An 89,623-nucleotide genomic window follows, 5' to 3' on the forward strand; every position below is an offset into this window, starting at 1 on the left:
GAGCTAGCGTTTTCTACATTGCTAATAATAGCGATCGCAAGAGCAATGCTGAACAGTTACTAGTGGGATTGTTGCGCCGCGTACCCCAATTACCGAATCGGGGAGTCAAACCAGATACAGATAGTGGATTGGGTAGTTTAGCATTCTGTCGTCAGACAACGCTGCCAGCTTTGGTAATGCAAGTGGGGTTTCTCAGCAATCCAGAAGATCGGGCTTTACTGCAAACTCGTCGCCGCGATTTTGCTTTGGGAATTGTCGATGGATTGGTAACTTGGAGTCGTGTAATTGACCCCACTCCGGGAACTCCAGCCGAAGCAAATTATCCACCTATTAATATTAATATTAATGGACAAAGTTACACAGAACAAGGAGTTTTAGTTAATGGTAATGCTTACATCCCCATTGATTTAGTAGACCTTCTCCGAATTGACCTTTCAAAAGCAGCTAATGTCAATAAAATTACCTATCACAAAATAGTTTATGTCAAAGCAATCGAACTGCGAGATTTTAATGTTGCAGTCAATTGGGATGCTGCGACGCGTACTGTTAGCTTGCGCTCGAATTTGATGGTTTGCCCTGGTCAATTTTCGCGGGTGATGTCGAATGGGAATACTTCCGAAATACAGTTACAATTATTCCTCAGAAACAATAATGAAAATGCTTTAACAAAGTTTCCTGATATCCCAAAACTTTATCGGGAAGAAGCCGGTATAGAAGGAGTGAATTATGATATTGCCTTTTGCCAAATGTGTGTAGAAACAGGATTTTTACGGTTTGGTGGCGATATTAAACCTGAGCAAAATAACTTTGCAGGCTTAGGTGCGATCGGTGGCGGTTCGGAAGCTGCATCTTTTCCAAGTGCCAGAATTGGAGTCAGGGCACACATCCAACATTTGAAAGCTTACGCCAGTTTGGAACCTTTGGTACAGGAAGTAGTAGATCCAAGGTTTCGCTTTGTCACACGCGGGATTGCGCCATTAATCGATCAGCTATCAGGGCGGTGGTCAGCAGATTTGGATTATGGTACGAAGATTTCAGCAATGCTCAAAAGGTTATATGAATCAGCAGGACTTCTTTGAGTATTGAGTAACTTGTCATAGCAATTTTTTTAGGACGTGCAATCGAGTAATAATATTCACACAATTTCCATTTAATTGTGTGATGCGGAAAAATTTTGGATAATAGCAAGGTATATACGTAAAAATTATATTGAGGGTATTTATAGGGCAAAATTTTTGTATAATAGCTGAATATATATTATATAGTCTAGAAAAATTCTGTATATTCTGACAGGAAAGCTCAATTATGTGAGCAATTTTGAAGCAAGTTCCTTATGAGTTTTTTCAGTGGTCATCGGCAAAGCATCTTATTTCTGGCTGCCAATCCTAAAGACACCACGCGTCTACGGCTCGATCAAGAGTTGCGGGACATTGGGGAAGGACTGCAACGCGCTCAAAAGCGTGACCAATTTCAGCTAGAGCAACGGTTGGCGGTTCGTCCTCGTGATATTCAACGGGCGATGCTCGATATCAGTCCGCAGATTATCCATTTCTCCGGACATGGGGCGGGGGAGCAAGGGCTAGTCTTTGAAGATGAAATTGGCAACACGAAGCTTGTGGACGGGGAAGCATTGGCAGGTTTGTTTGAACTGTTTGCTGACCAAATTCGCTGTGTTGTGCTCAACGGCTGTTATTCAGAAGTGCAAGCGAAAGCGATCGCTAATCACGTAGACTATGTAATTGGCATGAACCAGGCAATTGGAGATCGAGCAGCGATCGAGTTTGCAGTGGGGTTTTATGATGCGATCGGGGCAGGTCGTCCCATCGAGTTTGCCTACAAGCTAGGGTGTGCGGCAATTCGGATGGCAGGCATTGCAGAACACTTGACCCCAGTGCTGCTAAAAAAATCTACATCTTTTGATGCCACTGTTCAACCCACCTCAGATATTGTTGTTCAACCTCCAGTTGAGCAATTACAGAATGCGCCAATCGATGTCTTTATCTCCTACTCTCATAAAGATGACGATTTGTTGTCAGAATTTGTGACTCATTTGGCTAACCTCAGGCGGCAGGGTAAGATTACTGCCTGGTATGATCGCGCCATCGAAGCGGGAGAAGAATGGGAAGCTCAAATTAAGGGGCGACTAGAATCCGCTCGGATAATCCTGCTGCTGATCAGTCCCCCCTTCATGGGATCGGACTATTGCTATGACATAGAGATGCAGGGGGCGATCGCACGACACAATCAAGGCACAGCAAGGGTGATTCCGATTATTCTCAGGCCTTGTGATTGGAAAGATTCGCCATTTAGTAAGCTCCAGGTTCTACCAAAAGATGCCAAACCCATAACTCAGTGGAGCGATCGCGATGCCGCGTTTCTAAATGTGGTAGAAGGTATTCGTAAAGCGGTTAATTCCCTGTAAAATGAGTCAAAAAAGTAGATTACTCATAAAGACAGAGTGTGTTCACCGCGTAAAGGCAGAGTTAGAATCGCTCCTTGGCAAAGTTCCGAATGTTCCTACCCTGATTTGTTTCTCTTCTAAATCTCAATACCATGTGGCTATCCAACTCTTGCAATAAGTTTTTTAAGGCAGTATCCATACTAGAATTCAAGCGAGATCATCTGATATTTAGACATTAATTAAGGAGAATATATGCCTTCGCTTAAGCGTTTAGAGGCAAAATGTGAAGACCTAGAAGATGAATATGAAGAAGTTCGCAAAAAGTTGAAATGGCTCAAGAAAGAAAGAACGACCAAAACTGACTCGGAAGCTAAATATGAGCTAGAACAGCGAATTGAAGAGTATGAAGCAAAATTAAAAGAAATAGAAGAAGAACTCGACGAGTTAGAAGAACAGATTAATCAACCGAAACGAGTAGAAAACTCTGATTTAGAAAAAAGCCAAACTTTTGATATCTTATATAAATCACTATTGAAGTTAGGATACTGGGAACAGCACAATCTCTTTGAAGAGATTGCTGGAAAACACTCTCATGGTGTGTTTTTAATCCAAGGCAATTCTAAGGACAGTGGTCAAAGATGGTTGCTCAATCGACTGGCTTCGATTATTCCCAACATTTTGGAAGGAAAAAATATTGTTATTGACTTAAATCGAACTTCATCAAGGACAGATATTTTAGCAATTTGGGATGAATTTGCCGGAAGAGTTGGATTGCCTGAAAAGAGTTTACCCTCTCAAATTACTGAAAAAGTTTGTGAACTATGGAAATCACAGAATGTTTTAATTGCCTTTAATAATGCCGATGAAACCATCAAAGAAAACTTGTGTGATTTACTTAACGAGTTTTGGGCATCACTTGCTCAAAAAGTATTAGAAGAAAAAAATAGACAAAACGCATTCAAACTACTCATATTCCTGATAGACTACCAAGGTGTAATATCTCAGTGGAATATCGGTTTTGTCGAGAACTATGATTCAGATTGGCAACCGAATTACCCTCTGGGATTGCCTGCAATCCATCCATTCTCAGATAAAGATTTAAGAGATTGGTTAAATTATCAGAGTGATTTTTTACCTCCAGCTATCTCTGCTAATAAAACAGAAACTATTAGAGTGCTTTTAGAAAAGCAAGGGATTCCAATGCCAACTTTACGAAAAATTTGCGATCTTTGTGGTTGTAATTGGTTTGAGCAGGAGGGCAAATGGTTACGCTTCTAAATTCTGATCGTCTTGAATATACTGGCATTAAGCAACCTAACCCAGGGGATAGTTACAAAGGTAAACTCATCTATCCTTACCTACCCAGCCAAAAATTAGTGGATGTTGTGAATCTAGCGATTTATTTAGGTCGTCCATTATTACTGAAAGGAGAACCTGGATGTGGCAAGACTCAACTAGCTCTTGCAATCGCTTATGAGTTAGGACTAGATTTTGAGGCTTGGTATGTAAAATCGACTAGTCGAGCCAAAGATGGTTTGTACATATATGATACCGTTGGACGGCTACGCGATGCTCAATTAGCGGCATCTGGTTCTTTAACTATAGAAGAAAAGCAACGCTTTGATGATCCAACATCTTATATTCGTTTGGGCCCATTAGGTAGAGCTTTTACTAATCACAAGCGGACGGTAGTTTTAATCGATGAGATTGACAAAGCTGATATCGATTTTCCCAATGATTTATTGTTAGAACTCGACGAGCAACTGATTCAGATTGAAGAGGTGCGAGAAAATGGGAAAGAAAAGGAGATTAAGGCAGTCAATTCACCAATTGTTTTTATTACTAGTAATGATGAGAAAGATTTACCTGACGCCTTTTTGCGGCGGTGTTTATTCTATTACGTCCATTTTCCCAGCTATGAACAAATTGTGCAAATTGTCAAATGTCGATTCCCTGATATTGCAGATGAACTGACAGATACAGCCGTTTCCCGTTTTATGAAATTACGGGAATCTATGGAGGGTGAAACAGGTAAATTCAGTAAGAATGTGAGTACGAGTGAATTACTCGATTGGATTAAGGCGCTAAAGCGAGATTCATTACAAGAAGTATTAAATAAGTTGTCGGGGGAAGCTCAACTGCCTTACTTAGAGGTATTACTCAAAAGTTGGGATGCCCACATTAATTATTTGAGGTTAATTAGCGATCGTGAATGATCCAGCATTATTAGAATTATTCACCTGTTTAAGGAAGGCAGGTTTTCCCTTGGGGTTGGCAGAATATCATCTGCTGCTGGAATCTATTAATGCAGGTTTTGGGACTCGCGATCGCACTGCACTAGCCCAACTATGCTGTGCTATTTGGGTAAAATCCCAGCGAGAAGAAGAAATTTTTCAAGATTATTTTAACCAAATCATCCCAGATAGACTGGAAGCAGACTTTTTTCAAGGCGAAACGGAGAAAACTAACTCAACGGACACCGAAGTAACACCCAATCAAAACAAAAAACAACCTTCAAAGAAATATAAAACGGCTCGAATCATACCTTTCTTGGTATTAGGACTTGCAACTTGTGTTGTTGCGATCGGCAGCGCGTTTCTCCTCAAAAAGGAATCACAGGTTAATACTTTAAGCTTCAGCGGCACTAATTTTATTTTTCCTTCCTTCACCGTAAATATAGGTGAAAAGGCAGCACAGATCAAAATTACCCGCACTGGTAGCAGGGATGGAGAAGTCAGTGCAGAATTGAATGTTGGAAAGAACTGTCGCCCAGACGAACCTAACGATACTTCCCCGGTCAGTGATACTCCCCAAGTTGTTCAATTTAAAGATGGTGAATTAGGAGAAAAAACTCTCCTAATTCCCATTTCCAATGCTGGTAAGACTGATTTTTTCCAGAAGCAAATTCCCTTATGCTTGATTGACCCTCGAGGTAAAGTTCAGCTTGGTTATCCCAACCAAGCGATTTTACTTATTCAAAATAATGATTATTTGAATAAAATATTATATTCTGAATATCTTAACTTACTATTAATTATTTTTACCTGTATTATTCTGCTGCTTGTTGCTTGGAAGATGTGGAAAATTCAACAGACAGCCTCTTTTGCAGATGAGGCGATCATTCCTGAGAGTTACACCAACTTACCCAAAACAATGCTGTCGCCTGAAGTCATTCGGACAATGGCTGATGAGATTCAAGTTGTCAAAGCAATCAGGCAATTGGACGACCAACTTAGCGAACTCTTCCCCCTAATCGTTAACAATTTACCAGTCACTCATCGACAAATGAAGCAAGGGTGGCGTTATCTGCGTCAGTTTAGTCGTGAGGGGCCACCCACCGAGCTAGATATGGAAGCCACTATTCAACAGGTTGCCCAGCACGGAGTTTTATTAAATCCTGTATTGGTTCCACGACGTACCAACCGCATAGAACTTCTGCTGTTAATCGATCAGGATGGTTCAATGGTTCCGTTTCACCACCTTTGTCAAGAGTTGGCAGATACAGCATTGCGTGGAGGGCGTTTCAGCCGGGTTCGGGTTTACTATTTTCACAACTGTCCAGATGAATATTTGTACCGCGATCGCTATCATTTAGAGGCAGAATCAATTGATGATTGTTTATCAAACTTGCCTAAAGCCAGAACAGTTTGCTTGATTTTCAGCGATGCTGGCGCAGCGCGTGGTGGGTTCAGTTCTAGGCGACGGCGGTTGACAAAATTCTTTTTAAAAGAGTTACGGCAGTATGTACGTTATACTACCTGGCTCAATCCGGTTCCGCGCGATCGCTGGCAAACTACAACCGCCCATGACATTGCCGCTTTAGTTCCCATGTTTGAGGTAAATCGTCAGGAATTTTACAAAGCGATTAATGTCTTACGAGGACGACATCAACCTCTGGGGGAGAGACGCTAAGATGACGAATTCTAGTGCTTTACTGCCAGAAACGCGCTCTCAGGAAATCGAAGAGGCGATCGCATCATTTCAAAGACGATTTACCCAAGGCCATGTATATTTAGCCTATCATGCTGCCTTGCCCATCGCTCTCACGCCCCATTTGACCTACTGCCTCTGGGCAAATTTTCCGATGGATATCGCAAAGCAAGACTTGAAAGTGCCGTGGATTGCAGTAGCGGACTTACTCCTCTCTCCACTCTGCAAAGAGGTAGGACATGAACTATATGAGATGGATGCAGATTTACGCAATTATTTATTAGACCAAATGATTCAACATCCTAGCTTCGGTCAGAAGCGTGTTGAAGAATTAGCCCATTTTTTACTATCCTACGTACAACGAGAATTGAATGATTCTAAATCGTCTGTACAAACTCTGGCTCAAGCTCAACGTTGGACAGCACTTGCGTATGTTTATCCAGAAGCTGTCGCCCATGATTTGGCTAACAAGCTTGCCGAATTAACTCTCAGCGAAAAAACAGAATGGCTGCGGCTGACATCATTAACAGAAGCGATCGCAACTCCTTTGCGTCATGCTCATTTTGAATCTTTGCTGGCGTATCTTCAGGGAATGCGTGAACTCGCTCGTGGCAATCATAGCCAAGCAAAATCAGCCCTCAAATCTTTGCCAGCCCATAATAATCAAATTGTCGTCGCAGGAGTAACTTTACCCATTCCTGAGTTTCAGAACTCTGATTGGCATATCAACTCGATTGCATCCAGAGAACCCTCTCTAAAGTCATTTAAATTTGAGACAGCTAAACTGATTCGTCAACCCCGGTTTATGCGGTTGGGGTCACGCTGGGTAGTTGATCGACGTGAACAACAAGCAACTCTGTTTTATGAGCAATTAGAGGGACAAGTTAGTCTAGAAATAGTGCGTATACCAGAGGGCAATTACTGGATGGGAACTGCACACAACGAGGGTGACTATTGCGAACGCCCTCAACACTCAGTCACCATTACGTCCTTCTTTCTTAGCCGTTTTCCTGTGACACAAGCCCAGTGGCGGGCAATTGTTAAGACTACCAAAGTTCGGATTGAACTGAATCCTGACCCCTCCTACTTTAAAGGTGATAATTTACCTGTGGAGCACATTACCTGGTTTGAGGCGATCGAGTTTTGTGAGCGGTTGCAATTACAGACTGGGAAGCCCTATCGTTTACCCAGCGAAGCCGAGTGGGAATATGCTTGTCGTGCAGGGACAGAAACCCCATTTTACTTTGGCGAAACGATTTCTCCTCAACTTGCCAGTTATGACGGAAGCAAACGATATCGTTCTGGCCCCAAGGGACGATCAAGCAAACAAACGAATGAAGTAGGTTCTCATAATGCAGCGAATGCTTTCGGGCTAGATGATATGCATGGCAACGTCTGGGAATGGTGTGCTGATCACTGGTATGACGACTACACAAATGCACCAGAAGATGGAAGTGTCCGAATTACTAACAACCGGGCTTCACCTAGAGTTATCCGGGGTGGTTCTTGGATAAATGAACCTAGTATATGTTGTTCTGCCTATCGTAATGAAATTCCTCCTGATAATAAAGTGCTGACAATTGGCTTCCGAGTAGCGGTATCTTTGCACAAAGCGAATCTCAAATCAAAATTATAATTTTGACGAAAAAACCTGCGGAGTACATAATTTTAAGCATATTTAATCATGCAGAATGTGGGTTTATTGCTTTTCGTTACAAAAAGCTTCACAAGAATTTCTCAAGCAGTACCCGTCAGGGTACTATTAACGCTGAATAGAATGTGGTAAATAATAGATTTATATCTAAGCATAAGGTAATAAAATATAACCTATGAGTATCCTTTCTGAACTTCAAACCAAAAAACTGGGCTTGCTTGAATTAATATCATTAGGCTTCAACTTATATATTAAAAAAAATCGGCTCTTTCTTGGTTTATTTTTAATATACCTGCCTTTTTCTATTATTTTAACTGTATTATCAAACTACTTATTAAGTTACAGGGATAAATTATATTTTTGGGGTTTAATTCCGATTGTTTCTATCTCTTATATCTTTGCAAATTCAATTTATAGTGCTACTATTTGTATCTTTACAGAAAGTTCTGTTCTTCAGGAAGATATTCAACCTAAAGCTGTAGTAAAATGGATATTGTCGCGCATATTACCACTGATTGGTTTAGAGATAAGATTTTTTATTACTTTCTATTTACTTTCTTGCTTGCTGGTTATTCCAGGTATTATTTACTTTATAAACAACGACTTATACTTTCACGCTTTTATTCTCCGAGGTCAAAGAGGTAAGGCAGCATTTCTATACAGTAGAACATTAGTTAAAGGAAATTGGTGGAAGGCGTTTTTTTTGATGTTATTAACTTATTTAATCGTTTGGGGCTTGCAGGCAATTTTTTACAAAATTTTCAATATTACTGTTGCAAACTCTTCAATATTAATTACTCTTATATCCAGTGCATTAATACAATTAATTTTTCTTGGATTTGGAATTTGTAAAGTTTTGTTCTTTCTTAACTTAGAGTTTCAAAAACAATAACAGAAGAAACGAATCTTTTGAATCTGCACGTATCATTTAAGTATGTCTGATCCATCTGCCCTAACTATTTTATTTTTAGCAGCAAATCCAGTAGGAAGCTCTCAGTCACGTTTGGAGCAGGAAGCACGAGATATTAGTGATGGGTTATTAAGAGCAAGACATCGCGATCGCTTCAAATTTGAGCAACGATGGGCGGTGCGTCCTAGAGATATTCAACTTGCCCTTCTAGAATGCAATCCTCAGATTGTTCATTTTGCTGGACATCGCAAACACGACAAGATATTAGAACAAAAAGAAACCATAACTCAAGAGTTTGCTACAGAAACAGAAACTGAGCAAGAGGAAGGATTAGTATTTGAAGATGATACTGGACATATTCTTCTTATTTCTGCCAAGGCTTTAGCAGATTTATTTAAGTTATTTTCAGATCAGGTGAATTGTGTTCTCTTGAACGGTTGTTACACCGAGGATCAAGCAAAGATAATTGCCCAACATATTCCCTACGTAATTGGGATGAAGCAATCAATTACCAATAAAGCGGCTCTAGATTTTGCTCTTGGATTTTATGATGCGTTAGGATCTGGTCGGTCAATGGAGTTTGCTTATCATCTGGGTTGTTCAGCAATTCAAATGGCAGGACTGTCTGAACATTTGACTCCTATTCTCTATAAAAAAACAGAATTTAATTCTATTTCTGCGCCAAATGATTCTTCTACGCTAAATGCTGTTCTAGGCAATGGTACAACTCTAAATATATCTTCAAAACGGCATATTCAAGAAAAGCGCGAAGACTTAGAAGAAGAATATCAAAATGTTCGTAAAAAGTTAAAATTTTTGAAGCAAGAATGGAATATTAAAACTGATTCAGAAGCCAAATATGAGCTTGCACAACGAATTGAACAGTATGAAGTTCAATTGCACAATATTGAAGAATTGCTTAAGGAATTGGAAATAAATAAGGGTTAAGCAAGTGTAAATAATTAGAAGATGGTGTATATTTTCGGTGCGTTATACTAACGTGGTAACACACCGAAAACTTGAATCAAATTACTTTCTTACATATCTCCCTTATATTCTTCTAACAATTGCGGAATGTGATCGTACCCATCTACACCGATAACAGCAATAATTTTCGGGCGATGTTGTTGTAAGAACTTTTGGAAAGCTTCTGCCCCTATTTGTCCTTGTAAAATTGTCAGTAATCCTGCTGCTTGACGCCACTCATTAGAAGCTATTTGCTCTAAAAGATACATTCCCAAGCAGCCTGTGTAAACAGTTTTTTCAGAATTTTGCAGATGATAATAAGCTTCTGCTAAATAAGCTAAGTTCCGCCCTTGGAGATACAAATCACCGGAAACTTGCGCTGTTTTAAAACCATCCTCCAGATATTTAATTGCAGTTTGGTGTTCTCCGATTACTAAATAGGCAATTCCTAAGCTGCTGACACATAAGGCTTTACTTTGAAGATCGCCTAATTTTTCTGATAATTTTAAACCTTGTTCCAAATAATTAATTGCGGCTTCATAGGTTTCGGGTTCTAGGTTTTCCAGTTCCTGAGCTTGCATAACTTCGCTGTAACCTAAATTTACCAGCGCGTTTGCTTCTCCTGTGCGATCGCCTGCTTGCCGACTTAGTATTAATGCTCGTTGACTGTAGTTAATTGCCTCAGCATAATTTTGCTGTTGCACGTAGGTACGGCTGAGGTGATTGAGATTGGCAATTTCACAGGTGCGATCGCCTGCATTCCTGGCTATCTCTAGGGCTTGCTGATGAAAATCAATTGACCGCTGGTATTGTCCCAAAGCCCGCTGAGAGTAACCTAAAAGTGTCAAAATTCGCGCCTTTTCTTGGGTTCCTTCGCCTCTTCGCAGTGGTTCATCTAGATAATCTAGGGCATCTCGTAAATAAGTACCAGTAAAAGAGGCAAAAATCCCGCCGTAAAAGGGAAAATACGGACGCTGGGCAAAGGTTCGTAAAATCTGGAGCATGATTTGAGAACAGGCATCGCTGTATATTGTCCCAATGCTCCTAAAACCACTTGCTAACTGACTCCAAATCACTGCAAAGGTCAAAAAAGTGGAAATGGACAACTTTGGCCCCGCTTTCACATCGTAAGCTTGTTGGTCAAACCAGTTAATTAGTCCCCGTTGCAAGAACTGTAAAATCAATGCCATTTCCACCCAATCTCTAAGGGTGATGCCTCGTTGTCGTTCGGCAAACTCGATTGCGGATTCTTCCCTAGCTAAAGTGCGAAGTAGTGTTTTGGGTAACTCACTATTAAGTTGTTTCGCCCAACTTGCCCAAGGGCCACGTTCTCCCGGTACGCCGCCAAATCCCAAAGATTCTTTTTGCTCGTACATCCAACTGAGCAAGTTATCTTGCAATCGTTGCCAAGAAGCTAAACCACGGGTAATCCCTTCGGAAAATTGTTGTAAATCAGCATCTGCCTGAGCAAATTGCTGCAATGCCTTTGATAACTGCTGTAACTGTTGTAAATTTAGCGGATACTTCTGATTGGGGTCAGTAACCCGGATAAATGTCGCTAGACGATCGCCAGCAGGGGCTGTAGTAATTTCTGTAGCTGCAAAGGCGATCGCTTCTGTGGCTTTGTTTTGCTCTTGCCAGCGTTGCCATTGGCTTTGAATAGTCTTAATGGCTCTCAAACTGCGAGTCGCCTTGGCTTTTTTGAGTTCGTCTTTTTCGCTATCTACTTGGCTTTGGAGAGAATTCAGGCGATCGCTCAAAGCTAGCTCAAAGACTTCCCCTGTCCCGGAAGTAATTCCTTTAAGCAGTATTTGATACACCTGTTCTACAGAGCTAATTTTGCCCTTGAGGGTGGTTTCGACAATTTCATCGATTAAGGCAAGATAGCGATCGCTTAATGGCAGAGAGTCTGGCACTTTGGCTACTATGAGAATGTCACGTCAATTCTAATTCTAGTCTTGTCCGCAGAGGTAGGGGAAACAATTGGCCACTTTTCACCAGTCATGGTCATAACAAACGCAAAATTTAGAAAAATTTATTTAGCGATTTGTTATCATTCCTTGAGTGATTCGCTGTTTAACTACACGATAAAAAAACAATGGAATGCCTACAATATAACGGTCTGCTAGACGAGTAGGTTCAGTAACTAAGCGTGTTAACCACTCCAGACCATTATCAGTCAGCCAACGCGGGCCGCGATATATAGAGTTAGTATAAAAATCTAGACAAGCACCTAAAGGTAAAAATACAGTAGTTTCAATTTTATTGAAGTTATCTAAAATCCAGCGTTCCTGTAATGGCATACCAAAACCAATATATAAAATATCTGGTTGGAATTTATTAATTTTTTCTATTACCAAATCATTCTCTTTTCCTGATTTATCAAAATAACCATGATGTCCCTGTACGCGTAAATTAGGCGCAATTGATCCTAACTTAGTAATTGCCTTATCTACAACGCCAGGTTTTCCAGCTAACAAAAATAAAGAAAGGTTTTCTCGCTCGCACTTTAATACTAAATCTTCTATATAATCTGGTGCTGTCATTCGATGTGCAGATTGCATAGAATAACCATTGAATCTAGCTCCTACCATTACACCAAATCCGTCACAAAATACTAAATCAGCCTTATTCAAAAAATCTCGATACCAAGACTTTTCATAAGCGAAATTCATGGCTCTGATATTCACATTTCCTATAACTGTCTTTTTTTGGCTTTTTGCTGCTTCTATTAAATAATCAACTAATTCTTGTACTTTAACTTTATGGAATCTTGTATCAAACAATTTCACTTCAGGAAAAGTTTTCATTTCTGCACCTTCCTCACTTATTAGCCAGTATACCAAGTTTAGAAGAATCCGAACAACAAAAGCTTAATACCTTTATCGTTTCCTTGATTTTTCCTAATATTAAATACATACTTTTTAAACGCCTATTATCCTTATACAGAATCAATTACGTTGTTTTTAAGCTCGGTATTTAATACATAGTGTAAGTCACTTCAACCTATTTTTATCAAGATGATTCTCAATTGATAACTGCTGTATAAATGCATCTTAAAGATGTAAGATAATTATTTATGTCCAAGTGTTTAACTCGGACTCGTGCGTTATTTCCCAAAGATATTCTCAGATTTTCGTCTGTAATTAAAGATTGCATTGCCTCTGACAATTGTTGAATATCCCCTGGATTAACTAATAAACCATTCTGATTTTGAGTAACTATTTCGGGTATTCCTCCTACTGCGGTAGTGATAACTGCCAAACCCCAACTCATTGCTTCTAGTAGTGCCATAGGCAGACCTTCGTTGTAGGAAGGTAACACAAAGACATCAGCTTTAGTTAAAAGCTCGTCACGTTTTTCTTTATCTACCCAATCAAGAATAGTGATGTAGTCAGTAAGATTTAGAGTTGGGATCAAACTACGAGCTTGTTCTACATCTCCATCCCCCGCTATAACTAACTTGGCTTGGCTTTGTTGAGCAACAGGCATAGAAGCAAATGCTTTAATTAAATCAAAAGCACCTTTGCGCTCACCAATGCGCCCTAAAAATAAGAAAAATATCTGTTTAGAATCTATTCGCTGTGGAATTTGTGCAGGAATTTTTACTGGGTTAGGGAGAACAATAACTTGCTCTAGCTTTAAACCAAGATTCTCAATGTAAAAAATTTTCCAGCTATCTGATAAAACAATAAAACGGGTACATTTACAAAACGACCAACTTAGCCACTGCTGAAGCAATTGAGGTAGTTTAGAGTAAAATAAATGAAAATCAGCACTATGAGTATGAATAATTACTGGTTTTTTAAATAACCAACCAATAAGAGTAGTAATTGAATGGCGAAAAGCACTACCTCTATCTGAAACATGGATGTGAATTAGGTCAGCTCTTTGGTTTAATAAGTTCCAAAACAACTCACCTATTGCTTGCAAAAACACTAACACTTTATGGAAAGTAGAACCATTCGGTAAAGTCGTAATGTGTTCAATTTGAATATCAGAGGTAGTTTCTTCAAGAATGAGCTTCTCCACAGAAACTATTCCACCTTGGCGCTCCAAGCTTTCGCCCAACATAGTAATTTTTATAGGACTCATCATTACTATTAATATTTTTTGGAAATTGAGTACACGGTTATTTATATAAACTATTGAACGAATTTCTTCTAGTTTATATCCAAAGGCGTACTCCAAGAGCATTTTGAGAATTAATACTAATAACTCTATCTGCTTGAGCGCAACTCCATAAATTTATTTTTATTCAATGTACACTTTTATGATTTTACAGGATGATCTCCATAACAAAATTCTGCCATAGGGATTGTTATGAGGATATTTAAAACATTGTTGTTAATAACAGCATTCTAGCACTCTCTCATAACTCAAAGCTAAGTAACAATTTTTTGTTTAAGCTAAATCATGTATTTACAGATCACAAAAACTAATGAATTTATTTGAGCTTTTAGTAGGAGAAGACAATCATCCAGCCCTAGTTACGCCTGATGGGCGATCGCTAACTTATAAGCAATTACGCGAGAATGTTATTGGACTGGTATCTCAACTCAACAGCTTTGGATTGAAACGGGGAGAACGCATTGCCATTGCCATGACTAACGGTTCACCAATGGCGATTACCTTTTTGGCTGCTGCCCTATCTGGCACTGCTGCGCCCTTAAATCCTAAATACAAGCAAGAAGAATTTGCCTTTTACTATCAAGATACCCAAGCAAAAGCACTGATTACGTTGTCTGAGGGGTTAGAAGCAGCCATTGCTAGTGTCACACCCGATATGATGCTGATTAATGCCAAGGTAAATACTGACGGCACATTAAGCTTTGAATTAGTCAAAACAGGCTCAAAACCAGCAGAATCCGCGAATCCCACAGCCCCCAACGCTGATGATATAGCGATGATTCTCCACACTAGCGGCACTACCAGTCGTCCCAAGCGTGTGCCGATTCGTCATCGCAACTTAATCGCTTCAGCTGGCAACCTGATTAGTGCTTACTCACTCACAGCAGCTGATACTACACTTTGCCTAATGCCCCTATTCCATGTTCACGGATTGGTGGGCTGTTTGCTGGCAACTCTGGCTTCGGGTGGTACATTAGTTTGTCCCAATGGTTTTAATGCTTTGGAGTTTTGGAAACTGGTAGATACCTACAAACCCACTTGGTACTCCGCAGCGCCAACCATGCATCAGACGATTTTGGCGCGCGCTAGCCGCAACTCAGAAATTGTCAAAGCTAACCACTTTCGTTTTATTCGCTCTAGTAGTGCTTCTTTGCCGCCGATTATCATTGAACAGCTAGAGGCAACTCTGAATGCTCCTGTGGTGGAATCTTACAGCATGACTGAAGCATCTCACTTAATGACCACCAATCCCCTACCGCCAAAAGTCAGGAAACCAGGTACTGTAGGTTATGGCTTCGGTGTGGAAGTGGGCATTATGGACTCCGAAGGCAACCTATTATCTCAGGGAAGCTTGGGCGAGGTGGTGATAAAAGCACCCAACGTTATAGATGGCTACGAAAACAATCCAGAAGCTAACGCCACTGCTTTTGTGAATGGTTGGTTCCGCACCGGAGATCAAGGTGCAGTCGATGCAGATGGCTACCTCCGCTTGACTGGACGGATTAAAGAATTGATTAACCGGGGTGGGGAAAAAATTTCTCCTTTAGAAGTGGATGATGTCTTGCTGCGCCATCCTGCCGTCTCTGAAGCCTTAGCCTTTGCCGTCCCCCACAAATCTTTAGGAGAAGATATCCACGCGGCTGTGGTTCTGAAAGCAGAAGCTGGCGAAAAAGAACTTTTAGCTCACTGTGCAACTATGCTGGCAGACTTCAAAGTTCCCAAGCAAATTCACATTTTAGATCAACTACCTCGTGGTGCTACCGATAAACTGCAACGGTTAGCGATGGCGAAATTACTGAATATAGGGCAGTAGGGAGTACCAATTCAATTAATGATTGCAACACATCCTTGGGTAAAGACGCGACGCCAGTCGCTACAACGGGGGGAACTCCCGCAACGCGCTGGCTCATGAATCGCGTCTCTACAAATGGTCTATTTGTCGCATTCTTTTTTCAAATTGGTATTATTTCACTTCACCAGCACCCCTCTCCACCTGAAATTAAATTTTCAACCATCAACGTTCGCGCAGCGTCTCCAAGAGTTGCGGCATTACTTTGTTTTACAAGTTGCAGATTGACTTGGTGCAAGATCCACGATCGCCAGCGTTGTACAGTCTATTACCGCAGGTAACTCAACTTCATTGTCTGACACGCTCTCAACAGACTGATGGTCAATTTATCGTCAAAATCACAAACGTCTACGCAATCTATAAAAACAGAGATTGAATAGTCAGATCCTTCTGGGTGATACTGAAGTTACGCTGTTCTGCTGTGGCAATGAATGAAACGATCGCTTCACACGCCACAGCAACAGTTAAAATCACTAGGTTTCGCGCCAACGGATAATCGCAAACATCATCATTCACCTCGGAAGGAACGCGATAAACGTCATTCCAAATCACTTCTGCATAATCAGCCGATAGTCCGGCATGAAGACAAGGAATGCTTAATTTTTCAGCATAATCTTTCACTGCTTGACGTGCCACGCTATTGTCAAAGACATCGATAATTAGCTGGCTGTCTTGAAGTAATTGATTTGTATTTGCTGGTGTCAACTCCTTTGTTTTGGCATCAACTTTAGTACCAATTGCTCGATATAAATTGTTCGCCAAAATCTTCGCCTTGAAAGCTCCAACATCAGAACGGTAATAAGGCTGAGTCGAAAGGTTACGCTCCTCAATGCGATCGCAATCTATCACTGTGAGTTTATCAAAACCAGACCGAGCTAAGTTTTCTGCAATGTTAGCTCCTAATGCTCCAGCGCCACAAATGGTTATAGGATAGTTTTTCAGCTTTGTCATCACAGCATTGGTGCGGTAAAGCTGTTCGTGAAAAAAGATACTCATTGTTCTCACTACTCTTGTTGTTCCATCACACCTACTAAAGATTGCAAATCAAAATCGCGATCGCGTCCACTCAGACAAATACCAGAACTGACAACAGTCAAGTCAGCTTTAGCGATCGCACTACTATGGCGAACACCATCAGCAGTTGTCCAATCGACTGTCCAGTAGTCGCTGCGATCGTGGAATTGGTTTAATTCTCCGCCACCCATTTGCAAAGCCTTTTTCAGTCGCTTTTCATCCTGTTGGGGTTGCGTAAATCCCTCAATGCGCCGAGTTGCTAATTCATACACTGTACGGATTTCTGGAGTAATGCCCTTAAACTGTAATTCCTCAGCCGGAATGAGTTGCTTAACGGCAGATTGCAGAGTTTCCACAATTACCGGATCGGTACGGCGATCTACTTCCTCGAACCAGCAAGACTGTCCATTCCATCGGGCAATGATTTGCTCAAAGGTAACGCCCTCCGTAACTAAGTGGACTGCGATCGGCTTAACTACCTTGAAGCGTTGACGCACATCTGCTTCATTGACAGGATATGCTAACCAAGTTTGTTTTTGCAGTTGGTGTGCTAACCGCAGCCGTATTTGGGGAAAGTGTTGCAGGTATCCTGCAATTTCGGGCAAGTCTGCCTCTTCTACAACCGTTGCTGTTTTCTCATCCACAGCCTGAAAGATGCCCCAGCCTTCAAATTTACTAGGCTTTGGGCTGAAGGTGTAGATCATCCTGGCTACCCGTGTGCGAACTCGTCCACCTTTGACACAGGGTGCAAGGAATTGGGTGCTGTGTAATTGTGCTTCTGCGATCGCAATTTGGTTAATTAGCTTACGGATGTCAGTCATCATTATCTCTGTTTACGCATAATTACTCAAGATTATTGTCAGTACGGAGTATATAAAAAACATAATTGTCGGACAGTAAACACAAAAAATAGAAAAATAATGACTACCCAAATACAACAAATATCAGAATCCCGAAAAAAGTTAGCATCTGCTTACCGTGCAGTTTACGCAATTGGAGTTTTGAGTATTTTTCTAAGCATAATATTCTTTGTTGCTGGTAGTCGATTGCCTGATTATCTAATATTAGGTTTTTGTTCTTTATTTTTTGGTTTACTCTATCTAGTTCTAGGTTTCTTTGTCCAACGTAAATCAAAAATTGCACTAGCTATTGCAGTAGGATTGATGTCGCTAAATGCTTTAACTGCCATTTACAATTTGATTCAAACAGGTAAACCGTTTGGCTTGGCTATTCCCATGATATTTTTAGGTCAGACTATAGAAGGATTTAAAGCTATAGAAGTATTAAAGTCAAAAACTTGAAGTTAATTTTAATTTTGTTAATCAATAGCCTCTTACTTAGGAAGTAGTAAAATTCCTGCGTGCAAGTTGGTGGAGCATTGCGTGTTCTCAGTTACTAGAGGGACTCCGCTGGTGAGTTGTTACACACTCTTTCAAGGATGGCTACTTTTGAGCCTACCTCCCAGGTTCTTCGCACTCCCCGTTCACACACGCCCACTGCATTTGGCAGTGTACCGTTCCTCTCGTACTAGTATGTAGGCTCCACAAGTTGGGGCACGCAGGATATTTATATAATACAAGATACTACATAAAATTGGAAGAGATGAAATCAGAGATTTTGGAGTAGAGCGATTGCTGTTACTTGATATCACTCATTAATCTACTGAAATACTCATTGATGACGCTGGTAATACGGCTAAACTGCTAAGAGGCCAATCTAATATAAAATAATAAATAAAATCAAGTGTAATCCTTTAGATGGCAGAATATGATAACCTTTGTAAGTTCCTTGCAGAAAAGTATCCCCTTGATTTTACTCGTTGGTTATTAAATCAAGAACCGCAAAAAATTGAAATTTTAAAAACTGAATTGAGCATCGAACCCATACGCGCTGACTCAGTAACATTTCTGCAAACAGAAAATCGGATTTTACACCTAGAATTTCAAACTACTATCAAATCACAAAAACCAATTTCTCTGCGGATGCTAGATTATTACGTTAGATTGACACGTAAATATCAAGTTCCTGTCACACAAGTAGTTATTTTCTTACAAGAGACAAGTGACGCGATCGCTTTTACTGATGAATATGTCAGTGAGGTAACAACCCACCGTTATCGAGTTATACGGATGTGGGAGCAAGATTCAGCGCTATTTCTTAGCAATCTAGCATTATTACCTTTAGCACCACTAACACAAACAGATTCACCCCAAACGTTATTATCCCAGGTTGCCCAGGAAATTGCTAAAATTCCAGATATCGAGATAAGACAAAATACTGCTGCTTATACTGAGATTTTAGCAGGGTTAAAGTTTGAGCAAGATTTGATTCTGCAATTATTACGGGAGGCAACTATGCAAGAATCAGTGATTTATCAGTATATTTTACAAAAAGGAGAACAAAAGGAAGCGTTTAAATATACTTTACGTCTTTTAAATAGACGTTTTGGTAAGATAGATTTACTAATAATCGAGCGTCTCAAAGTATTATCTACCGAGCAATTAGAAAGTTTAGGAGAAGAATTTTTAGATTTTTCAAATACATCTGATTTAGTTGCTTGGCTTGAGCAAAATACAAACGGTTAAAATTTACAAATAAATCAATGCTTACTATTTATAATAATAAGCATTGTTATAATTTTAGAACTTATTTATCATCTCGCACAGGCAACGGCACATCCAAAATCTCCATCAGCAAATCTAGACGAGAGGGGCGCGTTAGCAGTGGGACAATGTTCGGCAAACTGTAGTAGTCACCTGCGAAAGTGAACGTATCTACAGGTGCTTGCTGCTGCTTGAGTTGAGTCTCCACCCAGTCGTAATGACCACCCACACGGACAATCACCACATTGGGCATTATCGCCAACTCCCGGCAGTAGTTCTTGTAGACTTCACCGAAGTAAGGAGCAGCATTTTCGCCCTCATCCGTCACTATGATAATCTGGTCAACTACCTGCTTCTTCTTCCGCATTGCTTCCAATGCACAACCGATACTAGTACCACCGCCTGCATTGATATGCTGGAAAGCACGCTCCCAGTCTGTTAACTCCTTGCCCTTTGCTGTAATAGCGTAAGGAATGGTGTCAAAGGCGTAGACAAACAGTTCTGCCTGAGTGATACCAGAGATTAGAGCAGCGAGTTGTTTACCGATCGCGATCGCATTTTCCATTGAACCAGATTTGTCCACCAATAAAGCAGTTGGACGAGCGATCGCACCACGCCGCTTTACCTGTTCGTTTGTCACCTTTTCCAGTTGGGCAACCGTGTCTGCGTCAAAATCTCCTGCGTCTGCGGCAACCTGGGCTTTGAATGCTGAGACACGGGTACTCTTAGACGCTGCTTCCAACTTGGAATCAATCAGCTTCTTGACTTCTGGGTGATCCATTGCACCTCTAGTCTGGAGAGACTTGAGATTATTGATCGCTTCTTGAGGAGTCATGCTGTTGATTAACGCCACCAAGACAACAGGTGTAAGTTGCTTGATTGCACCAATTGCGATCGTATAGGGAATTTTGAACTCCACAATCAGCCGTGCCTGTTCTGCGGCATTTTCTGCCTTAGCAAGCTGCTTCAGCACATTTGCTAAAGAACCCTCTGGAGGAGTATCGCCAAACAAAATCGCATTTGCCCGTTCATTTGGCTTGATGTGCAGTGAAGCATATAAGTGCTTCATTGCCTTACGACCTCGCAAAGCGGCGCGATCAAACAGAGCCGGATTGCTCTCCCGTACCTTCAAGTAACGCCGTACCGCAGTCCGAGCGGAACGAGGTAGTTTATTTTGCTGCTGCTTCATGAAGTCCACCACACGAGCCACCTGATAGGGTGGAAACTCTTGCAGCATCATAAATCCAGCATCCCGGTGTTCAATCAAATTGCTGGTTAGTAAATGAGCTATGAATACTTCTTTATGGTCGCGGACATCGCCATGACGCTGATACCACACTGCTAAATGTCCGTAGAAAAGGGGATCGAGTTCAACAATTAACTTGTGAATTTCTGCGACTTGCTCAAGTTTGCGGTGAGGAGTTGTGAGCAAACTATTGAGCATTTCTAAACGCAGATCGCGTTCTGCGATATTCATGAGAACCTCCTTTAGGAATTTTGGATTTTGGATTTTAGACTTCGGCTTCGCTCAGTCGAACGATTTTGGATTGCAATCTAAAATCCAAAATTGAAGGAGGCAGATGTTGCACGCGGGGCGATAAAGTCACCGCGCAAGTTGTAGAAGCATTGTGTATAACTTTTTCAAAATTATGTAAGCTTCTGCGATCGGGGCGCGGCAACAACTGCCAGTTTTGATGTAACGTATCGAAATCCTTAGTACTACTCCCTAAAAGTAGTAGCTGCGTAAGCTGCCATCATATCTGCCGCTATTGCGACAGCACTTCTTGAAAGCAGCGACCAGAACCACAAAGACAAAGGTCATTGTTACCAAGCTTTTCTTGTAGTTCCTTGTCGCCATGAACAAGGCGATGGCCACGTTTAACAGCTTTTTCAGATGGGAAGCCACGACGACGTTTGCTCAAGGGTTCAAAAGCAGAAATCGTCAAAATCTTCAGGCTCGATGTTGAAAGAATTAATCTTTTTCATCGTTCTCACCTCCATATTTAAATGAAATAAAATCACCTCGTGCAAGTCGAAAAAGCTGTTGATTCACACACGGGATTTGAACCCGTAGTTGCTTGATCTTCAGTCAAGTGCCTTACCATTCGGCTAGTATGTAAGCTTTTTCAGTTAGGGCACGAAGTGAAAATTTTAGTTTTTAGAAAGTTGATTTAAAATAAATCGAATTTCTTTCTTGTTACACTGCTTTTTACTAACAGCGTAAATTTTTTCACCTCTACATATCACATTGGCAGCATCCATTACATAATGAGTGTGTACTGACGGAATATCTTCAAAGGTAATTAAATACCAAATGTCGTTTAGCTTTTGGTATTGATGATAATTATCAATGATGAGAATATCAGTTTGTTCCTGCTTTTGCTTCTGCTTTCGAGGTACTTTCTCGACTGCACAAAGAATTCCGGTTTCAGGATGGATATAGAAGCGATCGCGGTGGTTTGTATTTAGCTGCATTCCATACCCTTGGTAAGGCTTGCTGTAAAAACCACCATCAATTATTTCCACATACCGCTCAACATAGTCCCACACATGATCGATAACATGCCGTCCTGCCATTGTGTTGGGATCTAATCGTTGACACAGTTGGCTGTAAACTTCATTCCAAGGCTGTCCGACTTTTGAACGCAAAAACCGACGCAGAGGGCCGAGATGATCTGAAAGATACTTAGATTTATTTATTGGTTTAATCAGGTAGGGATTCAACAATCCATCCTGAATTGCATCCTCGGTGATTTTGTATAATCGCTTCTTAAAGCCAGTCACCTTTTTGAGGCTAATTCTCCTCCCACCGCGAGGACGCTCAATCACAATTTCGCTCAAACGATGTTCGCTCATATCTCACGTTGTTTAAATTCAGTTGTACTAATTGAGTTGTTATTAAACATGAGTTAGCTAACATCATTGAACTCACCTCCGTATTGGGTAAAAATTATAGACAAATACGATTTAAATAATTGAAATTCCGCACAAGTTAGCAAAGCAGTTTTCACAGTTGCCTATACCAGTTTGGCTACGCTCCCATCAAAGGGAGCGGCAGGAATCGAACCTGCATTCCGTTGCCGGAGTGTGTGTAGACTTCACAAGTTAGGGCGCGGAATTATGTCTTAATTCATTCCGTGCAAGTTCGAGAAGCTTTTTACAGCTACGGCCGCTCTTACCAAATATTGGCAGTGGGCACGCACGCTAAATCTGCGAGAGACTTATAAATCATGGTTCGCTTAGTCCGATCGCTCGAACTTTACTCCCTTAGGGCCGTTATGAATGTGTATGTATGCTTCTTCTGTTGGGGCACGGATGACTCGGAAATTTAACCATAAACAGCTTCAGGGCGGACAATCAAATCACCACTAGGGCGGCGATCGATTACGTAAGCAGAAAGGCGATCGCTATTTACATCTAAATGTCGAGCAACACGCTCCTTCACCGCCACATCATTCATCCCTGCTGCAATTCCCAATTGGGTTTTTGGCACATCAACAGAACGTCCTTCAAATCGAATATGAACCATTGTAATCACCTCTTGTTTTAATTACGAATTGATATTAGTGGATCTGATCGGGATTGAACCGATACCCTCCCTGTGAGAGTTACACTCACACCTCATGCAAGTTGAAAAAGCTGTGGTTACACCGCAGGAATTGAACCTGCACCTTATCGTTTTAGAGACGATCGCTCTACCATTGAGCAAGTATGTAAGCTTTTTCTGTCAGGGCACAAGTGACATCTGGGAACTCTACCGTTAGAGCTACAGACCCAAGGAAAGCATTATTGCAATGCTTTTGAGGAGGCTTTTCTTGTACACTACAAATGTAGTGCTTTGTTTACATGATGTCAAGTGTCGGAATGGATCGGGCAATTATCCTTGATGTAGTGTCATGGAAACCATTGCCCGACAGCATCGACCATTTTTCAGCATTTGGCACGAGCGTGGCGGAACCAGTACCTTCTTTCATGACAGTCTTTCAACTCCACACCACAATCTTGGTTTTCAGCCAGCAACAGAGCAGGTTGACTTGGTGCATAATCTAAGTACAGCTTTGCGTAAAACCGCGGTGAATTGAGGGTTGAAATTTAAACGCAAAGGGGAGGCAGCGCGTTGCCGGGGTTCCCCCCGTTGTAGCGATTGCCGTCGTGCAGAGTAACGCAAAGTCTGTTTGAGTCCATTCGCTACGAATTAATGCAAAGCTGTACTAAGAGCCAATACGGTTCAGTTAAGCATTTTTTCCGGCTCTCTGTGCCCTCTGCGCCTCTGCGGTTCGTTAAAAAAATTGACTTTGAAAAGGAGTTTTAACCTTAACTGAACCGTATTGTACTAAGAGCGCCAGCGTTGTACAGTCCATTGCCATAGGCAAATCGCTCAGTGCCCACCTGCCCCCTGTCTGCTGCCTTCTGCCTCCTTCACGACTTTGTTTTTAATTAAAAAGTATTGAATGCAGTTGACAAATTCTTCTAATTCTAAAATTAAATTAGTAGTGCCTTTAAAGTCTCGATCGCTAGCTAGTTGTTCTAGTTTGTCAGTTGCTAAGTACATAGCTGTGGCTCCAATGTTGGCACTAGCACCTTTAAGGTGATGAGTTTCTCGCGCTATTTGCCCAAAGTCATCAGCTGCGATCGCTGCTTTAATTATTTCTAAACGTGGTTTAATATCTTCAATGGATATTTGCAATAAATTTAATTCAAATTCTTCATCATTTCCCGATATCCGATGCAAGTGTTCCCAATCAATTGCTAAGTCAGTGGAAACTGTCTGTTCATACACACCTGCCTCTTGCTGGGAAACGATCACACCTGTCCAATGCTCTAAAGTCTCAGCCAATTTTTCTTTAAATACTGGCTTACTCAAATAGTCATCCATTCCGGCATTTAGACAGGTTTGTTCGTCTTCTTTCATCACATTAGCTGTCATCGCAATCACCACAGGACGATGACCCAATGCAAAAGCATCCTCTTGCCAACGATGAATTTCTTTTGTGGTTTCCAAACCGTCGAGAATTGGCATTTGGCAATCCATTAAAATCAAATCGTAAGGGATTTTTTCTAATAGCTGCAAAACTTCCTGTCCATTGGCAACGACATCGGCTTTATAGCCCAAACTCTGAAGTTGGTTTAGTGCTACTTTTTGATTCACCAAATTATCTTCGGCTAACAGAATTCTCAACTTTGATTTAGTAGAGGAGTTAGGGGAAGAAGTAAGAATACCTGAAGTTTCTGTACTCAGAATTTCTTCTGTAGCTTCTAGCTTCCTGCCTCTAAATTCTTGTTCTGATTCCGGCTGAGTTTCTAAAATATTTATGATGGCATCAAGGAGTCGTGATGGCTTAATGGGTTTGAATAAATAAGTAGCAAATCCGATTTTGAGCGCCTGTTGTACTTCATCCCGTTGATTAGTAGAGGCGAGCATAATCAAAGGGATTTTAGCAATTGCAGAATTGGCTGAAATTTGTTCTTTTATTGTCATGCCATTTGTTTGGGCTATTTGCATATCAACCAAGGCAAGATGATATGATTTCCCCTGCTCGCTAGCTTGCTGAATAACTTTAACAGCCACAGCAATACTGTCAGCTCGATCTACCTCCATTCCCCAATGAGTAGCTTGATGGGAGATAATTTTATAATTAGTAGTGTTGTGATCCACTACCAATAAGCGGCGATTTTGCAAAAGTCCGCGTACGCATTTTGGCTCAACAGGCTCAACTTGTTTGGTAAAAAGCACCTCAAACCAAAACTTAGATCCTTTGTCCATCTGACTTTCTACCCCAATCACTCCTCCCATCAAAGTTACAAGTTGTTTACAGATGGCTAATCCCAAACCGGTACCACCATACTTGCGAGTGGTCGAAGCATCCACTTGGGTAAATGGTGTAAAGAGTTTGCGTTGGTCTTCAGGGCTAATGCCAAGACCTGTATCTGTAATGGCAAAATGGATAGTGGCTGTAGTCGGAGAAAACGTACGCAATTCTGCTTGCACTAATACTTCGCCAGCGCTGGTAAATTTGATGGCGTTGCTGATTAAGTTCATCAAAATTTGCCGCAGCCTACCAGTATCTCCTTTGAGTTGAGTGGGTACATTGCGATCGATTATTGCAGCAATTTCTAATCCCTTGTTATGGGCTGAAGGAGCCAATAATTCCACCACTTCTTCTACACAAGTGGATAGGTCAAAATCGAGAGTTTCGAGAGCCATCTCTCCAGCCTCAAGTTTGGAAAGATCCAAAATCTCGTTGATCAAACTTAAAAGAGCGTCTCCACTACTGCGAATTATTTCAATAAAATCTCGCTGTTCTTCGTCTAAGGGAGTATCTAAGACCAAACTGGTCATCCCCAACACAGCGTTCATCGGAGTGCGAATTTCATGACTGATATTTGCCAAAAAAGCACTTTTCGTCTGAGAAGCTAATTCAGCTTGGCGACGGGCAATTTCAAGTTCTTGTCGCTGACGAGTTTCTGCTGCTAATAGTTGGGCTTGGGTTAAAGCAATACCTACTTGGTCGGCTATTTGCCGCAAAAGATCGGTTTCAAAGCTAGACCAGTGGTGGGAATCGTCACACTGATGAACTATGAGTAAACCACGAAGTTCTTCTTTAACAAGAATGGGCACAACCAAATTGACTTTGACCCCAAACTGTTGCATTAATTCCAGATGGCTTTGTTGAACTTCCAGGAGATCCAAGCTATCCAGTCCGAAAATCTTGCCTTGACGGTACTGCTGTAGATAGTACTGTTGGAGATATTCTGCTTCCAAGTAGAGGGCGGCGTTGTTTTGCTCTTTGATTGCTGGTAAGCCAGAAACTACTGCTTCAATAACGGTGTTTGCAGACTGATCTGGCATCAGCTGATAGATTAAAACTCGGTCAGTCTGGAGAATCTTTTGTACCTCTTCGACAGTGATTTGGAGAATTTCTTCGATGTCCAAAGATTGACGAATCTTCAGGGTGATTTCGGTAAATAGTTGCGATCGCAAATTTTGGCGTTGTATTTCTTCTTCAGCCTGTTTACGCTGGATAAATTGCCCTACTTGCTCGCCGATAGAATTCATCGTTTTTACTAAATCTTCGTCAAGGGGCTGGATTTCACGGTTGAAGCAGGTAATGATACCGAGGATTTTGTTACCGTTGCGGATCGGAAAACCAAAAGCTGCATGTAGTCCTACTTGAGCAGCTATTTTGAAGTTGGGAAAATTAATATCTTTAGCAATATCAGCGATCCAAACAGGTTCAGAACTAGCCCAAACCTTTCCAGGTAGTCCAATTCCGGGTGCAAAGGTGGTTTGCCGCTTCAGTATTTCAAACTCTTGCATTTCAATGGATGCTTTATGCCAAATATCGAGAAAATGCAGCACATTTGCTTGCTCATCTACCATCCAAATTTCACCCAAATCCCATGCCAAACTCTCACAGATTCCTTGCAAGATTTTGCGAGTAGCTTCGCTGATGGTGGCAGATTCGGCTAAAACGCGGGTTGCAACATATTGTGCAGTTAGATGCTGTTGTGCGCGTTTGCCATCGGTAATGTCAATGCCAGTGACGACAATGTACTCAACATAGCCCTCATAGTCTTTTAAAGTGGTATTCGACCAGGCAATCAGCCGCCGACTCCCATCTTTCATTACCCAATAATTTTCATAATTATTGGAAGGTTGACCAGATCGTAACTGATCAAAAACTGCTTTGACTGGCTCCACCTCTTCGGGAATGAGGAACAAGTTCCAACAATACCTACCCCTCACCTCATCAAAGGAATAACCAGTTATTTGCTCACAAGCTTGATTGAAACGAACAATTTGCCCTTGAGAATCGAGAACTATTACCAACGCACCGACTGTATCAAGGACTGCTGAGATAAAGTTGTGTTCTTGATTTAAGGTTTCTTCTGTCCTCTTCTGCTCAATAACTTCACGATAGATCGAGTAGTAGACTACAGCAAGAACGATAAAACTTAGGCAAATAGCGATCGCCATTGTCAGAATTGTGTTTCGAGTCCAAGTCTTTGCTGTTTGTGACTGCTGTTGGATTCGGCCCCTGTCCTGGTTTTCCATCTCATTGATTGCCTTGCGGATATCATCCATGAGATTTTCTCGATCGTTTTTCAGCAGTACTTGCAACGCCGCCTCTAATCCCTTTTTCTGGCGCAAGTCGATAGTCTGTTTTAGTTCAGTAAGTTTAGCCGTTATCAGAAATTCAAGCGTTGCAATCTGCTTTTGTTGGTTCGCTTGAGCTGCTGTTAAATTCCTCAGCTTGAAAATTTCTCGATCGACGTTATCAAGTGCTGTTTGATACGATTTTAGATAAAGTTTTTCTCCAGTGAAGATGTAACTACGTTGTCCAATTTCAGCATCCTTTACCTGGGACAGTATTTCCTCTAGGCTATTAAGTTTTTTATAAGTATTTTTTACTATACTGCGATTAAAATTAGTAAATACTCTTGTATTTTGATAAGAAACCACCCCAATCAGAACTAAAATTATTGACGATAAACCAAAACTTGCTGCAATCTTTTTGAAAAGTTGCTTGCGTACCCTCTGTACTTGGTTGGTTTTCTTGGAAGCAAGTACCAAACTTGCTAAATTTCGGCGCAATTCCAGTTGCTTAATGACTTGACGACCTAAAGTTCGTAATGTCTCTATTTGTTCTGGAGTAAGTTCTCGTGGTGCGTAGTCAATTACACATAGGGTTCCGAGGGCGTATCCTTCAGGGTTAGTTAAAGGTACACCAGCATAAAACCGAATATTTGGGTCAGATGTTACCAGTGGATTTGTTGCGAACCGTTCGTCATTTTTTGCATCAGGCACGACCAAAACATCAGGCTGGAGAATGGCATGGGCACAGAATGCGAAATCTCGGTGCGTTTCTGGGGCTTCCATTCCAACTTTTGACTTGAACCATTGGCGATTTGTATCAATTAAGCTAATTAAGGCAATAGGAGTCTGACAAATATACGAGGCTAAACGAGTCAGATCGTCAAAGGTGGCTTCCGATGGCGTATCGAGAATCTTATACTGCAAAATTGCCTCGATTCTCTGGGCTTCGTTGTCAGGTAATGGTGCTTTCATCCTTGAGCCTTATCTACATTCTGGGGATTGGGGAAATGAGGGGACAAGTGGGATGAGGGAGACAAGGAGACAAGGGGACAAGGGGACAAGGAGAAGGGGGGATTATTGAACAAGTCTCTGCCTTGTCTCCCCCCTCTTCCTTGTCTTCCTTGTCTCTTCTCCATGCTCAATGCCCAATGCCCCATGCCCAATTTGGTCAACAAACTTACCTTTAATTAATGACAATAGTTTACTTAAAAGCGTTAGCGTAATTTTACTGAGTTATATGTTATTAAATAATCGGTCAAATGATTAAGTCCCTGCTGTATTTTTTGTGGGCTGGTTTATTGGAAATTGGGGGCGGCTACTTAATCTGGTTGTGGTTGCGAGAAGGTAAGCCGTCCTGGTTGGGCATAGTGGGGGGAATTGCTTTAGCTTTCTATGGGGTTATTGCAACTCTCCAACCAACAAATTTTGGGAGAGTGTATGCGGCTTATGGCGGCGTGTTTATCGCAATGGCAATGCTTTGGGGTTGGAAAGTAGACGGGGTAACTCCAGACCGCTACGACTTAATCGGAGTATGTTTAGCTTTAGTGAGTGTTTTAATTATCATGTTTGCTCCCAGAACTTAAGTAAAATTTCTATATTATCTGGAACCAATAACCTTTGTGGTGTTCCCTTTGAAACAGATAATAATCTCACGCAAAATTGCAAAAGTTTTTTAGCAACTAACCTGTCAAAAGTACGCATCTGCATATCTACGCGTTTATGCGGGAGATTATAGAAGCAACTCATGATGCAGCATTTTGCAACTACATGAGGTATAGTCCTCCCCAACGCTCACGCAATTTGCTTTTCCCTTCTCTAGAAGACGCTCCGCGATCGCACGAGTAGGGTATTTCTGTACCTCATATTGGCGTAGCCTCTATCTCCGTCGCCTATTCGCGTTCGTAGAGATGTTTAAATCTGCTGTATATTTGTGTAAATTCTCTGAAAATACTGGTGATAATTTACGAGACCTGTAAATTATCACCAGTATTTTGTTTTGTAACAGTAGGTAACTAAAAATTTGGAATTTTGTCAGGCTTGAATAAAATGCTATTCTTCTCTTTAAAAAAAAAGATGCAATGTAATGATTGCGTGTTTATACGCTAATTTAAATCCTGGCAACTACAATCTGGATTATATTTTTGTTAACATTTCAAGAAAATTCAGGTTAAGTAACTTTTAAGACAAAAATGTGTCCATAAAAGTAATCAAATGTAGTTAAGGATACAAATCGTTGGTGCTTAGGAAGAAAAAAAAGTGTTGAAGAAAGTTGTGATGATTGGAGCTATCACCCTACTGTTTTTAGGAGGGCCGTTGATGGGCAATGCTTTTGCCCAAACCCCAACTGCTGCTCCACCTACTGCTGATACTGGAGATACGGCATTTATGCTGATCTCAGCAGCACTTGTGCTGCTCATGACACCAGGATTGGCGTTTTTCTATGGTGGATTTGTGCGATCGCGCAACATTCTAAACACATTGATGATGAGCTTTGTGTTAATGGCGATCGTCGGAGTTACCTGGATTCTGTGGGGCTATAGTCTTTCCTTTGCGCCGGGTTTACCGTTTATCGGTGGATTGCAATGGCTGGGCTTGAATGGTGTCGGGTTAGAGATAACCGATTATCTTAAAGGGTCAAATCCGCCGGAAGTCGTCTCTTATGCCGGAACAATACCCCATCAGGCATTCATGATCTACCAAGCCATGTTTGCCATTATCACCCCAGCCTTAATTTCTGGGGCGATCGCAGAGCGGATGAGTTTCCGCGCCTATTCGCTGTTTGTGCTACTGTGGTCAACCTTTGTTTACGCTCCCCTGGCTCACATGGTCTGGGCGAAAGGTGGATTTTTAGGTTTGTATGGTGGATTAGGTGCCCTGGACTTTGCAGGTGGCACAGTAGTTCATATTAGTTCTGGGGTTTCAGCCCTGGTAGCTGCGATCGTCCTTGGCCCTCGCAAAACCCATCCCGATCGTCTTAGCCCGCCCCACAATGTTCCTTTCATTTTATTGGGTGCTGGCTTGTTGTGGTTTGGTTGGTTCGGTTTCAACGCTGGAAGTGCCCTATCTGTTGCTAGTGGAACCTCTGGTAATGTCGTCACAAATGTGGCAACAACAGCCTTTGTGGCCACCAATGCGGCGGCGGCAGCAGCGGCTTTAATGTGGCTAATTTTGGAGAGTGTTTTACGGGGTAAACCAACCGCCGTGGGAGCAGCGACAGGAGCCGTCGCTGGTTTAGTGGGCATCACTCCCGCTGCCGGATTTGTCACACCGCTATCAGCGATTTTAATTGGTTTCATCACCGCCTTTGTTTGCTTCTACGCGATCAGTTTCAAGCACAAGCTACAAATTGACGATGCTTTAGATACTTATCCCGTGCATGGCGTTGGTGGTACAGTGGGGGCAATTTTAACGGCTATCTTTGCCACGACTCAAGTCAACGGAGGAGGTAAAGACGGAGTGTTACGCGGTAATTTTGGTGAATTGGGAGTTGAACTAGTAGCAATTGCCGTTGCCTATGTAATCGCAGGTGTTGGTACGTGGATTATTCTCAAAGTTATCGATGCTACAGTCGGGCTGCGAGTCAAAGAGGAAGCAGAATTGCAAGGTTTGGATATCAACGAACACGGCGAAGAAGGTTACAACTCCGAGTTTGGCGATCGTCCTACTTAGTAAAGAGTGCTGAGTCCTTCAATTTTGGATTTTAGATTTTAGATTTTTCTTTCAATCCAAAATCCAAAATTCAAAATCCAAAATTGGGCTGATTTGCGATCGCTAGCGTTAAAATTTGATTCAAATAATTGGTAAATTTCGCTAGTCGTGTCTACATCTGCAAAAACCTTTCCTATCTGGGCATTTTTCTCGCTGTTAACCAACGGCGTCTTAATGTTGGCGGTCATCCTGCTAATTTGGCAACAGCAGAGATTGGCCGCTTTTTTTGGGATAATCGCATCCCCACAGCCAATTAACCTGAATAATTCACCGCAAATTGCTACACCTGATTTAGGTCGCCGTCACCAACTCACTTATCAAGAGTGGGTAGATATCCTCAACCAAGAAGCCAAGGTCGCTGCTGACCAACATCCTCCGCATTTAACCATCTTGGCGGGAGATTCTCTGAGTTTGTGGTTTCCCCCTGAGTTATTACCCGAAGGTAAAAATTGGCTCAATCAAGGAATTTCTGGCGAAACCAGCAATGGACTATTGAAAAGATTAAAAATATTTGATCGCACCCAGCCAGAGGTGATTTTTGTGATGATTGGTATTAATGACCTAATTCGGGGGATGAAGGATGGGGAAATTTTAGATAATCAGCGGCAAATTATCAATCACCTACGACAGACGCATCCCACAGCGCAAATTGTTGTGCAATCGATTTTGCCACATGGGGCAGAAGAAGCAACTTGGAAAGGACGAGAAAAACTTCTGGCTGTTGCCAATAGTCGCATTCGCGAGTTGAATCAGCAACTGCAAAGCATATCTACCAAAAAAGGTGTCAAATATCTCGATTTACATCCCTTGTTTACCAACAAGCAAGGAAATCTCCGCCGCGAATTTACTACTGATGGCTTACACTTAAGTCCTGAAGGCTATATGGTTTGGCGTTCTGCATTGCAGATTTATAGCGAGATTGAATTAAAACCCCAGCAAGAAAAAGAGGGGAAAAGGTTAAAGGGTAAAGGGTAAAGGTATTAAATCCTTTTCCCTTTGCCCCTCTCTGATAATATCTTTGAATACAACTTTGTATTAATCGCGTCTAGGCGCGAGAAAATAAGAAATAGTGAGTTTAAGTAGACAAATCTAATGGATACAAAAGCTTTTAAGCGCAGCCTCCAACATTCAGAAAATTACAATCGCAAGGGCTTTGGTCATCAAGCAGAAGTTGCTACACAGTTGCAATCTGAGTATCAGAGTAACTTAATTCAGGAAATTCGCGATCGCAATTACACTCTGCAACGGGGTAATGTGACAATCCGACTAGCACAAGCCTTTGGTTTTTGCTGGGGTGTAGAAAGGGCTGTGGCCATGGCCTACGAAACCCGTCAGCACTTCCCCACAGAACACATCTGGATTACTAACGAGATTATCCACAACCCTTCTGTAAATCAGCGGATGCAGGAGATGGAAGTAGAATTCATCCCCATTGAAGGAAAGAATAAAGACTTTTCTGTTGTTGGAATTGGTGATGTGGTCATATTACCCGCTTTTGGGGCTAGCGTTCAAGAAATGCAGATACTTCACGAGAAAGGCTGCAAAATTGTTGATACAACTTGTCCTTGGGTATCTAAAGTTTGGAATACAGTAGAAAAGCACAAAAAAATCGATTATACATCAATAATTCACGGTAAATATAAGCACGAAGAAACAGTTGCGACTAGTTCCTTCGCCGGCAAGTATTTAATTGTGTTGAATTTGCAAGAAGCAGAATATGTTGCTGACTATATTATCAATGGTGGCAACCGTGAAGAATTTATGACAAAATTTGCTAAAGCTTGTTCAGCAGGATTTGACCCCGATCGCGATTTAGAAAGAGTTGGCATTGCTAACCAAACTACCATGCTTAAAGGCGAAACTGAGCAAATAGGCAAGCTTTTTGAGCGGACTATGTTACAGAAATATGGCCCCACCGAGTTAAATCAGCATTTCCAAAGCTTCAACACCATTTGTGATGCCACTCAAGAACGGCAAGATGCCATGCTGGAGTTAGTAGAACATAATTTAGATTTGATAGTAGTAATTGGTGGGTTTAATTCCTCGAATACTACTCAGTTGCAACAAATTGCCTTTGAGCGGGGAATTCCTTCTTATCACATTGATACTGTTGAACGAATTAAATTAGGAGATTCTATAGAACATCGACAATTAAATGGGCAATTAATAATTACAGAAAACTGGTTGCCAGATGGTGAAATTGTCGTAGGAATTACTTCTGGTGCTTCTACCCCAGATAAGGTTGTAGAAGATGTGATTGAGAAGATTTTTGCTGTGAAAGCAACAGCAGCACTGGTTTAAAAGTTCTCAGAGGAATTTGCAAATAAAAAATATCCAGTTACTTGTTGTGGGGTGGGCATCTTGCCCGCCTTATACAAATGATCGATTTGATTATTGGCGAAGTACACACAAATATCAGTTATCAGTAACTAATCTTCAGTGTTTGAATAATTTGAAAACCTAAAAAAATGTCTGTTTATCAGCAAATTGGTAAGGGGTATGATTTGACTCGTCGCGCCGATCCTGACATTGCTGCTCGATTAGCTTTTCACCTCCGAATTAATTCACATTCTTCATATCTAGATGTGGGGTGTGGCACCGGAAATTACACAATAGCTTTGGCAAAACATGGTGGTATTTGGCGTGGAATAGATCAGTCAAAACTGATGATTGATACTGCTAAAAATAAGAATAATAATATCGCTTGGCAAGTTTCCCAAGTAGAGTCGTTACCTTATACTGATAGAAGTTTCTCTGGTGTGTTGTGCACGCTAGCAATACATCATTTTGCTGCATTAATCCCTGCTTTTAAAGAAATCTACCGTGTCTTGAGAAGTGGTCATTTTGTATTATTTACTGCTACACCAGAGCAAATTAGCAAATATTGGTTAGTCGAATATTTTCCAGAAGCTATATATAAATCAGCTAAACAAATGCCAAGTTTAGAAGAGGTCAAATATGCTCTCCATGAGGCAGATTTTAACTCAGTAAGTAGCGAACCTTATTCTATTTGTAAAAACTTGCAAGACCTGTTTTTATATAGTGGTAAATATCGTCCTGAAATATATTTAGATGAAAATATCCGCTCTGGAATTTCTACATTTGCTCTGCTAGCTTCGCCAGAAGAAATAACCACAGGGTGTCAAAGGCTAGCAGCAGATATTAATACAGGACGCATCACAGATATTGTTAATAAATATGAAAACAATCACGGAGATTACTTGTTTGTAATTGCCGATAAAGTCGAGCGAAAGGGTGAATAATGAGTAAGGTACAATAACCCCATCTTCAACCTCCCCCGCAAGGGAGGAAGAGACTATGATGTACCTTACTATGATGAGAAAATGCTATATTTATTCACACATCACGCGCTTTGAAAAAATTATAGATAGCAAGGCCAATGGCTATAAGCAACACTGCGTGAATTAAATTTCCGGCAATATGAAGTGTCAGCCCTAATGCCCAAAAGGCAACCAGTATAACAACAATACCCCAAAGTATACTAAACATATATTTGTTCTGAATCAAATCAGTTTTAATTTGTTCAAATATTTTACTCCCTATCTTCACTTTTTTTCTATTTGCCTTAAGAAATATTACTTTACGCCATAACTCAAAGTGACTTAGTATGCTTAATCTTTCGTTACTATTTAATTAGATAGAGCTAGCGGCTTTGAGGTGTCAGTTAACTGCCTCCATCATTACCTCGAGCGACAGGATTGCTCTATAGTCGGAGTCTCTTCAAGTTACACCATTATCAGAACAGCAGGTGCATCGCCTACTGTTCCAGATAAGTGAGCTTTATGACCTTGCGCGTCTGCTTTTGTATTCTGATCTTCTCCAAATGAAATTTCGCCAGGGCCCATCTCGACTCGCTGTCCGTCCATAGTCTCCACAAACCAGCGTCCCGACATTGGGATTATCCACTGAGGCTTCGGGTTCTCATGCCAGTTGCCAACCCATCCCACGGGTAGCACAGTAAAGGTGATTGTGGCACCGGACTGTTTCAACTTAGAAAGCCACTGCGGTGAAGTATCTGGGGCTATGCCTTTTTCAATAAAGTCCTCAATTTGACAACGAGATTGGTGACTTATACCGTCGCGATCGCTCCAGACGTGCCAGTAGTCAATTGTTGGTTTATTTGATGAGTTATTCTGCATAAAATTGCTCTTTTTTATTGTGTGAGTAAAAACTTTAGTCCTTATTTTCTAAGCACTAAAGTGCTGACTACAAACTCTGAAAACTTGCAATAATTGCTACTAATCAACTGCAACTGTATAATTGCGTTCTTCCCATTTACTGCTTTCAATCCAGAAAAAGGTAAAGCTGATTGGCTGTTGCTGGTTATCAGAAACAGAAATATCTACAAAATTCACTCCTAACTTTGTGGAAGTAGAAAGCGTATCTTGTGTGGTTTGCCAATTATCATCTGACCAGTGCAATTGAAAAGATGCTAAAGCGTCAATTCGTAATATCTGACCTTTTTTGACTTGGCTAATTTGTCGGTTAAACTTCCAAATTTCCAATGATTTACATTGCTTTCTTTCGCCTAGATAGCGATTTGCCACCTCTGGAATAAAATCAAACACCTGTCCGTCATGAGTTGACCGTAGCAGTTTGATATACTCTGCGTGTGCCCACATTAAAGGCATTGCTGAACCTGTTGGTTTTCCTAAATACATATAGATATCAGGTATATCTGCCTCATCCCAAACTTGTTCTGGTAGCAAACAAGTGTCTGAAGCAAATCCTTCCATCGCCTTGATATATGTTTTGACATCCCCGCCAGCAGCTAGTTCATAATGTCCTCGTTCTCCTGCCAACAGAGGCCAAGCGCGTCCTTTACCCGAACCGACATAAGGATTTCCGTCTTTTTGCTGACCGTAGCCGTCGTGGTTGTAGCGATGCCAACAAGGCCCAACGGGTGTATCTACTTTCAATACTGCATCAATTACTTTGACAGAATCAACAATAATCGGGTCATCTGGTTTACGAATTCCATAGCGTACTAATTGCAGAAATCCGCCATCGACAATTTCCTTGGCCGGAAATTCTGCTGGTTCACCAGCTGGTTGACTGCTGATGAAAAGAGTTCCTTGGTTAGGATTGTCGTCGGCTTGAGGATTATTAATATCTGAGGGAGTAATTCGGATATAATGCCGTTTGATCCCAGGAACTAAAGTTCCTTCAGTAGTTACTGTCCAAGCTTCGATGTGAGATTCTAAAAAATCTGCGTATTCTTCTATAAACTTTGCTGTTGCTTCATCTCCACGTTCGCGAACAAATTGAGCAGCACAGATTAAGGCGGCAATATTGGATGCTAGTGTTGATGGTGAATAACCACTGTTTTCTTCCCAGCGTTCTTGTTGGGTAGCCGGGCCGTTACGAATTAAATAACCCGCCGCCCGTAGAACCATCGGATAGATATCGAAGTTTAAGCAAGTATTTTGCTGGCGCAATAGCCATGCTAGAAGAATCGGAAATGCCACCTCATCTAATTGGATACCTTTCCAGTAAGGTTTACCATCAACCCAGAAATTTTGGGCAAAACCGCCATCTTCCTGCTGGCTGGTGGCGAGATAAATTAGCGATCGCACTGCTGTTTCTGTTTCACCAGCAGCCACTAAACCTGATACACTGCTAACCATATCCCGCGTCCAGACAAGATGATATCCTCCTTGGTCTTGGTCGTCTTTGGCTTCACCCCAAGGGATAGCAAGGGATGCAATCAACGCACCGGGATAAGTTTTGTCTTCATGTGCTAACAACAAACTAATGCTGTTGTGATACAATTTTCCATCATTGTATGAAACATTTTCTAATGGTCGGATATTGCGGCGCGATCGCTTCCACTGTTCGTTGTATTGCTGCTTCTGCTGTTCAAAAGGAATATTCAGCGACTGAAATAGCGTGGAAATTGCATTATGCAAGTTTGTACCAAACGCCAGTCCTAAAGTAAACTCTTTAGTGCTATCTAGATTTAGTTTTCCAGTCAAAGCAAGATTGCCATTTATAGCATTATCAAACTCCCAATCCATCTGGAAATTATCAGCTAAATCTGTCCAACCATCACTTTCACCGACGTAACCACAAGAAAGGCGGGTAAAGGGAACTGTTGCACCCAGCGCTAGCCATGTTCCTTTTTTCTCGGCTATCAAAATACGATGTCCAGCAACCTCTACAGCGTAACCATTATTACCCATACCTCCGACTTCTAGATGCGGCGCACACAAAGCATATAAATGGAGTTGGGAAATAAAATCGCTTTTTCCTGTTAATGTGGTGTGCTGTAAGATACAGGGGAAATGCGGGTCGGCAATCACTTCTTTGATTACGGCATAACGTTCTTGGGGATCGGAATTAGTGATGCGGTATCCTAAACCATGAGTCCACATCGGTTCCACTTTGGATTCGAGATGGCGTTTCTCTTCGTGGAAAAAGCTTTTCCCATCAGAAATTAAATACTGCAAATCCCGAATTTGGGGTTTGTCTACTGTGGGATGGTAGATTTCAGTGACAATACCGTTCCAAAGAGTAAACCAAATGTTACTAGAGGTAGAGTAAGCTGTTCCTACTCCATCTTTATTAGCATGAGTCCATCGAGGCTCAATACCCGGTGAGCCAAAAGCTTCTGCTCGATCAATAATCTTTACCATACTGCATTGTTGTGCCGATAAGCTTTGAGTGCATTTGGAAAATGCTGTATTTGATATTTATGTGATTAAAAATTTATTGAGAAGTTGGCAAAAATTTACGAGCGGCAGTTAAGGATTTTGCTTCAATAAAAATTTGTTTGATTTCAGGATGCTTTTGGCGAATTTTTCCTTCTAAACTTTCTACGGTTAAGGCTATTTCCTCACCTGTAAGATTTTTAGAAAATTGGATTTCTAAGTTGAGTAATACTTCCTTGGGAGCAAGCTGCATTGTTAGTACACGGATAACTTCTTTCACTCCTGGTTCTGTTTTGCACAAAGACCGGATATTGGCTATAGTTTGAGGGTCAGCACTTTCACCAACTAATAATCCTTTACTTTCTCTTGCTAATACTACTGCTACTATAGCCAAGATAATGCCAATAATAATCGAAGCAATGCCATCAAGATAAACATTATTAAATAAATGTCCTAAGAAGATTCCGATTAAGGCAACGAATAAACCTAAAATTGCAGCAGTATCCTCAAATAATATTGTAAAGACTGTGGGATCTTTACTGTTTTTGATTGCTTGCCAGAAATTTTGTTTACCCTTGGTCGGCAAAAACTCTTTTAAAGCTACAGTCCAAGAAAAACCCTCCAATAATATTGCCATACCTAATACAATATAATTCCACATTGGGTTTTCTAAAGGGCTGGGATGAATTAAATGAGTGATTCCTTCATAAATTGACATCCCGCCGCCAAGGGCAAAGATGAGGATAGCAACGATAAAAGTCCAGAAATAAAGTTCTAGACCGTAACCAAAGGGATGCCTATCGTCTGCTGGCTTTTGGCTTCTCCGAATTCCCAGCAAAAGTACTAGTTGATCGCCAGTATCTACCACCGAATGAATCCCTTCAGATATCATGGCGGAACTGCCAGTAATGGAGGCGGCGATAAATTTAGTAATAGCGATCGCTAAGTTAGCGCCCATTGCTGCAAATATAGTTTTATGAGATGAATCAGACGCCATGAGAGTAAATAATAATTAATTATGCAGAAACTTCTAATTAACCATCCAGATGGGTAACTTTCCATTGGGTTGGTTCGACATTGTACCAAAACGCTATTTTAAAAATTTATAGTATTTTTCTAATCTATCCAGAGAAAGATAAACAGCATATTTTTGACTTAAAAATATTTAAATCATTTGTCAACTATGTGACAATAGTATGTTTTTGTTTTTAAGATTTGTAAAAATGTAATTTTAAAGCTTATATCAATCTCAAGAAAGATTTATGGTATATTCAAAGCAAGTTGGGTTATTGGTTAAAGTAAGTTTTTTAGTTAATCAATCTTAAATATAAGATGACCTAAAGAAGAGAACCATATTAATGTTAAAGGGTTTTTAGCCGACTATGAACCGTCTTATTAGCTTGGCTATTATCAATCTTATCTAATAAAAAATAAGCATTTTTTATTTCTTGTAAATGCCAATTGAGATTTGATATTAAGCAAAAGTTTAGTTATTTTAGTGAGTTTTTAAATTTAGAAAAAATAATTGCTGAAAAATAGTAAGTATATATTTTTTTGTTTTAAAATCTACTTGAAAAATTTCAGTACATCATATTTTTAATTGGTAGTTCTGTGGCATTAAAACAGTATTATTGAAAATATGAATGGTACGTTAAACGGATGGTAATTCCATACAATGCATCTACATATTTAGATCCATAAAGGAGAAAGCGATGCCTGCTCTGTCTCTAAATAACCAAAATTTACCATACCCTGACCCTCTACACCCAATTATTGTCCACTTCGTAATCGCGATGGTACTTTTTTCGTTCGTGTGCGATGTGCTGGGCTATTTCACCCGCAATGTGCGGTTATTTGAGGTGAGTTTCTGGAATATGTTTGTGGCCTCAGCAGCTATCTTTTTAGCGGTGATTCTTGGTCAGTTTGAAGCAGGTTTGGCAAACATCTACCCAGCAGTCCAACCAACACTGAATTTTCATACAGTGATGGGTTGGTCGCTGGCGGCTATTGTTGTTGGCATTACAGCTTGGCGTTTCGTGATTCGCAAACGCACTCCACGGAAAGTACCGCCTGCTTATTTGGGTGCTGCAACGTTTTTAGTCTGCTTAGTGTGTTTGCAAGTCTATCTAGGAAGCAAGCTCGTTTGGGTGTACGGCTTACACATCGAGCCAGTTGTGCAAGCCATGAAGCAGGGAGTTTCGCCATGAACTGGCAACTTATTGAGCAGTTGAGATTAAGACTAAATGCTAACGGATTACCTTATGAAATTCCGATACATCCGCAACTGGTGCATCTAACATTGGGCTTGTTCATTATTGCCATTATTTTTGATATTGCAGGAGTGCTTTTTGCTTTAGAAAAACCAATCTTCAAATTTTTAGGTCTGCCTACCCTGCGTTCTGGTTTTTTTGATGTCGGCTGGTATAACCTCATAGGAGCAGCTTTTATTACCTTTTTCACAGTTGCAGCAGGTTTTTTTGAGCTACTGCTAGCAAATCCACCAGTCGATCAAAAGAGCGTTTGGGGGTTAACTGCTGGTTGGACAATGCTTTTGCATGGTTTAGGTGGCATTTTGCTGTTAGGGGCGATCGCAGCCATGACAATATGGAGAGGTTTGCAACGCTATCGCTGGCGCAAGGATGCTTCTAGGCAGGTGCAGTGGAGTTACTTGTTAGCAGGTTTGGGGATACTGGCAATATTATTCGTTCATGGAACTTTGGGGGCGCAATTGGGAGAAGAGTTCGGCATTCACGTTACTGCTGCGAAGTTACTCCAAGAAGGTAAAAACCCAAATTTACTACTCAAATAATCAAGCGGGAAGTACTCTTAGATGAAATTATTATGTTTAGTTTTTGGGAATATATACTAATAGCCTTTTATGTAGCAGTGCTGCTGATTGTCAGTCGATGGATTGGACAACAGGCATTTTCTTGGATGCCTCCCCAGGCGACAGCAGAAGCACAACGGGTAGATGATTTATTTAGCTTTTTAGTCTCAATTGGAGCATTTATCTTGCTGGGGCTGGTTGGTGTTATTGTGTATGCGATCGCTTTCCATCGCGCCCCCCCGGAAGACTATAGCGAAGGACACCCTTCTAGAGGTAATGGGAGGCTAGAAATATTATGGACAGCTACCCCAACTCTGTTAGTAATATGGATTGCCTTTCAAAGCTTCAATATTTATCAGCAATTAAACATTCTGGGTTTAAACCAAATAGTGCATTTGCACGCGCCCCTAGAATCTGCGCCCGCCTACGCCGCAACCGTTAGCGATGTCCCCAAACCTGCATCTGAAACAATTGATGTTTTCGTTAGGCAGTGGGATTGGTCTTTCCACTATCCAAATAATCTTACTAGTAAGGAATTGCACTTGCCGATCAATCGCAGCACTCGCTTAAAGATGCAAGCAGAGAAAGTAATCCACGGCTTCTATGTTCCTGAGTTTCGCTTAAAGCAGGATATTGTTCCAGGGCGGAACATTGACATTGTGCTAACACCCATTCGCCCAGGTAAATATCGACTGAAAGATTCTCAATTCAGTGGTGCTTATTTTGCCTTGATGGAGGCAGATGTATACGTTGAATCTCTTGATAAGTATAATCAGTGGCTCGCGCAAACAGTCTCTAGCGAAACTACAAACACTAAAAATCAGGCAGTTGCCGAAAATATCCAACCACCAAAGACATTATTTAAAAGCGGCTGGTACACAGTCGCACCTGCTCAACCTGCTGTAGCGAATCAAAGGAAGATAGATAATGACGCATGATTTGAGTGAAGCTATAGCCAACAATAGAGAACCTGAGAATAACTGGCGGGAATATTTCAGCTTCAGTACTGACCATAAGGTGATCGGTGTTCAGTACATGGTGATGACCTTCATTTTCTTTCTTCTTGGCGGGCTGTTGGCGATGATTATCCGGGCTGAATTGCTCACCCCGGAAGCAAATCTAGTTGACCGCCCCCTCTACAATGGTTTGTTCACCATGCACGGGACAATCATGATTTTCCTGTGGATTATTCCCTTCAATGCAGGTCTTTCTAACTTCTTAGTACCGCTGATGATTGGAGCGCGGGATATGGCTTTTCCCGTACTCAATGCCATTTCTTTTTGGATTTTGCCACCAGCCGGTCTTCTACTACTGTCTAGCTTCTTATTACCGACCGGGACTGCACAAGCTGGCTGGTGGTCTTATCCACCAGTTAGTCTGCAAGTTCCAGCCGGTCAGTTGATTAACGGTCAATTTATTTGGATAGTTAGCCTAGTATTAATCGGCATCTCCTCAATTATGGGGGCTGTCAACTTTGTTACTACTATCTTTTGGATGCGATCGCCAGGGATGACATTTTTTAGAATGCCCGTCTTTGTGTGGTCAGTTTTTAGCGCCCAGTTGTTGCAGCTGATTAATTTGCCTTCCTTGACGGGTGCATTGATACTGCTGTTGCTTGACCTCTCCTTCGGTACACAATTTTTTAAACCTGAAGGAAGTGGCGATCCCATTATTTACCAACACTTATTCTGGTTCTATTCTCATCCCGCAGTGTATATCATGGCGCTACCAGCCTTCGGTATTATTGCGGAAGTTCTACCAGCCTTTTCTCGCAATCCCCTATTTGGCTATCGGTCAGTTGCTCTTGCTTCTTTAGGTATTGCTGTAGTCAGCATTTTCGTTTGGGTACATCATATGTTCACCAGTGCTACTCCTGGCTGGATGCGGATGACCTTCATGGCCACCTCAATGTTAGTTGCCATACCTACCGGTGTTAAGGCATTCGCTTGGACTGCCACAATCTGGAGGAGCAAATTGCACCTAGAGACACCAATGTTATTTGCAATGGGAGGTGCAGCGATGTTTATTTTTGGCGGTGTCACTGGTGTGATGCTTGCTGCCACGCCATTTGATATCCATGTCAATAATACTTACTTTGTCGTGGGTCACTTCCACTACATCGTTTTTAATACCATTACAATGGCAATCTTTGCCGGAATTTACTACTGGTTTCCCAAAATAACTGGCAGGATGTACGCCGAGGGTTGGGGTAAGCTGCATTTCTGGTTGACCTTTATTCCTGCCAATATCACCTTTTTCTCTATGCATCCGTTAGGTTTGCAGGGGATGCTACGCCGAATTTCTTCCTACGATCCTCAGTATCAGGGATGGAATATTATCGCTAGCCTGGGATCGTTCTTACTGGGAGCATCTACGCTGCCCTTTATTGCTAACATTGTCGGTTCCTGGCTATATGGAGCGAAGGCAGTTGATAATCCTTGGCACGCTACAGGATTGGAATGGACAACTTCTTCACCACCTCCGCGAGATAACTTTGCAGAGATTCCTGTTGTCACCAGACCTCCTTACGACTATGGCGATCCAAAATACTCATTCGTGGAAAATTCTAATGATGCTGAGTAATTCCGTTTCTTGATAAAGCTGCGCTAAATTTTAGCTTTTTTTAACGCAAAGTACGCGGAGGTTTTCTAAGGATAATCTGCTCTGTCCGAAAACCTAGATGAAACTTGAATTTATTAATTACGAATTGGTATTATGCAACGTCGCAACATTCATATAGATGAAAGTCCGATCCGTTTTGAGCGGTGGCGGCGACGCTTACCGAATTGGTTGCAGCGCTTTCTACCAAGTGGTGGCGGAAGTCATGAAGATCATCATGGCAAAGGAATGTTTGGGTTTACTGTATTCCTGTTGTCCGAAAGTATCATTTTTTTGAGTTTTATCTTTACTTATGTTGCTCTGCGACTGAATACCAATAACTGGCTACCACCCGGTATTTCTGGGCCAGAATTGTCTAAACTCGTGATTATTAATACGATAGTTTTACTTTCTAGTAGCTTTGTGATTCAACCAGCAGAAAATGCCCTCAAGCGTAATCAACTGGGTAAATTTCGCGGGCTATGGTTGATAACGATCGCAATGGGAACCTACTTTTTAATTGGTCTATTAATTGAGTGGAAAAATCTCGATTTTAAGCTCACCACGGGATTAGTTGGTTCCACATTCTATTTGCTGACAGGTTTCCACGGCTTACACGTTCTGGCTGGTGTAGTGCTTCAGATAATTATGCTGATTCGCTCATTCATTCCAGGCAATTATAATAAAACTCACTTCGGTACAAGTGCAACAACTCTATTTTGGCACTTTGTTGATGTAGTTTGGGTCTTCCTTTTCTCGCTTATCTACCTTTGGCGGGCATAAATATTTTCAGTTCACTAAGTATTTTCAGGAGTAACTTTATGAATTTATTCATCCAAGAATTACCAGCATCAGAACTCGCGCCAAAAGCAGTTCAAGAAACTCCCGCACCAGGTAAAGATCCACTCATTGCACAAGGTTTACAAAAAGAGCAATACATTGGCATTATTGGACTAGCGATCGCTCTAATCGCTGCTGTCGGATTTTTTAGTCGCAGAGTCGAATACGCTATTGGTTTCGCTTTATTCCTCAGCGTCTTTTTAATTGCGTTATTTTTATTCATATAGCGAATTTTTCATTGTTCATTTGTATTTTCGCAAAAATCTTAATTTTGACTCTTTATTTGCACCTCGGCGTGAGACAAAAATCTGATTTAAATGCGTAAAATTATGGCAAATTCATTGATTTAACAATACTTTGGAGAGATTGTATGAACAGCCCAGTTTACCAAACTGTGATTCTTGGTGGTGGCTTCACCGGCTTATTTACAGCCTTACACCTAGCTCACGAACATTATCCTCGCTCTGTAATTTTGATCGATCAAAATGAAAGCTTTTGCTTTAAGCCATTACTCTACGAATATTTCAGTGGCGAGATGGATGCTCTTCAAGTAGTACCGCGTTTTGCAGAATTACTTAAAGGCAGTGGTGTCATCTTTGTTCAAGATGCAGTGGAATCAATAGACTTGCATCAACAACAAGTCAAATTGGCTTCAGGAAACTCCTACAACTACAGTAACTTAGTATTAGCTTTGGGTAGTGTTACTGCTTATCATCATCTTGAAGGTGCTAAAGAATACGCTTTCCCTTTTTGGACAGAAGCAGATGCGATCGCTCTCGATCGGCATTTAAGCGATTGTTTGCAAAAAGCAATCAAAACTGAAGATTCAGACCAACGTCGCCAACTGCTAACAGTAGTTGTAGTTGGTGGTGGTGCAAGTGGTGTTGAAATGGCAGCTACCTTAGCTGATTTCCTCCCACATTGGTATACCGCTATGGGAGGAAATTCTAGTGAAATCCGTGTGGTATTGCTCAATCACGGTCAAGAAATTCTCAATGGTGATATTAACAATCCTCTGCGCCCAATCGCTGAGAAAGAATTACAAAAACGCACGATATCAGTTGAAATACTTACGGGAGCAGAAGCTACTACTATTCATGCCAATGCCATTGAATATAAGCGCAATGAGCAAATTGAGACATTGCCAACATATACCGCAATCTGGACAGCTGGCACTTCTATTCACCCACTAATTAAAGATTTACCAATTTCTCAAGAACATCGCGATCGCCATAACCGCCTCTTAGTTACTCCCACAATGCAACTACTCGACTTTCCAGAAGTATTTGCAGGCGGGGATTGTGTAGCAGTTCAAGATAATTCACTACCGCCAACAGCCCAAGTTGCTTATCAGCAAGGAGCCAATATTGCCCAAAATTTGAAAGCACTCGCTTTAGGCGAAGACCTCAAACCAGCAAAGGTAAATCTACGCGGAACTCTCTTAAAATTAGGGTTAAATGATGCTGCTGCTAACTTATTCAATGTTTTTGAAGTTGCAGGAGAATCCGGGCATTTAATTCGTCAAGGTACTTATTTAACGTTATTGCCAACACCAATTCATGACTTTAAAGCAGCTAGTGAATGGGTGGATGAAGAGATTTTTCATCACCATCTTGACCCTCATGATGTGGGCAAAAAAGTTGTTCAAGCAGTGGAAGTGGTTGGTGCAGGAGTTATGGGTGTTTTAGCTGCCAGAAAATTATTGAAAATGTTGGGTTCGGAGGATAAAAGAGACTAGTACAGAACGGCGTAAATAAACCACCTATTCAAAATCAATGAAACGCTTACGCTGTATTAATTTTGAATTTTGTTAGCGCCGGCGGCAAGCGAGTTTGCGTACCCCTACGGGGAAGCAAGCTACGCTTTTAGCGTCTGTCTTTGCTACGCAACGCTACCGCGAACGACACGCTGCGCGAACGTAGTGGCCTGGCAAGCTTAAAATGGTACATTAGCTTTACTCTTGTGGGATGGGTGTCTCGCCCGTCCGGTGCGGGCTAGAGAGCTTACACTACAAGAAAATTTATTGCAACATTTTAGCCTTGACACGCCAGTAGAGAGCGTTATTTTGAATTTTGAATTCCGCCTTGCGGTACTAGCACAATTTCGTGCGACATAAATTTTAATACATTTAGTCATGGTTTTGTCACAATTTCGCAATAGCTTTGTCAATACGACGTGTGATGCTATAGCTCTGGCTTCGGAAATAGTCTCAGACTAAACCCACACACCAGAATCTACAGAAGAGAATCGCTTAAGGCACAGTACCTTATGAAGATGACTCTTCAAATAGAAATTGCAAAATCTCATACAGTTGAAAGGAACAAGAAGATGAATTGGAAAGTACTTGCTTTGCTCCCTGCTTTGACTCTAGCTACTGCTATACCTGCTTACTCTTTAACTAATAATAAAAGCCAAAATTCGGCTACTGCTACCCACGTTGCCCAAAGTACTCAGCAAGGCAACACTATGAAAAAACCTAGTGCTGTAACAAAGGTTAGTGCCAAGCGCAAGTCGAATCATGTGGCAAAGCGTAGTACTGGGACTGTACTGACAGTAGGCAGCAAAGGAGAGACAGTGAAAACTGTTCAAAATTCTTTAAAGAAACAAGGATTCTATACAGGAAGTGTGAATGGCGTGTTTGATAACAAGACTCGTGCCGCTGCGATCAAATTTCAGAAGTCTAAGGGATTAAGAGCAGATGGAATAATTGGACATCGGACTTTAGCCGCTCTTAAATAAAATTGTTTACTAATATCCTCATTGCTAAAATGCCTTAAAGACAAAAGGCTAGAAAAGAAATTCTAGCCTTAAAATACTAACACAACTTTTTCTATTTTTCTATCTGTGTAGGTCGGGGAGCTAGCGCGGTCTTCTCTACTTGTTCGCTTTTAGCGATCTTGTTCAAGATACTTCAAAAATCCCTTTAGTAATTGATAGTAATTGTTCGTAATCCCTTGGTGTATCAATATCAATATCCCCTAGTGGGAACGGAATAGAAAACACTTCATTAAGATTATGATTAATAACTTTTTTTGCCCCTGAAGTTTCTTTTAAAGTGGCAAGTTCTGAAAAAAATGCCTGACTAAATAAAGCAGGTACACCTAATGTGTCTCCATATTCACAAGCAATAATTGGTTTTTTTGTCGAATAATATGTATCAACAATTTGATTGATAATTTGGGGAGAAACAAATGGCTGGTCACAAAGTGTAATAACTACTGCTTCTATTTTTTGCGGAAGATTATTCAACAATTCAATACCACTCTTGATTGAAGTACTCATTCCACAAGCCCAATCCGAATTCTTAACTACTCTAACGGGAAGTTGTTTAATTTGGGGATGAATCTGTTCTGCGTTGGCTCCAAGTACTACTACCACAGGTTGACAAACTGAAGCGATCGCAATTTCTGTAATATATTGTAAAAAACTACGCCCTTGGTAAAGCAATAGTTGTTTCGGTGTACCCATCCGTGTAGATGCACCAGCAGCAAGAATCATAATGGCTATGGTTGATTTCTCGTTGTCTATAGCAGTCATAAAAACTATGTGGTAAGTAGCAAGTTTGAGTTGCTTTCATAACATTGGTGAATTGGTTGATTGCGATTTCTTAAAAAATTACCATTACGGTTTGTTAGCACTGCTTGAATTTCTGCAATAATAGCGATCGCTATTTCTTCAGGTGTATCTGCTCCGATATCAATCCCAATCGGGCCATGCAATCTGCTTAATTGTTCAGTAGTATAAACTATTCCTTGCGAACCTAAATCTTCAAGCAATCTTTCAGTACGCGCCTTTGGGCCTAAAACCCCTATGTAGCGTGCAGCAGATGGCAGCAACGTTTTTAAAATTTCCAGGTCATCAAGATAATTATGCGTCATCACTACAGCAACTGTGTTGACATCTATAAATACCTGTTTTTGTACAATTTCTCGCCGAGTCAGAATCACGTCACAAGCTATCGGAAATCGCCCTCTAGTTGCTTCATTAGCTCGACAATCGACTACAGTAACGTCCCAACCTAATGCTTGAGCAAACTGTGCTACGGGTATAGCGTCATAACCTGCACCAAATATTACTAAAGGCGTGGGTGGTTGGATGACTTCAATAAAAACTTCTGCACTGCCTAAAGGTAACTGATAGTTTTTTACACTAGACTTTTGATTAATAAAAGCTGCTTGAGTATCTACTTGCAGAGATTGAATTAAATTTGGATCTTTGATGTCAGCGATCGTTTTACCATCAGGATACAGCAGTAAGCGCGACCCAAGTTTTACATCTACCCCGCCTTCAAAAGCAAAGACTGTAGCAATAATACCCAAATGTTTTTTATTAAAGCACTCTTGCGTAAAAGCGATCCCATTTGGTGAACTTTCTTTTTCAAGACGTTCGATGAGAACTTGCACTGTCCCATTGCACCCCAGACCAAAGCCCCAAAGAATATCTTCCGAGGCGGTGTTATCGTAAGTAACAACAATTGGTTCGCCGTCCGACATTCGTTGTTGAGTATGCTCAAATACGTCATTTTCCAAGCAACCAGCGCTGATTGTTCCAATCATCCGACCTGTATCTGTCATCAGCATTTTGGCACCCGGTCGGCGATAGGTTGAACCTTGAGTTTTGACTACAGTAGCAAGAAAAGTAATTTCACCATTTTTTTGACTTGACTGGAAGCCTTCTAAAATTGCTTTTAATTCGTTCATTTGATTGCTGATTTTTCTGTTTCTAGCAGTTTATAAACTTGAGTAGGCAGTCTCTATGGAAACAATGTGATGACTGTGCCATTGTGCATCGCTGCTAGTTTCAAACACTCCTGAAATTTGCTGCCCTTTAACGATTACAGTATATACGTTAGATTGAGGTGCGTTGTTTACCGCCGCAGGCATCGCGGTGTTCTGCTATCCAAGATAAGCGAAAACACCACTGAAATCATGCCCCACAGGATAGTTGTCAACTTTAGTCATTTATCTATCACAAGAGTTAGCACAAAATACTGATTTTCCCTAAATTACAGTTTTGGCAGAGTACTTTAAACTTATTGCAAAAGTCTTAATTTGAGACTCTTTATTTTTATAAGAAGTCTATTGTGTTAATTTAAAATATCTATCTACAGGCTGAATTTAGTTTGAACATTTAGCTGGCATTCAATCCGAAAGATGCACATTTTGTTTGGAAAAAATGGCGTTGCCGACACCCCCGCAGATAACTTTTCAACGATCAAGTGCATAGGCGTTGTTGTGCTGCATGACTACGGAAACAACCCCAATCGAATCCATAATTGCCGTGCTGCTACCTGAGCAGGACTGTTCATCGCCAAATACTCTACTGTAACTTCTCCAACTGGAGTCATTCCCCTAATTTTGCCAGATTCAACATCAACCTGAAAATGTTCACTCCACTGATTTTCTCTTGGATGAAATAACCGAACTTCAGTATTGGAATCAGGCAAAGTGCCACTGATGCGAGTTCCTTTACGGAGATTACAGGAGCGACACGCAAGGGCTAGATTTGCTTTATTATTTGCACCTTGCCGAGAAATTGGAATAATATGCTCCACCTCAAACGGAAAATTGAAAACGACTTCAGGAGCTTGGCAGTACTCACAACGATGGTTGGCTCGTTCCGCGATCTCAGTATAGTACGGATTCATGAATTCTCTGGCTGCATCAACGCAGCAGTACGGGCTATCGCCGCTCTCAATTCAGCCTCAACCAAGTCATCCAGCTGTGCCTGTTGTTCTGGTAGCAATTCTTGTCCCCCATCCCGTGCCGATCGCCATAATCTCATCAACTCTGATAACCGTTCTTGTTGCTGGGCGCTAAAGAATGCGTCAGGACGAAAGCTTTGAATGACCAGTAGCGCACTAAACTCAGTCTCACCCAACTGGGCAGTTAACGCATCTAAAGCTTGCCCCGCAGTTTTGCCAACCGAATGTTTATCTCCTGCGATCGCACGATAGGATTTCTCACCGCTAGCGTCTCTTGTTGGTAAAATTGCTACAGTAGTCATACTTCTAGCCTCAAGTGCTGCCTCAAATTATAGCTTTCCGCCACACTTTAGCTGATATCAAATAAATTGCGATCGCGCATAGACGCTGATTTTTATCACACTATGTAGCGGGTATGATCTTCTTTTTTGTTCTCCATATTTAAAAATAGAGGCTTTATACCTTTTGGGGAAAAGTTTTTTCTTTTTCCCTTATCCGCAAATCCATTCCCCTCTTCTTCTTGGTAAATAGGATAAACATTAAGCTTTGGTTAAAAAATATAATTTTAATTATAGAGCGTGACACTTTCTACTTTAAAATATGAATCGAATTTCATATGAATTGCTATTTATTTGCGAGAGCAGCAGTTGTTAATCTTCGCTGAACACGAGAGCGTTCGCTGCAAAGTAACTTCGGAAACAAGAAAAACCTATTCCTTTAGAGGCAATGAAAAATAGCAGCAAGAAGCAGGTTGACTGCGTAGAAAAGCTGAAGGTGCTGGCAGATGAAACTCGTCTAGCAGTATTAGAACTTCTGATCGACAGTCCCAAACACGTGGGAGAGATGAACGCAATTTTGGGCTTGGAACAAAGCCTGCTCTCCCATCATTTACAAGTTCTGCGTCGCTCCCAGTTGGTTGTGCAATCGCGTGATGGCAAAGCAGTTCTCTACCGCCTAGCTCCAGAGGTGCAAGTAACTACTGGCAAAGCTTTGAACCTTGGCTGTTGTGTCCTCTGTTTTAACTAAAAACCCAATTTCGGGTTGAAAAGCAATAATGAAAAATTCTCAAATTCTACCTCTGGCAATTGGGTTAACTACCTGCATTTGGTTACAAAGCTGTTCTTCAGCAAATCGAGGTGCAAATGATCCAAATCAGCTTCAGGGAAAACTAGTACTTACTGGCTCCAGTACGATTGCACCGTTAGCGGCTGAAATTGGCAAGCGTTTTGAATCTCAGCATCCAGGTGCGCGAGTTGATGTGCAATCAGGGGGGTCTTCGCGTGGGATTTCTGATGCTCGTCAAGGTGTTGCTAATGTTGGCATGGTTTCCCGTGCCTTGTTGAAGCCAGAAGAAAACGATTTAAAAGCATTTTCTATTGCCCGTGATGGAGTGACGGTAATTCTCCACAAAGATAATCCAGTAAAATCGCTCAACAACAAGCAAGTTGTAGATATTTACACAGGCAAAGTGACGAACTGGAAACAAGTTGGAGGTACAGATGGAACGATTACAGTCGTTAACAAAGCCGAAGGACGTTCCACTTTAGAATTATTTACCCATTATTTCAAACTGAAAAATACAGACATCAAAGCCCAAGTAGTAATTGGTGACAATCAGCAGGGAATTAAGACAGTAGCAGGAAACCCGAATGCAATTGGTTATGTATCGATTGGGTCAGCAGAAAATAGTGCAGCCAATGGAGTAGCTATTAAGCTGCTACCTGTAAATGGTGTAGCTGCAACAACAGCCAACGTCCAGAATGGGACTTTTCCGATTTCTCGTCCACTTAACTTAGTAACTAAAACCCAACCTCAAGGATTGACAAAAGCATTTCTTGATTTCGCGCAATCACAACAGGTAAATGACATTGTTCAAAAGCAAAACTTTGTCGTCGTCTCCAAATGACTTTTGGTTAATCTGGATACTGCGTTTTTTAGCGGCGATCGCCGGAGCGATCGCACTTTTAATTATCGTCTTTCTGATTCTGGAGTCTCTACCAGTCCTCAATCATGTCGGAATAACACGTTTTTTTACAGACTCTTCCTGGAACCCAACCGCCGGATTATATAATCTCTTCCCGATGTTATTAGGTACATTTTTGGCAATGGTAGGCTCAGTAGCGATCGCGACACCTGTAGGAATTCTATCTGCGGTTTTTTGTCAATACTACGCCCCACCAATAATGGCTCGGTTATACCGTCGCTTAATTGAACTATTAGCAGGAATTCCTTCTGTAGTTTACGGTTTTTGGGGATTAGTGGTGCTGGTTCCCATGATTGGTAGGATACATCCACCGGGGCCAAGTGTATTAGCAGGTATTGCCATTCTCACGGTGATGATTTTGCCAACAATAGCGCTTGTAGCCGATGCTAGTTTAGCGAAAGTCCCAACTTCCTATCTTCAGGGAGCAGCAGCTTTAGGATTATCCCGTTGGGCAACTATCTCTAGAGTTGTGCTTCCTGCTGCCAAATCTGGATTATTCACAGGCTTAATTTTAGAAACAGGTCGAGCAATTGGTGAAACAATGGCTATTTTGATGGTCTGTGGCAATGTGGTACAAATGCCAAAAAGTATATTTGACCCCATCCGCACGTTGACGGCTAATATTGCTCTGGAAATGGCTTATGCCACAGGAGACCACCGTTCGGCGTTGTTTGTTAGCGGTTTAGTCTTGATGGGAATGATTGTGCTGTTAGTTGCGGTTGCGGAAGTCATCAGTCAAGGAAAAATATATGGGTGAACCTGTTGTAAGTCCTAAAGATTGGTTGCCAACAATCATTGTTTGGACAACTGCTGTCCTAGTTACTGGTATCTTCCTTTGGATACTCAGTGATATCCTTTGGCATGGTATAGGACACTTGACGTGGGAATTTCTGACAACTGAGCCAGAAAATGCTGGCAGAGAAGGGGGAATTGCCAGCATTCTTGTTTCCACTTTTCTGATTATGGCAGTGTGTATGGCGGTTTCTATCCCCATTGGTGTTGGTACAGCCGTTTTACTGGCAGAATTCACCCCCGTAGATAGTTGGTTTGGTGGGTTGGTGCGGCGCAGTTTAGATGTACTGGCAGGAGTTCCTTCTATAGTCTTTGGATTGTTTGGCAACATCTTCTTTTGTCAAGTTTTGGGGCTGGGATTTTCTATTTTGTCGGGAGGATTGACTTTGGGGTGTATGGTGCTACCAATTTTAATTCGCTCTACAGAAGAAGGATTTCGCGCTGTTCCAAATGAGTATAGATTAGGAGCCGCAGCCCTTGGTTTTTCCCGTACGACAACGCTATTTCAACTGTTGTTACCTGCTGCTGTCCCTGGTTTGGTTGTGGGATTGGTGCTGGGCATTGGTCGAGCGATCGCCGAGACTGCGGCTTTAATTTTTACTAGTGGTTACGTAGATAGAATGCCAGAATCACTGCTGGATTCCGGGCGTGCGCTCTCAATTCATATTTTTGATTTATCAATGAACGTCTCTGGGGGAGATGCCAATGCTTACGCTTCAGCATTAGTCTTGCTGGTATCACTGCTGGTAATTAATGGTACGGCAGCATGGATTGCAGATAATTGGTTGCACAGGAGAATTTTTTCTGCATGAAATCGCCAAATATCGTCACTGAAATTGTTGAACCGTTGATTGAAACGGAGAACTTAACTTTGCAATACGGGCAAAAAACCGCGTTTGCTAATGTAAATTTGAGTGTGAATCTGGGGGAAATTTTGGCATTGGTGGGGCCTTCTGGTTGTGGAAAAACTAGCTTTTTGAGTTGCCTAAATCGGTTGACAGATATGATTCCCCAGTGTCGAGTCAAAGGGCGGATTCGCATCGGTACTTTAGACGTGCTAAATGCCAAAACAAATGCGAACGCGCTGCGGCGGCAAGTTGGGATGATTTTCCAAAAGCCTAATCCTTTTCCTTTATCAATTTGGAAGAATCTGGAATTACCCCTGCGAGAACATGGTATCCATAAAGGACAAATTGATGCGATCGTCGAGACAAGCCTGAAAGATGTTGGACTTTGGGATGAAGTAAAAGACCGGCTGCAAACCTCTGCTTTAGCACTTTCTGGCGGACAGCAGCAAAGGTTGTGCATAGCTAGAGCCTTAGCTTTGCAACCAGAAATTCTGTTATTCGATGAACCTTGTAGCGCCCTCGATCCAATTGCCAGTGGAATAGTTGAAGACTTAATTACTAGTTTGCGTCAGCGTTATACCTTGCTAATTGTGACGCATAACCTAGCGCAAGCCAAGCGCATCGCTGATCGAGTTGCTCTGTTCTGGGTGCAGTCAGATGTTGGACAATTGATTGAGTCAGGTTCAGTGCAGCAAATTTTTGAGTACCCTCAACATCCCTTAACAGCAGCTTATGTCACGGGTGCAAGGGGTTGATTTGAAAAATATAGAAATAGAGAATTTTATGTTATCATTCGTGCCGCAGGAAATGAAAGACCCTGCTCCTTATCATCTTTTGACAAGCATCGTTGCTCCTCGTCCAATTGCCTGGGTGTCTACAATTAGTGCCTCTGGAATTGCCAATCTCGCTCCGTATTCCTTTTTCAATGCAGTAGCAGGTTTTCCACCAACTATTATGTTCTCAGTCGCATATCGTAGACATGAGCCGAAAGAAAAGGACACGTTACGCAATATTCATGAAGTTGATGAATTTGTCTGTCATGTGGTAGATGAAACACTGTCTCAGGCAATGGTTCAAACCGCAACGGAATTTCCCTATGGAGTTAACGAGTTTGAAAAAGCAAACTTAAAAGCTATTCCTGCTACAGATGTCCGACCATTGCGGATTGAAAGCTCACCTGTGGCAATGGAGTGTAAAGTTACCCAAATAGTGACAGTGGAAGGAACCAATAATGTGATGGTATTGGGGCGAGTGTTACGATTTCATGTGCGTGAAGACTTATACCGCCAAGATTTGGGGTTAGTTGATACTGTAAGGATGCGGCCGATTACGCGCTTAGGTGGGCCAGTTGAGTATACAAAGATTGGGCAACTATTTGAGATGACGACTCCAAAGGTATAATCGGATGTTAATTGACAGGGGTTGCACGTAGGTTTTTTGTAGCTTGTAAAATTCACCCTTGACTTATTTTCAGTCTTTTCTAAGCTCGTGCTTCTTGGGATTGGTGAGCATAAATCATGTGAGAAATAACTGGGGGTTCATCGCCTTGATGAAAGGCAAAAACCCTTTCACGAATCTCTCGATCTGCCACCGTAAACCGCTCATATTGACGTAAATGATCTACCCAAGACTCGACGATAAACGTCTCTAAGTAGCGATGCGGCATAGATGTATCGTGAAAGATGCCCCAGCGAATCGCACCATCTCGTAGCCGCACCACGCGCAGGGCATGAATTGCTGTAATGAATTCCTTTGCTTGAACTGGGTCAATACAATATTCAAGTGTGACTAAAACTGGCCCTTGTTCTGGTTGCAATTCAATTACTACCAGCGGTTCTGCTCGCCGTAATGCTGGGCCTAAATCCAGTTTTCCTGATAGCAAGCGATAACGCCGCGCTGTAAAGGTTCCCCCTACTAAGCCGATCGCAGCAATGAATAAGGCAGTCCGCATACCCCAATGCTCTGCCGCTGCACCCCAAACAATACTACCAATTGCTGAACCTCCTTGAAATACCATCTGATAAGTTCCTAGTGCCCGCGCCTGTACCCAAGCGGGAACCGCAAGCTGCACTGTAATATTCAAGCTGGATGTCATACTTGTCCAGGCAATTCCCGCCGCTAGCAAAGCCAGCAACACCAAAGGTACATTGTGAATGAATGCCAGAATTAATGTCGCAACTGCAAACACCAGAGTTCCGGCAATCACAACTCCATCGCCTGTGAGATGTTGACGCACTTGTGGCATCAAAATTGCACCGAGAATCGCCCCCAATCCAAAGCAACCGAGTAGTAAACCATACCCACCTGCTCCTTGTCGCAAATCTTGTTGTGCTACTAAAGGCAGCAAGGCTAACAAAGCACTCGTGCAACTAGTTAAAACACCGGCTCGAATTAACACGGCTTGCAGGGCGGGAGAAAAACGGACATAGCGAATACCAGCCCGCATAGAACCCAATACTCGCTCTGCGGGCAGGGCGCTTTCATAAAGCGGTTGGCGCTGCCAACGATAGAGGATGAAAATCACCCCGATAAAGGAAAGGGCATCAATCAAAAAGACGACTCCCGCATTTGCCGCCACCAAAATCAAGCCTGCGATCGCAGGCCCAACTGCTCGGGCAATGTTAAACCCAGCACTATTTAAAGCGATCGCAGCCATGAGTTCCGATCGCGGTACTAATTCTGGTACAATCGCTTGCCAAGCTGGGCCATTCATTGCCGCTCCCAAGTTGAGCAAAAACGTCAGCGCCAGCAGTGACCACGGTGTAATTTTACCTGCAAAAATCAATCCACTCAAGATCAGTGCCGCAACCAGCATCCAGAATTGCCAAAACAGTAATAATCGACGGCGATCGAAAATATCTGCCGTTGCTCCGGCTGGTAATCCTAACAACAGCACTGGCAAAGTTGCGGCTGTTTGCATCAGTGCCACCAACAGGGGAGAGGTAGTGAGAGAAGTCATTAACCAAGCTCCCGCTGTGTCCTCCATCCAACCGCCAATGTTGGAGACAATCGAGGCAATCCAGCGATCGCGAAACAAAGATTTACGGAGCGGACTCCAAGCAGAGGTTGTCATGACTGCGGTATGCAGGTATTTACTTCAGCATTCTAGGAGCGGGGCCACGCGTGGTATCTAATCCTGACACACGAGGTAGGGTAATCGTCTTGCCTGTTTGTGCGGCTTCGTAAATCAACGCTATCAGTTTTTGATCTTGCAAACCTTCTTCACCAGGCGTATGAGGTTGTTTATTTTGAATCACACAATCCGCCATGTGATCGATTTCTAAGGCAAACTGATTCTTCTCACCTATCCGCACTTCGCTGACGTTTTCTGCCATGCTATTGGTTGGTGATTTGCGCGAAATCATCATCCGCAAACCGTTGTAGGAGAACGCCGGATCGAGTTGTCCCCAAGCATCAGAACCGAAGACACGAAATCGACGTGCTTCGTGAAAGCCGTAGCTACTGGAGCAAATCCCTAGTATCCCACTGGGAAACCGCAGCTGGAAGGTAACACTTTCTTCTACTTCTTTGAAGCGCGGATCGCCAGGAGTGCTGAAGATTTGGGCACTAATTGCGATCGGTTCTTCTCCTGTTAAATAGCGAGTTGCATTCAAGCAATAAACTCCCACATCCGGCAAACAGCCACCTCCAGCTAAGGCGCGTTTCAATCGCCATTGATTTAAGTCACCTCCCTGGTTTTGTCCGTTATCTGCCTGAATCACCTTCACAGTTCCCAATTCTTTGCTACGGATCATCTGAATCATGGCGCGATGGTGTGGCTCATATTGGCAGCGATAAGCAATCATCAGCTTGCGATTCGCTTGTTTGCACGCGTCGATCATCTGTTGAGCATCTTCAACTGTGGTTGCCATTGGCTTTTCACACAGAATATGCTTTCCAGCTTTCGCACCACGCACCGTATATTCCCGGTGCATACTGTTGGGCAATACAATATAAATCACATCAACGTCTGGATTGTTGCGGAGATTGTCGTAATTCTGATAGTTGTAAACGTTCTGCGGTTTGATGCCATACTGCTGTGCAACAAGATTTGCTTTGGCAGCATCACCACTAACTAAAGCAGTTGGCTTTGCTAGTTTACATTCTGCAAACGCAGGCATAATTTCTTCTAATGCTAGTCTCCCAAGTCCAACGATCGCAAATCCCAAACGTCGCTCTGGAGGTAAGGCAGTTGGTGGCCCACCCGTATCAACCTCAGTTTTTTCTGAGATGGGCGGAAACTCAATCTGAGGCGGCAACGGGCCTCCTCGGGGAGTGGCTTGCCCAGTTGGCTGTTGGGCAGCAACCTCTTCGCCCATACTCCCAATTGCGGCGGCTGAAACGGCTCCTAACCCAGCTGTAGTCAGAACCTGACGACGAGAAATTTTTCCTTTAAACAATTTAGACATCGCGGTTCCTTAAAATTCTCCTTAATGATGAAATTTTGGACTTAATACAGCGAAACGCTATGCGTAGCTTTCTTCTTTGTAGAAGTACGCGTAGCGGATAGAAAGGGAAAAAAAATACTTAACTCAACTGTATTAGACCTCTTGGAAAAATATATTTTTGCAAGAGAGGGAAAAGGGTAAAGGATTTTGAGTTTCTTTACCCTTTTCCCCTTCCCCTTTACCCCGACTTTTGCAAGAAGTCTATTGACTTACGGAGTAGTAGTTGGGGTACTCGTTGGAGTTGGGGTGCTAGTTGAACTTCCAGGATTAACAAGGGAACGAACCTGTTGCAGGTGTTCTTGGAGGATTGGTAGAGTTTGAGCCGCAAATGCTTTCACTTCTGGATCTTGTCCCTGTTCAGCTTCAGTCTGAAATGCAGAGACATCTTTTTCATGATCTTGAAGCATGTGATTCAAATATTGGCGATCGAACTTAGCACCAGAAAGTTTGGATAAGCTTTGCTGGACTTGCTTATTTTTGCTGTCGAGACTAGTTGGCAGCGTTACACCTTTTTGAGTCGCCAACTGTTTGAGTTGATTGTTTACCAGGGTATGATCTTGAACCATACGCTGTCCATACTGTTTTACTGCATCGCTAGTTCCACGTTGTGATGCTAGTTGTCCTAGTTGGACTTCTGCTAAACCACCTTGAGCAGCTTCAGTCATAAACTCTTTGTCTGAAGAACTGGGGGTATTTTGCCCTGGTGTAGTTGGTGACGCAGTTGGGGATGGAGATGGACTTTCTGTCGTTTGCACAGATTGAGCAGGTGGAACTTCAGATATATTGTCGTCATGGGGCGTAGTTGGTGTGCAACCAGTTGCCAGAGATAAAGCGATCGCTACTAAACCAGTAGAGAGTATTTTGATGGACATAATTAGTGTTCTCCTTGGATAAAGCTATATTTTGAAACGTTGAATGAAAAATAAGCGCGATCGCACAGTTGAGTAAACTACAAACTAAACCGATTAATGTGAAGCAGATGCCGCCGGTGCAAATTGTACAAATAGATTCAAGATTTCTCGATTGAATGCAGGGATATCATCTGCTTGAGTTCAGTTTGAGCGAGGAGCGGTTGCAAAAATCTTTCTAAAACTGCAAGTCCTGCTGCCACTAATTCCGAAGCAGAAGCAGTTTTTAACAAGCTGCGTCTACTAATTTCCATAATTGTCTCCTACAAGCAAGAACAGGAATGAGCCGTATAGTATCACGACTATTTGCCACAAAGACTCTAGCTAAGGTGTGTTTTGAAACATACTCCGAAAGATGCATTCAAAATGCAAGTTGATTGATATTTTGCACCTCACTGTACAAACCTCTAAAAGACAAATAAAAAGTACAAAAATGTAATGGAGATGAAGGGGAAATTTAAGTCCATTGAGGTAATACAATGAGTTAAACAGACCGTAATGTTACATAGGTAAATTTCCACAAAGTACAAAATACAAAGATGATGCTTTACGTCATTCTGTAGTGCGATCGCTAATTCCCAAGTGTGAATTTGCTTAAATAGCAGAAAATATCAAAAAAGGGCGTGAAATATCAAAATCTTTTAGAGCAAGAACAATCTTGCAGAACTCTACGATTCTACAGGACGCTACAGCCAAGCCGAACCCCTGTATCAGCAAGCTTTGGAACGAACGCACTCTTTCTCACAAAATCACACCAAATTGATGCCACTCAATAGTGTAGTTCAAACTTTAGGAGCCATCGCCATCAGTTGTAACTTCAAAAGGCGATCGCTATCGCTCCTTTTTATCTCTTCCTTCTCTGCGAGACGCTGCGCAAACGTGCCCTACCCTGCGGGAAGCCACTTCGCGCTCTTTGCGTCCTTCGCGGTTCAATTCTTATGCTAATTTGCAAAGTGCGATCGCTCCCTCATATCCAAAGTACAGTGAAGAATGGAGCGATACTGCTCAAGCGTTAGCCGAGGAACTGCCAAATGCCGAAAGCAGAGGAATAGCGATCGCCCATTAGTTGTAACTTCAAATGGCGATCGCCTTTGCTTATCTGTTGAATTGCAAGATGTACAGATATTCCATACCTGCTCATGTACTCGACACTACTTTGCGTGGCGCTAAAAAGCCAAGGACAATTGCTACCAAGAACAATGCTGGAACATCACCAAACAGGTGTCCTTGTTCAACAGGGTCAATTATTGCATGTACCGCCATGATCAGCCCGTGGATTGCACTTGATATGACGGTGAACCAGATTAAACTGAGGTGAGCTTCTGGTTGCCTTGAAGCCAACAGCAAAAATACACCAAGTGTCGCATAAACACCAACGATCATCTGTTCGTATTCGTGCTGACCTGGTTGCCATAACCAGCCTGATGCCCAGACCTGAGTTAGCGGATAGATAAGTAGAAAAGCTATTCCAACAAGAACCAGAGCGATTTGTAAGTACCGATCGCGCCCATCCATTGCTTTAACCTCCACTATTTTCTAGTGCAGTCTTTACTAACACAACTGCATCATTTTCTGATTGTATTCCCACTAGTGACACTTCAGCTTTAGAGTGTTAGAAATTTTAATGCTCCTCATGGTTTAAAGAGCGCAATTGCGATCGCGCTACTTGCTAATTAGTGTTGTCTTACAGTTTTGTAATTGCATCGGTCTGTTATGCCAATACATTGACCTGTTATGTTAATACATCGGTCTGTTATGCCAATACATTGACCTGTTATGTTAATACATCGGTCTGTTATGCCAATACATCGACTTGTTATGTTAATACATCGGTCTGTTATGCCAATACATTGACCTGTTATGTTAATACATCGACTTGTTATCTTAAACTATCCTTTCTAACCTTGCCCTATCGGAAAATTTAATCTTACTGTTAAGTTTTTGTGTTGCAATGGGTACATTAAATGTACAAGTTACTAAGTATGTATATATGCCTCCCCAAAATACAACAAACCGTTTGCGCCCTCAACTGATTAGTCAAGATATTGACTCATTCCACGGTTTACAAACCGTCAGCACTTACAACACAACTCGTGCTGATGCCTCAGCTGCAAACTTACAGGAAGCTTATCAGGCAATGTTGATTTCTCAGCAAACCGAAACTGAGAAACTAGCTTTATACCGTGCGGCTGCTGATGCTGCTCGATTAGCAGAATGGGAATTTCATAATGCTGTATTAGCGATGAAAGAAGTTGTACGCGGGCAATATGGCTCAGATAGCGATCAAGCCCAAGCTGTGGGACTGAAGAAAAAATCAGACCGCAAACGTCCTTCGCGGAAAAAGATAGTTGCGATGGCGTAACCGCCCGCCCGAAGCGATCGCAAGTTATACCTAGTTGAGGCCGGGGAGGCAGTGCAGTCTTGGGGTTTCACGCCACTTCCTACAACGGGGGAAAACCCCGCAACGGAGTAGCTCCCCAAGTGGAGCAACTGCCGTGAAGCAGAGGAGCTTTCTAGCAAGGGGAGAAATACCACAGATGATTGCAACTTAGTATTAATCAACTTGATTGAACGTAAGTTCGACCAACACAACGGTAGTACGATCGCTACCGCCTGTAGCTGCTATTAACTAGATATCCGACTGCTTGATGTGGATCGTCTCTAGAATCGGGGTTGCAACTCAGAAGTCAGATATCTCGTTTCACTGTTTACTTTGCAGTTTGCTGTTTGCGCCGACGGATGTAGGCACAAGCGACACCTGCGAGCGCTAGACCTGCAATTGTGTTCGGTTCAGGAACAGTACGCGTGTTCGTTTCATTTGCGGTAGATAATATTGAGCTAAAATTGACAGGCAATCCATCGCTGACCATGCGCTCAATGCGGAATACTTCACCAGGGTTGATGCGCGCGCCTGTGAATGTCGCAACAGAGTTGTTTTCAGATAGCGTGACTGTGTAAAGGTTTGAAGTAACAGTGCCAAACTGAGCATCAGGGCTTAACAGACGATACACAATATCACCAACAGAGACATCCAAGTTATTCAGGTTATTGTTAATGCTAAGTGCAGGTCCCGATCCTGTCGTCAGAATAGGACTAGCAGATGGTAGGGACGTAACTCCTAGCTCGGTGAAAGTGAAGACTGGTTCACCGGAGGGAGGTACTGAGAAAACGTCTAAGGCTTGATTGACAATCGAGACTGCTTGTGCAGCCGTTGCAGTGATAGCTAAGGTAGCTAGTGCTACAATAGTCGAGAGTGCGAACTTTTGGGTTTTCACGATTTTGAATGAACTCCTAATTAGAAAGAACTACAATCATCAAAGCTAGCCAATTGAACTTGAAGATGCACAGGATGCAAGGGAGGGATTTAATTGGCGGTCATCAGCACAAAATTTGCTACTCAAGGCAGCTTGAAAACTGAGCGATCGTTTAATAAAACCCAATTGATTTTGTAGAGATAACTAGATATCTATGTTTTCCTACTAATTTGCTCTCATTACAGCATCCTTAAAAATCACTAGTATCATAATAGATTCACTAAGCTCTTTATTGTCTTCTTTACTGGCTTCACAAAAACTTTAAAATAGTTGATCGCCCTCTTAAGTCATCTTCAGTAGATCGAAAAATAAGTGCGATCGCAAATCGTGTGATTCAGCTTTCATCGTTTTGGCATTGCAGTTGATGAGAGATGCGATCGCGTCATTCCTGAAAGCTCAACGGCAGCAATTAATCTCTTATTTTATATCTTGCATTTGCTGATTGCTCGAACGCTCCAACTCCAAATCTTCCCAAGAAACTGGATCTTCCACAGGTTCTAAATGAGTTGTAACGTGGGTTGAAGGTAGCATCCCAAGAATAGCAAGCTCAATTGCCTCGCACAAATCGTGCCCTTGTTGCACTGTCCAAGATCCAGGTACAAGAACATGAAAGGAAACAAAGCGACGGGTTCCAGCAGTACGGGTTCGCAAGGCATGAAACTGGATGTCTTCACGTTTGTACTCGTTAAGGATGCTCTTAATTGCGTCAATTTCTTTTTTCGGCAAAGCTGCATCTAGTAAGGCGCTACTGGTTTCCCGTAGCAAACGAAATCCTGTCCAAGTAATATTTGCTGCTACTATCAGCGCGACAATTGGATCGAGTACGAGAGTCCCTGTTAGCTTGACGAGTAAGATTCCAACTATCACACCACCCGAAGTCACCACATCGGTAAACAGATGGTGAGCATCAGCCCTGAGTGTAATGGAACGCAACCGTCGTCCTGCCCCTAGCAAGATAAAGGCAACAACGCCGTTGATTGCGGTTGCAAATAGGGAGAGTGCCAACCCCAATCCTAGCTGTGTTAACGGTTCTGGATGCAACAAGTGTCCCCATGCTTCAACAGCAATGCTAATGGCTGCCACTATAATCAACGCACCTTCTGCACCACTGGAGAAGTATTCGGCTTTAGAATGCCCAAAGTCGTGTTCGGCATCGGCTGGTTTCTCAGCATAGGTCAATGCCCATAGAGCCACCAATGCTGCTAAAAGATTTACAATTGATTCAATCGCATCTGAAAGCAAACCTACTGACCCGGTTAGCTGGTAAGCGCCAAATTTTAGGGCAATAGTGATGATTGCTGCTGCAATCGATAAGAAAGCGTAGGAGCGTGCTGTTGGACGACTCATCTCGGTAACAAATCTAATTACAGTGATTCCGAGTTAAGAGTACCAAATTTTACTTGACTGGTCATCAATCCTGAGTATTTCAAGACGCAATAAATCAAGACGCGATAAATGGCGTCTCTACAGGGGATCATTGCCGTGTATGAAGTTCTTGCTCATACTGGTAATGTAGCGATCGCCAATCGGATGATTGAGGTTTCATCGTTTCGGCAATCGCCATATCTACAGCAGCTTATCTAATGTAATTGGCAAATCGCGGATGCGTTTACCTGTGGCATGATAGACAGCGTTAGCGATCGCCGCCGCAGTGCCGGTAATCCCAATTTCGCCAATCCCCTTGACACCAAGCGGGTTGATATGTGGATCGTGTTCATCAACAAATAACACCTGAATATCAGGAACGTCTGCATTCACTGGTACGTGATACTCAGCTAAGTCATGGTTGACAACGCGTCCTAGATTCGGGTCTGTTACCGTATGTTCCATTAATGCCATACCGATACCATAGATAATCCCACCGATCAGCTGACTGTTGGCTGTTTTAGCATTGAGGATGCGTCCCACACCAAAAGTTCCCACCCAGCGCGTTACTCGCACTTCGCCAGAATCAGAATTAACGCGGACTTCGGCAAACTGCGATCCAAATGCGTGCATTGAGAACTTCTTTTGTTCCTCTCCCAGCTTGGCATCGGCACGCGCTTCGATCATTTTCATTCCATGCCGTGCCAAGATTGCTTGATATGTCTCGGTTGCGGACGATTTATTTTTTAAGAAAAAGCTGCCATTTTCGGCAATCACATCCTCAGCGTTTGAACTATAAAGCGGCGATTTTTGATCGGCAAGTGCGAGTTGCAAAAGCTGACTGCGAGCTTGATTTCCCGCTATATGCACGGACGAGCTGACACTAGCGGCTGTTTGTGAACCACCGGAAACGGGAGTTTCTGGCATCTTAGTATCGCCTAGTTCAAAGCGAACTTTGTCAACTGGTAGACCGAGTGCCTCAGCCGCGACTTGAGTCATGACAGTATAAGTCCCCGTGCCAATATCTTGCGAACCGCTTTGGACAACGGCTGTACCGTCTGCCATAATTCGGGCGATCGCTGATGCTGGGGAACGGTTAGTAGGATAAGTAGCTGTCGCCATACCCCAACCAATCAAATAATTGCCGTCTCGCATCGAACGGGGCTGAGGATTGCGCTTTTGCCAGCCAAACTTTTCTGCTCCTAATCTGTAGCACTGGATGAGTGACTTGCTCGACCAGGGCAGTCCTTTACTAGGATCGACATCAGCATGGTTACGCAGACGCAGTTCTACCGGATCGATATTCAGCGCATAAGCTAGTTCGTCCATTGCCGATTCTAAGGCGAACGACCCAGAAGCTTCGCCTGGGGCCCGCATAAAGGTTGGTGTACCTTCATCAAGCTGAACTAGATGGTGACTGGTTTCGATATTCGGGGAAGCGTAGAGCATGCGGGCGCTTTTACCAACAGGTTCGATAAATTCATCGAAAGTTGAAGTCTGGGAAGTGCCTGTGTGTCGCAGAGCGGTTAATTTGCCCTCGCGGGTTGCACCTAGAGAAACCTGTTGAATTGTCTCTGGTCGAAAGCCAACAGGCCCATACATTTGTATGCGACCCAGAACTAATTTCACTGGGCGCTTAACCTGCCGTGCTGCGATCGCCGCTATAGGCACATGCGACCAAGCCGACCCTTTGCAGCCGAAGCCACCGCCAACAAAGTAAGACATAACGCGGACTTTCTCTGGCTCAATTCCTAATACCCCCGCAACTTTTTGTTGAACCTGAAAGATTCCCTGAGTTGCGTCATACAGCAGCAGTTGATCGCCCTGCCAAACTGCTGTTGTGGCATGAGGCTCCATCGGATTGTGATTTTCGATGGGTGTAGTATAGGTTTGCTCGACGCGGACAGCCGCCGCCGCTAGTCCCTGGTTGACATTGCCGTGCTCTAAATCGGGCGGCTCTTCTCTGGGGATTTTACCTTTAGGCAAGTATGCCTTAGCAAGGTTATCCCGCATATTAATGGTCGGTTTCTCTTCGTCATAGCGAACTTGCACCAGCGAGGCAGCATACATAGCTCGTTCAAAGGTATCGGCAACGATGACACCAATGTGCTGACCGCTATACAGCACAACGTTATCTTGTAGCACTTGCAGCTTGCGACCGCCGCCCTTTTCTCCAGAAGCTTTAGGCGCGTTGAGGTGGGTAATTACTGCTAATACACCCGGTACTTGTTCCGCCGCCTTTGTATCGATTTGGGCTATCTTACCTTTGGCGATCGTGCTTTGAATCGTGACTCCATAAGTCATTTTTGCTACCGGAAACTCTGCCGAATAGCGTGCGCCACCCGTCACCTTCAGGTATCCATCAACTCGATTGAGCGGTTTGCCAAGAACTGTATTTGTATCCCCTGTATTCATGCCATTCCTCCCACTGTTGCCAGCGCTTTAACAATGGTGCGTTTAGTCAGTTCGACCTTAAAGGCGTTGTATTTTTGAGGTTTAGCTCCAGCGATCGCTGCGGATGCTGCTGCTTGAAATGTTGTCTCGTTTGCGGGCTTGTTCAAAAGTACTTTTTCAGCTTCATAAGCACGCCAGGGCTTTGTTCCTACTCCACCCAAGGCAATGCGGGCGGCGCGAATGATGCCATTTTGAACATCTAATGCCGCCGCAACCGATGCTATCGCAAAGGCATAAGAGGCGCGATCGCGGACTTTTAAATAGTGCGATCGCCTAGCAAGGTTTGAGGCAGGCAAGTCAACAGCAACAATTAACTCTCCATGTTGTAAAACTGTCTCCCGTTCGGGTGTCTCGCCAGGTAGGAGATGAAAATCTACTAGTGGAATACTGCGCTCTCCATTCGGCCCGCGTGTTTGCACAACAGCATCAAGTGCTACCATTGCCACAGCCATATCAGAGGGATGAGTGGCAATACAGCGATCGCTACCGCCAAGAATTGCGTGAATGCGGTTGTAACCCTCGATTGCCCCACAACCTGAACCTGGAACGCGCTTGTTACAGGGCATCGAAGTGTCGCGGAAGTAGTAACAACGGGTACGTTGCAGCAAATTCCCGCCCACACTTGCCATGTTTCGCAGTTGCGGCGATGCCCCAGACAGCAATGCCTCCGACAGCACAGGGTAACGCTCCTGAATCATCGCATTATAAGCAACTTCACTATTGCGTGCCATTGCGCCAATCCGCACACCGTTGCCCTGCATTTCTATCTTGGTTAGCGGTAATGGGTTAATGTCAACCAACTCTTTTGGTGTCTGGACATTCAGCTTCATCAAATCGATTAGGCTAGTACCACCAGCGAGGTACGACGCTTGAGCTTCTGGAGACACCAATGCCACGGCATTCTCCGCTTGTCCTGCTTTCTTATAGCTAAACGGCTGCATCTTTTTTTCCCTCTAAGACATCGCGGACAGCAGCCACGATATTTGGATAAGCCCCACAACGGCAGATATTGCCGCTCATCAGTTCGCGAATGTCGGCATCCGATTTAGCGTGTCCCTCGTTCACCAAACCCACCGCCGAACAAATCTGCCCTGGCGTGCAGTAGCCGCACTGAAACGCATCGCGGGACAGAAACGCGGCTTGCATCGGGTGCAGATTGTTTCCTTGCTCCAACCCTTCAATAGTTGTGATTTTTGCATCGGTGTGCATAATTGCAAATGCCAGGCACGAATTAATTCGTTGCCCATCAACCAGCACCGTGCAAGCACCGCACTGACCATGATCGCAACCTTTTTTAGTACCAATTAGTCCTAGATATTCCCGAAGTGCATCAAGTAAAGTAACACGCGGTTCAATCTGTAAACTATGTGGTGTTCCGTTCACTTGCAGCGTCACCTTCACAGTTTCAGAAGTGGAAGTTGCCAGCATTGGAGTAGTTTTTTTGACTTGAGTTTCTGCTACAGCTTTCTCTACAAAATTAGCGATCGTTGCCGCTACTGTACTGAAGACCATCAATTGACCCAACTTGCGGCGTCTTAAGACAAACCTCATTTGTTCGCTCCATTCTGTTTTTGTTAAAAATATTGAGTAATTATCTCTACTAAAATAATTGATAAAAAACCATATTTTCTTACAAGCATTTTCTCTAAAAAGACATTGTTAATAGAATACAATTTCGTTTTGTTATGTCTCTCTATCGGAAGGTTTATGCCATAAGTATTATCTATAATTCTTTAAATAGAATTAAGGCATCAGTCGTCAGAAGAAAGCCATGAGTTTGAGTTCGACTGGCGAATGAATAAACAGTGAAACATCACACTAAATATGCTTTATTTCGTGTGATGTTTTTTGCTACAGCGAAATAAGTCAGCAGAAAAGTTTGTTGCAATGCTTTCTCAATTGCAAAGCACAGTAAAAAGGAGAACAAGAATATTGTTCCCCTATGAACGCTTTATAGTCTATGTTATTGAAAGCGGCTATAACGTTTTTAGCTTTTAGCGATCGCCAAATTTCAAATAACAGCAAATCAGTTTTCATCTCGCCCGTGAACTTGAGCGGGTGGACTGGTTGCTTCAACAGCAGTAAATGGTTCTAGAATTTTATAGGTGTGGCTAGCTCCTTTTGGTACTATCCAAGAACTCCTAGGTTCTAGTAAAATCGTTTGCCCTTCAATATGTAATTCAGCACGACCATTGATTACATAACCAACAGTTTCATATTCGCGTGCTGTTGGCTCTTTAGATTCGTTCGGTTGTTCATTTTCCCACAGACGCATGGAAATATTTTTGCCAGATGCAAGATATTTTTGACCAAGTTGGCCTTTAGGAGAATGACTAGAGTCTACTTTGCTAACAGTTGTATCAGACATATTTTTTTGCCTCTTTGATAGTTTTAACTTTAAGCATGGGGAATAGGGCATTGGGCATGGGGAAGAGGACAAGGGGACAAGGAGAATTGGGGACAAGGAGAATTGGGGACAAGGAGAAAAACTTGTTGCAAGTTCTCACCTCTGCTCCCCTGCTCCTCTGCTCCCCTGCTTCCCATTACGGTTTGAGTACAACTTTGATACAGTTATCTTTCTTCTCCTTAAAAATTTCGTAGCCGTGGGGCGCTTGTTCTAGAGGTAAGCTGTGAGTGATGATAAACGTTGGATCGATATCACCGTTTTGGATGTGTTCTAGCAAAGGTTTTAAATACTTGTGGACGTGTGTTTGTCCCATTTTCAAGGTTAGGCCCTTGTTCATCGCAGCACCCATCGGCACTTTATCTACAAAGCCACCATATACACCCGGAATTGATACGTGACCACCTTTGCGACAAGAGACAATTACTTGTCGTAATGCCGTTGGACGGTCTGTTTCTAAACGTACTGCTTGCTTTACCTGGTCGTACATCGCCATAAAATCTGTGCCATGTGCTTCCATTCCCACTGCATCAATGCAAGCATCGGGGCCACGACCACCAGTCATTTCTTTGAGTGCTTCGCCTACATCGACTTCTTCGTAGTTGAGAACTTCAGCTTTGCCGTATTCTTTAGCCATTTGCAGACGTTCGGGAATGCGATCAAAAGCGATTACCCGTTCAGCACCTAGCATATATGCGCTTCTGATGGCGAATTGCCCGACAGGGCCACAACCCCAAACGGCGACAATATCACCGGGTTGGATGTTGCAGTTCTCAGCTGCCATATAGCCTGTGGGGAAAATGTCTGTTAAAAATAGTACTTGCTCATCCGTTAAACCATCAGGGATTTTGAACAAGCCGACATCGGCAAAAGGCACTCGTGCATACTCTGCTTGACCACCAGCGTAACCGCCGAATAAATGAGAGTAGCCAAATAGACCTGATGGCGAATAGCCCATTTGCTTTTCTACTAACCAACCATTGGGGTTAGAGTTATCGCACAATGACCATAAATCCCGATTACAGAAAAAGCAGCTACCGCAGGAGATGGTGAAAGGAACAACGACGCGATCGCCTATATTCACATTTTTAACTGCACTTCCAAGTTCTACAACTTCCCCCATGAATTCATGGCCAAGGATATCACCCTTTTCCATTGAGGGGATGTAGCCATTGTAAATATGCAAATCAGATCCACAAATTGCCGTGGAAGTAATTTTAATAATGGCATCACGCGGATTAAGAATTGTGGGGTCAGGAACCGTTTCTACCCGCACATCATTTGCTCCATGCCAGCAAACTGCTTTCATAATTATTTAGTCCTTAGTTATAATTTATGGAGCATTCATATCAAGATGAATACTAAATTTAACTTGATTTTGAGACGCGATAACTATCGCGTCTCAGTAACCGCTAAAAAGTTATTCAACAATGTATGAGTCAACAATCTCGACTCAAAATTTGTTAACCGTCTAGCTGCTACCTCTCAGTTATTTGCTAGAAGGAGTGCGATAATAACCTTCTCTACTTTTACTTAATGATGAAGTTTCATCTCCGGTTCTGTTTGAAGTAGGATCAAAAAACTCTTTTGTTGCTTCAGGAGGTTTTTCATCCAAGTTTAACTTTTCGCGGATATTATCAACAGTGCTTTTGATTGGGTTTTTTGATTTTTGGGTATTATTGATTTGGGTATCGTTTCTAATTTCACCTTGCTGATTTGGCACTCCTTTATAATAAGTACCCTCTGGAGTTTTAACGTCAGCCAGTGCTATGTTAGTGTAGCTAAAAGCTTGACCCAATAAGAACATAAATCCTACGAGGAAAACTACAAAAATTTGAGAAATGCGAATATTCCGCAGCCATGAAATTACTCGATTCATAAAAAACCTCAATTACATTATGTTGGGTGTACAATTCAAAACCTTAAATGACTGTTCACCATTCAGGTTTAAGAATAACTTTGATAGAGTTATCCTTTTTTTTGTTGAAAAATGTGATGGTCTTCTATACCAACAGCATCGATGCAAGCATCGGGGCCATAGCCACCAGTTATCTGTTTCAACACTTCGCCAGGATTAACTTACGAAGAAGTTAATCACTTTTGCTTTGGCAAACTTTTTCGCCATTTTCAGGCGTTTGGGAAAGCGATCGCTATTAATCGCAACTACTTACGTCCACTTGGTTGACCTTCGGTGGTGGCAATTTCACCTGCTTCCATTAGCATCTTGAAGCGGCGCAATTCATCACCAATCTGCTGTTCTGGTTCTTCACCGAAAAGTTTAGCTACGGTAGCTGCCAATGCTCCACCTGGTGGGTTATACTCCAAGACAATCTTTACTTCTGTGCCGCGATCGCCTGGTGCTTTTTTGAAGCGGACAAAACCAGAATTATCAACGTCTGCACCTTCTACAGAAGCCCAAGAAATAAACTCATTTTCTCGGTCTTCGAGAATATCTGCATCCCATTCCACGCTGCTACCTAATGGTGCATTGGCTATCCAATGAGAACGTTTTTCGTTATACACCTTTACTGACTTGAGATGCTTCATAAAGGTGGGCAAATTCTCAAAGTTATGCCAAAAACGATACAATTCTTCTGCTGATTTATTAATTGTTACCGTCTTTTCAACTTTGATCGGTTGGTTTATCCCGATTGCTTCCTGTGCTTGCTGGATTGTACTTTGTTTCGTTGCACCTTGATAAATCAAACCACCACCAGCCAAAGCCGTCAGCGCTCCCCGCAGAGAACCTTGTTTTAAACCCATCAGCACCATAGCACCGCCACCGATGAGAGATGCCCAACGCTCTACTTCATTAGCTTCACCCTGACTAGTAGTAAGTTTATCGCCTGATGTCGAAGTCACTTTTTTTCTCTCCATTACATACAGTAGATAACTCTAGATAACTCCAGAAATTAAATATGCGTTATCCAGAAACCTTGTAGAGACGTAGTAGTACTACCTCTCTAATTCTTTTTGATCGGATGTCTAGTAAAATAACCAAAACGCAAATTCTCACGAGACATTAAGCATGGCTTGGTTGTCCATAGGAGTATGCGTCTCTGCGATTGGTTACATTGATATAGCTGCGCCTGTAGTCGGCTTAGGAGGCGCAACCTGAGCGCTTATCCGCGCTCGATACAACTCTATTAATTGCTGTTCGGATTTCAATAAATCTTGGTAAATTTCTTTGAAAATAGCAGTTGCTACTGGGTCGGTAAACATCGCAGACAAATTGCCAATATCGCCGATACCAGTTTGCAGATCACCTAAAGCAGAACGTAACTGATATATGTCATCACTTCCAGTTAAGGCAGTTTTCACCTTAGCATACTGATTGGCAATATTTGCACCTAAAGAAGGTTTTTCGCCCAATAACTGAAGATAGGTTTCTAGTTTTTTAATGTGGCGCTGTTTATTAGTAATTATTTCTTGAAAGACTGAATTAACTTCGCTATCTGATTCCTTTTCCAAGTAATTTTCAAATGCTTCTAGCGAATAACGTTCACCAGCAAGAGCATTATTTAAACCTCTGGTGATATCACCTTTAGTTGAGCCACCCCAAGCATCTGCAAGCTTCCACCATTCAGCACTTGTGTCTTTCTCATTTGGCAATGCAGCATCTTTGCCACCATAACCCAAACGGGTCAAAATAGCTGTGGTAAAAATTGCCAAGTCTCCAGGTTCGCGAGATGTAATCAAATTCCCGTCAACTACTACCGGCTCATCTAAATAATTTGCGCCAGCGTTAGTTATATCCTTGGCAATAGCAATAAACCCAGTGACTTGTTTGCCTTTGAGCAAGTCGCCTTCAATCAAAACTTGTGGCCCGTGACAAACAGCAGCGACTAATTTTCCTTGTTGGATAGCCTCTTGTACGAAACGTACTGTATTAAGGTTCCGTCGCATTTTGTCAGGAGCCATACCGCCGGGAATCACTACTGCATCAAATTCAGCTGCGATCGCTTCCGTTGTGGTACCGTCAGCTTGTATGCTAAGTTTGCCGCGTTTACCCTTATATTTTTCATTCATTCGGGAACCAAGGACTACTACATCAATTCCTGCTTGTTTGAATCCATTATATGGAACTATAAATTCTGCATCCTCTACTGCTTGTTCAATGAGGATAGCGACTTTTTTATTGCCGGAGTGATTGTTATGTTCAGTCATAAATGGTGTTCCGTTTTTATTTCTCTAGTCTTTAACTACTTACAAAAATATTTATCGATGAAGACAGTTAAACAGCCAAACTTTTAACTAAATAAATGATGTTGAATTACCTATCCGCATTATCTACCTCCGTTACTCAAATAATTTTGAGTGTTCCATTGTTTAGCATTTAGGTAATTAAAAATGTGAATACTAATCTAAAATACTAAACTTAAAATTTTGTTTATGTTTACTTATTCTTCCCGAAAAAATAGTTATGAGTTAAAAGTTCGCTAATTAATAATTTCGGTTGGCTTCTAACTCATAACTTCAACTACAAGTTCCTTGACCATGAATTCATAGCTACAATCTTATGGCGCGATCTCTAGTTTAGCGTCGTACCCAGGGGATAGATTATTTTATAAGTTATACACCTCTAGTTAGACAAATTGCTGACAAGAAAACGTTATTGTGAGAATGCAGAAAAGGGCTAGTATCATGGCAGAAAAAAATCATAATGACAAAATTAAAAGTAATGATTTGCCACAAGAGATTACCGAATCCTACGGTACTGGTGTAAAAGACTTGCCGGGATACAATATTGGCGGACGCTCCATGCAGGATGAAAGAGACGAGTACACAGAAACAAGTCCGAAACTGACTGGTGGGGATGTTGATGCTTATTGGCAAGATGCAGATGCAGTTGGAGATGAAGCTGTTGGTGGTAGTACTTCCACTCCCGATAAAAATGTCACAGAGGACTTAGAAGCAGCAGTGGGGCTAGAAATGGCTGATTCTGAGTTTTTGCATACCAACGATATTTTAGAGGATCGTGATGGCGATCGCTGGGAGTTAGATCCAAAGTCTTCTGAAGATTATCAAGACCGATGAGAATAATTACCAATGACAAGAAGCAACCAAATTAGCCACTATCTCAACTAGTTCTTCTGGAGCGATGGGTTTAGATATATGAGTGTCAAAGCCCGCTTCCAAGGCACGGATACGAGCCTCACTATCAGCAAAGGCTGTTAAAGCAATAGCCGGGACTCGTCCAGAATTATTTGGTTTAAGCGCACGGAATTTGGAAATGAAAGTGTAGCCATCCTCCCCAGGCAACCCGATATCACTAATTAAAACATCGGGTTGCAATTCAGACAATACATTACGTGCATCTGCTGCTGATATTACTGCTATAACTGTTGCTCCATCCATTTCCAAGACAGTAGTGATAAAAAAGCGAGTATCATCATCATCCTCAACTACCAAGATATCTAAACCAGTAAGAGTTCCAGAAGTTTGCATAATAAATGACATTTTATTTATCCTTACTTGCTATATTTGTAATTCGTAATTAAGAGTACAGAGCAAGCAGTGATTACAACTACGAATTACGTTAGCGAGTCAGCAAGCGTCATTATCAATTACGAATTATTATGACTTTTACACCCATTAGAGCTTCTTTTAGAGCAGATTTTAGATTTACAAAAGTAGATTGATGTGCTCGGAGTGCTGATGAGATACCGAAGCAGGCTCTTTTAACAAGAAATGATTTAACACCATAATTTCAAACACATAGCTTGATGTTTACTACTCCTTTATCTATTTTCCTACTGGAAGACCACTTCGCACAAATGAAATTCAAGCGTCGTTAGAAAGTCCTCACTTATCTCGATTTTCAGAATAATTCAAAATTCAGGAGTCAAAACTAATTCTGAATACTGATTGACAAAATGCGCTTTACGTTAATTCTCACCGATGCCCTAGTGAAGTTACGATTGATAAGGATAGAACAATTTGTTTAAGCATACAGACAAAAAAGCCAACAATATTATTATTGAAGACTTTTTTTGTTTTTTGGTTGCTAGTGATTATTGAAGAGGTTTTCAAATATGCTGATACCGTAAAACTACAGCAGAGATTAAAATTGATTCCCAAGCCCTGCTAATTCCGTTTCGATCGAGGATAAAAATGATAGGGGCTGACTCATATTAGCAGCAAAGCCCAGAATTCCTGGATCTCGATGTTCGTAAAGTAACTGGCCTTTGGTATCAAACAGAAAAGTTCCACCACGCTGAGTTAAGTAGGCAGAATTAGGTACATAAGTATGCCAATTGCTAAGAACTTCCACCATATTCCGTAGCCGTAAAGTAGCTAATTCAAACGGACGTTGAAACCCACTTCCGCCAGCTAATTTGAAAAACGAGCCTTGAAAAGCAGGTAGAGGAGTACCTTGAATAATTTCATCATCTTCAATGAGTTGAGGGGCTTGACGATCTCCCCTGTATCCCCGAAAAACTTCTCTTAGTGTTCCAGGACTTCCAAACCCTGCACACATTAACACTAGATTTAGCCAAGCTTTCTGAGTAGGGGAAAGTCCAGCCAGAGGAAGATTCAGTCCTGAATAAAGTTTGAGTTGGTGATGTAGTTCTGCATTAGGTTCAACAAATAAATTTTCGGCTGGAAATCCTGTATATTCACAGAATCTTGTTCCAGAGGCGCGATTACCAATTCCCACTGCACGAATAGCGAGTTTTTCATCTGACAATTTCTTAGCTTCGCGCTGTAACCACCACGCATATTCAAGACTATCAAAATCCCCAAGTTGGGGCCAGACTAAAACAAGGATATATGAGGCAGTCTCGCAATTTTCTAGTAGGGGGCGGGTCATGCCATCACTAACACGCTGAAGTCCGGTCTGATTAAGGATAGTGTAAGGATTCATGACAAATGATTACTCGGATATTTGGGGTATCAGTGACACAGGATTTACTAAAGCATTAATATGCCATCATCTCAGGTTTGTAAATATTTTGTTATACTAGTTAACAGAAGTTCATATTTAGGTTTGACACCGCTAAGTAAGGGAATACCCAGTAGGTCGCTTGATGAGTGTATTACTGCTAACGGCAGCTAGATATGAAAGCTTCTTCTCAAGATTGCCAACATTGACCCTTTAGTTTTCGCCTAGTTGGGCGATTGACCCTGCGATGAATCAACCCATTACATTATCCTTAGAACAAGAATTTAGCCTTAGAACTTTTGCCGATCAAGTCGAGCAGATGTCCCGCGAACAAGCTCAAGAGTTTTTGCTTATGCTTTATAAGCAGATGATAATTCGGGAAACGACTTATCAAGAATTGCTCAAACATCAGTGGGAACTTGATTCAGACTCAATCTTCGGCTAAAGCATACAAACAAATAAATGTTTTGAATTTAGCAGCGACAAAGAAATATTGGTATAAACTTGTGGGAGAGAGAAGCAGCCATTGATTGCTCCTCTCTCCCATGTTTTTAATTGATTATTATTCTATTTATTGCTGATTTTATTTTTTGGAAGTCCCTTCCCACTCCAATTGAACTGATGTCGGGAGCATCTCAATGAGTGTAAAAACACGCCTGTCCTGGCGAATGGAATTCGCGCGCTAGTTGCTCATGAGGGAAACCCCCAGACGCTCTCTACGTTCGCGCAGCGTGTCGTTCGCGGTAGCGTTGCGTAGCAAAGACAGACGCTAAAAGCGTAGCTTGCTTCTCTGAAAGAGTACGCAGACTCGCTAACGCTGCGTTGGCGTCTCCCCTTCTCCCAAAGGGAGAGGCTAGCGCCAAGGGAGAAGACCACACTGGCTTGGCTATACAAACAAAAGCTACACTTCGACAAGCTCAGTGACCGCCTTCGTGGGTTTCAAATTGTTTGAGTCCGCGTAGGCGGAGTTCTCTGCGAGACGCTACGCGAACGGCTCTATAGATAGAGAAATATCCTGAGCAAAGCTGGTATATTTACAAGTTTTAGTAGTAACATTTTTTGAATAGAATTAAGAGATTAACCTGGTATTTTTACAAGCCTTGGCAGTATGAATATGGAATTTTTTAACAGGATTCCTTTGATGCCTTTAGTATTACTCTTATTGGCTTACATTCTCCTGGGATGGTATCTTGCTGCTAATCATATTATTTGGTTAGTAGGAGCTTTTGTTGTTGCTATGGTTATAGCTGTAGTACGAAAGAGCTTTTCTTGGTTCGAGCGTTTAGTTGAGTTTGACTCTAAAACTTTAGTTGTCATCTTGTTTTTAAGTATATCAATTGCTTTAGTAGCAACTTGGTCGATATTATTAAGGCTCTTTATTATCCCCTTAGCCACTACGCTGTTAGCTGATTTGGAAATGCGCTTTTCTGGCTGCAATAAACTAGATTCGTTTTGGGTTATAACTGTCCTAGCTGTATTGGGTTTGGTAGTAGGTGAAGTAATAGATATTTTACTTTTTCCCAGTAGCAGATATTAAATAATTAGGGATAACAAGCTGATACATTATTAATTAATTAACAGCGCACAGATGTGCATCCATACTTAGTCAAAACTATGGAGCGATCGCTGTTTGTATTACAGCAGGGTTTAAATCAATGAAACGTTTGCGGTATAAAAATTACGCATAGCAGTATCAGTTTTTAATCAAACAAGGCACGATTACCCCTTATGAGTCAATCATTCTTTAGATGACTATAAACATTTTCGTCTTCTATATATGCAGCCATAGTGATCGCACTTTTAACTGCTTTGAACATCGTCGGTTTGCAACAGAGTAAGTGGACACAAAACTTGCTGAGTGCTGCGAAAGTTCTAGGTTTGTTGCTGGTAGTCATTATTGGGCTTACCGCCATTCCTAATTCTGCTACGCCTGTAGAATCTGCATCATCGGGAACCTGGGGACTAGCGATGGTTTTTGTGTTGTTGTCTTACGGCGGTTGGAATGAGGCGGCTTACATCTGTGCAGAAATTCAAGATGGACGACGTAATATTGTGCGATCGCTAATGTGGAGTATTAGTATTATCACTACCATTTACTTACTAATCAATCTGGCTTACCTGCGGGGACTGGGATTAGCAAACATGGCACAGTCAGAAGCAGTAGCCGCAGATTTAATGCGCTCTCTTTGGGGTGAACCAGGAGCTTTGTTTATCAGTGTGCTGATTGCGATCGCTACTTTGGGAGCAACCAACGCCACAATCTTTACTGGAGCGCGTAATTGGTACGCGCTGGGACAGGATTTTTCGCTATTTGGTTTTATGGGACACTGGCAACAACGTCCGAGCAGTCCTACCTATGCCTTATTCTTGCAAGCAGCGATCGCCTTAGCACTAGTTTTTTTAGGCACGCTCACCCGCAAAGGATTTCAAACAATGGTGGATTACACTGCCCCGATATTTTGGTTTTTCTTCCTGCTTTCCGGCATATCACTGCTGGTCTTGCGCATCCGCGAACCCCACATAGTTCGCCCTTTCCGTGTGCCATTTTATTCTTTAACACCATTACTGTTTTGCGCCGTCTGCGCCTACTTGCTTTATTCCAGCTTGGTTTATACAGTCCAGTTTGTCCAACAAGATTTGTTCAACACTGATTTTAGTGAAGCAACAGTAGTTACACTTTATTTACTGCCAGAGATCAACGCCAAACTCCGTCCCAAGCTGTTGAAAGAACTTAAACCTGGGACTCGCATTGTCTCCCACGCCTTCGATATGGGTGATTGGAAACCACAGCAGACTCTCAATGTAGAGGGCAAAACTGTTTACTATTGGGTAGTTCCTGAACAAGTGCCAGCGAATTTGCGATAGGGATTAATACCAATTCGTAATTAAGAGGCGTCAGATTCAAGTTAAGTTCCATTTCTTGAATCTGTAGCCTGATTTTTGAGAATTGTTTTCAGAAATTCAAAATTATCAAATACTTATTTTTAACTTTAAACTCCGGGGTTGCATATTTGCGGGATGATTTTACTATTTTGTGGGATGGGCAACATGAGCGTCCCTTGTATTTCCGGGCGGGCAGGATGCCCACTCCACAAAAATCATCCCTTAATTCAGCAACGCCTAAATTCCCTCCAATGGGGGTTGACAGTACAAGGCTTAAGTGTGGAAAAGAGTAATCTAAACTCCAAAATTATTTGACTAGTGCAAATTCAAATCAGGGCAGCTTAGAGAGGAAATATGATAGGCTTAAAAGGAAAGAATGCTTTAATTACAGGTGCAACTTTAGGTATCGGTCAGGCGATCGCTATCAGACTCGCTCAAGAAGGGTGCAACATCGCCATCAATTACCGCTCATACCCTGATGCCGCAGCAGACACAGACAGAAGAGATGGCATTGCAAAAATCCTGTGGAAATATCGAAAATTGTGGTGTGAAGTCGCTGCTGCTTCAAGGAGATGTCTCCCAAGAATCAGACATTATTGAGATGGTCAACACCGTAGTAAACGAATTTGGCAGTTTAGATATTCTAGTTAATAATGCTGGCATTCAAACAGAAAGTCCATCCCACGAAGTTACCACAGCAGACTTTGATCGGGTAATTGCAGTCAATCTTTGGGGTGCTTATCTCTGCGCGCGTGAAACTATTAAACACCTCCTGTCTGTTAATCGTCCAAGAGCGATTATTAATATTTCCAGCGTTCACGAAATTATTGGGCGACCGATGTATATCAGTTATTCTATTAGCAAAGGCGGGATGGAAAACCTCACCAAAACTTTAGCTTTGGAATATGCAAGCCAAGGTATTCGTGTCAATGCCATTGGCCCTGGAGCAACAATCACGCGAATGAACCAAGCCTGGATAGACGATCCTGAAAAAAAGGCGATTGTGGAAAGTCACATCCCAATGGGGCGTGCTGGCTCTTCAGAGGAGATGGCAGCCGCAGTAGCTTTTTTAGCTTCGGACGAAGCCGCCTACATCACCGGACAAACGCTATTTGTAGATGGTGGATTGACTCTATATGCTGACTTCCGGGAATCTTGGTCAGCTTGAGGTTAGGCTGGCGTACTTTCCACAATTAAGCCGATACATAACATTAGTGGAATTAAACGCCCATGACTAGCGCGATCGATAAGAACAGTCAGATGGAAGCAGAAGCCTGGGAATTATTAGAAGATTCCGTAATTTATTACCAGGGAAAACCCATTGGGACTGTAGCCGCCAAAGATGCGGAGGCAGATGCACTCAATTATGACCAGTGCTTCCTCCGCGATTTTGTCCCTTCAGCCTTGGTGTTTCTCATGTATGGGAAAGCAGAGATTGTGCGTAACTTCCTAGTAGAAACACTGAAATTACAAAGTCATGAAAAGCAGATAGACTGCTTTGAACCAGGAGCGGGATTAATGCCTGCCAGTTTCAAAGTACATTCTAAGGGGAATGAGGAATTTTTGGTCGCTGATTTTGGTGAACTAGCGATCGGTCGTGTTCCCCCGATTGATTCTTGTATGTGGTGGATTCTCTTGCTACGCGCTTATGAAAAAACTACAGGCGATTTGTCACTAGCGCGTCAGCCAGATTTTCAAGCCGGAATCAAACTAATTTTGGATCTTTGCTTGGTACATCGGTTTTCCATGTACCCAACAATGTTAGTTCCCGATGGCGCGTTTATGATTGACCGTCGCATGGGAGTTTACGAACATCCTTTAGAAATTCAGGTGTTATTCTACGCGTCTTTGAGGGCTGCTGGTGAATTGCTGTTACCAGATGGGGATGGCGATAGCTACCTTGGCAAAGTCAATAGGCGATTGGGATCTTTGAAATATCATATCCGCAACTATTATTGGCTAGACCTGAAGCGATTGGGAGAAATCTATCGTTACAAAGATAACGAATTTGGTAAAGAAATTGTTAATAAATTCAACATCAATTCAGAATCAATTCCTAGTTGGTTGACCGAGTGGTTGCCCGAAACTGGAGGATATTTAGCCGGAAATCTGGGGCCGGGACGGATAGATTTTCGCTTTTTTGCGCTGGGAAATCTGATGGCAATTTTAACTTCCTTAGCCGGCGAAAAAGAATCTCAAAGCATTATGAATTTATTTGCCCAACGTTGGCAAGACTTAATCGGCTATATGCCTGTTAAAATTTGCTTTCCCGCAATGGATGGTTTAGAGTGGAGAATTGTTACAGGATGTGACTCTAAAAACAGGGCTTGGTCTTATCACAACGGCGGTAACTGGCCGGTTTTACTATGGTTATTTACTGGTGCGGCACTAAAAGCAGGTCGAACAGAGCTTGCTCAAGCAGCGATCGCTATTGCCGAAAGGCGTTTATTTAAAGATAAATTCCCTGAATACTACGATGGCAATAATGGTCGTTTAATTGGCAAAGAAGCCCGAATTTATCAAACTTGGAGCATTGCCGGATTGCTAGCTGCTAAAAGGCTTGTGGAAAATCCAGAGTACTTAGAATTAATCAGTTTTGCAGAGGGTCTGGAAGTCCCAGGCTGTAGCCTGTAGGTAGATTGTCTTGACGGCGATTCATCGCGTCTCTTGCCTTAACCAAAGAGTATTAGGTAGTGAATACTTGGCAAAGTTTGGCTCCAAAAATGATTTAGTGGTGTAATTATACAGGGTGTTTCTACTAACCAGTACAACTTGGTGTAAATCCAGCTACCATCTCAATTCGGCAGACAATAGGCAGACAAGTTGTTTTGAGCAACTAGTTAAAGGTAGGCAAACTTCCGGCTGTACCAGCTATACTGACATAACATTACAAGCGGCCAAACTTTTGGTAAGTATAAGTTAGCAAATAGTATGTTTGTACCAAAAAAATCCTGATTAAAAGGTTCCAGCGATCGCACAGCCTGCTTCTCTATCCAAGTTTACACCAACGAATGACCCTGCCTCTGAATACCCTTTTCAAATACCCGATAACTGATACACTATATTGTAAGAGGTATCTGAAGTGTCATACTTAGTAATATCACCAGATAGTCTTTGCATAATTAGCACGTTTTAACGTGTATTAACCATGAAAACTACTTCAGATTTAATTCTAGAATTTGAAAAACTATTCAGACAAAAATTACAACTAAATAATTGTAAACTTAGAAAGAAAAGACAAGAGAATAATTATGAAATTATTACTCCAGCTAAAGACATCTTTTTGATGTATTGGTCTGAATTCCCGGAAGTTCACTTAATATATCAGGCTGTAGGGGTACGCACTCAGCAGACTAGTGTTTATGAACGAGCTATCCGCTCCCACATTAGTTCTAGTTTGAGTAGTATTCAGGAGAATCCTCACTCTGAATCACCATTATTGGTGCAATAGCTGAAACTCAGATAACACAGACAATATTTACTAAGCTCTCGCCAGTTTTGTTATATAACTGACGAGAGTTGATTGCAGAAAATGTGTTGATCGAAAGATAAAAATGCAATCCGAAAAAAATCAAGATCAGCTAGATTATAAAGCCTTGTTAGCCAATGCAAAGCAAGCCTTAAAAGTTGAATATCAAAAATCAGCCGCTTTAGCATCCCAACTAAAAGCCATCAAAACTCAGTTAGAACAAGTTCTGGCTGAAAACAAAATTCTGAGAGAAAGTGCCTATGAAGATGTAGTTAAGCACTTTGAGGCGCGTACTCAAGCAGCAGAAGCACTGGCACTAAAAACAGAAGTACGCCAAAAATTCCTGGAAGCCAATGGTTGTAAGGACGATGAGAGCTTCGATGCTCTATGGGATATTATTAAAAATAAGATTCAGATCCAAGACAGTGAAGTGAGAATCGTTGCTCAAAATGGCACTCCTAAATTCACCTTAACAGGCAGCATGATGACTTTGAGAGATTTTATTCAATCCCTCAAACAAGATCCAATCTCTGGAAAATTTTTCTTGAGCTAGAGAGCCAAATTCATAAAAGCCTCTCGCTAAAAGCGGACTAAAGATTGTAGTCAAAAGTTATTTATCTTCATCTCCTAGCGGTCGTTCCACTCCCAAACAATGCGCTCCAACGATTACAACAGAGGTTGATGCAGGCAAAAGATGTTGCACTGTAGTTATTACCTTGAAATAACGTTATATAACGATACAGATGACACCACAAGATGCACGACAATACGCACCAGCAACCGAGCGTAACCGCGAATCAATTCTAGAAGTACTTTTACAAGTGTTGCCGGAGAGCGGCACTATTTTAGAAATAGCAAGTGGTACTGGTGAACACGCAGTCTTTTTTGCATCCAGGCTCAGAGATTATCTGTGGCTCCCAACCGATGTAAATCCACAATCAAGAGCTAGCATTATTTCATGGACTGAACACAATGTATGTGATAACGTTTATGCACCGCTTGAACTAGATGCAAAAGAACCAGTTTGGGCTGTGGAAAATGGTGGATTTGATTGGCTGAATACGAAGCCAATTGTCGCCATCGTCAACATTAATATGATTCACATTTCACCTTGGTCAGCCTGTCTGGGGTTAATGGCAGGGGCAGGTCGTATCTTAAAAGCAGGAGGTATCCTCTATTTGTATGGCCCCTTCAAACAAGGTGGAGAACATACAGCTGCGAGTAATGCAGCTTTTGACGAATATTTACGCACTGAAAACCCAGAGTGGGGTGTGCGTAACTTGGATGATGTCGTAGCAGTAGCTAGGGCACAAAATCTGATCTTGCAACAGATTTACCAAATGCCAGCTAATAATCTTTCAGTAGTATTTCAACGTTCTACTTAGTGATTGATTTTTATTGGGCTAAAATACCATACGTTTGGGTTAAGGGTTATTGGTGTAAATAATTGGTCTTTCAAGACGCGATAAATCGCGTCTCTACATTAGGGTTTGACCATTGTTTGCGTAAATCCTGAGTTAATTGAACGCTATCTGAGTAAGCAAGTCTTTATTTTCTTCTTACCGCCGACTGCGAAAACCCCTGCATACCATTAACTTGGTCAAAGAGTACATCGTATTTATCAAACAAGGCGATTCCAGGATTTACAAATATAGTTAGTTCTGATTGTGGCGAGATACTCAAATTCCAGCGATTAAATCCGTCACGGGTTCCTGGTGTCAAACTGTAATCAAAAATGCCATTAATTCCTACTTTCACAGCATTTGCTGACCCTAATACTCCGGGTTTGAGTTTACCTGCTGTAGAAGCTGACTTGAATTCAGTCAAACCATTAATAGTTCCAGTATCAGCGATCGCTCTGCTATTACACAAATTTTTTGCAGAACTCCCAGCAAGAGTTAAACAAACTTTGCTCAGTCGAGAATCCCATCTTTTACCGGGTACACCATTAATTTCGGGTTGTTGACTCCAAGAAGCCATTTTGAAACCTGCTTGATTCTCGGCAGTTAAACCGAGAATAAGGCTGCCATTTTTGTTACTACCATCATTACCAACGACAATAAATCCGTTACTCAGATTTCCTGATAATTTTCTTAACGGGTTATAGGGAAGTGATTTTTCAAAATAGTTAACACCGATAATTCCCGAAAATGGTACACCACTATTTGCTGAACACTTAGGTTTTTGAGCAGTACATTGGCGACTAGTAACAACCTGTACGGGAACAGGTTCGGCGGTGGGAATCAAACCAAACCGGACATTAGTGTAAACTAATTCTCCTTCCAGGATAGTACCATCACTTAATACTTCCTTGATATTTTGACCTGTTCTTTGGATCGGAGAATTACCTAAAAACTCTTTGGGAACTCTTAGCCCTGCTGACCCTGTATCTAATAAAATACGTTTTGGTTGACCATTTGCGATCGCAACTTCTAAAAAATAACCGCGAATACGTTGCCCAAGGGAAGGTTTTGGATATAAAGGTAAGCTTACGGTGTTAAAAGTTGGCTTGCGAGTTGTATTTTGCGAGATATCGCGCAACGCTGAATTTGGGAAAAGAGCCGCAAATGCCGACTGGCGTTGCGCTGCTGGTTCAGGGGCAATATCCCAAAGGCTTTCGTAGTAGAAAAAGCCGATACCTAAACCGCGTTGTTGCGCTGCTTCTACCTGGGATTGGATTTGTGGTATAGAAACTGGGCGATTTCGTAACCCCGCCATAATACCAATACCAGTTGGAATGATTTGTTGGGTTTCTAAAATTTCTGGGCGGGTAATTTGAGCGATAAAACTTTCCAAATCATTACGGTACACCTGCATAACCAACTCATCGACAATACCCAACCGTACCCAGTTGAGCCAATCTTGGAGTTGCATTTTATATGCAAAATTATAGTAATTAGGAGCAACTGAAAAAATGGCATTCGGTTTTTTGGCTTTCACGGTTTGGTAAAGGTCTACCATGAAGGCAGTAATTTTATCTGCCCGCCATTTTATCCATGCTTGGGCTTGGGGATTGGGTGGTGGAGGATTGCCAGTTTCTTGAGTATATAGACTTATCGTGTACTTATCGTAACCAAAATCCACAGGTAAACTCGTATGGTCGTCAAATTGAACGCCATCAGCATCGTATTTAGCGATCACTTCCATGACAAGTTCCCTGATAAAATTTTGCACTTCCGGGTGAAAGGGATTCAACCACGCTACTTCACCCGCAGCACTAATTGAAGTTTGAGTCCCATCCCCTTTTTGGGTTAGCCAATCTGGATGCTGCGATGCAAGTTCCGAAGTTAGAGGAACCATAAAACCAAATTCAAACCAGGGTATTGCCAGTAACCCTTGGCTGCGGGCTTGAGTAATAATGTCTGCAATTACATCTTGTCCATCTGTTCCCTTGAAGAAAAAAGGGATACCCATTTTCTGCATGATGGCACTGGGGTATTGTGTATAACCATCATTCCAAACTACGGGATAAACAGTATTAAAGTTTAACTGCCGCAGTTGGCTCATAGCTGCTTGCACCTGTGAACGATTTCTAAAAACGCTAAAATCGTTACCACTTAGCCATACTCCCCGAATTTCCTGACGAGGTAGTTGGGCAACGGCAGGGGCAAAGCTGTTTAGTAGCAATACTAGAAAGAATGATATCAGACATAATAATGGCAGCAGACGCTTTTTCAAAAGCCACGGCGCTGTCTGTTGACTTGTTACCTGTAGCTTACTTAGACCTACTAGTACTCGTCTGTGTACAGGCTTAAATAGTAAATTAGTTAGAGTTGCATTAATTTCTCTACTTTTTTCCCAAAACTGAGTTGTCATTACTTCTGCTTACTAAATGAGGTTAATTGGTTATATTTAATACCATATAAATGTTAAATTACTACATCAGAAAAACTGATGCAGTAATTTAGCTGCAAGATAGTTGACGCAGTTATAAGGTTAGTGGTGCCAAATAGAAATGTTTCAAATTTAAGCTGTAATCGAGTACCTTGGGGAATGTTTGATATGGGTGGGTTAGCTGTGGTTTTTAGCGTGGGTACACTCTTGCCTATACGCTGGTCTTCAGGTGGATAACTATAAATTAGATATGTTTTGATTTTCGTGCTGACTTTGGCGGCGTTCGGTGTGCGCCAAAATATTTCTCACTCCGGTAACGCAACCACACCCGCAACACTTGCGGAATCTGGTCTTTTTGTTCCTTAGTCAGAGTGTTATAAAGGGCTAAAGCGCGATCGCGTTCGCCCCGACAAGCAGCATTGTTGTGAGCATCCCAATAGCTGCGGGCTACTCGAATCCGCCGACAGACTTCTTTAATCAGTGCGTCTCCCGTAAGTGGAGTGTCTTGCTTGGTCATACTCAAATGCTGTAATTTTACAATGCGATCGTAGCGAGTCAGATTTATCTTGACACTTCAAATTTCAAGCTGGCTGATTTCATTGAGTTAATTCATTGCTGTTCCTCATGGTTATCCAATCAGATGAGAGGTAGAGCGAGAAAACGTTGAATTTTAAGGATAAACATCACTTTCAATACTTGTCGGGTTTTGGGGAAAAGGGAAAGAAAAAACCTTTAACCCAACCCCAGTAAGCTTTTTCCCAAACCCAATTCTGAGTTCAAAATGCACAAAGGGAGTAGCATTGACATCACTTTACCATTTATGTCATCCGGTATATGTGTGCGAGCCGCAGTAGTGATTAACTAAAGCATTAGGAAAATGACTGTATTAATTGAGTTTAAGCTAAAGGGAATCAATAAAAGCCCTTTGACTTGCTTTTTGATCGCATTTATCTACAGTCTCACTGCGTGCATTTTTCAGCCTTGAGAGTTTTTAACAAGCTCACTAAGCTGTTATGCTGCCATCTTCAGGCATCTCTAGTAGAAATCAACCTGTATTAGGAAGTGGGCAATGCATATTGGATTTCTGAACCCTCAAGGCAATTTTGATTCAAACAATAGTCATATAACGAAACACCCAGATTTTGGGGGTCAGCTGATCTACGTTAAGCAACTCGCCATAGCCATAGCTCAAATGGGTCATAAAGTTGATATTCTCACCCGTCAAATCATTGACCCAGAGTGGCCAGAGTTTGCCGAAGTGATTGACACTTATCCAGGGATCGATAACGTCCGCATTATCCGCTTACTAACTGGGCCAAAAGAATTTCTCCCTAAAGAGTTGTTATGGCCTCATCTGGTCGCTGATTGGGTACCCAACATCTTGAAGTTTTATCAAGAGCAAGGTGGCTTACCCGATGCTATGACTGCTCACTACGGCGATGGAGGACTGTGTGGCGCTCTAATTGAAGAAGAGACAGGCATACCTTTTACCTTTACTGCTCATTCTCTCGGCGCTCAAAAGATGGACAAACTGGAAGTCACCCCAGAAAATCTGCCAGAAATAGACGGGCAATTTAATTTCAGATATCGCATTTTAGCCGAATGCCTGAGCATGAATCGCTCGGCCATTAATATCACTAGTACACAACAAGAACGCTTTGGGCAGTATTCTCATCAAGTTTATAGTGGTGCAGTGGATGTAGACAACGACAACCGCTTTGCAGTAATTCCACCGGGAGCAGATTTCTCGATTTTCGGTGCAAAGGCACGTTCCGAAAATGAGGAAGCTACCAAAGAGTTCATTCAGGAGCGATTAGTACGGGACATTGCAGAAACCCGTCGAGATTTGCCCGTCATCATAGCATCTAGTCGATTAGAGCTTAAAAAAAACATATTGGGGCTAGTGCAAGCCTTTGCCATGAGTCCAACACTTCAGGAACGAGCTAACTTGGTGCTACTTACAGGGGGTCTAGACAATCCTTTACAAGAGGAAACTAGTGACAGCATGGCTGAAGAGGTATTAGCCCCCATTCGGGAAGTGGTCAAAGAAAACGACTTGTGGGGCAAAATCAGTGCCTTTGGCTTGTCAGCTCAGTCTCAAGAGTCACTGGCAGCAACCTATCGGTTTTTGGTTAAACGCCGCTCTGTATTTGCGTTGACTGCACTCTACGAACCCTTTGGGCTTGCTCCCTTAGAAGCAGCAGCTGCTGGTTTACCAGTGGTAGCAACTAAGAACGGTGGCCCCAGTGAGAGCTTGCGACAGGGAAATAAGGAATATGGCGTACTCGTTGACCCAGAAGATCCTGCTGATATTGCACGGGGCTTGGAGCGGTTGCTATGTGATGCTCAGGAGTGGGAGTATTTTGCCCAAGCTGGTCAGCAACGGGTGCTGAAGACTTACACTTGGGAATCTACTGCTGAAAACTACCTGTCTTTGCTTGAGCAAATTCTGTCTTTACCAGAAACCCGCCCTCGTACTGAACTCCTTCCCATCCATCCCTACTTCCGTAATCCAGAATCGCAAACTGATGTTTTTTTGGAAGAATTGGGCGAACTCTACTTTGGATCTAATCAAAAGGTACTAAGCAATGCAGATTAAATAAAGTGCAAAACTGGGGTCAAAGCGGAAGTTCTTGCAGGGAAGGCGGAAGTTGCTACAGACTGCGCGAAACACCGAAACGTCTTGGCGGAAGTTCTTGCAGGGAAGGCGGAAGTTGCTACAGACTGCGCAAAACACCGAAACGTTTTGGCGGAAGTTCTTGCAGGGAAGGCGGAAGTTGCTACAGGCTGCGCGAAACACTGAAACGTCTTGGCGGAAGTTCTTGCAGGGAAGGCGGAAGTTGCTACAGACTGCGCGAAACACCGAAACGTCAACCCTGGAGCAATATTTTTTGATGGATGCTAAATGTGGAATTCAGGCAGCTATGAGCAGCCAGCGCAAAATGTGCTGACTGCTTCAGAAAACTGCTGGTTTTGTTCCATCAATGCCATGTGTCCACCTGGTTTTAGGGTGACTCGTTCAGAATAAGGTAATTCTGCTTTCATGCGATCGCTCGCCACAGGTTTAGTTGCTATATCTGAAGCCCCACACATTACCAATACAGGAACGTTAATAGTTGCAAGTGTGTCTGTTTCGTCAAACTTCAACATTCCCAGTGTGCCACGAGCCAGAACACCAGGCGAACCCAATGCTGATAATAGACTGGCAAAACTTAGTTGACCGCGTGTTTCAGTACCCGTAAATCCAGATAGTTCGACGGTGATATACAGCGAACCATTGAAATACGAAAGCCAAGTCATCAACCAAAAAACCGGCCACAGCACGATAGTCAGGTACAACACAGGTTCGAGTAGCGGTTTCTGTAATTTCCGTACCAGATTGCTAAAGATGCAAGTTTTTACCGGATTGGTGTAAGTAGTATCTACAAGAATTAAGCCAGCTACCCGACTCCCTAATTGCTCTGGAAACAGGCGACAAAATGTCAGGTTAATCATTCCACCCATGCTGTGTCCCACCAAGATAACAGGTTTATCTCCTGCTATGGCAATTACAGCTTCCAAGTCACGGGCATATTTTTCTATAGAGTGATCGTTGTTTTTCGGTTTAGCGGATTTTCCTAACCCTGGTAGATCCCAAACAATTACTCGGAAGCGATCGCTTAGTTGTAGTTTGGCATAATACCATATAGTACTGTTTGGCCCCCAACCGTGTGACAAAATAATTGGTTGACCATCTTCAGGGCCAAAAAACTCTACTTGCAACACGCTCCCATCTGGACGTGGTAAGCGCTGCACGGTTTTGCTACGCATAAACTTGGGTTCCTGTTTTCCAGGACGGCGTAGCAGTGGCAAACTGATAAAACGACCTCCAAAAGTCCACAGAACCATTACTAGTCCAGCCACCAAGTAGGATGTTCCTACAAGTTCTCTTTCGTACCACTCATAGAGAATGTAGATTCCCCCACCAAGTACCCCAACAGACAGCAATTGAACCAGCCATACAAGTAGAAAATTATGAGGCATGAATATCATAAGCCTAGGGCGTGTCATCAATTAGGTAAAGTGGAATAAGAACAGGTGAAGAAAGATAAATAACAGGAAAAAGATGACGCGCCGATATGCACTACGAG

82 protein-coding genes, 1 tRNA gene and 2 pseudogenes (1 of these 85 running past the window's edge) are annotated in these 89,623 nt (G+C 42.2%); 46 read left to right on the top strand and 39 right to left on the bottom strand.

Annotated features, from left to right (window positions below; translation table 11 throughout):
• The 8 genes from tftA to V7K44_RS16610 form a co-directional block, all read left to right on the top strand.
• On the top strand, window positions 1-1,079 hold the 3' portion of the coding sequence (gene tftA / locus V7K44_RS16575) for a hormogonium tapered terminus morphoprotein TftA (RefSeq protein WP_334933037.1). 274 nt of this gene lie to the left of the window's left edge; the window shows 1,079 of its 1,353 coding nt (coding positions 275-1,353); its start codon lies off the left edge, out of view; it ends in the stop codon at window positions 1,077-1,079.
• A gap of 254 nt (window positions 1,080-1,333) precedes the next feature.
• Complete coding sequence (locus V7K44_RS16580; RefSeq protein ID WP_334933038.1) at window positions 1,334-2,422, top strand: TIR domain-containing protein; 1,089 nt, start codon at window positions 1,334-1,336, stop codon at window positions 2,420-2,422.
• Window positions 2,423-2,653: 231 nt separating this feature from the next.
• Window positions 2,654-3,679, top strand: a complete 1,026-nt coding sequence (locus tag V7K44_RS16585) for a hypothetical protein (protein WP_334933039.1) — start codon at window positions 2,654-2,656, stop codon at window positions 3,677-3,679.
• Entirely contained in the window at window positions 3,664-4,617 is a 954-nt protein-coding gene (locus tag V7K44_RS16590; protein ID WP_334933040.1) for an AAA family ATPase, read from the top strand. Before V7K44_RS16585 ends, V7K44_RS16590 begins: the two co-directional genes overlap by 16 nt.
• Entirely contained in the window at window positions 4,610-6,313 is a 1,704-nt protein-coding gene (locus V7K44_RS16595; protein ID WP_334933041.1) for a VWA domain-containing protein, read from the top strand. The genes V7K44_RS16590 and V7K44_RS16595 overlap by 8 nt, the downstream gene beginning before the upstream one ends.
• Window position 6,314: 1 nt before the next feature.
• On the top strand, window positions 6,315-7,967 hold the full coding sequence (locus V7K44_RS16600; RefSeq protein ID WP_334933042.1) for a formylglycine-generating enzyme family protein: 1,653 nt from the start codon (window positions 6,315-6,317) through the stop codon (window positions 7,965-7,967).
• Window positions 7,968-8,160: 193 nt separating this feature from the next.
• Window positions 8,161-8,877, top strand: a complete 717-nt coding sequence (locus V7K44_RS16605) for a hypothetical protein (RefSeq protein WP_334933043.1) — start codon at window positions 8,161-8,163, stop codon at window positions 8,875-8,877.
• A 42-nt stretch (window positions 8,878-8,919) separates the two neighbouring features.
• The gene (locus tag V7K44_RS16610; protein ID WP_334933044.1) at window positions 8,920-9,843 is read left to right on the top strand and encodes a CHAT domain-containing protein; all 924 of its coding nucleotides are present in this window, start codon (window positions 8,920-8,922) and stop codon (window positions 9,841-9,843) included.
• A gap of 89 nt (window positions 9,844-9,932) precedes the next feature.
• Here V7K44_RS16610 and V7K44_RS16615 read toward each other — a convergent pair whose 3' ends face one another.
• The 3 genes from V7K44_RS16615 to V7K44_RS16625 all read right to left on the bottom strand — a co-directional run bounded on the left by V7K44_RS16615 (window position 9,933) and on the right by V7K44_RS16625 (window position 13,959).
• Window positions 9,933-11,777: a tetratricopeptide repeat protein gene (locus V7K44_RS16615; protein ID WP_334933045.1), complete on the bottom strand. Its 1,845-nt coding sequence runs from the start codon at window positions 11,775-11,777 to the stop codon at window positions 9,933-9,935.
• A gap of 123 nt (window positions 11,778-11,900) precedes the next feature.
• Window positions 11,901-12,671: a WecB/TagA/CpsF family glycosyltransferase gene (locus V7K44_RS16620; RefSeq protein WP_334933046.1), complete on the bottom strand. Its 771-nt coding sequence runs from the start codon at window positions 12,669-12,671 to the stop codon at window positions 11,901-11,903.
• Window positions 12,672-12,888: 217 nt separating this feature from the next.
• Window positions 12,889-13,959 (bottom strand): glycosyltransferase family 4 protein, encoded by a 1,071-nt coding sequence (locus V7K44_RS16625; protein ID WP_334933047.1) that lies wholly within the window; start codon window positions 13,957-13,959, stop codon window positions 12,889-12,891.
• A gap of 343 nt (window positions 13,960-14,302) precedes the next feature.
• Between V7K44_RS16625 and V7K44_RS16630 the strand changes: the two genes are divergently transcribed.
• The gene (locus tag V7K44_RS16630) at window positions 14,303-15,805 is read left to right on the top strand and encodes an acyl--CoA ligase (protein WP_334933048.1); all 1,503 of its coding nucleotides are present in this window, start codon (window positions 14,303-14,305) and stop codon (window positions 15,803-15,805) included.
• Between the two features lie 393 nt (window positions 15,806-16,198).
• On the opposite strand, the gene V7K44_RS16635 is transcribed toward V7K44_RS16630, so the two are convergent.
• Window positions 16,199-16,837: a HesA/MoeB/ThiF family protein gene (locus V7K44_RS16635; protein WP_334933049.1), complete on the bottom strand. Its 639-nt coding sequence runs from the start codon at window positions 16,835-16,837 to the stop codon at window positions 16,199-16,201.
• An 8-nt stretch (window positions 16,838-16,845) separates the two neighbouring features.
• Window positions 16,846-17,676, bottom strand: coding sequence for a hypothetical protein (locus tag V7K44_RS16640; RefSeq protein ID WP_334933114.1), 831 nt, complete (start codon window positions 17,674-17,676; stop codon window positions 16,846-16,848).
• Window positions 17,677-17,775: 99 nt separating this feature from the next.
• On the opposite strand from V7K44_RS16640, the gene V7K44_RS16645 reads away from it, so the two are divergent.
• Window positions 17,776-18,156, top strand: a complete 381-nt coding sequence (locus tag V7K44_RS16645) for a hypothetical protein (RefSeq protein WP_334933050.1) — start codon at window positions 17,776-17,778, stop codon at window positions 18,154-18,156.
• Window positions 18,157-18,612: 456 nt separating this feature from the next.
• Window positions 18,613-19,440 carry a DUF4351 domain-containing protein gene (locus V7K44_RS16650; protein WP_334933051.1) on the top strand — a complete coding sequence of 276 codons (828 nt, stop codon included), beginning with the start codon at window positions 18,613-18,615 and terminating at the stop codon, window positions 19,438-19,440.
• A gap of 61 nt (window positions 19,441-19,501) precedes the next feature.
• On the opposite strand, the gene V7K44_RS16655 is transcribed toward V7K44_RS16650, so the two are convergent.
• The 5 genes from V7K44_RS16655 to V7K44_RS16675 all read right to left on the bottom strand — a co-directional run bounded on the left by V7K44_RS16655 (window position 19,502) and on the right by V7K44_RS16675 (window position 22,987).
• Complete coding sequence (locus V7K44_RS16655; RefSeq protein ID WP_334933052.1) at window positions 19,502-20,935, bottom strand: vWA domain-containing protein; 1,434 nt, start codon at window positions 20,933-20,935, stop codon at window positions 19,502-19,504.
• Between the two features lie 289 nt (window positions 20,936-21,224).
• Window positions 21,225-21,404: a hypothetical protein gene (locus V7K44_RS16660; RefSeq protein WP_334933053.1), complete on the bottom strand. Its 180-nt coding sequence runs from the start codon at window positions 21,402-21,404 to the stop codon at window positions 21,225-21,227.
• A gap of 104 nt (window positions 21,405-21,508) precedes the next feature.
• A tRNA-Phe gene (locus V7K44_RS16665) sits at window positions 21,509-21,577 on the bottom strand.
• Between the two features lie 32 nt (window positions 21,578-21,609).
• A complete protein-coding gene (locus tag V7K44_RS16670; protein WP_334933054.1) occupies window positions 21,610-22,314 on the bottom strand; it encodes a hypothetical protein in 705 nt (234 codons plus the stop codon).
• Between the two features lie 472 nt (window positions 22,315-22,786).
• Complete coding sequence (locus V7K44_RS16675; protein WP_012407952.1) at window positions 22,787-22,987, bottom strand: hypothetical protein; 201 nt, start codon at window positions 22,985-22,987, stop codon at window positions 22,787-22,789.
• Between the two features lie 94 nt (window positions 22,988-23,081).
• Here V7K44_RS16675 and V7K44_RS16680 point away from each other — a divergent pair, with 94 nt between their 5' ends.
• Together V7K44_RS16680 and V7K44_RS16685 are read left to right on the top strand one after the other, a co-directional pair.
• Window positions 23,082-23,222: a hypothetical protein gene (locus V7K44_RS16680; RefSeq protein ID WP_334712787.1), complete on the top strand. Its 141-nt coding sequence runs from the start codon at window positions 23,082-23,084 to the stop codon at window positions 23,220-23,222.
• Window positions 23,223-23,304: 82 nt separating this feature from the next.
• Complete coding sequence (locus V7K44_RS16685; RefSeq protein ID WP_334933055.1) at window positions 23,305-23,508, top strand: hypothetical protein; 204 nt, start codon at window positions 23,305-23,307, stop codon at window positions 23,506-23,508.
• Window positions 23,509-23,836: 328 nt separating this feature from the next.
• Here the strand turns inward: V7K44_RS16685 and V7K44_RS16690 are convergent, their stop codons facing one another.
• Window positions 23,837-28,528: a GAF domain-containing protein gene (locus V7K44_RS16690; RefSeq protein WP_334933056.1), complete on the bottom strand. Its 4,692-nt coding sequence runs from the start codon at window positions 28,526-28,528 to the stop codon at window positions 23,837-23,839.
• 287 nt (window positions 28,529-28,815) lie between these two features.
• Here V7K44_RS16690 and V7K44_RS16695 point away from each other — a divergent pair, with 287 nt between their 5' ends.
• The 5 genes from V7K44_RS16695 (at window position 28,816) to V7K44_RS16715 (ending at window position 34,527) form a co-directional block, all read left to right on the top strand.
• The gene (locus V7K44_RS16695) at window positions 28,816-29,139 is read left to right on the top strand and encodes a YnfA family protein (protein ID WP_334933057.1); all 324 of its coding nucleotides are present in this window, start codon (window positions 28,816-28,818) and stop codon (window positions 29,137-29,139) included.
• Window positions 29,140-29,830: 691 nt separating this feature from the next.
• A complete protein-coding gene (locus tag V7K44_RS16700; protein ID WP_442940700.1) occupies window positions 29,831-31,225 on the top strand; it encodes an ammonium transporter in 1,395 nt (464 codons plus the stop codon).
• Between the two features lie 147 nt (window positions 31,226-31,372).
• Window positions 31,373-32,239, top strand: coding sequence for an SGNH/GDSL hydrolase family protein (locus tag V7K44_RS16705; RefSeq protein ID WP_334933059.1), 867 nt, complete (start codon window positions 31,373-31,375; stop codon window positions 32,237-32,239).
• Window positions 32,240-32,356: 117 nt separating this feature from the next.
• Window positions 32,357-33,565, top strand: a complete 1,209-nt coding sequence (locus V7K44_RS16710; RefSeq protein WP_334933060.1) for a 4-hydroxy-3-methylbut-2-enyl diphosphate reductase — start codon at window positions 32,357-32,359, stop codon at window positions 33,563-33,565.
• Between the two features lie 167 nt (window positions 33,566-33,732).
• Window positions 33,733-34,527 carry a class I SAM-dependent methyltransferase gene (locus V7K44_RS16715; RefSeq protein WP_334933061.1) on the top strand — a complete coding sequence of 265 codons (795 nt, stop codon included), beginning with the start codon at window positions 33,733-33,735 and terminating at the stop codon, window positions 34,525-34,527.
• Window positions 34,528-34,621: 94 nt separating this feature from the next.
• Here V7K44_RS16715 and V7K44_RS16720 read toward each other — a convergent pair whose 3' ends face one another.
• The 4 genes from V7K44_RS16720 to V7K44_RS16735 all read right to left on the bottom strand — a co-directional run bounded on the left by V7K44_RS16720 (window position 34,622) and on the right by V7K44_RS16735 (window position 38,932).
• Window positions 34,622-34,834, bottom strand: coding sequence for a lmo0937 family membrane protein (locus V7K44_RS16720; protein WP_334933062.1), 213 nt, complete (start codon window positions 34,832-34,834; stop codon window positions 34,622-34,624).
• 176 nt (window positions 34,835-35,010) lie between these two features.
• Entirely contained in the window at window positions 35,011-35,424 is a 414-nt protein-coding gene (locus tag V7K44_RS16725; RefSeq protein WP_334933063.1) for a cupin domain-containing protein, read from the bottom strand.
• 99 nt (window positions 35,425-35,523) lie between these two features.
• Window positions 35,524-37,920: a glycoside hydrolase family 15 protein gene (locus V7K44_RS16730; protein WP_334933064.1), complete on the bottom strand. Its 2,397-nt coding sequence runs from the start codon at window positions 37,918-37,920 to the stop codon at window positions 35,524-35,526.
• Window positions 37,921-37,993: 73 nt separating this feature from the next.
• Complete coding sequence (locus tag V7K44_RS16735) at window positions 37,994-38,932, bottom strand: cation diffusion facilitator family transporter (RefSeq protein WP_334933065.1); 939 nt, start codon at window positions 38,930-38,932, stop codon at window positions 37,994-37,996.
• 715 nt (window positions 38,933-39,647) lie between these two features.
• On the opposite strand from V7K44_RS16735, the gene V7K44_RS16740 reads away from it, so the two are divergent.
• The 8 genes from V7K44_RS16740 (at window position 39,648) to V7K44_RS16775 (ending at window position 46,939) form a co-directional block, all read left to right on the top strand.
• Window positions 39,648-40,142, top strand: a complete 495-nt coding sequence (locus V7K44_RS16740) for a DUF2231 domain-containing protein (protein ID WP_094350762.1) — start codon at window positions 39,648-39,650, stop codon at window positions 40,140-40,142.
• Window positions 40,139-40,744, top strand: coding sequence for a DUF2231 domain-containing protein (locus V7K44_RS16745; RefSeq protein ID WP_334933066.1), 606 nt, complete (start codon window positions 40,139-40,141; stop codon window positions 40,742-40,744). Before V7K44_RS16740 ends, V7K44_RS16745 begins: the two co-directional genes overlap by 4 nt.
• Before the next feature lie 32 nt (window positions 40,745-40,776).
• On the top strand, window positions 40,777-41,700 hold the full coding sequence (locus V7K44_RS16750) for a cytochrome c oxidase subunit II (protein ID WP_334933067.1): 924 nt from the start codon (window positions 40,777-40,779) through the stop codon (window positions 41,698-41,700).
• On the top strand, window positions 41,690-43,345 hold the full coding sequence (locus tag V7K44_RS16755) for a cytochrome c oxidase subunit I (RefSeq protein WP_334933068.1): 1,656 nt from the start codon (window positions 41,690-41,692) through the stop codon (window positions 43,343-43,345). Before V7K44_RS16750 ends, V7K44_RS16755 begins: the two co-directional genes overlap by 11 nt.
• A gap of 132 nt (window positions 43,346-43,477) precedes the next feature.
• Entirely contained in the window at window positions 43,478-44,143 is a 666-nt protein-coding gene (locus V7K44_RS16760) for a cytochrome c oxidase subunit 3 (RefSeq protein WP_334933069.1), read from the top strand.
• Between the two features lie 38 nt (window positions 44,144-44,181).
• The gene (locus tag V7K44_RS16765; RefSeq protein ID WP_334841529.1) at window positions 44,182-44,427 is read left to right on the top strand and encodes a hypothetical protein; all 246 of its coding nucleotides are present in this window, start codon (window positions 44,182-44,184) and stop codon (window positions 44,425-44,427) included.
• Window positions 44,428-44,570: 143 nt separating this feature from the next.
• Window positions 44,571-45,938 carry an NAD(P)/FAD-dependent oxidoreductase gene (locus V7K44_RS16770; RefSeq protein ID WP_334933070.1) on the top strand — a complete coding sequence of 456 codons (1,368 nt, stop codon included), beginning with the start codon at window positions 44,571-44,573 and terminating at the stop codon, window positions 45,936-45,938.
• Window positions 45,939-46,528: 590 nt separating this feature from the next.
• Entirely contained in the window at window positions 46,529-46,939 is a 411-nt protein-coding gene (locus tag V7K44_RS16775) for a peptidoglycan-binding domain-containing protein (protein WP_334933071.1), read from the top strand.
• A gap of 162 nt (window positions 46,940-47,101) precedes the next feature.
• Here V7K44_RS16775 and V7K44_RS16780 read toward each other — a convergent pair whose 3' ends face one another.
• The 4 genes from V7K44_RS16780 to V7K44_RS16795 all read right to left on the bottom strand — a co-directional run bounded on the left by V7K44_RS16780 (window position 47,102) and on the right by V7K44_RS16795 (window position 50,206).
• On the bottom strand, window positions 47,102-47,737 hold the full coding sequence (locus V7K44_RS16780; RefSeq protein WP_334933072.1) for a nucleotidyltransferase family protein: 636 nt from the start codon (window positions 47,735-47,737) through the stop codon (window positions 47,102-47,104).
• 5 nt (window positions 47,738-47,742) lie between these two features.
• Window positions 47,743-48,900, bottom strand: coding sequence for an XdhC family protein (locus V7K44_RS16785; protein WP_334933073.1), 1,158 nt, complete (start codon window positions 48,898-48,900; stop codon window positions 47,743-47,745).
• A gap of 545 nt (window positions 48,901-49,445) precedes the next feature.
• Window positions 49,446-49,847, bottom strand: coding sequence for an HNH endonuclease (locus tag V7K44_RS16790; RefSeq protein ID WP_334933074.1), 402 nt, complete (start codon window positions 49,845-49,847; stop codon window positions 49,446-49,448).
• The gene (locus V7K44_RS16795) at window positions 49,844-50,206 is read right to left on the bottom strand and encodes a hypothetical protein (RefSeq protein WP_334933075.1); all 363 of its coding nucleotides are present in this window, start codon (window positions 50,204-50,206) and stop codon (window positions 49,844-49,846) included. Before V7K44_RS16795 ends, V7K44_RS16790 begins: the two co-directional genes overlap by 4 nt.
• A 424-nt stretch (window positions 50,207-50,630) precedes the next feature.
• On the opposite strand from V7K44_RS16795, the gene V7K44_RS16800 reads away from it, so the two are divergent.
• From V7K44_RS16800 to V7K44_RS16825, 6 genes are read left to right on the top strand one after another with little or no spacing between them, the layout of a single operon-like run.
• Window positions 50,631-50,930, top strand: coding sequence for an ArsR/SmtB family transcription factor (locus tag V7K44_RS16800; protein WP_334933076.1), 300 nt, complete (start codon window positions 50,631-50,633; stop codon window positions 50,928-50,930).
• 28 nt (window positions 50,931-50,958) lie between these two features.
• On the top strand, window positions 50,959-51,810 hold the full coding sequence (locus V7K44_RS16805) for a phosphate ABC transporter substrate-binding protein (RefSeq protein ID WP_334933077.1): 852 nt from the start codon (window positions 50,959-50,961) through the stop codon (window positions 51,808-51,810).
• The gene (pstC, locus tag V7K44_RS16810) at window positions 51,767-52,645 is read left to right on the top strand and encodes a phosphate ABC transporter permease subunit PstC (RefSeq protein WP_334933078.1); all 879 of its coding nucleotides are present in this window, start codon (window positions 51,767-51,769) and stop codon (window positions 52,643-52,645) included. Before V7K44_RS16805 ends, pstC begins: the two co-directional genes overlap by 44 nt.
• Entirely contained in the window at window positions 52,638-53,492 is an 855-nt protein-coding gene (gene pstA / locus V7K44_RS16815; RefSeq protein ID WP_334933079.1) for a phosphate ABC transporter permease PstA, read from the top strand. The genes pstC and pstA overlap by 8 nt, the downstream gene beginning before the upstream one ends.
• Window positions 53,489-54,283 carry a phosphate ABC transporter ATP-binding protein gene (locus V7K44_RS16820; protein ID WP_334933080.1) on the top strand — a complete coding sequence of 265 codons (795 nt, stop codon included), beginning with the start codon at window positions 53,489-53,491 and terminating at the stop codon, window positions 54,281-54,283. Before pstA ends, V7K44_RS16820 begins: the two co-directional genes overlap by 4 nt.
• Before the next feature lie 28 nt (window positions 54,284-54,311).
• The gene (locus V7K44_RS16825) at window positions 54,312-54,929 is read left to right on the top strand and encodes a flavin reductase family protein (protein ID WP_334933081.1); all 618 of its coding nucleotides are present in this window, start codon (window positions 54,312-54,314) and stop codon (window positions 54,927-54,929) included.
• 79 nt (window positions 54,930-55,008) lie between these two features.
• On the opposite strand, the gene V7K44_RS16830 is transcribed toward V7K44_RS16825, so the two are convergent.
• From V7K44_RS16830 to V7K44_RS16845, 4 genes are all read right to left on the bottom strand, one after another.
• On the bottom strand, window positions 55,009-56,601 hold the full coding sequence (locus V7K44_RS16830) for an MFS transporter (RefSeq protein ID WP_334933082.1): 1,593 nt from the start codon (window positions 56,599-56,601) through the stop codon (window positions 55,009-55,011).
• A 19-nt stretch (window positions 56,602-56,620) separates the two neighbouring features.
• Complete coding sequence (locus tag V7K44_RS16835; RefSeq protein WP_334933083.1) at window positions 56,621-57,937, bottom strand: Gfo/Idh/MocA family protein; 1,317 nt, start codon at window positions 57,935-57,937, stop codon at window positions 56,621-56,623.
• Between the two features lie 248 nt (window positions 57,938-58,185).
• Window positions 58,186-58,848 carry a DUF4142 domain-containing protein gene (locus V7K44_RS16840; RefSeq protein ID WP_334933084.1) on the bottom strand — a complete coding sequence of 221 codons (663 nt, stop codon included), beginning with the start codon at window positions 58,846-58,848 and terminating at the stop codon, window positions 58,186-58,188.
• A 137-nt stretch (window positions 58,849-58,985) separates the two neighbouring features.
• Window positions 58,986-59,138, bottom strand: coding sequence for a hypothetical protein (locus tag V7K44_RS16845; RefSeq protein ID WP_334933085.1), 153 nt, complete (start codon window positions 59,136-59,138; stop codon window positions 58,986-58,988).
• A 391-nt stretch (window positions 59,139-59,529) separates the two neighbouring features.
• Between V7K44_RS16845 and V7K44_RS33220 the strand changes: the two are divergent.
• Window positions 59,530-59,610, top strand: a pseudogene (locus V7K44_RS33220) (tetratricopeptide repeat protein); the annotation flags it as partial.
• 187 nt (window positions 59,611-59,797) lie between these two features.
• Window positions 59,798-59,950, top strand: a complete 153-nt coding sequence (locus V7K44_RS16855; protein ID WP_334933086.1) for a hypothetical protein — start codon at window positions 59,798-59,800, stop codon at window positions 59,948-59,950.
• 71 nt (window positions 59,951-60,021) lie between these two features.
• Here the strand turns inward: V7K44_RS16855 and V7K44_RS16860 are convergent, their stop codons facing one another.
• The gene (locus V7K44_RS16860) at window positions 60,022-60,399 is read right to left on the bottom strand and encodes a DUF6632 domain-containing protein (RefSeq protein ID WP_334933087.1); all 378 of its coding nucleotides are present in this window, start codon (window positions 60,397-60,399) and stop codon (window positions 60,022-60,024) included.
• Between the two features lie 475 nt (window positions 60,400-60,874).
• Between V7K44_RS16860 and V7K44_RS16865 the strand changes: the two genes are divergently transcribed.
• Window positions 60,875-61,246: a hypothetical protein gene (locus V7K44_RS16865; RefSeq protein ID WP_334933115.1), complete on the top strand. Its 372-nt coding sequence runs from the start codon at window positions 60,875-60,877 to the stop codon at window positions 61,244-61,246.
• Window positions 61,247-61,592: 346 nt separating this feature from the next.
• On the opposite strand, the gene V7K44_RS16870 is transcribed toward V7K44_RS16865, so the two are convergent.
• Window positions 61,593-62,159, bottom strand: a complete 567-nt coding sequence (locus V7K44_RS16870; protein WP_334933088.1) for a PEP-CTERM sorting domain-containing protein — start codon at window positions 62,157-62,159, stop codon at window positions 61,593-61,595.
• Between the two features lie 456 nt (window positions 62,160-62,615).
• A complete protein-coding gene (locus V7K44_RS16875) occupies window positions 62,616-63,545 on the bottom strand; it encodes a cation diffusion facilitator family transporter (protein ID WP_334933089.1) in 930 nt (309 codons plus the stop codon).
• A gap of 108 nt (window positions 63,546-63,653) precedes the next feature.
• Here V7K44_RS16875 and V7K44_RS16880 point away from each other — a divergent pair, with 108 nt between their 5' ends.
• Entirely contained in the window at window positions 63,654-63,782 is a 129-nt protein-coding gene (locus V7K44_RS16880; protein WP_334933090.1) for a hypothetical protein, read from the top strand.
• On the opposite strand, the gene V7K44_RS16885 is transcribed toward V7K44_RS16880, so the two are convergent.
• From V7K44_RS16885 to V7K44_RS16925, 8 genes are all read right to left on the bottom strand, one after another.
• Window positions 63,765-65,978, bottom strand: coding sequence for a xanthine dehydrogenase family protein molybdopterin-binding subunit (locus V7K44_RS16885; protein WP_334933091.1), 2,214 nt, complete (start codon window positions 65,976-65,978; stop codon window positions 63,765-63,767). The two genes, V7K44_RS16880 and V7K44_RS16885, sit on opposite strands and share 18 nt — an antisense overlap.
• A complete protein-coding gene (locus tag V7K44_RS16890) occupies window positions 65,975-66,958 on the bottom strand; it encodes an FAD binding domain-containing protein (RefSeq protein WP_334933092.1) in 984 nt (327 codons plus the stop codon). The genes V7K44_RS16885 and V7K44_RS16890 overlap by 4 nt, the downstream gene beginning before the upstream one ends.
• Window positions 66,945-67,568 (bottom strand): (2Fe-2S)-binding protein, encoded by a 624-nt coding sequence (locus V7K44_RS16895; protein ID WP_334933093.1) that lies wholly within the window; start codon window positions 67,566-67,568, stop codon window positions 66,945-66,947. Before V7K44_RS16895 ends, V7K44_RS16890 begins: the two co-directional genes overlap by 14 nt.
• A gap of 475 nt (window positions 67,569-68,043) precedes the next feature.
• Entirely contained in the window at window positions 68,044-68,385 is a 342-nt protein-coding gene (locus V7K44_RS16900) for a cupin domain-containing protein (RefSeq protein ID WP_334933094.1), read from the bottom strand.
• Window positions 68,386-68,560: 175 nt separating this feature from the next.
• Complete coding sequence (locus V7K44_RS16905; RefSeq protein ID WP_334933095.1) at window positions 68,561-69,730, bottom strand: zinc-dependent alcohol dehydrogenase; 1,170 nt, start codon at window positions 69,728-69,730, stop codon at window positions 68,561-68,563.
• Window positions 69,731-69,910: 180 nt separating this feature from the next.
• Window positions 69,911-70,300, bottom strand: a complete 390-nt coding sequence (locus tag V7K44_RS16910; protein ID WP_334933096.1) for a hypothetical protein — start codon at window positions 70,298-70,300, stop codon at window positions 69,911-69,913.
• A gap of 284 nt (window positions 70,301-70,584) precedes the next feature.
• The gene (locus tag V7K44_RS16920) at window positions 70,585-71,283 is read right to left on the bottom strand and encodes an SRPBCC family protein (RefSeq protein WP_334933097.1); all 699 of its coding nucleotides are present in this window, start codon (window positions 71,281-71,283) and stop codon (window positions 70,585-70,587) included.
• Window positions 71,284-71,490: 207 nt separating this feature from the next.
• The gene (locus tag V7K44_RS16925; protein ID WP_334933098.1) at window positions 71,491-72,588 is read right to left on the bottom strand and encodes a DJ-1/PfpI/YhbO family deglycase/protease; all 1,098 of its coding nucleotides are present in this window, start codon (window positions 72,586-72,588) and stop codon (window positions 71,491-71,493) included.
• 477 nt (window positions 72,589-73,065) lie between these two features.
• Between V7K44_RS16925 and V7K44_RS16930 the strand changes: the two genes are divergently transcribed.
• Entirely contained in the window at window positions 73,066-73,458 is a 393-nt protein-coding gene (locus V7K44_RS16930; protein ID WP_094350796.1) for a DUF6335 family protein, read from the top strand.
• Window positions 73,459-73,464: 6 nt separating this feature from the next.
• On the opposite strand, the gene V7K44_RS16935 is transcribed toward V7K44_RS16930, so the two are convergent.
• Together V7K44_RS16935 and V7K44_RS16940 are read right to left on the bottom strand one after the other, a co-directional pair.
• On the bottom strand, window positions 73,465-73,881 hold the full coding sequence (locus tag V7K44_RS16935) for a response regulator (RefSeq protein WP_334933099.1): 417 nt from the start codon (window positions 73,879-73,881) through the stop codon (window positions 73,465-73,467).
• A gap of 604 nt (window positions 73,882-74,485) precedes the next feature.
• Window positions 74,486-75,289 carry a peroxiredoxin-like family protein gene (locus tag V7K44_RS16940; RefSeq protein WP_334933100.1) on the bottom strand — a complete coding sequence of 268 codons (804 nt, stop codon included), beginning with the start codon at window positions 75,287-75,289 and terminating at the stop codon, window positions 74,486-74,488.
• Between the two features lie 265 nt (window positions 75,290-75,554).
• On the opposite strand from V7K44_RS16940, the gene V7K44_RS16945 reads away from it, so the two are divergent.
• The 8 genes and pseudogenes from V7K44_RS16945 (at window position 75,555) to V7K44_RS16980 (ending at window position 83,044) form a co-directional block, all read left to right on the top strand.
• Window positions 75,555-75,752, top strand: a complete 198-nt coding sequence (locus V7K44_RS16945; RefSeq protein ID WP_334933101.1) for an NblA/ycf18 family protein — start codon at window positions 75,555-75,557, stop codon at window positions 75,750-75,752.
• 663 nt (window positions 75,753-76,415) lie between these two features.
• A complete protein-coding gene (locus V7K44_RS16950) occupies window positions 76,416-76,844 on the top strand; it encodes a hypothetical protein (protein WP_334933102.1) in 429 nt (142 codons plus the stop codon).
• 236 nt (window positions 76,845-77,080) lie between these two features.
• Window positions 77,081-78,172 (top strand): APC family permease, encoded by a 1,092-nt coding sequence (locus V7K44_RS16955; protein ID WP_334933116.1) that lies wholly within the window; start codon window positions 77,081-77,083, stop codon window positions 78,170-78,172.
• 372 nt (window positions 78,173-78,544) lie between these two features.
• Window positions 78,545-79,358: pseudogene (locus tag V7K44_RS16960) on the top strand (glucose 1-dehydrogenase).
• A gap of 62 nt (window positions 79,359-79,420) precedes the next feature.
• Window positions 79,421-80,824 carry a glycoside hydrolase 100 family protein gene (locus V7K44_RS16965; protein ID WP_334933103.1) on the top strand — a complete coding sequence of 468 codons (1,404 nt, stop codon included), beginning with the start codon at window positions 79,421-79,423 and terminating at the stop codon, window positions 80,822-80,824.
• A gap of 514 nt (window positions 80,825-81,338) precedes the next feature.
• A complete protein-coding gene (locus V7K44_RS16970) occupies window positions 81,339-81,641 on the top strand; it encodes a hypothetical protein (protein WP_334933104.1) in 303 nt (100 codons plus the stop codon).
• A 103-nt stretch (window positions 81,642-81,744) separates the two neighbouring features.
• Complete coding sequence (locus V7K44_RS16975) at window positions 81,745-82,212, top strand: hypothetical protein (protein ID WP_334933105.1); 468 nt, start codon at window positions 81,745-81,747, stop codon at window positions 82,210-82,212.
• 190 nt (window positions 82,213-82,402) lie between these two features.
• The gene (locus V7K44_RS16980) at window positions 82,403-83,044 is read left to right on the top strand and encodes a DUF938 domain-containing protein (protein WP_334933106.1); all 642 of its coding nucleotides are present in this window, start codon (window positions 82,403-82,405) and stop codon (window positions 83,042-83,044) included.
• A 163-nt stretch (window positions 83,045-83,207) separates the two neighbouring features.
• On the opposite strand, the gene V7K44_RS16985 is transcribed toward V7K44_RS16980, so the two are convergent.
• Together V7K44_RS16985 and V7K44_RS16990 are read right to left on the bottom strand one after the other, a co-directional pair.
• A complete protein-coding gene (locus V7K44_RS16985) occupies window positions 83,208-85,475 on the bottom strand; it encodes a family 10 glycosylhydrolase (protein WP_334933107.1) in 2,268 nt (755 codons plus the stop codon).
• 262 nt (window positions 85,476-85,737) lie between these two features.
• Complete coding sequence (locus tag V7K44_RS16990; protein WP_099102095.1) at window positions 85,738-86,010, bottom strand: Precorrin-3B methylase; 273 nt, start codon at window positions 86,008-86,010, stop codon at window positions 85,738-85,740.
• A gap of 552 nt (window positions 86,011-86,562) precedes the next feature.
• Between V7K44_RS16990 and V7K44_RS16995 the strand changes: the two genes are divergently transcribed.
• Window positions 86,563-88,092, top strand: a complete 1,530-nt coding sequence (locus tag V7K44_RS16995) for a glycosyltransferase (RefSeq protein ID WP_334933108.1) — start codon at window positions 86,563-86,565, stop codon at window positions 88,090-88,092.
• Window positions 88,093-88,415: 323 nt separating this feature from the next.
• Here V7K44_RS16995 and V7K44_RS17000 read toward each other — a convergent pair whose 3' ends face one another.
• On the bottom strand, window positions 88,416-89,516 hold the full coding sequence (locus V7K44_RS17000) for an alpha/beta fold hydrolase (protein WP_334933109.1): 1,101 nt from the start codon (window positions 89,514-89,516) through the stop codon (window positions 88,416-88,418).
• Window positions 89,517-89,623: the final 107 nt, after the last annotated feature.

Source organism: Nostoc sp., assembly GCF_036917235.1.
Classification (GTDB): domain Bacteria; phylum Cyanobacteriota; class Cyanobacteriia; order Cyanobacteriales; family Nostocaceae; genus Nostoc.

Bases quoted from the DNA above. Each gene is read 5' to 3' on its own strand.
- V7K44_RS16580 (WP_334933038.1), top strand. From the start codon at position 1,334: ATGAGTTTTTTCAGTGGTCATCGGCAAAGCATCTTATTTCTGGCTGCC.
- V7K44_RS16585 (WP_334933039.1), top strand. From the start codon at position 2,654: ATGCCTTCGCTTAAGCGTTTAGAGGCAAAATGTGAAGACCTAGAAGAT.
- V7K44_RS16590 (WP_334933040.1), top strand. From the start codon at position 3,664: ATGGTTACGCTTCTAAATTCTGATCGTCTTGAATATACTGGCATTAAG.
- V7K44_RS16600 (WP_334933042.1), top strand. From the start codon at position 6,315: ATGACGAATTCTAGTGCTTTACTGCCAGAAACGCGCTCTCAGGAAATC.
- V7K44_RS16605 (WP_334933043.1), top strand. From the start codon at position 8,161: ATGAGTATCCTTTCTGAACTTCAAACCAAAAAACTGGGCTTGCTTGAA.
- V7K44_RS16610 (WP_334933044.1), top strand. From the start codon at position 8,920: ATGTCTGATCCATCTGCCCTAACTATTTTATTTTTAGCAGCAAATCCA.
- V7K44_RS16620 (WP_334933046.1), bottom strand. From the start codon at position 12,671: ATGAAAACTTTTCCTGAAGTGAAATTGTTTGATACAAGATTCCATAAA.
- V7K44_RS16625 (WP_334933047.1), bottom strand. From the start codon at position 13,959: ATGATGAGTCCTATAAAAATTACTATGTTGGGCGAAAGCTTGGAGCGC.
- V7K44_RS16630 (WP_334933048.1), top strand. From the start codon at position 14,303: ATGAATTTATTTGAGCTTTTAGTAGGAGAAGACAATCATCCAGCCCTA.
- V7K44_RS16635 (WP_334933049.1), bottom strand. From the start codon at position 16,837: ATGAGTATCTTTTTTCACGAACAGCTTTACCGCACCAATGCTGTGATG.
- V7K44_RS16640 (WP_334933114.1), bottom strand. From the start codon at position 17,676: ATGACTGACATCCGTAAGCTAATTAACCAAATTGCGATCGCAGAAGCA.
- V7K44_RS16645 (WP_334933050.1), top strand. From the start codon at position 17,776: ATGACTACCCAAATACAACAAATATCAGAATCCCGAAAAAAGTTAGCA.
- V7K44_RS16650 (WP_334933051.1), top strand. From the start codon at position 18,613: ATGGCAGAATATGATAACCTTTGTAAGTTCCTTGCAGAAAAGTATCCC.
- V7K44_RS16655 (WP_334933052.1), bottom strand. From the start codon at position 20,935: ATGAATATCGCAGAACGCGATCTGCGTTTAGAAATGCTCAATAGTTTG.
- V7K44_RS16670 (WP_334933054.1), bottom strand. From the start codon at position 22,314: ATGAGCGAACATCGTTTGAGCGAAATTGTGATTGAGCGTCCTCGCGGT.
- V7K44_RS16675 (WP_012407952.1), bottom strand. From the start codon at position 22,987: ATGGTTCATATTCGATTTGAAGGACGTTCTGTTGATGTGCCAAAAACC.
- V7K44_RS16680 (WP_334712787.1), top strand. From the start codon at position 23,082: ATGCAAGTTGAAAAAGCTGTGGTTACACCGCAGGAATTGAACCTGCAC.
- V7K44_RS16685 (WP_334933055.1), top strand. From the start codon at position 23,305: ATGATGTCAAGTGTCGGAATGGATCGGGCAATTATCCTTGATGTAGTG.
- V7K44_RS16690 (WP_334933056.1), bottom strand. From the start codon at position 28,528: ATGAAAGCACCATTACCTGACAACGAAGCCCAGAGAATCGAGGCAATT.
- V7K44_RS16695 (WP_334933057.1), top strand. From the start codon at position 28,816: ATGATTAAGTCCCTGCTGTATTTTTTGTGGGCTGGTTTATTGGAAATT.
- V7K44_RS16700 (WP_442940700.1), top strand. From the start codon at position 29,831: ATGATTGGAGCTATCACCCTACTGTTTTTAGGAGGGCCGTTGATGGGC.
- V7K44_RS16710 (WP_334933060.1), top strand. From the start codon at position 32,357: ATGGATACAAAAGCTTTTAAGCGCAGCCTCCAACATTCAGAAAATTAC.
- V7K44_RS16715 (WP_334933061.1), top strand. From the start codon at position 33,733: ATGTCTGTTTATCAGCAAATTGGTAAGGGGTATGATTTGACTCGTCGC.
- V7K44_RS16725 (WP_334933063.1), bottom strand. From the start codon at position 35,424: ATGCAGAATAACTCATCAAATAAACCAACAATTGACTACTGGCACGTC.
- V7K44_RS16730 (WP_334933064.1), bottom strand. From the start codon at position 37,920: ATGGTAAAGATTATTGATCGAGCAGAAGCTTTTGGCTCACCGGGTATT.
- V7K44_RS16735 (WP_334933065.1), bottom strand. From the start codon at position 38,932: ATGGCGTCTGATTCATCTCATAAAACTATATTTGCAGCAATGGGCGCT.
- V7K44_RS16740 (WP_094350762.1), top strand. From the start codon at position 39,648: ATGCCTGCTCTGTCTCTAAATAACCAAAATTTACCATACCCTGACCCT.
- V7K44_RS16745 (WP_334933066.1), top strand. From the start codon at position 40,139: ATGAACTGGCAACTTATTGAGCAGTTGAGATTAAGACTAAATGCTAAC.
- V7K44_RS16750 (WP_334933067.1), top strand. From the start codon at position 40,777: ATGTTTAGTTTTTGGGAATATATACTAATAGCCTTTTATGTAGCAGTG.
- V7K44_RS16755 (WP_334933068.1), top strand. From the start codon at position 41,690: ATGACGCATGATTTGAGTGAAGCTATAGCCAACAATAGAGAACCTGAG.
- V7K44_RS16760 (WP_334933069.1), top strand. From the start codon at position 43,478: ATGCAACGTCGCAACATTCATATAGATGAAAGTCCGATCCGTTTTGAG.
- V7K44_RS16765 (WP_334841529.1), top strand. From the start codon at position 44,182: ATGAATTTATTCATCCAAGAATTACCAGCATCAGAACTCGCGCCAAAA.
- V7K44_RS16770 (WP_334933070.1), top strand. From the start codon at position 44,571: ATGAACAGCCCAGTTTACCAAACTGTGATTCTTGGTGGTGGCTTCACC.
- V7K44_RS16775 (WP_334933071.1), top strand. From the start codon at position 46,529: ATGAATTGGAAAGTACTTGCTTTGCTCCCTGCTTTGACTCTAGCTACT.
- V7K44_RS16780 (WP_334933072.1), bottom strand. From the start codon at position 47,737: ATGACTGCTATAGACAACGAGAAATCAACCATAGCCATTATGATTCTT.
- V7K44_RS16785 (WP_334933073.1), bottom strand. From the start codon at position 48,900: ATGAACGAATTAAAAGCAATTTTAGAAGGCTTCCAGTCAAGTCAAAAA.
- V7K44_RS16790 (WP_334933074.1), bottom strand. From the start codon at position 49,847: ATGAATCCGTACTATACTGAGATCGCGGAACGAGCCAACCATCGTTGT.
- V7K44_RS16795 (WP_334933075.1), bottom strand. From the start codon at position 50,206: ATGACTACTGTAGCAATTTTACCAACAAGAGACGCTAGCGGTGAGAAA.
- V7K44_RS16800 (WP_334933076.1), top strand. From the start codon at position 50,631: ATGAAAAATAGCAGCAAGAAGCAGGTTGACTGCGTAGAAAAGCTGAAG.
- V7K44_RS16805 (WP_334933077.1), top strand. From the start codon at position 50,959: ATGAAAAATTCTCAAATTCTACCTCTGGCAATTGGGTTAACTACCTGC.
- pstC (WP_334933078.1), top strand. From the start codon at position 51,767: ATGACATTGTTCAAAAGCAAAACTTTGTCGTCGTCTCCAAATGACTTT.
- pstA (WP_334933079.1), top strand. From the start codon at position 52,638: ATGGGTGAACCTGTTGTAAGTCCTAAAGATTGGTTGCCAACAATCATT.
- V7K44_RS16820 (WP_334933080.1), top strand. From the start codon at position 53,489: ATGAAATCGCCAAATATCGTCACTGAAATTGTTGAACCGTTGATTGAA.
- V7K44_RS16825 (WP_334933081.1), top strand. From the start codon at position 54,312: ATGTTATCATTCGTGCCGCAGGAAATGAAAGACCCTGCTCCTTATCAT.
- V7K44_RS16830 (WP_334933082.1), bottom strand. From the start codon at position 56,601: ATGACAACCTCTGCTTGGAGTCCGCTCCGTAAATCTTTGTTTCGCGAT.
- V7K44_RS16835 (WP_334933083.1), bottom strand. From the start codon at position 57,937: ATGTCTAAATTGTTTAAAGGAAAAATTTCTCGTCGTCAGGTTCTGACT.
- V7K44_RS16840 (WP_334933084.1), bottom strand. From the start codon at position 58,848: ATGTCCATCAAAATACTCTCTACTGGTTTAGTAGCGATCGCTTTATCT.
- V7K44_RS16845 (WP_334933085.1), bottom strand. From the start codon at position 59,138: ATGGAAATTAGTAGACGCAGCTTGTTAAAAACTGCTTCTGCTTCGGAA.
- V7K44_RS16860 (WP_334933087.1), bottom strand. From the start codon at position 60,399: ATGGATGGGCGCGATCGGTACTTACAAATCGCTCTGGTTCTTGTTGGA.
- V7K44_RS16865 (WP_334933115.1), top strand. From the start codon at position 60,875: ATGCCTCCCCAAAATACAACAAACCGTTTGCGCCCTCAACTGATTAGT.
- V7K44_RS16875 (WP_334933089.1), bottom strand. From the start codon at position 63,545: ATGAGTCGTCCAACAGCACGCTCCTACGCTTTCTTATCGATTGCAGCA.
- V7K44_RS16880 (WP_334933090.1), top strand. From the start codon at position 63,654: ATGGCGTCTCTACAGGGGATCATTGCCGTGTATGAAGTTCTTGCTCAT.
- V7K44_RS16885 (WP_334933091.1), bottom strand. From the start codon at position 65,978: ATGAATACAGGGGATACAAATACAGTTCTTGGCAAACCGCTCAATCGA.
- V7K44_RS16890 (WP_334933092.1), bottom strand. From the start codon at position 66,958: ATGCAGCCGTTTAGCTATAAGAAAGCAGGACAAGCGGAGAATGCCGTG.
- V7K44_RS16895 (WP_334933093.1), bottom strand. From the start codon at position 67,568: ATGAGGTTTGTCTTAAGACGCCGCAAGTTGGGTCAATTGATGGTCTTC.
- V7K44_RS16900 (WP_334933094.1), bottom strand. From the start codon at position 68,385: ATGTCTGATACAACTGTTAGCAAAGTAGACTCTAGTCATTCTCCTAAA.
- V7K44_RS16905 (WP_334933095.1), bottom strand. From the start codon at position 69,730: ATGAAAGCAGTTTGCTGGCATGGAGCAAATGATGTGCGGGTAGAAACG.
- V7K44_RS16910 (WP_334933096.1), bottom strand. From the start codon at position 70,300: ATGAATCGAGTAATTTCATGGCTGCGGAATATTCGCATTTCTCAAATT.
- V7K44_RS16925 (WP_334933098.1), bottom strand. From the start codon at position 72,588: ATGACTGAACATAACAATCACTCCGGCAATAAAAAAGTCGCTATCCTC.
- V7K44_RS16930 (WP_094350796.1), top strand. From the start codon at position 73,066: ATGGCAGAAAAAAATCATAATGACAAAATTAAAAGTAATGATTTGCCA.
- V7K44_RS16935 (WP_334933099.1), bottom strand. From the start codon at position 73,881: ATGTCATTTATTATGCAAACTTCTGGAACTCTTACTGGTTTAGATATC.
- V7K44_RS16940 (WP_334933100.1), bottom strand. From the start codon at position 75,289: ATGAATCCTTACACTATCCTTAATCAGACCGGACTTCAGCGTGTTAGT.
- V7K44_RS16945 (WP_334933101.1), top strand. From the start codon at position 75,555: ATGAATCAACCCATTACATTATCCTTAGAACAAGAATTTAGCCTTAGA.
- V7K44_RS16950 (WP_334933102.1), top strand. From the start codon at position 76,416: ATGAATATGGAATTTTTTAACAGGATTCCTTTGATGCCTTTAGTATTA.
- V7K44_RS16965 (WP_334933103.1), top strand. From the start codon at position 79,421: ATGACTAGCGCGATCGATAAGAACAGTCAGATGGAAGCAGAAGCCTGG.
- V7K44_RS16970 (WP_334933104.1), top strand. From the start codon at position 81,339: ATGAAAACTACTTCAGATTTAATTCTAGAATTTGAAAAACTATTCAGA.
- V7K44_RS16975 (WP_334933105.1), top strand. From the start codon at position 81,745: ATGCAATCCGAAAAAAATCAAGATCAGCTAGATTATAAAGCCTTGTTA.
- V7K44_RS16980 (WP_334933106.1), top strand. From the start codon at position 82,403: ATGACACCACAAGATGCACGACAATACGCACCAGCAACCGAGCGTAAC.
- V7K44_RS16985 (WP_334933107.1), bottom strand. From the start codon at position 85,475: ATGACAACTCAGTTTTGGGAAAAAAGTAGAGAAATTAATGCAACTCTA.
- V7K44_RS16990 (WP_099102095.1), bottom strand. From the start codon at position 86,010: ATGACCAAGCAAGACACTCCACTTACGGGAGACGCACTGATTAAAGAA.
- V7K44_RS16995 (WP_334933108.1), top strand. From the start codon at position 86,563: ATGCATATTGGATTTCTGAACCCTCAAGGCAATTTTGATTCAAACAAT.
- V7K44_RS17000 (WP_334933109.1), bottom strand. From the start codon at position 89,516: ATGCCTCATAATTTTCTACTTGTATGGCTGGTTCAATTGCTGTCTGTT.